Origin of the sequence: Cognaticolwellia beringensis (assembly GCF_002076895.1) — a bacterium.
Classification (GTDB): Bacteria; Pseudomonadota; Gammaproteobacteria; order Enterobacterales; family Alteromonadaceae; genus Cognaticolwellia; species Cognaticolwellia beringensis.
Genome location: NZ_CP020465.1, coordinates 1,845,488 through 1,960,830 on the forward strand (window position 1 = coordinate 1,845,488; position 115,343 = coordinate 1,960,830).

Genomic DNA, 115,343 nt, shown 5'->3' on the forward strand with positions numbered 1-115,343 from the left:
AGACGTTAAGTTTTTTGATGTTTTTGATAAAAACCAACAATTGCGCGGCAGTTTCTATTTTGATTTATACGCACGCCCACACAAACGTGGCGGCGCATGGATGGACGATTGTGTCGGCCGTCGTGCATTAGCCAATGGCGATATTCAATATCCAGTAGCTTACCTTACTTGTAACTTTAATGGCCCTGTTGGCGACAAGCCAGCGCTATTCACCCATGACGAAGTGGTAACGCTTTTCCACGAATTTGGTCACGGTATTCACCACATGCTGACACAGATTAACGCTGCAGGTGTTTCTGGTATTAACGGCGTTCCTTGGGATGCGGTTGAACTGCCTAGCCAATTTTTAGAAAACTGGTGTTGGCAGCCAGAGGCATTAGCCTTTATTTCTGGCCATTACCTAACGAATGAACCTTTACCACAAGACATGCTTGATAAAATGTTAGCGGCAAAGAACTTCCAATCGGCGATGCAGATGATCCGTCAACTAGAATTTAGCTTATTCGACTTTAAAATGCATGCCCAGTACTCTCCCGAAAAAGGTGATGAAATTCAACAAGTGCTTAACCAAGTACGTGACGACTACGCGGTAATTAAAGCGCCTGAGTTCAATCGATTTCAGCACAGTTTTGGTCACATTTTTGGTGGTGGCTATGCCGCTGGTTATTACAGCTATAAATGGGCTGAAGTGTTATCGGCAGATGCATTTTCACGTTTTGAAGAAGAAGGTATTTTCAACCAAGGTGTTGGCCATGACTTTTTAACCCATGTTCTCGAAATGGGTGGTTCAAAAGAACCAAGCGTTTTATTTAAAGCGTTCCGTGGCCGAGAGCCAGAAATAGACGCATTATTACGTCACTGCGGTATTACGGGCTAATAACAATGGCATTAGAAACACTTGACGATATATATCAACGTGCCGCCGCCCGAAAAGGTGGCGTACATAAGCTCAATATATTATTGGGTTCAGGTAGCCAAGACCATTTATTAAAAAACATAACTGACGATCGGTTTTTATCGGAGTTCAGTAAAAAGGTTTTTCAATCCGGTTTTGTTTGGCGGGTGGTTGAAAACAAGTGGTTAAACTTTGAAGAAAGCTTTTTTAATTTCAATATTGAAAAAGTGTTGATGATGCCAGAAGAAATGATGGAGCGAAAAGCCAGCGACCCTAAAATCATTCGTAACTTTAATAAAGTTAAAACCATTAAAGCGAACGCCGAAATGATTTTTGAAGAGCAGCAACAAGGTCATAGCTTTGCTGAATTTATTGCCAACTGGCCGAGTGACGATATTATCGGCTTATGGGCATATTTGAAAAAACATGGCCAACGCCTTGGCGGCAACACAGGGCCTTATGCTTTGCGTGCATTAGGTAAAGACACTTTTTTACTTAGCCGAGATGTAGAAGCCTATTTTCGAGCACATGACATTATTACTGGCGGTATTCAAACAAAATCGAGCTTAAACGCTATTCAAGCAAGCTTTAATAGCTGGCAACAACAAGGCGACTTATCCTTAGGTCAACTGAGTCGCTTAATTGCCTATGCGACTGGCGATAATCATATTCATCTAGAAGAAATCGCTGATGCTGAATAAAATTGCCGTCGCTTATGTTGATGCTGTCGACGTCGACAAAGCGAAAAAAGTTGCCAAAAAATGGCAGTTGGATTATATCGGTGATATCGCTGCAATAAAAAACTATCCAAAGTTACTGTTTGCTTTACAAGTTAACTTGCAGCGCCTAGAACTAAGTAAGCTTGATGAACCAAAGCTTGGCGCTATTTGTGTTGATTTTGTTGATGGTGCCACAGCACATCGTCGTAAATTTGGTGGTGGTCGCGGTCAAGACATCGCTAAAGCCGTTGGTTTAAAACATGGCTTTACTCCCCATGTGCTTGATGCTACCGCTGGCTTAGGTCGAGATGCGTTTGTATTAGCTACCTTAGGTTGCAACGTTACCATGATGGAGCGTATGCCAATTGTTGCGGCCTTACTTGAAGACGGCTTAGAACGCGCGAAACTAAGCACCGAAATTAATGATATTACCGATCGCATGAACTTAATTAACTCGTCATCGATTGAAAATATGAACTTAGCTCAGCAGCCAGATGTAATCTATCTTGACCCTATGTATCCACATAGAGAAAAGTCTGCGGCCGTTAAAAAAGAAATGCGCGTATTTCAGTCATTGGTGGGTGAAGACCTTGATGCTGACAACTTGCTAGCACCAGCCATTGCCTTAGCAAAATATCGCGTGGTGGTTAAGCGCCCAAGCTATGCGCCGCCACTTGCAGGTAAAACGCCATCAACTAGCATTAATATGAAAAAAAATCGCTTTGATGTTTATGTAAATCAAGCGATTCCGAAGAATAACTGATCACGTTATGCCAATAATTTCAGGGCAAAATTTGCTAAAAAATTAAAGACTTTATTCAGCATTAACGTGCGCTAAGACTAAGTTTATTCTAGACTAATAATCAGCGTTATTTAGCTGGTGTATACATGATAAGCATTACTCGAAAGCTGGTAAATACCGGCATCCCATTAACTACAATGACAATGGAAATATTATGATCTCATTAAATGCAAATATGCCTGATGGGCAACTACAAGAATTAAAAGATGGTGATATGGTCACCCACAAAACGTCTGAATTGTTCGCTAACAAAAAAGTCGTTATGTTCGCTGTACCAGGAGCGTTTACACCAACGTGTTCGGAAACACATTTACCGGGTTACGTTGTCTTAGCTGATGAGTTAAAAGCCAAAGGCGTTGATGCTATTGTTTGTGTCGCGGTTAATGATGCCTTCGTTATGTCATCTTGGGGTAAAGCTCAAAATGCTGAAAATATAATGATGCTTGCTGATGGCGATGGTAGCTACACCAAAGCACTGGGTCTTGAAATGGACACGGCGGCTTTCGGCGGTTTGCGCTCGCAACGCTATGCCATGGTTATTGATAACGGCGTGGTCACAACATTAAATGTTGAGCAGCCGCAAAAATTTGAAGTTAGTAATGCAGAATCTATTCTCAAAGCGCTTTAAATCAAAGTAGTTAGTTACCATATATGAAAGAAGGGAGCCGATGGCTCCCTTCTTTATTTTGCCCATTTTAAAGGAGCAGTTAATTAATCAACTTGGTATAAGCTACTCGTCTTCAGTTTGCTTAATCATTTCAATGCGGTAGCCTGTTGGCGAATCGTCATCAGCTTCAACAATTAAAAATAGCTCATCTGAGTCTTCATCAAGCGTCAATTGAAAGCTTGATAAAATAACCTCACTGCTATCAACCTCGGCAATGGCAAACACTTGATAAGTATTATTTTGTAAGTAAATTGACTCAGGCTGAGTATAAACGGCACTGCGGCTATACAAGGCAGTTTCGATAGTTTCATCACTACGAACAAAATAGAATTTCACAAAATTAAAGTCTTCGCTATCAACTAAATCTATCATGGTAATTTGATGATCGTAGATACTTTCGCGGGTACTGTTTGCAACGACAAGTGACTTAATGGTTATTTCAATTTCATCAACAATACCGTCATTGTTCTCATCTACGTTACCATCGCCATCTAAATCTACATCTTCTTCATTTAAATAGAAGAATACCGTTTTATTGGTGTTTTCAGCCAAACTGAGTAAATGATTACTTAACAGTCGCTCTGTGCTACCTGGTATTAATAGATCTAAACTATAATCGCCTTTATTCTGAATTTTAGTCTCGCTGAAGCTACCAATTTCAAGTGCTGAAATTTCTGCTTCATCATCAACACCATTAATATATATATCTAACGTACCAGTGTAATTAGGGATCAGTGCGTGTTCTCTAATAGCGTTATAGGCTCTAAACTGTGCTTCAGAGTCTGTGTCTAAATACTCGGTAATTGACGAGTTAGACATTCTATCCATAGCATACGGCGACGTACCTGAACCGGTATTTTCACGCACTATCATCACATATTGTGCAGGGTATGCGTAATCGATGTCGTCAGAGGTAAATAATACCTCTTGCGTGCCTGACTTGGTGATATAGAAAATATATTCGTCTTGGTCAAACTTTTGATTTTCTGAAAGCTGTCTGTAGTTAAATTGACCGACTAATGTAGCCTCATTAAAGGTTTCATCTGACTCTGACATGTAAAAATCAACGCCAGCTGAATCAGGGTGTAAATTCAACACACGTAAATTGAATAAATCATTATCTTCGTCTTCATCATCGTCAAGCACATCAATGCTATAGGTATCAACTTGAGGCGCTGTAATATCATCAGTTAGCACTAATAGTTGAATGGTATCTTTAGTAACTTTAATTTGCCCTTCTGCAATTACCTCAAGATCATCACGGTCGCTACTGTCTTCATCTTGCCAACCCATTTCGTAAAAGTAACTGTCTGTGTCAATTTCAAATACGCTTAAAGCTTCAGTATATGCAACGCCATTAAAGGTTACTTCAAAATTATCTGCATCATCGTCATCGTCTGATGCAAGATCTTGATCAAGCGTGAGAATAATATCAGGAGCATTTTTCGAGCTGTTATAAAATTTAACATAACCGACATTTGAACTGTCACTACTACCGCCACAAGCAGCAAGGGCTAACGCTAATGAAATTATCAGTACCTTTGAAGGTGAAATAGTTGAAAAGAGGTTGGATTTAAAGCACATATATTTTTCCAATAAAGTTAATTGCCACTACTGCGCAGAGATCTACTGCCAGTTAATTAATGCTTACAGCTGAAATTAGCTGACAAAGCACTTTGTAGAGCGGCATTCTAGGGTTAAGTTCAGCGATTCAAAGCATCTTTGCACTTCTTTACTTAACCCTACCTTTCCTTACATAACTCCCGATTTATAAGCCTTTTAGGTCAAAATATTATCGCTTACTTTAACTTATCGCCCTACTTTGCGAACTCAAGTATAATGCCGTCATTAAATGCATAAACTAGGTTATTTCTTTGATATTTTCAGATGTAGTTATTATTGGTGCCGGCGCAGCAGGTTTAATGGCAGCAGCAACTGCGGGCTATCGTGGTCGTAGTGTTACCGTTGTTGATATGGGTAAAAAGCCCGGCCGAAAAATATTAATTTCTGGCGGTGGTCGTTGTAATTTCACTAATGAAAACGCCAGCCCCGAAAACTACTTATGCCAAAACCCTCATTTTGCTAAATCAGCCCTGAGCCGTTATAGCGCGCAAGATTTTATCGAGCTAGTAGACCGCCATGGTCTTAATTATCATCATAAAACCTTAGGGCAATTATTTTGTGATAACAGCGCACAAGACATTGTTGATATTTTGATGACCGAATGTGAATGGGCCGGTGTTGATATAGCAATGCGCAGCGAAGTCATATCAGTAAACAAAAATGATACCGGTTATGAAGTGGTTACCGCAGGTGAAAGTTATCAATGTGAGTCATTAATTATAGCGTCTGGTGGTTTAACCATGCCGAAATTAGGTGCAAGCCCGATCGGCTATAAAGTTGCCGAACAATTTGGCTTGAAGGTTTTACCGACAATGGCGGCATTAGTGCCATTTACTTTACATGATCACGATAAACAAAAGTTTGATGGCTTATCTGGCATCAGCATTGCCACTGAAGTAACCAGCGAAGACGGTACTACATTTAAAGAAAACATATTATTTACTCACCGTGGTTTATCTGGCCCCGCGATATTGCAAATTTCATCATTCTGGCGCTCAGGACAAGCGGTAACTATCAACTTACTGCCAGAAACATCCATCGATGCATTAATCAGCGAATGGCGTGAAACCAGCGGACAAAAATCATTAAAAAACATGTTAGCCACAGTTTTACCGAAACGCTTTATTGAAGCGTTGATAAAACAAAAAGATATTTCAGATAAAGCTATTAACCAAATAAGTAACGACGAAATTACCTACTTAGGCCAGTACCTACATCAATGGCAAATAAAACCCAATGGCACCGAGGGGTATAGAACCGCCGAAGTGACCTTAGGCGGCGTCGACACCGACGAAATTTCATCAAAAACCTTTGAAGCTAAAAAAGCCAAAGGCTTATATTTTATTGGCGAAGCTATTGATGTAACCGGTTGGTTAGGCGGCTATAATTTCCAGTTTGCTTGGAGTAGTGGTGTGGCTTGTGGGCAAGCGGTTTAGTGTGTTTTACGATTACAAATGCAGTCATTTTTAATCAACTGAAGCCAAGCTACATCAAATAAGAACAAACATATTAATGTTAAGTAAGTTTTCGAGCACGTAAAAATACAATTAAAACCAGACAAGTTAATTTTCAATTGTGTCTGGTTCAATCCAACCTTTATAAAGTTTCAAAAGCTTAGCTTAAATATTCGCTAAATTAATAAGTTCCAAGCTTAAATTCACTGAACTAATTTCATGCCCTAAGTTCAGTGAATTTAACAATATTTAAAGCTAACTATGCGTTAACTTACAGTAAATCAATAATTAAGCACTTAATCCGTTTCAGTCTTTTCAATCAATTGACCAGAAACTAGATGTAAGTCACGCTGTGGAAACGGAATGGAAATATTATGTTCGGCTAATGCTTTGTTAATCGCTATGTTGATTAAATGTGTCAACGGCAAACGGTTTGTTGGTTGGCTTACAAAAGCACGAATTTCGAAATTTAACGAGCTATCTCCATGCTCCAAAAAGAAAACCTGAGGAGAAGGAAGTTCAAGCACGTCTTGTTGATCTTTTACTGCCTGCAGGAGTATATCGGTGACCTTTTCGATGTCTGAGCCATAAGCCACGCCAACTTTAACCACGATGCGGGTAACCGCGTCTTTTAATGTCCAGTTAGTGACATTCTCAGTGATGATAGACTTGTTTGGCAATAGCACTTCACGGTTATCAAAGTCTGTTACTGTCGTGGCGCGAATTTTAATATTACTGACCGTACCACTTAAATTACCTATGGTGACGAAGTCGCCCACACGAATGGGTCGTTCAAATAGTATGATTAAGCCAGAAACAAAGTTTGCCACTATCTCTTGCAAGCCGAAACCTAAGCCAACACCAAGCGCGGCGATAATCCACTGCAACTTTGACCAATCGATGCCAAGCTGCGAGAAACCAATGACTATACCGCTGCCAACGATGACATAACCCAATATAGACATAATGGCATAGCGAGCCCCATCGTCCATTTCGAAACGCTCAAAAAAACCAATTTCCATTACGCCACGTATATTTTTCGCCGCTATAAAGCCACCGACGACAAACGCTAATGACAAAATAATATTCCACAGGGTAACACCACTTGAGAGCTCTACACCGTCGACTACTTTTACTCGTTGCCAGACTATAATGTCATCAACAATCCCAAGTGCTGGTAGCAGTGGCATCCAGATAAACCAAAGCCCTGCTAACAATAATAAGCCAGTGAACCATCGCATGATTGATTGACTTTGGCGTTTCACTTCTTCTTCATCAATGCCCTTGCTTTCTTCAGGCGTAGCTATTGCTTCCACGTTTGGCTCTACTTCTGGCTCGGCATTTTTTATCGCTAAATCTTCGGTTTCTTTTTGCGCTTTGCGAACCATGTAACGGCGAAATGTCACTAAGAAAACGCGTAACATAATGCCATAAATAACAGCCGACATTACCAGTACAGTGCCTGACAGAAAGACTTTAGATTGCAACTCTACAGCAGTATCAAAATAGCCAAAAAGTGGCATTAAACCTATTGCAAAAGGTGCTATCACCGCGATGGGAAAGGCAATAATAGTCAGTAAATTTGCCGGTGTTTCGCCCGCAATGCTCGTAGCCACACCACTTTTAGGTTGAAAAAATTGATAACTGAATACCGCAATACCAATAGAGCTGATAATAAATGCTAAAATTGCGATGCCGTATCTCAGCTCAGTTTCACCACTAGCAATCGCAGTAGCAAATACAAAGCCGGTAACCGACTCTAACCAGACAAACCACGAAAGCATAGCGCGTAATTTACGTCGTGCTTTGGTGCTCCAACCAAAGTGCTTCTCAAACATGCCGTTTTCTCGGCACATTGAACGAAAAGACAAGAGTATTAGGCTTAACGATGAAACAGCCGCTAAGCCTGTTGCTACGGCGATAGAAAAGCCCAATGGTTGAGCACCTTCTGAGATCATGCCAGCGACAGTGAACAAACAAACGGGTAAGGGTAACGCTAGCGCGAAAGTTAAGAGTAACGCTAACGGCGTACTATAATAAGTGTCATGGTCTACGTCACCCACCTTTTCAAATAACGACCACAACGTCCGCTTAATTGCGCGCCGACTCGCTAAAACGAGTATGGGTATAATGGCAAAAAGCAGCAATAGAAAAGGCGATGATATAGCGCCGCTGTATAGGTCGCTGGCTAAGCTCAGCCATGCTGTAGGTGCAAAGAACCACTTAACGCTAAGTAATAGATTTAAGCCAAAGTTACCTGCAATGCCTGAACTGGAAGATGGTAGCCAAATTAATCTCCGTTCCAATAGCGCTCTTAGATCTGAGCTCGCTATTAGCAATTCACTGATCGCAAGTTTTTCATCTGTAGTTCGATCAGCTTGCATATTAGATACGTCAATCAACTTACGTATTAGATCACGACGAGACGTTGTCAGCTCTTCTGCCTTTTCAAGCTCGATAGCGGTGAATAGATTTGTATCGGCACCTTTATTCAGCTGAGATTTTTTACTCAGCTCGGGACTAATCTCAACAAGCAAACGCTCTGCCGCTTCAGGAATAGGTGTTAAACTGCGCAGCCGGTCTTGCCACAAAATCACATCAAGCTGTTGGCGTATGGTCGACTCTTCAAGCTTTTCATTGCGTTCCTCAAGCACAGCTTCTACCGGTAAACTGGCCTGAAGTCTTCGTAAAAGCTCGCCCAATTCATCGGTTACACGACCTGTTGCTAGCACTCTATCGACAGTTTCTGAAGACTGCTGTACCTCAACGAGTTGTTTTTGCAACGTTGCAACATTGGTTTCACTTTCTGGCGCCAGGCTTTGCAAATCTTGCAGTTGATTAGCCAATACTAAATTTTCACTGGCTAGGGCTTCAAGGGCTGGTTGTTGCTTGAATTTAGCTAGAACAGCACTGCTTCGTTCTACCGTCTTTTTTACTTCACTCTTTCTGTTATCGGCTAAGTAGGATTGCAGTAAGGCGATCTGTTTTTCATAAAATGTACTTTGAGTACGTAGCTGGCTTAATTCTGCTTCTACTAACGATTGCCGAGCGGGAATAGTCGCTATCTCGCTTTCAAGTGCTTTAATAGTCGCTGCGAGCTTTTGTGCGTTGGCGTGTTTTTCAAGATAGTCAGCTCTTGCGTCAAGGCTTATATTATCAGCTGGTTGCTTGGCTATCGCTTGATTGATAGCTGTTTCGTCAGACCTAGTTGCACTTAATTGTTCGGCAATTTTATTAGCTCGCAAACTCAGTATAGTTTGTTCACTTTGCTTTTCAGAAAGTACTGACAGCCGTTTTTTTTGCTCAGCTCTTTGTAAAAGCAATTGATTTGCGAGTTTTTCTGCTGGCTGGCTTTCATCTATTTGCACTACCTGCTTTCGAAGTGCTTGATTACTTTGTCGGATAGCAATGACTTTTTGTGATGCACTCGCAGCCCGGTCTTCATAATCTAAGGTCAGGCGCTGTTGCTCTTTTGCAGTCGCAAGCATGTCTTGTGCATCTTTAAGTTTGATCAGCGTATTTTTTCGTTCTTTTTCATCTAAATCAGTGGTTTGCTGCACACGTTCGATGGTAGTTTCAATATCAGTTCCAAGATTTGATTCTTGGGCTTCAGCGCTGGGTATTAGCCCACTTTGCGTGATGCTAATGATTAAAATTAAAACCAAACTTAAAAAGACACTAACTAATTGTTTTAGCATTCATAAACCTACTGCAAATATTATGATGAGAAGAATAAACCACCGACCTATTCTATTCAACAGACGCTGATTTAATAGTTTTTTAGTTTACCAACTATCTGTTAAAAAAAGTAAAATGATGTTTTATGGGAATAAGTGTAGTTTAACAATAAATATTAAATAATCTCGGTGCAGATACCAGTACATTAACGACAAATGGGGCTAATTACGATCTTTTTTCGCTCGCAGCTAGCTCATATGATCTAGTTTGCTAGTGAAAATGAAATGATCTCTTATGTAGCTTCTATGAAAAAGTAAGCATCCGCTATTTAACTGCTTCACACTCACGAAAAATAAAACCATCGATCAAGTTTTTGCATAGAAATGCACAAGTTACTTTAAAATCGTGGCTCTATTTTTGCCGTTTTTCTTCGACTGATAAAGCGCAACATCTGCCTGTTTCATTTCCTTCTCAAAATCAACACCATAACTGGGGTGGCAAAGCTTAAAGCCAGCACTGGCCGATACGGATAGATCATGGCCATTAACTGACACTTTAAGGTCACGAATTCCGTTGATTAGTCTAGTTGTTATAATCTCTAAGTCAGATGCTTTTTCAATGACCAACGTAAAAGCAAACTCCTCTCCGCCATATCTGCAATAGGCTTCATCGGCCCTAAAAAAAACAGCAAAGTATTCAGCTAATTTCTTCAAAATTAAATCGCCAGCATCATGGCCATGTGTGTCGTTCACTTGTTTGAAATCATCTATGTCAAGCAGCCCAAAGGCAATCGATAACTGCCTACGGTTGCAAGACTTGATTAATCGATGAGTTTGATCAATAAAAAATCGTCGATTAGGAATATTAGTTAAAGGATCTAAGAATGCAATTTTTTCTAACTTTTCTTTGGCATTTTGTAGCTCTGCTGTTCTTTCTTGCACAAGCTGTTCAAGCTCACTTTTTAGCGCTTTTAATTCTTGGTTTCTATATTGTAACTGCTCTAAATGAAACTTCCGCTCTGAAACATCCCGCTCGATTGCGCCAAAATGAGTTACTTCCCCATACTTATTTTTTAGTGGGATTATATTCATTTCAATCCAGTAAGGACGTCCATTAATATCATAATTTAATAACGTTTCTGTTACGGCTTGATGATTTGTCAATGCTTCTTTAATACGAGACATTGCCTCTTTATCAGTTAAGTCTCCTTGTAAAATACGCGGGGTCTCACCTATGACTTCTTCTTTTTTATAGCCTGTTAATGTCTCAAATGCTTTGTTCACATATATTATTTTCGGCCCTGTCGGGTATTTAATATTATCGGCTTCACAGACAATAACTATGTCTTGTGTATTCTCAACAATATCCGAGAAAAAATAGAGTTGCTTGAAATCTGATATATCATTAAAAGAGACGATAATAGAGCGACTATCACTGTTAAGCTCCCCTTCCATATAGGCGTTTACCATCAGCCAACGCGGTTGATCTTGAGTGCTAGTAACAACACCTATGATCTCATTTTTTATCGACTTTTGAGTTCGCTTTACTTTGTTAACTGGATAATCGTCAAGCTGTAATTTTTTTCCTGCATCGTCGACAAAAGACCATTCTGGATCGAAAATATCTTTGCCAACAATTTGATCAAAAGTGAGGTTAAATAGACTCAAAGCAGTAGGGTTTGCATAAACAATACAAGTATCCCAACGATGAATAATGACCCCGACGGGTGCTTTCTCCAATAAATTTTTTAGATTAAGGCCGTAAAAATTTTTCATATAAAAAGCTCTTTTCGAGTTCTATAATAGAGTTTAGGACATTTTAATCTTTATATACGAATTTAATGTCTAAAGTGAAGTAAAAACAAAACTATAACAAAGCGGAAAGACTTAACAAAAAATCATCCTATGACTTTTGTTAAGAGTGTAATTTTGTTCTATGAAGGAAAATAAATACGATTAAATATTGATTAATTCTATTTTAAAATAGGAGCATTAACTTGAATTTGTCAAGATGAGATAATTTTGGCTTCTACACCGTGTTTATCTAGTATTTTTTTTAATTGACCGCTTTGCTTTATTTTTTGTATGGCGGCATTAATAGCAGGGAGCTGTTGTTGCTTGGCTTTGTTAAGTCGAATAAGTAAATTACCCGTCGTATGAGGCGCGGTCATTTCTATTGCTACATTTTGAACTTTCGCCCAGTGCTTCGCCGTTTCATATTCAAGAATGATAGCGTCAACTCGCTCATATTTTAATGCTTTAAGTAAACTCTCTTCGTCACGAAAGTCTACCCGAGTAAATTGATAATCATCAAAATAGAAATAGCCCGCAATGGTGCCTATCGGCTTAGTATAAATACTTTCTAAGGTGGGAAATAAGTGTTTTTTATCTTTCAGGGTTATTACATATTCATTGATCTCAAACAACGGTTCGCTAATAACAAAGTTGCGGCCATAGGTGCCTCCCTGAAACCAAGCGGTACAAATAAAGTCAAAATCAACAATACCTTTTATTAAGGCAAATTCTGCGCGCCTCATCGGCCAATTAACGCTTTCAAACTTAATACCTGAGTATTCTTCAATGAGTACGACCAATTCAGACAATATGCCGGCTTGATCGACACTTTTACCTACGCGGTATGGAACCCAACCTGTGTTTTCACCTAGATCGAATCGCAATGCTGATTGGGTCGATTGTGCAATAGCCAAAGGCGCATGCAAAACAACATTAAACGTTAAAAACAAGAGAAATAAGCAGGATACTTTTTTCATAGGTTGGCGTTAGTTGATAAACTTAAAATAATTTTACAATACATTCCAAATATCAGCAAACAGGTAATCAAAGTTGATTTTCTGTACAGTTACTTAGAACCTCCATTCTAACCATTTGGGTAATTACAGCTTGTTAAGTGTAAAATAAGTGTTATTAATATTCTCATATTACTTATGCGTGATGGTTAGGCTACCCTGAGGTTGATCAAATTCTGGCATCGAGGGCAGACTAATGCTATAAACTCGCCATATTATTTGTATATGCAGTACTAAACAATCAATTGAGTTAATTTGGCCTCGAAATAAGAGCTTTTTAGCATATTGAATGACTGCGCTAACAACCTAAGGTAGTCGCTTGTTAGGCTTTAAACATTAGCCGTATATAGCGCAAAAAATACGATGAACTTAACGATAGAATTTAATAAACCAGAAATTAAAAGTGCTTTTGATTGGCAATTAATACAAGAAATTAATGTCAAGAATGACGATAACCAAATTATTGCCAAAGCAGAAATTGAAATAATCACTTTAAATAAGCACCGTGGCGCTGACGAAAGCTATGAATTACTGAGCCAGCAGGATGCTACCGATTGGGAAGTGCCATTAAATTTGTTTTTCAAAAAGCAAAATGTTGCGGCCGATTTAGTCGAAAAGTTACAAGCAAAAGTAGACGCTAAAGCCAAAGATCATATCTTAATTGAAGCGATTAGTGTTTTGCCGGCATTTCGCAAGCAAGGTGTTGCTAATTTTTTACTGAAAGAAATTGCTGAACACTACAGTAAAGTGCAATCGATCTCAGTACTTAGTATGCCAATGAGTTTGTTTGTAGATGCACAAGATTGCGAAACAGAAGAAAATAAAGCTTATTATCAAGCAATGAATTTAGCCGAAGACGAATTAAATAACGAGCAATTAAGTGCTTTTTTTGAGCACTCCGGATTCATCCATTTAGCGATTGACGATAGCGCCTTAGAAGCACCATTACCTTTTAAAGTTTTTATGGCTAGCCCAAAAACGCTCTAGTACTCATTGAATTAATTTTTACAAATATCATCACGCTTTCACATCTATATATAGATGTATAAATGTCGTGAAACCATGGATGGTTAGAACGATTATATGATTCTAAAATGCTGTTCAGTATCATATAAAATGCGATATTTAGTATGCTAAAAAGCAGTCAATTTCATCCTGATATTGGCTGCTAATTTTACATTATAGTCCTGATTACTTAAGCAGAGTGACTAATTCTGTTAAGTTTTTCACCACGTGGTCAGGCTTTTTCGCCAATGGATAAAGCGCTTTACCTGGGCGAGCAATAAAGGTAGTTTGCAGTCCCGCTTCTTTCGCGCCAGCTACATCCCAGCCATGTGCTGCTATCATCATGGCCTCAGCAGGCTTTACATTAAGCTTTTTCAATACCCATTCATAAGCACGTAAATCTGGCTTATAAATTTTTATATCTTCAATGCTGTAGCGCTCATCGAAATATGACGTTAAGCCTGCACTTTCAAACTGTGCTTTTACACCTTTATTTGAAGAATTGGTCAAGCTGACTAACTTATAACCTTGTGCTTTAAGTTTCGCTAAGCCATCTTTTACATCACCATGCGGTGGTAACGTTAAAAGTGGCGTTATAATCGCTGTTTTAGCTTGCTCACTGGTGATCTCAATATTGTTGTTTTGCGCCACCATTAATAAAGCAGCCACACCAATTTGACCAAAATCTTGGTAATCATTCATTACAGTAGAAACCAGCGAATGATGTAACATAGTAGAGAACCAAAGTGGTAGTAAATCTTCGCGCCCGCCAAGCGCTTTACCAATAGAGGTTCGCATTGAGGTTAAATCAAGCAGAGTTTCATTTACATCAAAAATGAGCACTTTAGGTTTGCTTGTTGTTTCATTGGCCATAGTAACTCCAGATAAAAGGCTTGCACCTACTAACAGTGAAAGCGTAAGGGTTTTGAGTGATTGTAAAGCTGACATTAAATATTTTCCGATTTTAGGTTGGCGAGTACATCTTCAGGTTCTGCACGTAAAGTATAATCTTCACTGACAAATGCGTAGGTGATAATGCCACTTTGATTAATTACGTAAGTTGCCGGCAGCGGTAACTTAAAACTTTTGTCACCGTAATATTGTTCAAAATCAATACCAAATTTGGTGTATAAACGTTGAATACGCTCATCTAACGTAAATAACAAGCCAAACTGGCTCGCGATAATATTGCTGGCATCTGACAGTACATCAAATTCCAGTTCATTCTTTTGTGCGGTTGATAATGTTTCATCAGGCAACTGTGGTGAAATAGCGACTAACGAAGCATGCTGCGCTTTAAATTGTGGTAAATAATCATTCAATGCTTTTAACTCTAAATTACAGTATGGGCACCAAGCTCCTCGATAAAAGCTTATTATTACCGGGCCATTGGCCAATAACTTACTTAACTCTACGGTTGCGCCACGGTGATTAACAAGGCTGAAATTTTCAACTTTTTGGCCAACCTGTAAGGCATTATCCCTAACATGCTGGGCAATAAGTTCTTCGTTGGTTGTGTTCATTAATGCTAAAACTTCTGCAGGTAAGTTAGCCTCTTTTTTCACGTTATAAGCGTCAATTTGTGCTTTTAAACTCATGATAAAACCTGGGTAATTAAAATTTTTCATTATTATAGTGTTTTAGTTATTTAAATAAACATTGCAAAACTGAAAGCTTCATTCGAAAATATTAAACATTGAAAACAGATAATGGCGCTGTGATGTATAGCATTAGCGATTTAGAAACTTTTATTGCCGTAGTAGAAAATAAAGGTGTTTTGGCCGCCGCGCGTGAACAACGTTTATCGCCGGCGACCGTCAGTCATCGATTAAGTAAATTAGAGCGCGAACTCTCAACCGTTTTAGTATTTAGAGATAGCCGTAGAGTGCGTTTATCGCCAGCTGGTGAAGTTTTTTATACTCGAGTAGGCGCTATTATTGAGGCACTACATGATGCAGAGCACATTATTGGCGCTCGCAGTTCAGCGGTGAATGGTTTATTAAGAGTAACGATGCCTCCTTGGGTTTTTTCCAAATACGTTATGCCAAAGCTGACGCAATTTGAAGAGGCTTACCCTGATCTTAAACTCGATTTTTTAATAACAGATCACTTTGTTAATGTCGTTGATGACGCTCAAGATGTTGCTATTAGAGTTGGGCAGCTTAATGACTCAGGCTTACTTTCGCGCAAATTAGTTAATAACACTCGTATACTGTGTGCCGCGCCAAGCTATATTGAAAAACACGGTACGCCTAATAATTTAACCCAACTAGGCGAGCATAATTGGGTGTGTTTACCATGGCAAAGGCAATTAAAGTTATTTGATAAGCAAGGTAAGATAAAAACCTTTAATGCAAAAACACGTTTTACTATTTCAAATTCAGACAACATGACTCAAGCCGCAATAGCAGGGCACGGGATTGCTATTAAATCAAAAATAGCGATTAATGATGAGTTAAATGATGGGTCTTTAGTTGAAATTATGCCTGAAGTGATGGCGAAAAGTGATGCCCCAGTGTGGTTTTTACGCCCACAAAATAGTTTAACAACTCGAAAAACCGACGTGTTTTATGATTTTATGAAGTCGTTATTTATTAATTGCTAGGCAACATTTGTTAGGCGTTTCTATTAAACGTTTTTTTAGTTATTACTTCGTTGGCTTTTTTTTCCACGTTGTGGACTTTTTAGCTTTTGATTTTCGTTTAAAAGCCACTTTGGGTAACTGTGCAAAAGATTGTTGCTCAGACTGTTTAATCATCTCGGCTATCGTTGATGTTAAAGGACTGATTAAGTCTTCATAACGACTTTTTTTCTCACTAATGTTGGTGAGAGTTGCTTCCCAATGCGCGGTCATATCTGGCATGGTCGCTGCAATAGGTAAGGCATTAATGAGTGATGTACCAATGACTGTCGCGTGGATATTTTTACCTTGACGCTGTAAGTAGTCTCGTTTAAATAATAAATCGATAATGCCAGCACGGGTAGCTTCTGTACCTAAACCGTCGTTTTCTCGTAACAGTTTCTTTATATCAACATCACTAACAAATCGAGCAATACCGGTCATGGCACTTAGCAGGCTAGCATCCGTAAAATGTTTCGGCGCTTGTGTCATACGGCTGATTAACTCGCCATGTTGACAAAGTAGTTGCTCGCCTTTTACTAATTTAGGTAATGATTGATGCGTTAACTGGCGCTCAAAATTATCATCACTTTGATCGCCCTTTTCTTGCTCTACTTTATCTGGCTTATTTTTCGCACGTTGAAATAGTACTTTCCAACCTTGGGCAATAGGCGTTTTAGCATTGGCACAAAACTTACCACCCGCAATCAGCACCTCTACCTTCGTTTGGTTATATTGATAAGCAGGATAAAACTGCGCTAAATATTGTCTAACGATGAGAAAATATATCTTCTTTTCAAATGGGTTTAAGGTTAATTTATTTGCCGATTTTTCAGTCGGAATAATGGCATGATGTGCGGTTACTTTAGCGTTATTCCATGCTTTACTTTTTAACGAACTATTGGCACCTTGCGCAAACTTAGCATAGGTTTCGTCTGCACTGGCTAGCATGGCAATAATACCTTTAGCCTGATCGTGATGCTCTTTTGGTAAATAACGACAATCTGAACGGGGATAGGTGATCAGCTTATGCTTTTCATATAAGGCCTGACAAACATCTAGCACCAACTTCGCGTTTAAAGAATAGATTTTTGCCGCGTCGATTTGTAATGACGATAAATTATAGGGTAAAGGGGCTGCCTGTTTTTTTTGTTGCTCATCAACTCCGCTAACTTCAGCGGTTTGCTGACCAATGCGCCGAACCACGTTTTCAGCTAAAGCACGATTAAGTACCCGCCCTTCTTCGTCCATATGAGGCTGACAAGCCTCACTGGGTTGCCACTTAGCGATAAACTGCTCTTGAGTTTTAGTTTGTAAATGCGCATGTACATCGTAAAAGTCTTTCGCGACAAAGTTGTCTATTTCTTGTTGACGCCGCACCACTAAACCTAAAAGCGGTGTTTGTACCCTACCCACAGATAATACGCTGTTAAAACCGGCTTTTTGTCCTTGCAAGGTATAAGCCCGAGTCATATTTATGCCATATAACCAATCAGCCCGAGAACGCGCTAAAGCAGAGATAGATAACGGCATAAATAATTGATTACTTTGTAAGTTAGCCAACGATCTTTGCACTGCGGGTAAATTTAAGTCACTAATCAACAAGCGCTTAATATTTTGTTTCTTTTTCGCTGAAACCTTTAAAAAATCAATAACCTCGTCTACCAGTAATTGCCCTTCTCGGTCAGGATCACCAGCATGAATAATTTCATCGGCTTGCTTAACTAGCGAGCGAAGAACGGTAAGTTGCGCACGGGTTTGTACCTTAGGCTTAAGTTGCCACTGCTCAGGTATAATCGGTAAGTGAGCCATTTGCCACTTTTTAAATGCTGGGTCGTAGTTTTCAGGATTGGCTTGTTCGAGAATATGACCAATGCACCAACTCACTACGTCGCCATTGGCAAGTGCGATGTAGCCTTGATGATTTTTTTGAGGTTTGGGCAGTGCAGCTGCAATTGCTCGGCCTAGGCTTGGTTTTTCGGCGATATATAATTTCAAGGTGAATGCTTATTTGTATAGCAAGGGTGGTTAATGTTCTAGATAGCCTAGCATTTAAAACTGTTTATTTATACAGTTAACCTAGTATTACTACTGATATTACCGCTTAATATTTTACTGTGAGTCAAGTTATGCTACTTTCAAGGGCAATAAAGTAACTGAAAAATAATACCAATGCCTGACATTAATACCAACCAATGCCCTTTGTGCCAAAAAAATAATTTATGCGCTGTTGATAGCAGCACACCTTGTTGGTGTGTAAAAAGTGAAATTAAGCGCGAACTATTGGCACAAGTACCGCAAGAGCTAGCGGGAAAGTCATGTATTTGTAAAAAGTGCATCAACAAATTTAACTTTGACAATATTATCGACAGGTCTTAACAAGTCGAAACAATGTGCTAGTATACTTGCAAATAGCTTGCTTAAAGCATTAAATATCAAGGGATTTTCGTGTCATATAATAAAAAACAACAAGACACTATATTCAGTACAGTAACCACCCCCTTAGGTGATGAACTTACTTGGCGTTGGGAAGACAAACAAGCGGTTTTACTCACTGAGTTTTCATGGGAAAAAAAACAGCGCATCTTAACTATTTTACGCAGGTTATTTAGTGAAGAGTGGCAGAAAAAAAATATCAAACAAGCACCTATCGCGCTGAAAGATGAACTAGCTGAATTAGCCAAACTGAGTAAAGATCAATTGATTTTTACCAAGCCAGCAACTGAAGATACGCCCGCTATTGCTGTAATTTGGTGGCCTTGGGGTCATGGTGCAACTTATTCGATGCGCATTAAAATATTAAACAGTAATTATGATGACGCCGCACTAGAACGGGGCAAAGCCAGTCTGTTCACGAAAGTTCTCCAACGTATAAAATCCAGATAAACACTCTGTTTACTTGTTAGCAAACAAAACTTAGCTACAATTATTCTAGTTAAGTCTAATCCTTACGGTGCTCCTATGCTCACGTTAACGTTATATTATGCCACTAACAGAAATCACCTTGGTGAACGTTGGTCTCCCGACAGTTATGGGCAAGATTTCAGTAGTGATCGTGCAAATAATTTACGTTTTGGCCGTGTGTCTGTCGATGTTAGTGCTAATAAAGTAAAAGACCACCTCAATGATATTGTTGACAATCGCGCTGGTGATGGTGAAAGTTTATCCTGCTATATTGAAAAAAAATTACGTAAAAAACACCTAATATCTGCGTTTGAAGAGCCCGAAAATCTTGCCAATACTACAACCACTTCGCTGGGATCCACAACTGCCTTTCAAGCACTGAAAAAGCAAATGGAAACCAAGCGAGATTTGGTCATTTTTATTCATGGTTTTAATGTTGATTGGTTTGAAGCTGTAGCCTCAGCCTTCGCCTTAGAATTAATGTTAAATCGTCATTCTCAAGATAATGAAGACCTAAAAGATACTAGCGTATTTCTTTTTACTTGGCCTTCAAATGGCGCAATGATGAAAAACAAAGCCTATTTATCTGATCGTAATGACGCTAGAGATTCAAGCATAGCAGTCGCACGCGGATTTCTTAAATTACGCGATTTTCTTATGACACTTAGACCTAAACATAAAGACCCCTTGATTAAAGAGTGTGGTCAGCAACTACATTTACTTTGTCACTCTATGGGCAATTATGTTCTACAACATGCTTTAGTATCATTAGATAAACTTAATAACCACAAGCGCTTCCCACAATTGTTCCATCATATCTTTATGTGTGCACCTGATGTTGACGATAATATTTTTGAAGAAGATCGCCCGATGGTTAATTTGCATCGGCTAGCAAAGCAAGTGACGGTTTATTATAACAATGGTGATTTGGCGATGTATATTTCTGATTACACCAAAGGTAATACTGATAGATTGGGTCATAATGGTACTGCAAGACCTCTGCAATTACACAACAAAGTCAGCCAAGTCAATTGCTCTAAAATTGTTGGCGGCATTACTGAGCATAGCTATTATTTATGGGCCACGGTTAATGAGGATATCAGACAAAGTATCGACGATATACCTTATGACGATAGTACCCGAAAAAGACAGTGTAAATCGGCTCAAGTTTGGCGCTTAACCTAAGCGTATTTATTTCAATACTAAACAGCTTTAATATCGCTGTTTAGTATGGGTTATCAAGCATAAACTAGCCGTTAAGCCAAAAATGCATGCCAATGCTGGCGACGTAGCCTAATGCGATAACGGGTGTCCACTTAAGATGGCTAAAGAAAGTATATTGCCCCCGCGCTTGCCCCATTAACGCCACACCAGCTGCAGAGCCGATAGATAGTAAGCTGCCACCTACCCCTGCCGTTAATGTCACCAGTAACCACTGCCATTGGCTCATATCCGGTTGCATTGACAACACAGCAAACATCACCGGAATATTATCAACAATGGCTGACAATAACCCCACGAGAATATTTGCGGTAGTTGCCCCTAACTCACCGTAAATAAAATTCGATGTTAACGTTAAATAACCAATAAACCCTAAACCGCCTACCGCTAAAATCACACCATAGAAAAAGAACAAGGTATCCCACTCTGCTTTGGCAATTTTATCAAAAATATCAAAGTCATCTTCAACAGAGTGACTAGTCGGTAAATCTGATTTATCAATATGAGTATTGTTAAATTCACGTAAGTAATAAGCATATAATTTTAAATATGCTAGTCCGGTCATCATGCCAAATACTGGCGGAATATTAAGAAAATTATGGAAACTAACGGCAGTAATAATGGTCATCAAAAATAAGCCAACAATAACTAGGCCACCTTTTTTTATTTGTACTGGCGCTGATGATATTGCTGCAGGCCTACCTGAAGGCAAAGCAAATTGCATAATAAATGCTGGTACTAAGTAGTTGACTAATGAGGGCAGAAATAATTTGAAGAAATCTCCAAACTCGACCAGACCTTTCTGCCAAACCATCAAGGTTGTTATGTCGCCGAACGGACTAAAGGCGCCGCCAGCATTTGCTGCTATAACAATATTGACACAGCCAATAGCAATAAATTTAGGCTGATCTTTTCCAACAGCTAAGATAACCGCGCACATGATCAGTGCTGTTGTTAAGTTATCGGCAACAGGAGATATAAAAAATGCCAACCCCCCCGTTAACCAAAATAACTTGCGATAACTTAAACCTTTAATAATGAGTCGGTCTCGTAAGGCATCAAAAACCTCACGTTCAAGCATGGAGTTGATATAGGTCATCGCCACTAGCAGAAAGAAGAATAACTCAGCGTATTCAAGAAAGTTATGCCTAATAGCAACGGCAGCGGAATGATGGTCACCCATTTGTTGGTAAAAAATAGCCACTAAGAACCAAATAACGCCCGCCGCTAACAGCATAGGTTTGATTTTCGCATGTGCAGTTGTTCTTCGAAAATTACGACAACATAAGCAACAACGAATATAGCAATAGCAGCATACCCAACCCAATGATCGGTCAGTGAAATTGTCACACTTGCAACTTCACTTGCTGAAGTATTAAAACAAGTAAAGAGTAAAAGAATGAAGGTGGAAATTGATAATTTCATTGCGTGATGCTTATTTTTACATGTCCTTGTTCTATTAAGACACTATGTCACCAATAAAGTCATTAAAAAAAAGCTAACAATATTCAATAAGGCTGTAATAACAAGTTATTGACTCTAATTTTTACATTTTCTGATGAACATTCTAGTTAATGTTGCGTCTACCTATTAAATTATTTTATAAATTTTTTGGCCAAATAATGACAAAGTATTTACGAACTTAATATAAATCATCAGTACATTTGCAATAACGCTTTTATTCTCTACCAGTTTTTTGAGCTTTCTGCCGGCTTCAAAGCAGGGAAACACTATCGCGTAGTGACGGAAAAGAAAACTTTAACCCCAGAGTTAACTCAATTTTTTCTTATTACGGCCCAACATGACGTGCTTATGAACCGTAGTTTGAGGGTTTAAACAAGTCATGCCAGCACAAGCCAAGTTTATTAAGGTGCATCACGACTTTATGGGTCATACGCCTTCAGCAATGAATTTCATGCTAGGTAAAGCTCTAATTATTGCCGAAAAGACGGGTATTGATAATGAGTTTTATGCGGCTATTTTTAAATATTTACAAACCGATAGAGCCACTATTACAAATGAAAAAGATATCCGTCATGTTTTTGTTTTAAGCGGTGGCGATGTTGATAAATTTGATCAAGATATGAAATGCTTTTCAGTGATCGCTCAGGCAAAAGAAGAGAAGAAAATACCAGATGAACTATCACAAAAAACAACTTACCAGCATGCCAACTATATGGTGGTTAATGGTAAGCATTTAATTGATAGTAAATCATTAGACCGTAATAATTTTTTGCACAGTATAAGGAATTGGTCGCTTATTTACCCTTTATCGCTTTTCCACTCGTCACTCTTTCAAATCCATGTGATCGTGACATACCGTTCTTCCTGAACATAAAAAGCCGAATTATTTGTCATTCGGCTTTAAAATTTTTTAACATCTGCTATTAACGACGACGTGGCTTATTAGGCTTAGTCTTGTTTTTATCACCAAAGGCTTTTTGTCGGCCGTGTTTCTTTTGCTGACCTAAGGTATTCTTTCTCGCGGGAGCGTCTTTTTTGGTTAGATCGGGTTCATAGCCTGGTAGCCATTGTTGCATTAAACGTGTGTCTAATACTTTTTCTACTGCTTCCAACAACCAGGTTTCTGACGGGCTCATTAAGGAAATAGCTAAACCTTCATTACCTGCTCGTCCTGTACGGCCAATACGATGAATGTAGTCTTCAGCAATATAAGGAAGTTCGTAATTAATAACATAGCGTAAATCACTAATGTCGATACCTCGAGCGGCAACATCTGTGGCGACCAACGCTCTAGTTTTACCTGCTTTAAACTCCGCTAAAGCTTTATCACGCGCACCTTGTGATTTATCACCATGTATCGATTGGGTTTTAATGCCGTCTTTAGACATTTCTTTCGCGAGTTCATCTGCGCCAATTTTTGTACGAGTAAAAATAAGCACTTGTTGCCAGTTTTTAGAACCTATTAGAAATGACGTTAGCTCGCGTTTGCGATCGCTGTCCACGGTATAAACAATTTGCTCAACTTTTGTAGCCGCGGTATTACGTTCGCTGACTTCAATAAGCTCAGGTTCATTAAGTAAAGTTTTACTGAGTTTGAAAATGGCATCATCAAAAGTGGCTGAAAACAGTAACGTCTGACGCTTGGGCGGTAGTCGATTTAAAATTCGGTCTATTTCATCTTTAAAGCCCATATCTAACATGCGATCAGCTTCATCAAAGACAATAGTTTCGAGATGAATTAATAACACACTGCCATTAACTATATGATCTAACAAACGCCCAGGCGTGGCGATGAGTATGTCAGCACCTTTTTCTATGGCTTCAATTTGTGGCTTAATACTGACACCGCCATAGGCAACTGCAATATTAAGCTCAGTGTTTTCAGCATAGCTAACAAAGCTTTTATACACTTGCTGAGCCAGTTCGCGTGTCGGTGTTAATATTAACGCTCTTATAGGTCTTGAAGCGGGAATATTCTCACCTAAGCGTTGGAGAATAGGTAAAGCAAACGCAGCGGTTTTACCTGTGCCGGTTTGTGCTCCCGCCATAATGTCTTTATTGGCTAAAATAGCAGGAATGGCCTGCAGCTGAATAGGCGTTGGCTGATCATAGCCTAAGGCTTTAACTGCATCAGTCAGTGATTTGTCTAATGCTAGGGACGAAAAACTCATGCTTATCTATCGCTTATTATTCGAATGTTGTTTTTGTTTAAGTTCATGCTCAAGCTCGTCAGGGTAAAAAATTAACCCTTGCTCGTCTTGGCTTGGAAATACCACAATAGCGAGTTCATCATCAGTTAAACCATGGGTCCAACGGCTAAACCATTTATCTAATGAAATAGCCTCAGGTTGGCAGGCTTCCCAGCCATCAGTAGCCCAAGCTTGTGCAAACTCTTTATTAGGCCAAACGGGCACACAGTCTTCATCTTCCGTGTTGAGCATTACACAGCCATGCTCATCGGTTAAAATCCATAACTCGCTTTGGCTTACTGCCTCATTAAGGAAGTAAGCGGCTCGTTGTGCATCATCCATTTGCAATATTTGTTTAATTTTATCTGGCTCTAACACATGAAATCCTGAACAAGTTTATTTAGTAGCGCTATTCTACAAAAATTTGCATCTCTTCGCCGATCTGTTTGCGCATTTCCATTAATTTTTTTGCACTTTCATGCTGCTTTATATCTGCATCTGTTTTTGGTATCCATTCAGGGATACGTTCAGACTGCCCGTTTTGATCAACAGCCACCATGATCACGATACAGTGTGTAGTTAATCGACGATTTAACGACTTAGGATCACAAGCATTAACTTCCAACGCTATATGCATGGAAGAGTTTCCGGTATAAATAACTTTAGCTTCAACTTCAACTAAACTGCCGACATGTATCGGAGCTATAAAACGAATGCCACCGGCATAAGCGGTCACACAATAACGGCCGCTCCAACCTGCTGCACAGGCGTAAGCTGCTAAATCTATCCATTTCATTACCGCACCACCATGGACTTTACCGCCAAAGTTTACGTCTTGTGGTTCAGCTAAAAATCTCAAGGTTATATCGCGTTGTGGTTGGTTCATTGTTCGTCCTAGTTAGAGTATGTGTACATATGGTTAATTAGCGCTTAACAGAGCTTACATTACACGATATTTAGCGTTACATTACCACTAGTTAAATTATTGATGGTATTTAAAGGTAAAGCATGAAAATTTGGGTTGATGCCGACTCTTGTCCGGTAGTTATTAAAGAAATATTGTTTCGAGCTGCAGAGCGCACACAAACCCCGACAACATTACTGGCAAATCACTATTTAAAAGTGCCACCTTCAAAGGTAATTAATTTTGTTCAAGTTACCGCTGGTTTTGATGTAGCCGATGATGAAATAGTTAAACGCGCTGAAGCCAATGATTTAGTAATAACGGCAGATATTCCTTTAGCAGCTGAAGTGGTTGAAAAAGGTTGTTTAGCGCTGAACCCAAGAGGCGAACTTTACACCGAGGCGAATATACGTCAACGTCTCAACATGCGTGACTTTATGGATACTCTACGTTCAAGTGGTATTGAAACAGGTGGTGCACCCCCTATAAGCCAGGGTGATCGACAAGCATTTGCTAACAATCTTGATAAATTGTTAGCGCAGAAATAAAACCTCTACACAAATAACAACGGCTAAATAAAATTTAGCCGTTGTTTAATCGTTACTTATTTGGATTAATACGGCGACGTCCAGCATTGTTATTTTCACTATTGCCATATGGGTTACTCGCTGAGCTATTGCCTATATGACGACGGTTTTTTCCGGTAGGTTTATTACCACGAGCATTATCACCAGAGCGTTGACCATCTTTATGCTCAGTACCTTCCGATTTAAATTTTCTTGGCTTTTTAGGTTTTAAAGCGCGTAAATTACGTGATTCCGGTAAGGCGTGTACAGGTTCAAATCCTGCTACAATTTCTCTTGGTATGTGTGTTTGTATAACGTGTTCAACGTCATTAAGTAAATCTATTTCATCGGCACAGACTAATGATACGGCATGACCACTAGAACCTGCTCGACCAGTACGTCCAATACGATGAACGTAATCTTCAGGCACATTAGGCAACTCAAAATTTACCACTTGTGGTAATTGGTCAATATCGATACCGCGAGCAGCAATATCAGTTGCCACTAGTACACTAATTTTGCCTTCTTTAAATTGTGCTAACGCTTTAGTTCTTGCGCCTTGGCTTTTATTACCATGAATAGCGGCGGCTTGAATACCTGCAGCATCTAACTGTTTAGTTAATTTATTTGCACCATGTTTAGTTTTCATAAACACGATAACTTGTTGCCAGTTATTTTCTAGGATTAAATGTGTCAGTAAGGCTGATTTTCTGTTTTTATCAACCGAGTAGATCAACTGCTCAACTCTTTCAGCCGTGGTATTTTTCGGGCTAATTGAAATTTCTACAGGGTCATTAACCATGCGCTTTGCAAGCTCACGAATATCAGGAGAAAATGTTGCTGAGAAAAGTAGCGTTTGGCGCGTTTTTGGTAGCAATGATAAAATTTTCTTAATATCACGAAGGAAGCCCATATCTAACATTCTGTCAGCTTCATCAAGTACTAAAATTTCTAATTGATTAAAGCGAACAGCATTTTGATTATATAGATCTAATAGTCGGCCCGGTGTAGCAACTAAAATATCAACGCCTTCACGTAAACGTTGCATTTGAGGGTTAATCTTAACACCACCAAAAACCACAGTTGATTTTAAAGGTAAGTGCTTACCGTACATTTCTACGTTTTCTGCAATTTGTGCCGCAAGTTCACGAGTTGGCGTAATAATAAGAGTTCGTGCTTGGTTTGGACGCACTTTATCGCCGCGAGAAAGTAATTCAAGAATGGGTAATGTAAAACCTGCAGTTTTACCTGTTCCAGTTTGTGCTGCAGCCATAACGTCTTTACCAGCAAGCACGGCAGGAATCGCCTGGGCTTGAATAGGTGAAGGCGTATCGTAACCTTTTTCCGCAATCGCTTTTTGAATGGGGGCAGATAAACCTAAATCGGTAAAACTCATAGAATATACTCTTCTCGCTGGTGGTTTGAGCCAATGTCAAACGGCGGTGCAGAATACAGTATAGACGGCTTTAGTGCAATGGTAGTGCTTATACCAAGTTGATTAAATATCTGCCGTTTTTTAATAGTTAAGCATTTAATTTCTACGTAAAGCTCGTTTTAGTTAGGTGGAAAGACTTTTAAAAACCAATCTACCTAAGAGACGTTATAGAAAAACAAAAACAAAAGATCTGTCGGGGTTGAAACTCTGAATATAAACTAAAAACTGAGCTATATAATCGAAAAAACAAACGAAAAAAAACCCGTAACTTTCGTTACGGGTTTTTAGAATGATGGTGGAGGGAGGTGGATTCGAACCACCGAAGGCTGAGCCGTCAGATTTACAGTCTGATCCCTTTGGCCACTCGGGAACCCCTCCACAGGGTCGAAAACCCAGCCTAAGCTGGGTATTCTAAATAGAAGCCTAGCAATGTCCTACTCTCACATGGGAACTCCCACACTACCATCGGCGCTAACACGTTTCACTTCTGAGTTCGGAATGGGATCAGGTGGGGCCATGTCGCTATTGTCGCTAGACAAAAAGGGTACAATCTTGAAAGCCGTTCATTAAGACGTGTCTCAATGATAATAAATACGTTTGTTTTCTCTTATTCATCACTATGTTATGCGTGATGTTTGTCAAACTTACCTACAAAACCACTTGGGTGTTGTATGGTTAAGCCTCACGGGTAATTAGTATTGGTTAGCTCAATGCCTCGCAGCACTTCCACACCCAACCTATCAACGTTGTAGTCTCCAACGACCCTTTAGGGAGCTTAAAGCTCCAGTGAGAACTCATCTCAAAGCCTGCTTCCCGCTTAGATGCTTTCAGCGGTTATCAGTTCCGAACGTAGCTACCGGGCAATGCTATTGGCATAACAACCCGAACACCAGCGGTTCGTCCACTCCGGTCCTCTCGTACTAGGAGCAGCCCTCTTCAATTCTCAAACGCCCACGGCAGATAGGGACCGAACTGTCTCACGACGTTCTAAACCCAGCTCGCGTACCACTTTAAATGGCGAACAGCCATACCCTTGGGACCGACTTCAGCCCCAGGATGTGATGAGCCGACATCGAGGTGCCAAACACCGCCGTCGATATGAACTCTTGGGCGGTATCAGCCTGTTATCCCCGGAGTACCTTTTATCCGTTGAGCGATGGCCCTTCCATACAGAACCACCGGATCACTATGACCTACTTTCGTACCTGCTCGACGTGTCTGTCTCGCAGTTAAGCTGGCTTATGCCATTGCACTAACCGTACGATGTCCGACCGTACTTAGCCAACCTTCGTGCTCCTCCGTTACTCTTTAGGAGGAGACCGCCCCAGTCAAACTACCCACCAGACAGTGTCCCCAAGCCCGATAAGGGCCCTAGGTTAGAACATCACGCATACAAGGGTGGTATTTCAAGGTTGGCTCCACTTCATCTAGCGACAAAGTTTCAACGCCTCCCACCTATCCTACACATGTAGGAGCAATGTTCACTGTCAAGCTATAGTAAAGGTTCACGGGGTCTTTCCGTCTAGCCGCGGGTATACGGCATCTTAACCGCAATTTCAATTTCACTGAGTCTCGGGTGGAGACAGTGTGGCCATGATTACGCCATTCGTGCAGGTCGGAACTTACCCGACAAGGAATTTCGCTACCTTAGGACCGTTATAGTTACGGCCGCCGTTTACCGGGGCTTCGATCATGAGCTTCTCCGAAGATAACCCAATCAATTAACCTTCCGGCACCGGGCAGGCGTCACACCGTATACGTCATCTTTCGATTTTGCACAGTGCTGTGTTTTTAATAAACAGTTCCAGCCACCTGGTTACTTCGACTCTCCGATGCTTACGCCGCAAGGGCTTCACATTAGAGAGCGTACCTTCTCCCGAAGTTACGGTACTATTTTGCCTAGTTCCTTCACCCGAGTTCTCTCAAGCGCCTTAGTATTCTCTACCTAACCACCTGTGTCGGTTTGGGGTACGGTTCCTATATATCTGAAGCTTAGAAGCTTTTCCTGGAAGCATGGCATCAATGACTTCAACTCCGTAGAGTCTCGTCTCGTATCTCAGCGTTAATGAAGTCCCGGATTTACCTAAGACAACCGCCTACATACTTTCACACGGACTACCAACGCCGTGCTCACCTAGCCTACTCCGTCCCTCCTTCGCAATATATAGAAGTACAGAAATATTAATCTGTTTCCCATCGACTACGCGTTTCCGCCTCGCCTTAGGGGCCGACTTACCCTGCCCTGATTAACATGGGACAGGAAACCTTGGTCTTTCGGCGGGGGAGTTTTTCACTCCCCTTATCGTTACTCATGTCAGCATTCGCACTTCTGATACCTCCAGCATGCTTTACAACACACCTTCAACGGCTTACAGAACGCTCCCCTACCACTTGAACCTAAGTTCAAATCCGCAGCTTCGGTGACTAGTTTAGCCCCGTTACATCTTCCGCGCAGACCGACTCGACTAGTGAGCTATTACGCTTTCTTTAAAGGATGGCTGCTTCTAAGCCAACCTCCTAGCTGTCTATGCCTTTCCACATCGTTTCCCACTTAACTAGTACTTTGGGACCTTAGCTGGCGGTCTGGGTTGTTTCCCTCTTCACAACGGACGTTAGCACCCGTAGTGTGTCTCCCGCATATCACTCATTGGTATTCGGAGTTTGCAAAGGGTTGGTAAGTCGGGATGACCCCCTAGCCTTAACAGTGCTCTACCCCCAATGGTGTTCGTGCGAGGCTCTACCTAAATAGATTTCGGGGAGAACCAGCTATCTCCCGGCTTGATTAGCCTTTCACTCCGACCCACAAGTCATCACCGCATTTTTCAACATACGTGTGTTCGGTCCTCCAGTTGATGTTACTCAACCTTCAACCTGCCCATGGGTAGATCGCCGGGTTTCGGGTCTATACCCTGCAACTAAACGCGCAGTTAACACTCGCTTTCGCTACGGCTCCCCTATTCGGTTAACCTTGCTACAGAATATAAGTCGCTGACCCATTATACAAAAGGTACGCAATCACCGGACTAAATCCGGCTCTCACTGCTTGTACGTATGCGGTTTCAGGTTCTATTTCACTCCCCTCACAGGGGTTCTTTTCGCCTTTCCCTCACGGTACTGGTTCACTATCGGTCAGTTAGGAGTATTTAGCCTTGGAGGATGGTCCCCCCATGTTCAGTCAACGTTTCACGTGTGCCGACCTACTCGATTTCATGATAAGTTTATTTTCGTGTACGGGGCTATCACCCTGTATCGCTCTACTTTCCAGTAGATTCCACTAACTTACAAACCACTTAAGGGCTAATTCCCGTTCGCTCGCCGCTACTAAGGAAATCTCGGTTGATTTCTTTTCCTCGGGGTACTTAGATGTTTCAGTTCTCCCGGTTCGCCTCATTAAGCTATGTATTCACTTAATGATACCCGCCTTACGACGGGTGGGTTTCCCCATTCGGATATCTTTGGCTATAACGGTTTTTATCACCTCACCAAAGCTTTTCGCAGATTAACACGTCCTTCATCGCCTCTAACTGCCAAGGCATCCACCACATACGCTTAGTCACTTAACCATACAACCCTAAGTGGTCTCAGCTGTCAGCTATAAGCTTTCAGTTTAAAACAGTTAGTACACATCGGAGACTAATCCGACGCAATTGTAAAGTCTGACATTTTCACGCACACAAAGTGTGTCTTGAATAAGAGTGGTAATTCATTACGATTAGTAAACTAAACGTAAATAAACTACCGGGTTGATTACGTTTCCGAGGAGGACCCGTAATCACCATCATTAACAGGCGATATTCCCGTTAACAACAGCTTGGTATTTATAATTTATGAACAACAGCGCGACACCGTGTTCATCATATAAATACCGGTATTTATATCAGCTTTCCAGATTGTTAAAGAACTTGTCATTCACACGCATTCGGTGGTGACTTGGTTAAAAACCAAACTTAAAGTAGCTTAAATGAAGCATAACTTAAGTTTGGTCTTTCTATTCTTAATGAAGAAGTGGTGGAGCTAAGCAGGATCGAACTGCTGACCTCCTGCGTGCAAGGCAGGCGCTCTCCCAGCTGAGCTATAGCCCCGCAATGGGAAACATACTTTTAGCTAGAGCATAAACGCAGATTTACGTCAGTTGCAAGGCGGTTTATCGCGAAGTGTAGGCATTTCTACACGAGTGATGAGCCAACGCCGCAAGTGGCGTAAATTGGTAGGTCTGGGCAGACTTGAACTGCCGACCTCACCCTTATCAGGGGTGCGCTCTAACCAGCTGAGCTACAGACCTATTTCTCTTTCAAGAATTTACGTCCGAAGCTAGCATGTTTGGACTTCTTCTAATTTGTTATCATGTAATTTGTGTGAACACTCGTAGAACCGAGGTTCTCATTAAGCTGTTTTACTTCAAGATAAGGAGGTGATCCAACCCCAGGTTCCCCTAGGGTTACCTTGTTACGACTTCACCCCAGTCATGAATCACAAAGTGGTGACCGTCCTCCCCGAAGGGTTAAACTAGCCACTTCTTTTGCAACCCACTCCCATGGTGTGACGGGCGGTGTGTACAAGGCCCGGGAACGTATTCACCGTAGCATTCTGATCTACGATTACTAGCGATTCCGACTTCATGGAGTCGAGTTGCAGACTCCAATCCGGACTACGACAAGCTTTGTGGGATTCGCTCCACCTCGCGGTATTGCTGCCCTCTGTACTTGCCATTGTAGCACGTGTGTAGCCCATCCCGTAAGGGCCATGATGACTTGACGTCGTCCCCACCTTCCTCCGGTTTATCACCGGCAGTCTCCTTAGAGTTCCCGACATAACTCGCTGGCAAATAAGGATAGGGGTTGCGCTCGTTGCGGGACTTAACCCAACATTTCACAACACGAGCTGACGACAGCCATGCAGCACCTGTCACAGAGTTCCCGAAGGCACAAGTCTATCTCTAGTCTCTTCTCTGGATGTCAAGGGATGGTAAGGTTCTTCGCGTTGCATCGAATTAAACCACATGCTCCACCGCTTGTGCGGGCCCCCGTCAATTCATTTGAGTTTTAACCTTGCGGCCGTACTCCCCAGGCGGTCAACTTAGCGCGTTAGCTACGCCACCCACAGATCAAGTCTACAGACGGCTAGTTGACATCGTTTACGGCGTGGACTACCAGGGTATCTAATCCTGTTTGCTCCCCACGCTTTCGTGCCTCAGTGTCAGTCTTTGTCCAGGTAGCCGCCTTCGCCACTGATGTTCCTTCCAATCTCTACGCATTTCACCGCTACACTGGAAATTCCACTACCCTCTACAAAACTCTAGCTTGCCAGTTCAAAATGCAGTTCCCAGGTTGAGCCCAGGGCTTTCACATCTTGCTTAACAAACCACCTACGCACGCTTTACGCCCAGTAATTCCGATTAACGCTTGCACCCCTCGTATTACCGCGGCTGCTGGCACGAAGTTAGCCGGTGCTTCTTCTGCGAGTAACGTCACAGCTAGCAGTTATTAACTACTAACCTTTCCTCCTCGCTGAAAGTGCTTTACAACCCGAAGGCCTTCTTCACACACGCGGCATGGCTGCATCAGGCTTTCGCCCATTGTGCAATATTCCCCACTGCTGCCTCCCGTAGGAGTCTGGGCCGTGTCTCAGTCCCAGTGTGGCTGATCATCCTCTCAAACCAGCTAGAGATCGTCGCCTTGGTAAGCCATTACCTTACCAACTAGCTAATCTCACTTGGGCTAATCAATGAGCGAGAGGTGCCGAAGCGTCCCCCCCTTTGGTCCGTAGACGTTATGCGGTATTAGCAGTCGTTTCCAACTGTTGTCCCCCACTCAAAGGCATATTCCCAAGCATTACTCACCCGTCCGCCGCTTGTCAGCAGATAGCAAGCTATCTCTGTTACCGCTCGACTTGCATGTGTTAAGCCTGCCGCCAGCGTTCAATCTGAGCCATGATCAAACTCTTCAATTAAAAATCGTTTGTGATGCTCACCTTAACGAACCGAAGTTAACTAAGAAAAGACATCTGCTCAATGAATTCTGTCGTGTTACTTTCTATCCGACTAAAGAAGAAAGTAACTACATAAAACGTATAATTTAAATCCGAAGACCTAAATGATACTTATTTTTTGTGTGACATCATATTAAGCTGTTTTTTTTGTTATCCGAGGATAACTATGTAAAATCAACGTTAATGTGAGTGTCCACACAAATTGCATGATAACTAATTGTTAAAGAACGTTAGTTTATACTCGAAGTAAAAAACTAACCGAAACAAAATCTCATTCGCTTTGCTTCGTTGCTGCAGGCCTTGCCTGAAGCGAGATGCGCATTCTACGCAACTCAGTTTTAATGTCAACATTTTATTTCGTTTTTTTAAACTTTCTTTTCAGAAAATTCAAAACCCTACTTTAAAACGTTAAGTTAACTCATTCAGCCTAAACCGTACTAGATAACTTATTAAAACAGCCCGTTGGGGTTACCCCTTGGAACTGGAGCGCATTCTAGAGATTTCTCGCCTCACGTCAACACCTAAATCCAATTAAATTGCGAAAAGATGTTTGTTTGCTTTTTATTTGTACAACCCTTACTGTGATTGAGTTTTTAATGTTCAATACGTTGATTAATCGCACGGTTTTATCTACTTCTACTCATCACATTAGTCTTGCTTTAGTGAATTTGAATTAAACTATTATCTGGAGAACACTATTTAATGGCTAATCTTTGCTAATATATCTGAATCAATCATTTTAAAATCTTTTATTTATGCATAAAAATAATTTTCGAAGCTATCGTGGCATTACGCCTATATTAGGTAATGCTGTTTATGTAGATGAAACTGCCGTACTCGTGGGTGACATTACCTTAGGTGATGATACGAGTATTTGGCCTTTAGTTGCTGCAAGAGGAGATGTAAACAAAATCACCATTGGTGCTAGAACCAATATTCAAGATGGTACTGTTTTACATGTCACTCGAAAAAGCGCAAGTAACCCTGATGGTAACCCACTAGTTATAGGGGATGATGTTACTGTTGGACACAAGTGTATGCTACATGGTTGTGCTTTGGGCGATAGAATTTTAGTCGGTATGGGCGCTATTATTATGGACGGTGCTATTGTTGAAGATGATGTTTTTATCGGTGCGGGTAGTTTAGTGCCTCCTAACAAGACACTGAAAAGCGGTTATTTATATGTAGGTAACCCTGTAAAGCAAGCGAGAGTGTTAAAAGAAAGTGAAGCAAACTTTCTCAAACAGTCTGCGATAAACTATGTTGAATTAAAAGCGGAATACTTGGCTGATACATAGTTAACAATACCGACTACCGCATTTCTATATGTATTTCGTTATCTTCTGGCTCGTTTTTCTCGAGCCAGAGCTCTGTTACTTCTTCTAAATCATATTTAGTGCAATTATCAATTTCCGCTAATTGTTTTAACTGCATAGAATGAAAATATATCGTTATTTTCTGCCCTGACACCTGCCCCGTAAAAGACCAAGCATCATGCTGCTTATTAAAATGTAAATCATCGTTAAATAAAATAGCTTGGTTCATCTGCTTATACTCTTAACTGGTTATGTTAATTGTGCTCTTAACGATTCAAGTACGGGTTCGACATCTGGGTTAATGCCGGTCCATAACTGGAAGCTTGCTGCTGCCTGCCCGACTAACATGCCTAAACCATCTATAATGTGTTCAACGCCAAGTTGTTGCGCTTGCTTTAAGAACGCGGTTTGGTCTTTGCCATAAACCATGTCGTAACAAGTATTTGAGCATTTAATCGTTTGATCAGATATTGGTAAACTATCGCCCGATAATCCCGCCGAAGTCGCATTGATAATAATATCAAATGTAATTTGTTCAGTATCAGCGAAAGTAATCGCCTCAATAGCATCATTTGGATATTGTTGAGCAATAGCTTGGGCTTTAATTAATGTTCGATTAGCAATAGTTAACGATTTAGGGGATTGCTCCAATAGAGATTGCACAACACCTTTTGCAGCACCACCAGCACCTAGTAATAAAATTTTACTATTTTGCAGTTGTACTTGATGACGCAATAAGTCACTTACCAGGCCAATACCGTCGGTTGTATCACCATAAATACTCCCTTGAGAAAAAATTAAGGTGTTAACAGCGCCTGCAAGCTTAGCCCTTTCGCTTAGTTTATCGCAAAGTGCAAATGCTTGTTCTTTAAATGGCGCGGTAACATTAGCGCCTTTACCCTTGTTTGCTATTAGTTTTTGTACTGTTACTTCGAATTGATCTAATGCCACCCATTCACTTTGGTAGTTCATGAGTTGTTTTGATTGCGCAGCAAATTGCTGATGTATAAAAGGAGATTTTGATTGGGCAATTGGATTACCAAATACGCGATATTGATCCATGAGGTTACTAGTTTAAGTATTTAGCTCTAGGTTAACGTAGTTGTTAAACAATGCAAACAAAAAAGCAGTAACTGAGTTACTGCTTTTTATAGCAATTATGGCTGGTTAATAATTTACGTCAAAATAGTGTGTATTTAATGTCGGTTTTAGGCTCAAGCTGACAGTTGTCTATACCCACTCTTGTGGCACTAAGTAGTCTTGCAGTTTATCTTCAGCGCTATTAGGTTCAGCTTGAAAGTTATACTCCCAACGAACCAGTGGCGGCATCGACATTAGAATTGATTCTGTTCTGCCGCCTGATTGCAAACCAAATAAGGTACCACGGTCAAAAACTAAGTTAAATTCAACGTAACGGCCGCGACGATATAATTGAAATTGACGGTTATTATCATCGAACGGTGTATCTTTTCGCTTTTCCATTAAAGGTACGTAAGCGTCAATAAAGCCAGTCCCTACTGCTTTGATATAATCAAAGCATTGTTCAAAATCCCATTTATTAAGATCATCAAAAAATAACCCACCCACACCCCGTGTTTCATTGCGATGCTTTAAGTAAAAATAATCATCACACCACTTTTTATATTCAGGATACACATCATCACCAAAAGGTTGGCAGATGTCTTTTGCCGTTTGATGCCAATGCACAACATCTTCTTTATAAGGATAAAATGGCGTGAGGTCAAAACCGCCACCAAACCACCATACCGGTGCTTCACCTTCTTTTTCAGCAATAAAAAATCTTACGTTGGCATGAGAAGTAGGAATAAAAGGGTTTTTTGGGTGAATAACTAATGAAACACCACAAGCTTGCCATTTTCGACCCGCCAATTCTGGCCGATGTGCTGTTGCAGATGGTGGTAATTTATCTCCAGAAACTACAGAAAAATTCACCCCACCTTGTTCAATAACACTACCATTAGTTAGTACGCGAGTTCTACCGCCACCACCTTCTGCGCGCACCCAATTATCTTCAATAAATTTGCCACTACCGTCAGCGGCTTCGAGCGCAGAACAAATTTGATCTTGCAACGCTTTTAAAAATTCTACAACAACATCGATATTTATAGTGCTCATGAGCGAATTACATCTCCAGATAGTGCATCAATAATAGTAGAAGGCTGATCAAAGCCTAGGGTTTTGCCTTTAATAATAAAATCAATTTTATCAGCGAGTTCAGTGGGAATTTCTTGCCAAGTTTTTGCTGGGGGTTTACCACTTAAGTTAGCACTGGTAGAAACAATGGGTTTATTGGTTGCTAGACAAAGTGCAACTACGTCTGGTTGACTCGTAACACGAACAGCAATAGTGTCAAAACGGCCAGTCAACAACTTAGACGTGTCTGCATTTTTAGCCACTAGTTGCGTAATGCCGTCAGGCCAGCGTGATAACACTGCAAAGCGCTTATCTTGAGGAATTTTACTGTCATCTATATAGGGTAAAAGTTGAGAATAGTTACCAGCAAGTAGTATTAAGCCTTTATCGACCGACCGTGACTTTATAGACAATAGTTTTTCAATTGCCTCATTGTTATCAGGATCACAGCCTAAACCAAATACGGATTCGGTCGGATAAGCTAAAATCCCTCCCTGTTGATATGTTTCTAATGCTGTAGTCATTGAGTTTTATGATGCAAGTTAATTAAAAATAAGTTAACGGGGATTATACGTTTTTTATGCTTAAACTACATGCCTAGAAATAAAAAACGGTAAGTGTTGTTGAAACACTTACCACTAAATTGATAAATTTTCAGTTGATTATTGCTTACGACTCAAATAACGCTTTAACCTTCTGACGTAAAACAAACTTCTGTATTTTGCCGGTTGAGGTTTTAGGCAATTCACTAAACACAATGGTTTTTGGCACTTTAAAGCCGGCCATATGCTCACGGCAGTGTTGTATAACCTCATGTTCTGTTATGGTTTGACCGCTTTTTAAACCGACAAAAGCACAGGGTGTTTCCCCCCATTTTTCATCTTTTTTAGCGACAACAGCGGCTTCTAAAATAGCAGGATGCATATAAAGTACACCTTCTATTTCAACTGATGAAATATTTTCACCACCCGAAATAATAATATCTTTAGAGCGGTCGCGGATCTCAATATAACCATCAGGGTGTTTAACCGCTAAGTCACCTGAGTGAAACCAACCATCAGCAAAAGCTTCTTCTGTGGTTTTTTCGTTTTTCAAGTAGCCTTTCATGGTGGTATTGCCACGAAACATTATTTCTCCCATGGTTTCACCATCTGCAGGTACAGGCTTCATCGTGCTGGGGTCAAGCACATCAACCTCTTCTTGTGTTGGGTAACGAACACCTTGACGGGCTTTTAACGCTGCTCGTTCATCATCACTTTTGTCATTCCATTCATCTTTCCATTCGCTGACCACACATGGGCCATAAACTTCAGTTAAGCCATAACTTTGTGTAATTTCAATACCAAGGTTTTCAATGCCTTTAATCACTGCCGCTGGCGGTGGCGCACCTGCTGTCATCGCTTTAATATTTTTGGGTAACTTAGCCAGTAATTTTTCATCTGCATTTAAAATCATATTAAGCACGATAGGCGCCCCACAAAAGTGAGTAACTTTATGGTCTATCATCGCATTAACAACAGCCTCTACCTCTACTTGTCTCAAACAAACTTGTGTACCTCCAACCGCTACTATGGTCCAAGGAAAACACCAACCATTGCAATGGAACATGGGTAAGGTCCAAAGATAGTTAGTTTTATTATTGGTTGGCCAAATAAAATTATGACCTATGGCGTTAAGGTATGCACCGCGATGTGAATACACAACTCCCTTAGGGTTTCCGGTAGTGCCTGAAGTATAATTTAATGCTAAGGCTTGCCATTCATCCTGCACGAAAGATTGTGAAAAGTTTTCATCGCCTTGCGCTAATAACTCTTGATAATCCATGGTGCCAATTTTTTCACCGCCAGGTCCTTCAACATCATCAATATCAATAATAAGAGGCTTGCGCGTTGAAATAGCTAGTGCTTCTTTGATCACACTTGAAAATGCCGTATCGGTTAACAACACATCACATTCACCATGATCTAATATAAAAGCAATATTTTGAGCGTCTAGGCGTATATTAATGGCATTAAGTACCGCACCAATTTGTGGTACAGCGAAATGTGCATCGAGAAATTGGGGAATGTTAGCCGCCATAATACTAACCGTTTGTCCTGGCTTAACACCAAATTTAATAAGACTCGACGCCAAGCGACGAACATTTTTACGGTATTGCTGATAAGTAAACTGTTGCTTGCCGTGAATAATAGCAACTTTGTCTGGATAGACATCGGCGGTACGATTTAAAAAGTTAATTGGCGTAAGTGGCTGACTATTCGCCGCGACTTTATCCAAGCCTTGGTTATATATATTACTCATGACCTTCCTCTGCTGTTTGCCGCAGTGATCTTTAATAACAAACGGACTAAATGACTGTTCCGCTTTAATAACATCACATTTTAGCTACATTCGTGTTTCTAAATAAAAATTATCATACGCCAAAAATAAAATTAAAAAATTATCCTTTGGTCTATATCTCAGTAAAATATTATTCATTCAAAAGATAAGGTGACAGATTTCTCGTTTCAGAATATTTATAAACACGTTATAATCTCAAATTATATTTCACCTAATCGTTAAGTCAGTCCGGCTCGCTATAACGTAGGTTTCAAATCACATTATCAAAAGGCACAAAGCGTATGAAAGTTGGGATTATCATGGGTTCAAAATCAGACTGGCCAACCATGCAGCATGCTGCTGAAATGTTAGACCTATTTAATGTTCCGTATGAAACAAAAGTTGTTTCAGCACATAGAACACCGCATTTACTTGCTGAATATGCAGAAAGTGCTAGAGATAGAGGCATTACTGTTATTATTGGTGGTGCCGGTGGAGCAGCACATTTACCTGGTATGACAGCCGCTTACACGAGTTTACCTGTATTAGGTGTTCCTGTTCAGTCGAAAGCATTAAATGGCCAAGACTCATTACTTTCGATAGTACAAATGCCAAAAGGTATTGCAGTTGGTACGTTAGCTATAGGGACCGCAGGCGCAGCTAATGCCGGTTTATTGGCTGCCCAGATTATTGGTACTTTCGACCCTACAGTACAAGCAGCTGTTGAAAAATTTAGAACAGAGCAGACACAAACAATTCTTGATAATCCAAATCCTGCAGAATAAGGCTAGCTAGATGAATGTTTTAGTATTAGGTGCAGGACAACTTGCTCGTATGATGGCATTGGCTGTTAAGCCATTAAATATCAATATACGAGCTTTTGATGTTGGCTCTGGCAATGTAGTTGACCCACTTTCAACCAACATGACTTTTGGTAACTTAACACAAGGCATTGAGTTCGCAGATTTTATCACCGCTGAATTTGAGCATATTGACCATCAAACGCTTGCCCTTTGTCAGGCGTCTGGAAAACTGCGTCCGTCAAGCCAAGCCATTAAAGTTGGCGGCGATAGAAGATTAGAAAAAGACCTATTAGTAAAATGTGATGTAGCAAATGCTAAGCATAAAATTATCGAAACAAAAGCAGACTTTGACCAAGCGTTAAATAACTTATCTTTCCCGCTAATTTTAAAAAGTGCTTTGGCGGGTTATGACGGTAAAGGTCAGTGGCGATTAAAAGATAAAGCGAAAGCGGAAGACGTTTGGCTTGATATTAAAGCTTTTTTTGATGGTGGTGAACATGGTGTTAAACACGCTGTTGTTGCTGAACAAATGGTACCTTTTGATCGTGAAGTCTCTTTAGTAGGGGCTCGTGATAGCCAAGGTAATACAGTCGTTTATCCGTTAACCGAAAACCATCACACTAATGGTGTATTGAGTGTCTCGATTGCCACGAAAGTAGATGAAGTCCTGCAAGCACAAGCAAAGAAAGTGTTTGATAGCATCGCAACAGAGTTAAATTACATTGGTGTACTCGCGATTGAGTTTTTTCAAATTGGTGAACAATTACTGGTGAATGAAATTGCTCCTCGTGTACACAACTCTGGTCACTGGACTCAGCAAGGTGCTGATACCTGCCAGTTCGAAAACCATTTACGCGCGGTATGTGATTTACCACTTGGTAGTACGGAGCTAATTCGTCCTTCAGCCATGATCAATATACTGGGTGAAGATGAAGTACCTAATGAAATATTAAATGTCGCAAGTACCACTTTACATTGGTATGGAAAAAGCAAACGCGCTGGTCGTAAAATGGGCCATATTAATGTTTCGGGTAATTCTGAAAAACAACTTGCTGCGCGATTAAGCCTATTAGCGGATATGTTACCTGAAGCTGCATTTGAAGAGCTTACCCCTTATGTTAAAGTCTTCAAAAACAAACTAACATAAATTACCTTAAAGCCTATGTTTTACTAAAAACCAGCTCATAGCTGGTTTTTTTATATCAAACGGATGAGCTTTTCTGAAAGTGACTACACGATTTAGACGCACACTGTAGTTTTTCACCTGCCGCCATTTGTCTTTTCAACAATAAGCCAAAACCACACTTTTCACATTCGCCAATAGTTGGCTCATGATTAACGACAAATTTACATTTTGGATAGTGATCACAAGAATAAAATGTTTTACCAAAACGACTCACTTTTGACTGTAGATTACCTTTTTTACAATGTGGGCAAGTAACGTTTTGTTGCTCGAGCTCATTATTATCTTGTGCAACAATGTGGTGGCATTCGGGATAGTTTGTACAGCCAATAAACATACCATAGCGACCTTGTTTAACGGCAAGTTCACTACTGCATTCAGGGCATTCACTACCCACTAATATTTTGTCGTCAACGCGTTCATGTTCTACAACAGCACGAGTGTGTTGGCAATCAGGATAGGTCACACAACCAAAAAAAGAACCTGACTTACTGTGTTTAATGACAAGCTGCGCACCGCAATCTGGACACACTTCATTAGCTTTTTCTAAGGCATGCTCATGACGTGAAAATAATGGTTTTTCCGGATTTGACATAATAGACACCTAAAAAATTAGATGGCCATTATGCCATATTTTATCGGATGAACTGTAGCGTAATTTTCGGGCAGGTTATAGTTATAAACTTTACTAGTGTAAAGGACCTTCTTGCTCATCGAAAATCAGGTCTTCCATTTGAGAGTAGGCATTTTCTTTACCGGGTACATTGAATAGCACCATCAACACCACCCACTTTAAATCGTCGATACAGAAAAATTTAGTATCTAGTTCCATCACTCGATCAATAACCATTTCGCGGGTGGTAAAATCTAATAAATTAACCTGCTCTAAAAACATTAAAAAACCGCGACATTCTACATCAAGAATTTGGCTTTCTTGTGAGGTATAAATTCGAATAGATTGATTACCTACCCGAGTTAAATAAGGATAAGCCTCAGTGTCTTGCAAGGCGGCGAGTTTCTCTAGCCAAGCAAGCGCTTTATAAATTTCATCTTGGTGAAAACCAGCACGGGTTAATTCATCCGTGAGTAGTTCATGGTCAACCATGACCTCGGCTTCACTATGAATATAGTTTTCAAAAAGATACATCAAGATATCAAACATAACTAGCCCCTATTTAATTTAAGGTAGCCCCCTGGCACGGCAGACACCAGACCTCTAAGCTCAAGTACTGTTAAACGAGTTAGCACTACATCTATGGGTAGTTTACTACGTGAAACCACTAAATCTACTGGCGTGATTTCATATCCCACACTAGCTAACATTGGATCGTTACACAAGTCCTGTTTATTACTTTTTTCTGTTGAATTATCTTTCTCTTTGTTTCTATTTAAGTTTAGACTATCTTTTACAATATCTTCGAACTCTTCCACTATATCGGCAGTGTCTTCAACAAGTTTAGCCCCTTGTTTAATTAACCAATGACAACCTTTCGCCTGCGCGTTATAAATAGAACTTGGTACGGCAAATACTTCTCTACCTTGCTCTAATGCACAACGCGCCGAGATCAAAGATCCACTTTTCAACGACGCCTCAACCACCACAACACCTAAACTTAAACCACTGATCAAACGATTTCGTTTTGGGAAGTGCCCTTGCTTAGGCGCAACACCTGGCGCAAATTCACTAATAATTAGACCGTTATTTGCAATAATATTTTTTTGAAGTTCTTTATGTCGAGCTGGATAGGTTAAATCTAGCCCTGTAGCAACTACGGCGATGGTATAACCTTGCTTATGTAAAGCACCTAAATGTGCTTGTGCGTCAATGCCTAATGCCATACCGCTGGTGACAACAAATTTTTCTGTTAATTGTCCGGCCAGTTTATGGGCTATTTCTCGGCCTGAAACAGTGGCGTTACGGCTACCCACAATAGCCATTTTAGGTAATGATAATAAATCGATATTCCCACGCACAAAAAGCACTATCGGTGGATCATAAATTTCTTTTAATAATTGAGGGTATGCTGGGTCATCAAAAGGCAAAATTTGACTTTGGCAGAGATGTGAATCAGAAATAATTTGCGAAAAAAATTCCCAGTCAGGTGAGGAAATAGCAAGCCGCTGCGGACTTGTTAAACCTGACTGAGTTAATTCAGTAGTCGATGAAAATAGAGCGGTTAGCCCATATTTTTCGACTAAAGCTATTTTTTTATGACTGGCCAGTCGCGGAATTGCTTTCACTGCTAGCCAGTAATGTGCAGACGTTAAATTCCTTTCTTCGCTGCTATTGATATTATTTGCCACCTGCTTCTCCTTAAGAGTGGCCAACTCTAAGGTTACGGTGCGGCAACTCCATCAAGCACACGTAATGGTTTTTCAGAATGAAGAATTAACGCCATACTGACCTTGTCATAAACTTTAAATACCATTACTTGTCCGATAATTTCAGACGGCATATCGTAATCTGAATAGTTGCTATTGGCTAATTTGTTCCAACGAGAAGTGTCTTCGGTATATTGCGGACCATCATCTGTTTCGACAACAGCAGGGCTTTTTCTGTTTACCATTAACACATCGCCAACTTGAACCTCTTGGCTATTGCCTTTATTAATCATCACTACATCAAATTTAGCAAATTCACGCAATTTAGTTACAGAGCTAACGATAAGGCCTTTGGTTTCTTGTGCGGCAGCTCGCATAGTAAATATTGAAGGATATTTTTGACCTTCATTTACTGGAATAACAAAGGCACCAGAGCGAATTTCACGTTTTGCACCATCAACAAAAACAGTACTGGGCTGTTTCTTACTCATGTCGCCACTTTGTGATGCTTTGCCGGTACCAACAAGTCTAATGTTATAACCTAAATTTTCATTGGTTTCTGGGTCAACAATAGCTTCACCTTTATGGTATATGCCATAACTTTGGCCAACGATCAGATCACTGTTAATGTAAACTTTAAAGCCGTCTATACTTGACTTATAACCTCCATCACTGCCAATTATTTTAGGTAGGTCCTCTAACTCAGCTAAACTTTTCACACTATCGTAGCGAATATAAGGTGCAATGGTATTCAAAGGTAATGTACTAACCGGATTTTGATCTTTTAATTGCTTGCGCACTTTAGGTGACCATTTAAGTTCAGGCTTACCTTTCACCAACATAGGTTGGCCTTGCGCGTCAAAAACTAGACGTAGTTCATCACCCGGATAAATTAAATGCGGGTTGTTAATTTCAGGGTTAAGGCGCCATAATTTAGGCCACAACCAAGGCTGTTTGAGAAATATACCTGATATATCCCACAAGGTATCTCCTTTCTTAACGATGTAAGATTTAGGAGCATCTGGCTTTATGGTTAGCTCATCAGCCAGTAAAGATACTGACATAACAACGCCGAGTACCAACGAAAATATTCTTATTAGCATGTTAATCTGCCTATTATTAGTAGGTTTTATCCTAAACCACTATGATTAATTATAATTAATGGCTAAAATTGAAACATAACACTCTATGCGAACTTTCGCGAACTCTTTTGATAAATTATGGCTATTTTACCTGTATTACGATTTCCTGATGAGAGATTAAGAACAAAAGCACAACCTGTAACTGAAGTTAACGATGAAATTCGCACTATTATCAGTAACATGTTTGAAACAATGTACGATGAAAATGGTGTCGGCTTGGCAGCTACTCAAGTTGATATTCACCAAAGAATTGTCGTTATGGATGTTTCAGAAAATAAAGAACACCCTTATGTATTAATAAATCCTGTTATCACTCGCAAAAGTGATGACACACTTATTAATGAAGAAGGTTGTTTATCTGTACCTGGCTGTTATGCCAAAGTTGACCGTAGTGTTGATGTTACGGTTACGGCCCTTGACGAAAATGGCAAAGAATTTACCTTAAATGGTGAAGAGCTATTGGCTATTTGTATTCAGCATGAGCTTGATCATCTTGATGGCATTTTATTTGTGGATTATTTATCTCCACTTAAACGTCAACGCATCAAAAAGAAATTAGAAAAAGAAGCGCGCTTAGATAAAGCAAACGCTTAAACTTTTTCGTGCGAATAACAATTTAACTCAATTGCATTTTGGAAATACCTTTGCCCAACGCCGTTACTAAACCATTAAACATCATTTTTGCTGGTACCCCTGACTTTGCCGCACAACACTTGGCGGCACTGTTGCAATCAGAGCATAATATAGTTGCGGTTTATTGCCCGCCTGACAAACCCGCAGGCCGTGGGAAAAAACTCACAGCCTGTGCAACTAAACTATTAGCGTTAGCTCACAATATTCCTGTACAGCAGCCTGAAAACTTTAAAACGTTAGAGTCACAGTTAACCATGGCGAGCTATCAGGCAGATGTCATGGTAGTGGTTGCTTATGGCTTATTGCTGCCAATCGTTATTTTAGAAACACCTAGGCTAGGCTGTATTAATGTTCATGGTTCCATTTTACCTAAATGGCGCGGCGCGGCACCGATTCAACGAGCTTTAGAAGCAGGTGATCCGCAAACGGGCGTGACCATAATGCAAATGGATAAAGGTCTAGATACTGGAGCTATGATTTTTACCGCAACTTGTGATATTACCGCTAAAGACACTAGCGCAAGTTTGTACGACAAGTTAGCTGTGCTAGGCCCAAAAGCGTTATTATCGACAATAACGTTAATGGCTTCGGGCGAATATAAACGTCAGCCTCAAGACAATGCGCAAGCAACTCATGCGGCCAAGCTTGATAAAGCTGATGCAGAATTAAACTGGCAACAGCCTGCTTCTGTACTTGATCGTAAAGTCAGAGCTTATATTCCATGGCCAGTCACGCAATTTACTTTTAATGAAAACAGTAATGAGCATCGTATTCGAGTTTGGCAAGCCAGTGTTATTGAACTTGAGCATAATCAAAACCCCGGCACTATTATTAGCTGCGACAAACAAGGTATTGTGGTTGCCACGCCAGAGAATGCGTTACGGCTTGAAATATTACAACTTCCAGGCAAAAAAGCGTTAGCAGTAGCTGACATACTTAATGGCAAAGCTGATTGGTTTGCCAAAGGCCAATCGATCAATGGGCGAATAATGCCTCAACAAGAGTTAACTTAATTATGGCCGCTAACCTTAGAGCACTCGCTGCTCGCTGTACTTTTGCCGTTGTAGATAAAGGTCGTAGCTTGTCAGACGAACTACCACAACAAATCGCAAAAATAGACATTAAAGATAAAGGCCTTCTACAAGAACTTTGCTATGGCGTATTAAGGCACCTACCCGAACTTGAAAATGATGTTCGTGATTTCATTAAAAAGCCATTTATCGGTAAACAACGCGTTGGTCACTTTTTATTATTGGTTGGGGTTTATCAAATTAAATATACCCGTATACCAGACCACGCCGCATTTAACGAAACAGTTTCTGCCTGCAAACCCCTAAAGTGCGAGCATTTGAAAGGTGTTATTAATGGTGTATTAAGAAATTTTCAACGCCAGCAAGCACAATTAGTAGCGCAGAATATTCAGCCCGATATTAGCAAACTCCCTGCCGCTATAGCATTTAACCACCCTTCTTGGTTTATTAAGAAATTACAAACTGGCTACCCTGATAGCTGGCAAGATATCCTCATCGCTAATATGGATAGACCCCCCATGTGGTTGCGCGTTAATACGCTACATAACAGTGTTGAACAATACTTAACGCTATTAGCTGATGCAGAAATTGAACATGCCTATATTGATGAAAAATCATCGGCTATTCGATTAGTTGAAGCCATCGACGTGAACAAACTACCTGGGTTTCAATTAGGTTGGGTATCAATTCAAGATGGTGCAGCACAACAAGCTGCGCTTTTATTGGATTGTCAGCCTGATGACAATGTACTGGATTGCTGCGCTGCCCCTGGCGGTAAAACCTGCCATATACTCGAATTCAGTCCAAAAATTAAAGCGATGACAGCACTTGATATTGAAGAATCTCGATTGTTGCGCGTACATGAAAATCTACAGCGCTTAAATTTGCAAGCGAATGTCATTGCCGGTGATGCCGCCACACCTGAAAAATGGTGGGATGGACAACTCTTTGATCGAATATTACTTGATGCCCCATGTTCTGGCACCGGTGTAATTCGCCGTCACCCTGATATTAAATGGTTACGTAAAAGCCAAGACATTGCTGTATTAACTGACTTACAGCAAGATATCTTAAAAAATGTATGGTCTTTACTGAAACCCGGTGGTACTTTGCTGTATGCAACATGCAGTGTATTACCAGAAGAAAATAGTGAGCAAGTTCAAAGATTTGTTGATGAAAACTCTGATGCTGAACATGTATCGATAACCAGCAATGCAAATGATATTGGTTGGCAGATATTGACCAACGAAAACTCGATGGACGGTTTTTACTACGCCAAATTGGTTAAAAAACAACAATAAAAGCAATCTTAAATGAAAATTATAATTATTGGTGCTGGGCAAGTTGGTGGAACATTAGCAGAAAACCTTGTTGGTGAAAAAAACGACATTACGCTAATAGATACCAACAGTGAAACCTTACGTGAATTGCAAGACAAAATGGATTTGCGCGTTGTTGTTGGTCACGGGTCTCATCCTGATGTACTAAAACAAGCTGGCGCTGAAGATGCTGAGCTCGTTGTTGCTGTAACCAATGATGATGCAACCAACATGATTGCTTGCCAAATTTGTTACTCTTTATTTAATACGGCGAATAAAATAGCAAGAATTCGCTCAAGTAAAATTCTTAAATATCAAAAAGAACTTTTTCAAAATAAAAACATTCCTGTTGATCATGTCATTGCACCTGAGCAGTTAGTGACACGTGATATCGCTCGACTCATTGACTACCCTGGCGCACTACAAGTTTTAGAGTTTGCTGAAGGTAAAGTAAGTTTAGTAGCGGTTAAAGCTTATTACGGTGGTTTATTGGTTGGGCATGCCTTATCAACATTGCGTGAGCATATACCTAATATTGATACCCGGGTGGCAGCAATTTATCGAAATGGTAAACCTATTCGTCCATTGGGCACAACAGTTATTGAAGCCGATGACGAAGTATTCTTTATTGCTGCATCTATTCATATTCGAGCGGTAATGAATGAACTGCAAAAGTTAGAAGCACCCTATAAAAAAATCATGATCGCTGGTGGTGGTAATATTGGTTCAGGATTAGCGCGTTTATTAGAGAAAAATCATCAAGTTAAATTAATTGAGCATTCTCCTAAACGAGCAGCATATTTAGCCTCTGAGCTCAACGACACGTTAGTATTTACTGGTGATTCTTCAGATCAAGAATTGCTGATGGAAGAACATATTGATCAGTTTGACGTATTTATTGCCGTAACGAATGATGACGAAGCAAATATTATGTCATCATTATTAGCTAAACGTTTAGGTGTGCGCAAAGCTATGGTATTAATCCAGCGCAGTGCTTACATAGATTTAGTGCATGGCAGTAATATTGATATTGCTGTTTCTCCGCAGCACGCGACCATTTCAGCATTATTAACCCATGTACGTCGTGGTAATATTGATAATGTCTATAGTTTACGAGGTGGCGCGGCTGAAGCGATAGAGATAGTGGCTAAAGGTGATGAAAAATCGTCTAAAGTAGTGGGGAAAACTATTCAACAGATTAAATTGCCGCCCGGTACAACCATTGGTGCAATCGTGCGCGATGAAGAAGTGCTAATTGCCCATTCAGACACCAGAATACAAGCAGAAGACCATGTTGTGCTATTTTTAGTGAACAAGCGCTATATCAATGACGTTGAAACCTTGTTCCAACTCGATGCAATAACATTTTTCTAATCAACCGTTGTTGTTAGCAATATGAAGAAAATATCAATCAGGTTTTCCAAAATGCTGGTGTGAATAATACCAGCAAGGTGAAAATCTCTAGGCGCCCAAATAACATAGCCACAATCAAAACCCACTTACTAAAGTCATTTATATCAGCAAAGTTTGCCGCAACCTGCCCTAAACCAGGACCAAGGTTATTCAAACATGCCGCAACCGCAGTAAATGCTGAAGATTCGTCCATTCCTGCCGCTAATAGCAATAGCATACAAATAACAAAAACAGCCGCATAAGCTGAAAAGAAGCCCCAAATGGCTTCTACAACCCTATTGGGTAAAGCTTTTTTACCTAACTTAATGGTAAACACCGCTTTCGGGTGTACTAACTTATTTAATTCACGTACACCTTGTAAATAAAGCAGTAACACCCGGATAACTTTCATGCCACCACCGGTACTACCTGCACAACCACCAATAAAACTAGAGAAAATCAGTAAAATAGGTAATAACGTCGGCCAGTTAGAAAATGTCACTTCGCCTGAAGATGTTGCCGCAAAGCCTGCTGTAGTACTAATTGACACAGCATGGAAAAGCGCCTGTTCGAAATTATCAAAACCTGATTGGTAAACATTAAAGCTCGTCAGCACAATAAAGCACACTAAAATGAGTACTAATTGAATACTCAAAAATGCTTTAAATTCTGAATCATAAAAATAGCTACGTAACGAACGACTATTAACCACCGCAAAATGCAGCGCAAAGTTTACGCCAGCAACCAGTAAGAAAAACACACAAATAAAGTTAATTAAAGGGCTATCAAAATAGCCCATGCTTAAATCATGTGTTGAGAAACCACCAATAGCGATAGTAGAAAATGAGTGACAAATAGCGTCAAATAAATTCATTCCCGCTGCCCAATAACTCATCGCGCAGGCAATGGTTAATGTCACATAGATTAACCATAAATGCTTCGCGGTATCAGCAATGCGTGGGGTCATTTTTGAATCTTTCACAGGACCAGGAGTTTCAGCACGGTATAACTGCATGCCACCGATACCCAACATAGGTAAAATAGCCACCGCCAATACAATAATCCCCATACCACCTAACCATTGCAGTTGCTGGCGATACCAAAGCACCGCGTGTGGTAGGCCGTCAATCTTGGTTAATATGGTTGCGCCGGTGGTGGTGAGGCCAGAAAAAGCTTCAAAGAAGGCATCAGCAACGGAAAGGTTAGGCTGATCTAATAACAAGAATGGCACCGCGGAAAAGCTCGCCAAAACAGCCCAAAAAAGTACGACAATTAAAAAGCCTTCTCGCGCTCTTAAATCACTTTTTTCGGCACGGTAAGGATACCAAAAGAGCAAACCAGCAACTAAACAAAAAATAAATGACATTAAAAATGAGACACCACCACCATCTCGATAGAGCAGAGATATAAAAGCAGGCGGCAGCATAGTTACGCTCAGTAAAGCGACTAATAACCCTAGTATTCGGATGATATTTTTAAATTGCACAGTAGTATATTATTGCTTGTTAGTTATAGGTTGAAGCGTTAACTGCCCAGCAGACATTGTTTGTATTTGCTGTTGGAAAAGATCAAGTTTTTCATCAGGTAATGCGAGAGTAAGAACCACGTTTTCATTGTAGTCTTGCTGGATAATTTCACCACCAATTTGACCAATAAAATACAAAACATCATTCACTTGTGTATATTGACACGCTAGTGTTTTGCGTACCATAGGAATTTTCAGTTTTGTCGGTAAAATCGCCAATGCTTGCTTTACACTACCACCATAAGCTCGTTGCAATCCGCCGGGTCCAAGCTTGGTTCCCCCAAAATATCGCACAACAACGGCACAAATTTCACCGATATTACTGCCCATCAACATCGTTAGCATAGGCTTACCAGCCGTGCCTGATGGCTCGCCATCATCAGAAAAGCCATATAATTGGCTGTTCTCAGGTCGACCGGCAATAAAAGCATAACAGTGGTGGTTAGCCTGTGGATGCAGTACTTGTAAGCTTTTAATAAAAGCTTTAGCTTCTGCTGCACTAGCACAAGGTTGAAGGTAGCAAATAAAGCGGCTGCGCGTGACTATTGTTTCATCAACAATCTCTTGTGCCGCTATTTGGTATGGTTTAGACACTTATATAACTTAGTTTAAGTCAAAATCACGCGTCATATTTTCATTGTGTGATTGGTGCACAATAATATTATCTTCTATTCTGATACCGCCAAATGGACGCATAGCATCAACTTCCTGCCAATTCACCATTTTGCCATGAGCAGATTGCTTCAAATCAGCAAGTAATGAGTCGATAAAGTATAAACCCGGCTCAACAGTAAAAACCTGATTAGTTTCGATTACACGCGAGGCACGTAAAAAAGCATGGGCTTCTGGACTATTAACATGAGTGCCACGTTCGTCTGCCATAAAACCGCCAACATCATGAACTTGTAAACCTAGATGATGCCCTAAGCCATGTGGGAAGAAGGTCGAAATAATGCCAGTTTCCACAGCCGTGTCTACATCAACATTGATATAGTTAAACTCTTTTAAGACCTTACCAATTTCGCGATATGTTGCAATATGTAGATCAACATAACTAAGCCCAGGTTTTAAAGCATCGACGGCATTTAGCATTAAACTATCCATGCGAGCAATTAACTCAGCAAAGCGATCACGTTTAAAAGAGTAAGTACGTGTGATATCTGATGCATAACCATTAAAATTAGCGCCTGCATCAAGCAAAAAAGAACGGTGGGCTTGTGGTACACCACGATCTAAAGCGGTGTAATGTAAAATTGCCGTGTTTTCATTTAGCGCAACAATATTACCGTAGGGTGTTTCGCTTTCAACATGCTGTGTAGCTTTTAAATATGCGTGCTGAATATCATATTCTGAGGCACCATCAAAAAAGGCAGCCTTTGCTGCTTTATGTCCCTTAACCGCAATGGCACTAGAACGGCGCATACATTCTTGTTCGTATGAGGTTTTATAGGCACGATGGAAGTGGAGATAGTTAATCAACGGCTCAGGATTAATATGCTCAAACCCTAATGCTTTAGCGACTTCAATATGTGCACCAATATAAGCAAAGGCTTTTTTATCATAAGGTAGTAACTTATCGACTTCACTCGCTTTAGCTAAAATCTTAATATCGAAAAAATCATTCCAATAATCATCCGCTAAGCCAATAACTTTATGCCAAAAATCAACCGGCTGATAATAAATTAATGTTGGTTTATCTGTGCCATTTACTAGTAACCAGCAATTGGCAACATCAACTAAGGGCAGCCAAGCTTTAAAGTGAGGGTTAACACGAAATGGATAGCTGTTATCGTCTAAGAACGCTTTAATTTCTTGACCAGAATGAATAACTAAACCTTCAAGATTTTCTCTCTTCAATACGGCTTTAGTGCGTTTTTGTAACTCAGCAACGTGAGCTGGGTATTGGCTTGCTAGTATATTCATCTGGTAACTCTCTAAATTTCTTTGATTTTAATTATACCGTGTTTAACGCAATATTATAATGCTTAGCTCGATGCTACTCGTTTATGTTCATCGCGATAATTTGGTCAAATAAAGACCCTGTCTGCCCTACTTTGTGTTGATAAATTTGCTGATAAGCTAAAACACTTTTAACGTATTCTCGGGTTTCTTTAAACGGTATTGTTTCTATCCAAACGTCTGCTGGTAAAGGCTCTGCGTCTTTTAACCAACTTTTTACTCGATAAGGTCCTGCGTTATATGCTGCAGTAGCTAGCACCTGATTACCGTCATGTTTGTCGAGTAAGTCCCGTAAATATTTCGTGCCTAATTTGATATTATTTTTAGCTTTAAATAAATATTGATTAGAGACTTTTTTACGAGCAAGTTGTTTTGCCGTACCTGGCATTATTTGCATTAAGCCTTTAGCACCTGCTGGCGAGTTCGCATCAGACATAAACGAGCTTTCACGTCGCGCAATGGCAAACGCCCATGCCGGATTAATTTTTTCATTACCTGAATAGTGTTTAATGTCGGTTTCAAAACCAAGCGGAAAACGTAAATTTACATCATTAAGATAACCAACTTTCGCTAAGGTAAAGATTGCTCGGTCAAACCATTGCATTTCATTAGCGACTTTAGAGGCGACTAACTTTTCGCGTTTGTTTAATTTTGACAGCCAGTAATTCCACTCTAAGCGAGCGTGATGAAACCGGCCAATGGCAAAAAGTTCAAACGCTCTTTTTGCTTCCGGACTTTTAACAATCAAAGCTTTTTCATCAGCACTGACAACAAGTGGCATATTTTGAAAATTAGAGGCTTTATTTAAGTAACTAGCGGCTAAAAAACCATAGTAATGCCGACTTTGCGCAAGTTCATTTAACAGCTTAGTCCCTTGTACTAGATCATCGGTAGCCAATAAACTTCTGCTATACCAATAACGCCACTGTAAACTCTGCTGCACTGTTTTTGGTAATTTTAATAGCTTATCTTTTATGTGCTGCCAATTTTGATCACGCAGCGCATCGGTTATATACCATTGCGTTAAGTTACTACTGAATAAATTTTCATCAACTTGCTCTAGCCAATTAGCAGCATCAGCATGGTTTTTACTGGCTAACGCCAAGGCGAACTTAAGGGTAATTTGTTGCTGTTGTTGCTTAGTAAAGGGCAATAGCGATTTCGCTAAAGCATAAGTATCAAGTGCTTGTTCAGGTGAGCGCCATATAAGACGCTTTAATCCATAAGTGACTATCTCAGCTTCACGTTCTGTTTTATGACTAAATCTAGACAATTTACTGATGTATGCAGGATCGCGACGTACCTTATGCCATAGCTTAGCCATAGCCTGCTCATTTTCAGGTAATAACTTAGTTAAATATGGGATTAAGCTATGCTTGCCTCCATCAGCCGATAAAACAATACGTTGCCAAATCATATCATTGGTACGGTAACCCGCTTGTTGCCATTTTTTAAACAAGGGATCACATACTTTAGGTTGTGACTTACCCACCATCCAAAGCGAGCTAACTTTCGGTAAAACTCTCGTTGGCGCTACACCGGTTTGCAATTCAAAACTATAATATTGGCACGTTAGCTCGACATTGCTCGTTGGTTTGAAAAAAGTCTGGAAAAGTACTGGCTTATTGCGCTTGGCTAGATAAGTTAACCATTTTTTTCTTAATGGCCAATCAAGCGGTGTACCTTCATATTTTGTTAGGAAGTCACTGATCTCAGACGCCGAAGACAACTTCATTTTGGCCATTAAGCGCTTTTGATCTAAATAAGGTTGTAGCGGGTAATAGTGCAGTTGGTTATATAAATTTTGATACGTGGCAGAGCTATCGTTCCAAATTTGCTTTTCGGCTTGCAGAAAAGTCTTTCGCTGTAGGCTTTCATCATTTGCAAATGTTGAAGTACTAGCAAATAGACTAGCTAATATGATGGTTTTGATAAATCGGAAGCAACCTGACGGCATTTGATGACCTTGGAAAAATAACTGTAGATCAATTATTCACTCCTTACATCACAAAGCAAGTCTATTCAGCACAATTATTGGCTTAATTGCCGATATTTTGTCTTGATATTATTAAGCTCAGGCTAAAAACAACTTATTAATGAAATAAGCAAAGTAAATTTATAGTTGCGTCATTTTAAATAGGCTTTAAAATTGCCGCCAAATACTATTTTCTAACTAGGCTCAGCAAAGTATGACCGATAGCCCTTTCTTTAACACAGACCACAAATTAGATGCTATTGGGCTTCGCTGCCCTGAACCTGTGATGATGTTACGTCTACAAATTCGTAAAATGGCTTTAGGTGAAACCCTACTGGTAATTGCAGACGACCCTTCTACTGCAAGAGATATTCCTAGTTTTTGTCGCTTTATGGAACATCAGCTTATTGAACAGCAAGTAGATCAATTGCCTTTTCAATATATTATTAAAAAAGGGTTGTGATAAAAACTTGTTTAATTAGTATTTGTCTAGAGCTCAAAGCTAACTTCCTTATCTATTTATGAAAAGTAGTCGTTAATTGTCATTCAAACATTCCCTAAAACATCATTTAAAATCTAGACATGAAATTCGATTTCGAATGAAATTGGACTAGCTAACGGTTTTATTATCTAAAAATAAAAATTTTGTTAACTATAAGGCATGTTATAAATTTTAATATCAGTAACTTGATAAACGTATTTAATATTTACGGTAATGGTAGGTATGATTTATTCGAATTGACACTGTCTCTAGAAATGATATTTGACAAATGAATAAGCACATTTCGTTTCATACAGTATTAATATTTGTGAAAGCGTTGCAATTATAAGAGTGACTAGCTCGCTCAATATTCTAAGCGGACTAGTCTCCAAAATATCAATTAATGCTAGTTGCTATTTTTATGTCTGTGCAGATGGTTTCATTAATATTAAATACTTTCTGCGAATAGTTATTACCATAAACTTGAATGACATAGGTTTGCCCTGCAGTTGCTGCAAATTCTATTCTGCTTCCGCTGTTACTATACAGAATAACAATGCCCGGAATATCATTACCATTTTCCTTAATCACAATAGAATAAAAGTGGAAGTCCCCTTTTATATCAACTGCCTTATCTATGTTTATAACATACGTTACATCATTCAAGGCTGTAAACTTAGCATGCCTAATCGTACCAGGGCGGTATTGGTTGTTGGGTGCAAACCCGCCATTGAAACAAAGAGTACTAATATCATTTAACGCCATTGACTGGTATATGGGTAAGTATGTTTCGCTTGGTAACAGGTCGTTGTTATAAGCATACATTTTAAATTGATCATCTACGTCTGTGCGATTTGTACCCCACATATCTGTTGCTGAAAAGGCGAGTTTTTCCTCCAGATTACTTATTTCTGCATTGAAATCAGGATATAACACTTTTAGTTCAGTGGACAAACTATAAAGAGATAACAACGCGGGTTGAGTGGAAATGTTGTTCAAAGCATGCAATAGGCCTTGTGGGCCTATTTCTTTATAGAGGTTAATCGTGCGTTCTGTACTTGGCCTATCAGAAAGGAAAGAAAGCATGTATAAAGCTACCGATGAATGTTCGTACGGAGAAATAACTTTATACCTCTGATAGTTGTATTCCCTACCATTTAGGTCAGTGCTGCTCGATACACTATCAAATCGATACGTTTCTTTCGCGATTTCATAGATAGGTTCAATTTCCAAATTAGAATCATATGCCTTGTTGTTCGCAACTTTAAGGTTCCAGTCATCAAGCACAGCTGCAGGGATTGCTACTGCTGCGAATCCTTCCGAAAAAGCTGTAGAAAAATTAACGATATGCCCTACTGAATATCCACCTCCCCGAGTGTCTCCACGATCCAAAACCTTAATTTCAAAGAAGTGAGTGAAAAGGTGAATAATAACTTGCTCGCTATATGGCGCAGATATAGAAAGGTAACCCTCATCAACTGCATTAAAAAAATTCTCGAGCACAAGGTCATCCCAATCATCCATAGTCCAGGTTATGTTCAGTGGGGATAGTGGTTCGTTAAATTCAACCCCGAAAGACTCTAAATAACGTAGCCCCTTAAACACACTATCTAAAATTGCAAATGGCTGTGCGTCAACCTTTCCTACTTCAAATTTTTTGTCGACTCCATTCCAACCTCCGGAAAGAAGTACGTCCTGATAATGTCTTTTATCTACGTATTGAAACTGCTCTGTTGCATAAATATAGCTTGTTTGATTTTCTATATTAACATCCGTCGATGGGTCTTTAACAGAAATGGAAAAGCCATTGTTAAATTTACCGTCAGGTTCAAGTTGAGAAACCACCTCGATTGAATACCATTTGTCTTTATCACTTTCTAGCAAGGAAAATAAGTAATTCCCGCTATCATCGGTTATTGTGGTTGACAGAGTATTATTCTCAAAATCTTTAAGGTTAACAACAATTGCCCTAGCTGGATGATTTTCTGAATTATCTGGATCTAAACCGAATAAAGTTGAAGTTTCACTTTCTTTGCGTTCCCAGTATTTTATTCTCTCAAAAGTAATTTGTCCTGAAACTCCAGGAGCTATATTTAACACTTTAATACTGATTGAATCTGATGCCGTATCCCCGTCACTATCAGTTACCGTTAAGCTAAAAGTCAACACTTCAGTCTCATTGTTCTCAGGTGCTATAAATGAGCTTGAAACCTTATCTGTACTTGTTAAACTAACTTCAGAACCTGATGTCTGTGCCCAGCTATATTTTATAATTGTGCCATCTGTATCTGTAGCAGTTCCTGCTAAAGTAACACTAGTACTTTCATCCACCGTCAAGTCTTCGCCTGCGTTTACTATTGGGGGATTATTAACTTTAGTAACAATAACAGAAATGACATCACTGGAACTTGCTCCACCATTGTCAGTAGCCGTTAACATGAAAGTTAATGTTTCATTTTCATTTATATCTGGGGCTATAAACGATGTTGAAGCCTTATTTTTAGTTGTTAAACTAACTTCCGTTCCTGATGCTTGAATCCAGGTATATGTTGCTATTGAGCCATCTGTATCTGTAGCTGTTCCAGCTAATGTAACACTTGTGTTTTCAGCAACATTTACATCTTCACCTGCATTTACTATCGGGGCCTTATTAATATTGATAACACTAACAGAAATGGTATCGCTGCTACTTGCTCCATCGTTATCAATAGCTGTAAAAGTGAAAGTTAACGTTTCACTTTCATTGATATCAGGGGCTATAAACGAGGTTAAAGCCGTATCTGCACTTGTTAAACTAACTTCGGTTCCTGATGTTTGAATCCAGCTGTATGTTGCTATTGAACCGTCAGTATCTATAGCAGTTCCAGCTAACGTAACATTAGTATTTTCATCCTTTGTTAAGTCTCCACCTGCGTTTACTATCGGTGACTTATTTGGAGTGGTGTCCGTTGGAGTTGAACCACCTCCTCCGCATGCAGATAAAAATAGCGTGAATATAACTTGTGAAAAAAACTTTAAATTACATTTTTTCAAGTAACTTACTCCTAATGTACTTAATGTACTACAGCAAATTACTGCAATAATGAAATATCCGCGATTGCAAAGAAGCTATTACGAATTTCGTTTAGTAACGTCAACCGATTAGTTTTAACTTGCTCATCATCAGCCATCACATTATCGAAAAAGCAGTAGCAAGATCTTTTTCTGCAGTTTCAGTTGCTAAATCAAGATTGAACGCTGTAAAAAGCTCACCTTTAAATTTAACAAGTATATTACCTACCCGCTTATTTGCAGCTTCTGCTAAGTTTTTAAAATGTGTTACAGCGTGAATACGCTTATTAAAATCTAGGGGAGTTGAAGGCGCATTAGCTAAAATGGCTTGAATAACATCAACACTAATTTTTTGATCTAGGTAATAAGCACGGTAGCGACCCAATACAAAATCTAGAACTTGTTTACTCACCTCTCTATTTGTTAGTTTATCTTGATAAAGCTCGACACTTTTCCCCACCAACTCAGCAATATCTAAATTAAGGTCTTTCTCAATAATTATACGAATTAAACCAATTGTAGCACGTCTTAAAGCAAACGGATCTTTATCACCTTTAGGTGCTTGGCTAATTCTAAATATCCCATCTAAAGTATCAACCTTATCAGCGATGGCTAAGGCAGAGCCTATTGATTGCTCTGGTAATGCATATCAGCGAAACGAGGGCGATATTGATCTTCAAGCGCTTGTGCTACTGCTGCAGGTTCACCATCATGCTGGGCGTAGTATTTACCCATAGTACCTTGAACTTGTGGGAACTCGAGTACCATGTCTGACATCAAACCTGCTTTACTCAACAAACCTGCTCGCTGTGCCATTACGGTATCATCCCCGATTTTACCAGCAACAAATTCACTCAAACCTGCAATACGCTCAGACTTAACGTTCACTGTGCCTAGCTGTTTTTGAAACAAAACTGTTTCTAAGCTTTCCAATTTTTACTCAAGCGATTGTTTTTTATCAATTTTAAAGGAAGACTCTGCATCTGCTAATCTAGGACGTATTACCTTCTCATTTCCCTTGATAACTTGATTAGGGTCTTTGCTTTCAATGTATGATACAAATATCCATTTATTCAACAAGTTACCTTCGATATCTGTCACTGGAAAGTACTTTTGATGATCTTTCATTGAATAAATAAACGGCTCTGCCGGTACATTGATAAAACTTCGTCGAAGCTACTCACTAACACTACTGGCCATTCTACTATCGAGGTTACCTCTTCTAGTAATTCATCATCGGGAACTGCGGGGTCAGGTTCTTTGAAATGTCCGCAATGTCGGATCTCCTATCATAAGCATGACGGAAGTAAAGGTCTGCTTTTGGCTCAGCCTGTGTGAAGCTTTGATTTTATCACTCTAAGTTTCCGCTTAGCGCATTTAAATCTAGTGATTCCAGCTTCCGCACTAGGCTCAGAGTAGACCTTAGGATTACCGAGTTGCTAACTATAAAGCGCTTAAAGTGATCATTAATCTGTGCCCTATTTCTTTTTGGTTAGAGAACTTTCAAAATATCCCTAATTTGTAAGAGTATTAACTTTTGTACAATCTCTGTAGCCATATAGATTTGCCATATTTTACGCTGTCAGCTAAAGATCAAAAAGGGAATGCCTTAGCATTCCCTTTTTAGTTTTTAACGCGTTACATTATTACTGCAACAATGAAATATCTGCGATAGCAAAGAAGCTATTACGAATTTCGTTTAGTAACGTCAGTCGATTAGTTTTAACTTGTTCGTCATCTGCCATTACCATGACATTATCAAAAAAGTTATCAATGGGTTGCTTCAACGCTGATAGTTCAGTTAATGCGCCTTGATAGTCTTTTGCGGCCATTAATGGTGTTATTTTGGCTTTTACACCTGAAAATGCAGACGCTAATTCTGTTTCTGCAGTTTCTAATGCTAATTCTTGATTAAACGACTCAAACAATTCGCCTTTAAATTTAACTAGAATATTACCGACACGTTTATTAGCGGCTGCTAATGTCGCTGCTTCTGCTAAAGTTTTAAAGTGCGTTACCGCGTGAATACGCTTATTAAAATCTAATGGCGCTGATGGTGCATTCGCTAAAACAGCTTGTATAACATCAACACTAATATTTTGATCTTGATAATAAGCTCGGTAGCGCCCAAAAACAAAATCTAGCACTTGTTTAGCTACGTCTTGGTTCGTTAGCTTGTCTTGATAAAGCTCAACACTTTTCGCTACTAAATCAGCAATATCTAAATTTAGGTCTTTCTCTATTATAATACGAAGTAAACCAATAGCCGCTCGGCGCAAAGCAAATGGGTCTTTATCACCCTTAGGCGCTTGGTTAATACCGAAGATACCGACTAAGGTATCTACTTTATCAGCAATCGCTACAGCGCAACCTATGGTTTGTTCTGGCAGTGTGTCACCAGCGAAACGTGGACGATACTGATCTTCAAGTGCTTGTGCAACGGCAGCGGGTTCGCCATCATGTTGCGCATAATATTTACCCATGGTGCCTTGCACTTGTGGAAACTCAAGTACCATATCTGACATTAAATCAGTTTTACTGAGTAAACCGGCGCGATATGCCATAGCTGTATCGTCGCCAATTACATTGGCAACAAATTCACTTAAGCTAGCAATGCGTTCAGACTTAGCTTTTACAGTTCCCAGTTGTTTTTGGAACAAAACAGACTCTAAACTTTCTAATCTTGATTCAAGTGATTGTTTTTTATCTGTTTTAAAGAAAAATTCAGCATCAGCTAAACGTGGACGAATGACCTTCTCGTTTCCCTTGATAACTTGGCTTGGGTCTTTACTGTCTATATTTGACACAAAGATGAATTTATTCAACAAGTTACCTTCAGCATCTGTCACTGGAAAGTATTTTTGATGATCTTTCATCGAATAAATTAATGGCTCTGCTGGTACATTCAAAAACTCTTCATCGAAGCTACCTGTTAAGACTACTGGCCATTCAACTAATGAAGTAACTTCTTCTAATAACTCATCATCAGGTAAAACGATACCGCCAATTTCTGTTGCTGCTGCATTAATTTGTTGTTGAATAGTATCTTTACGAGCTTGGTAGTCAACTACAACATGTGCAGCTTTTAAGGCACTTTCATAATCATTCGCATGACTTAATGCCACAACACCATGATGATGAAAACGATGACCGGTTACTAAGTTGTTCGAACGAATATTTAACGATTCACCTGGAATGATACTCGAACCATACATTAAAGTTAATGTATGTACCGGGCGAATAAATTGAGTTCTACCTGAGCCCCAACGCATAGGTTTAGGTACAGGTAATTTTGCAATGGCATTGTTCACCATAGTAGGAATTAGCTGTTCAACGTGCTTGCCTTGCTCAATAGTTTTATACAGTAGCCATTCACCTTTATCTGTAACTAAACGTTCCGCTTCTGCAACCGTAATACCATTTGAGCGCGCCCAGCCTTCTGCAGCTTTACTCGCGTTACCTTCAGCGTCAAATGCTACGTTTATCGCTGGTCCACGCTTCTCTATCGCTTTGTCAGCCTGGTTAGCTATTAAGTTATCAACCTTTACCGCTAAACGTCTTGGCGTTGCATACCAATGGATATCAGAATAAGTAAGTTTAGCATCGTCCAACTGCAACTTAATTTGATCGAAGAATGTCGTTGCTAAGGTTCTTAATGATTTCGGTGGTAACTCTTCAGTACCCAGTTCAATCAGCAGTGTTTCTGTAGTCATTATGATTGTTCCTTAGTCGTGTTACCGTTTGCTGAATTGTTTTTACAAAGCGGAAATCCAAGTTCTTCACGTTTTGCATAATAAGCTTGTGCACAAGCTTTAGATAACGTTCTGACACGCAATATGTAACGTTGGCGTTCAGTTACAGATATTGCATGACGAGCATCAAGTAAGTTAAAAGCATGAGAGGCTTTCATCACTTGCTCGTAAGCCGGCAATGCTAAGCCAGCTTCAATCAATTTTTCACTGTCTTTTTCACACTGGTCAAAAGTTTTAAATAATGCGTCAACGTCAGCATGTTCAAAGTTGTAAGTTGATTGTTCAACTTCATTTTGATGAAATACATCCCCATAAAGTACTTTACCCATTGGACCATCGGTCCATACAAGATCATAAATACTGTCTACGTTTTGTATATACATAGCTAGGCGTTCTAAGCCGTAAGTAATTTCACCAGTAACCGGAGCACACTCTAGACCGCCAACTTGTTGAAAGTAAGTAAATTGCGAAACTTCCATACCATTTAACCAAATCTCCCAGCCTAAACCCCAAGCACCTAAAGTTGGTGACTCCCAGTTGTCTTCAACAAATCGAATATCGTGAACAAGTGGATCAATACCCATTTCTTTTAACGAATCAAGGTATAGCTCTTGGATATTATCTGGTGACGGTTTTAGCATTACTTGGAATTGATAGTAGTGTTGTAATCTATTTGGGTTTTCACCATAGCGACCATCGGTTGGACGGCGACATGGTTGCACATAAGCACTACTCATTGGCTCAGGACCAATAGAACGCAAAAATGTCATCGGGTGAAATGTGCCTGCCCCTACTTCTAAATCTAATGGCTGAACTATGACACAGCCCTGGCGCGACCAATAATCTTGCAATTGCAATATTAGTCCTTGAAAGGTCTTTACATTAAAGGTACTCATAACATTCCGAATCTATGGTTATAGTGTATTAAATAAGGCTAATTATACCGTTTGTCGCTTTATTAGCCTAGTGTCCTTGCTTAGATGTTTTGAATTTATTTACTCAAAAATACAAGGTTAGAAACAAAAAATGCCCGATCTGATGATCGGGCATTTTTATCTATATAATTTTAAAGGCTAGACATCTAAGTTAGCTACTTTAAGTGCGTTTTCTTCAATGAAGTGTCTACGCGGTTCTACATGGTCGCCCATTAAGGTGGTAAACAATTGGTCAGCTGCAATAGCGTCTTCAATCGTTACTTGTAGCATTCTACGTGATTCTGGATCCATGGTGGTTTCCCATAATTGACTTGGGTTCATTTCACCTAGACCTTTATAACGTTGAATGTATTGGCCACGTTTTGACTCAGCCATTAACCAATTTAAGGCTTCATCAAATTCAGTAATCTGCTTAATTTTTTCGCCACGTTTAACGTAAGCACCTTCTTCCATTAAGCCATTTACTGCTTTGTTTAAACTTTGAATGGATGCAAACTCTTTTGAGTCAAAAAATTCATAGTCACAGTCATATACCGTATCAATACCATGCTTACGCACATTAAAGCTTGGGTAGTAAACATTACGTTCTGGATCTTGCTTAACTTCAACAGTATAAATAGAGCCATTGCCGTCTTGGTCAGATAACTGCTTTAGTAAGTTTGCTGTCCAAGATTCTACTTTGTCTTTATTGTTAAAGTCTTCAGTAGAAATAACGTCACCGTAGATCATTTTCTCTAGAATATCAGCAGGAATCAAACGAGAAACACGCTTAATAGTTTCATGAGTTTTACGGAACTGTTTCACTAAATTCTCTAAAGGCAAGCCTGATAACGCTGGTGCAGATTCATTGACATGTATTTCTGCATTCTCCAAAGCAAGCGTTGTTAAATATTCAGTTAAACCGTTCTCATCTTTTATATAACGCTCTTGCTTACCTTTTTTCACTTTATAAAGTGGAGGTTGAGCAATATAAATGTAACCACGTTCCATAATTTCTGGCATTTGACGATAGAAAAATGTCAGTAGTAATGTACGTATGTGAGAACCATCGACATCAGCATCGGTCATGATGATAATACTGTGGTAACGTAATTTTTCTGGGTTATATTCATCGCGGCCAATTCCACAACCTAACGCTGTGATTAATGTACCGACTTCTTGAGAAGATATCATTTTATCAAAACGTGCTTTTTCAACGTTAAGAATTTTACCTTTCAATGGCAATATAGCTTGGTTTTTACGGTTACGTCCCTGCTTGGCTGATCCGCCAGCAGAGTCCCCTTCCACAATATATAGTTCAGATAGTGCAGGATCTTTTTCCTGACAATCAGCTAACTTACCCGGTAAACCTGCGATATCTAATACACCTTTACGGCGTGTCATCTCTCTCGCCTTGCGAGCTGCTTCACGTGCGCGAGCTGCATCAACAATTTTCATAATAATAGTACGAGCGACAGCGGGTTTTTCTAAAAGGTATTCACCTAGCTTCTCACCCATTGCTTGTTCTACAGCAGTTTTTACTTCTGAAGAAACAAGTTTATCTTTTGTTTGAGAAGAGAATTTAGGATCAGGTACTTTAACTGAAATTACCGCAGTTAAGCCTTCACGGGCATCATCACCAGAGGCATTGGTTTCAGTACTGCCACCTTTCTTAGTTTTATTTAAACCTTCTTTAACCATGTAGCTATTAAGCGTACGCGTTAATGCTGTGCGGAAGCCACTTAAGTGAGTACCGCCATCGCGTTGAGGAATATTATTAGTAAAACAATGAATGCTTTCTTGGAAGCCATCGTTCCATTGCATCGCCACTTCAACAATAATTCCGTCTTCTCGTTCTAAATCAAAATAGAATATTTCTTCATTAACTGGTGTTTTATTAGTATTTAAATAGTCAACAAATGCTTGAATACCACCATCAAATTTAAAATGATCAGATTTTCCAGCCTCGCGCTCATCAATAAGTCTAATTGAAACACCTGAGTTTAAGAATGATAGTTCGCGGATTCTTTTAACTAGTAAGTCATAATGAAATAATACATCTGTAAATGTATCTTCACTTGGCCAGAATCTTACTTCAGTACCATTTTTTTCACTTTCACCAACAACTTTTAAAGGTTCTTGAGGAATACCATGATGATAAAACTGTTCAAATAATTTACCTTCACGACGAATATTAAGCTTCAACTTACTACTGAGAGCATTTACTACTGAAATACCAACACCATGTAAACCACCTGAAACTTTATAGCCAGAATCTTCGCCACCAAATTTACCACCAGCATGAAGTACTGTCATGATAACTTCAGCTGCTGAAATACCTTCTTCTGGATGTATTTCTGTAGGTATTCCGCGACCGTCATCTTTTACAGATACCGAACCGTCTAAGTGAATTTTAACAACAATATCACTACAGTGACCTGCAAGAGCTTCATCAATTGAGTTATCCAACACCTCAAATACCATGTGATGAAGACCTGTGCCATCATCGGTATCACCTATATACATCCCTGGTCTTTTGCGAACTGCATCTAAGCCTTTAAGTACTTTTATACTTGCCGAGTCATATTCATTTTCTATTGTCATAGCTTCTAGCCTACTCACTCATTACTGATAGTTTGCCATGTTTCACGTGAAACATTTTATAGTTTTCTTTCTGTGGAACGAGTTGTTCCACTGCTGCTTTATCAATTGCGGTTACAATTACCTGACATTCAATTTCTGCTATTGCATTATTTAGTAATGCTCTAGAGTGAATATCTAGTTCTGCACCTACATCATCAATTAATAAAATTGGTTTTACTAGGTTAACTCTTTCTATTAGTTTTGCTTGTGCAAAAGTTAACGCTAGTAAAAACAACTTCTGTTGGCCTCTTGATAACTGATTATCTATTGATGCCCCATTTAACAAAAAACGCACATCAAATTTTTGTGCTCCAAATAAGCTGTAGCCGTAGCTTAGTTCTTTTTCTTTGTATTGCTGCAATACATCAAACAAGCTTTTCTTACTATTCCAACCTTGCAAGTACTGAATCACGATTTCATTAGATACTGAAGGTAACATTATTTTAAGCCAATAACTTAACTCATTAGTCAACTCTTCTACATAACCTGCTCGAAGATCGGCAATTACTTGAGAGCTGTCAATAAAAACATCAGTCCAATAAGTTAACGTGCTTCCGGATGTTTTACTTCGTAAACACGCATTGCGTTGCTTAAGTATTCGTGAAAACTCTTTCCAATGATCTGAAAATGAATGTTTCACGTGAAACAATCCTAAATCTATAAACCTTCTTCTTTGCTTAGGTCCACCGAAAAATATTTTAAAACTCTCGGGTGTAATAACTTGCACAGCTATATTTTTTGCTAAAACTGAAAACTTGGTCTGCTTTTCACCATTAATTCTAATTTCAGTATTTGCTGCACTTTGTCCATGGAATATCTTACGAACCCCCATCTGACAATCTTTGTTAGTTTTGGCACTGACAGTAAAGCTAGCCTTATTATGCTGAAGCAAGTTTTCTACTTTTGAGCTACGAAATGACTTACCGTGCCCCAAATAAAAAATTGCTTCTAGTAAACTACTTTTTCCGCTGCCATTATCACCAATAATAAAGTTTAAATCTGAATGTAATTCTACCGATACACTTTCTATATTACGTAAATCTTGAATGATTAATTTACCAATACTCATTCTTACAGACGCATTGGCATTACTACATATAAAGCTTCTCCAGACTCTCCACCTTCAATAACTACACTACTGTTAGCATCGGCTAAGGTAAATTTCACATCTGTTTCTTTAATAGCATTGAGAACGTCTAATACATAACTTACATTAAAACCAATTTCGACTTCCTCGTAAGGAAAATCAATTTCAATCACTTCTTCTGCTTGTTCTTGCTCAGGGTTGTTAGCCGTAATCTTTAGCTCTGTAGTGCCAAAGTTAAGACGAACACCTTTAAATTTTTCGTTAGATAAAATAGACGCACGAGACAATACTTGTCTAAGAACATCTTTTTTAGCATTAAGAATTTTATCGCCATTACGTGGTAAAACTCGACGATAATCAGGAAAGCGTCCGTCAACAAGTTTGCTGGTGAATGAAAATTCACTATCAATAATTCGAATATGATTCGAGCCAAGAAAAACCTGTACAGGTTCATCAACAGGATCTAATAAGCGAATAATCTCGAGTATACCTTTACGCGGTACTATGACTTGTCGAGCAGGCAATTCAAGATCTGGGTTTGAAATTTTACAAATAGCTAAACGATGTCCATCAGTAGCAACAGAACGAATTTCATGACCTTCTGTTTCTATCGACATGCCATTTAAATAATAACGAACATCTTGGTTCGCCATCGAAAAATGCGTACTTTCTATTAAACGTAATAATTCAGACTTTAATAGTTTAAATTCTACATCGCCTTTCCATTCTTCAATATTTGGAAAGTCATCAGACGGTAAGGTCGAAAGTGAATATTTACTGCGACCCGTACTAATTTTTATAACATCATTATCAGTTTCAAAAGTTAGCATAGAGTCGTCAGGTAAGCTTTTACAAATATCAAGTAACTTACGCGCAGGAATAGTGACTCTGCCGTCATCTGAATGATTGTCTACAGTCGCGTAAGCCACCATTTCCAACTCTAAATCAGTAGCTGTCAAGGTAAGTGATTGCCCACTTACATCAAAGAGAATATTACCTAAAATGGGTAATGTACTTTTTCGTTCTACAGCACCTGAAACCAATAATAATGGTTTCAATAATAATTCTCTGTTCAATGAAAATTTCATTTCTGACTCACTTTTAACTTACTTATTATTATGATGACAATGTTCTTGTTAAATTTGAATAATCTTCTTTAATATCGTGAGATTCTTCACGTAAAGATTTTACCTTACGACAAGCATGTAATACAGTCGTATGATCACGGCCGCCAAAAGCATCACCTATTTCAGGTAAACTGTGATTAGTTAACTCTTTAGATAATGCCATTGCAATTTGTCTAGGTCTAGCAACTGAGCGATTTCTTCGTTTAGAAAGTAAATCAGCGACTTTAATTTTATAATATTCTGCCACGGTACGTTGAATATTATCAATAGTGACTAGCTTGTCTTGTAAAGCTAATAAATCACGCAAGGCTTCTCTAACAAAATCAATCGTAATAGCCCTGCCAGTAAAATTAGCATTTGCTATCACTCTATTCAAGGCGCCTTCTAATTCACGCACGTTTGAGCGTAAACGTTTAGCAATAAAAAATGCTACTTCATCAGCTAAATTAATATGACTTTCTTGTGCTTTACGCTTTAAAATAGCAACACGTGTTTCTAACTCTGGCGGCTCAATGGCAATAGTTAAACCCCAACCGAATCGTGATTTTAGACGATCTTCAACGTCTACTTCTTTAGGGTAACGATCACTGGTTAAAATTATTTGCTGATTACCTTCAAGTAAAGCATTGAAAGTATGGAAAAACTCTTCTTGCGTTCGGTCCTTACCTGCGAAAAATTGAATATCATCAATCAGCAAGGCATCAACTGAACGATAATATTGTTTAAATTTTTCCATGGCATTATTTTGCAGCGCACGCACCATATCTTGCACGAAACGTTCAGAATGCATGTAAGCAATTTTTGCATTAGGTTTATTAAGTAATATGCCATTACCCACTGCGTGTAATAAATGCGTTTTACCTAAACCTGTACCACCATAAATAAATAAAGGATTGTAAGCTGCACCAGGATTATCTGCTACTTGAGATGCCGCTGCGCGAGCCAACTGGTTAGATTTACCTTCAACGAAATTATCAAAGGTGTATTTAACTCTGACATTGGTTGTTTTTGGCAAATTACTTTCTGGTACTGCAGTGTCTCTATTCGTAGGACGAATATTAGGTTGTAATTGGCTAATACTATTTTGAATATTAGTGGTTTGTGCTGGAATACTGCCAACATCAAAACGCAATAATGGTGGGTTTGCGCTGTCTTGCATCCCTACCAGCTCATTAATGCGGTTTACATACTTATCTCTAACCCAGTCTAGGACAAATCTATTTGGCGCATATAACGTCATAATATTGTCTGTAATCACGCACTGTAGTGGACGTATCCACATACTAAATTGTTGTGCGGGTAATTCTTCTTGAAGAACAGACAAACATTTTTGCCAAAGTGTATGATCCAACAACCGACTCCTGATAAATAGTATCTTTAATTTATTTAATAACGTGAAAATAAGCACGATAAAAAAAAGAAGAGTAAAAAAATTAATTTTTATAATTACCCTATTATCACTATAGTTATCCACAACATCAATATTGACTTTTCAATAAATGGCTTTTATTTTAAATTAATTTTATAATACTCAATAAAACAGGGCTTCTTGCTTATTTTTAATAGCAAAATAATGCTAAAAATATTTCAATATACGATTTGATTATTACTTAAAATTAACAAGGTTATTAGATAGAGAAAAGTAAAATTGTTATAAAACTGTGGATATTTTTTAGATCAGGACGATCCGCAAACGATCTTTTAAAAATAGCTGATGAATAACCATTGACAAAGTATCGTTCTCTATATAGAATTTCGCCTCATTTTTAGACCCAGTGTGCTCATGAAGGCTGTTTTGCCAGGGCAACAACAACAGACGGATTAGCGTAATGAAAAGAACATTTCAACCTAGTGTATTAAAACGTAAGCGTAACCATGGCTTCCGTGCTCGTATGGCAACAAAAAACGGACGTGCTGTAATTTCACGTCGTCGTGCTAAAGGCCGTGCAAGCTTAAGTGCTTAGTCTTTTAACTTGCAACTTAAGTTAAAGGAATAGTAACCGCTATGGTTACTTATGAATTTAATCGGGAGTCACGCCTGTTGACTCCCGGTCAATTTCAAGCTGTGTTTTCAAAACCTCTACGTTTTGGTTCCAGTCACATCACAATTCTCGTCACTCCAAATTCTGATAATAATAACCGTCTTGGCCTTGCCATTGCTAAAAAACGGGTTAAATTAGCTGTACAACGAAATCGTATCAAACGACAAATTCGTGAGAGCTTCCGTTTAAATCAACATAACCTCCCCCATATAGATATGGTCGTTATGGTAAAATCTGGCACTGACAAGCTCGAAAATAAAGAAATTAATCAGCAATTGGAAAAAATATGGCGCAAAGTAATTCAACGCCACAAAAAATAGCTATTACACTAGTAAAAGCTTACCAGCGCTGGCTTAGCCCATTGCTCGGACCCCATTGTAGATTTGATCCAACATGCTCTTTTTACGCTATTGAAGCAATTAATCGCTTTGGTGTGATAAAAGGTTGTTGGTTAGCAGGCAAACGTATACTAAAATGCCATCCACTCAATGCGGGAGGACATGATCCCGTGCCACTATCAAAAAAAGAGAAATAAGACATTATGGAATCCCAACGCAGTTTTCTTTTTATTGCGCTTATGGTTGTTACCTATTTGCTATTTAATCAATGGCAAACGGACAATGCTCCAGTTATTGAGCAACCAGCAGTAACTCAACAAACAATACCAAGCAATAATAACGGCGAATTTGTTCCTGAATCATCAGCTACAGCAACGTCTATCAGCAATGAAACAAAAGTAGTTAGTGCGACACTAATTACAGTAAAAAATGATGTTTTATCCCTCAAAATTGATACTAACGGTGGCGATATTGTCGAAGCTAAATTACTGAAGTTCGATACAGAACAAGGTAATGGTATCCCGTTTACTATTTTACGCAACGACCGTGACCGCTATGTGGCACAAAGTGGTTTAACCGGTGCACAAGGTTTAGACCGAATCATTCCAGGTCGACCTATTTATCAAACATCAGCAACTTCATATCAAGCGAATGCTAATGAACCACTCGTGATTGATTTAAAGTATGTTGATAATGCAGGCTTGTCGGTAACTAAGCGTTTTACGCTTAACTACGACAGTTATGCCATTAATGTTGAATACTTAATTCAAAATAATGCTAACACACCGGCTAGTGTGCAAATGTATGCACAACTTAAGCAAACAACCTTGATTGACACAGGTAGTGGATTAATTCCGACTTACAAGGGTGCTGCTTACTCTACAACTGAAGACGTATACGAAAAATATGATTTTTCTGATATTGAAGAAGCCAACTTAAATGTAACAACTCAAGGTGGCTGGGTTGCTATGTTGCAACACTACTTTGTTTCATCTTGGGTACCTGAAAAATCAGCGGATAATCAATTATATACTAGCTACTCAAGTAACAGAGATGCAGTCATTGGTTTTAAAGCTCCGGCAATCACAATTGAGCCAAACAGCACCGCAACAACGTCTGCAATTTTTTATGTTGGTCCAAAAGATCAAGATGTATTGGAAAGCATCGAAGAAAACCTTGATCTGACTATTGATTACGGATTTTTGTTCATGATCAGCCAACCATTATTCTGGCTGCTTATTAAAATTCAGTCAATTGTGACCAACTGGGGTGTAGCGATAATCATTATTACCCTTATCGTTAAAGGTGGTATGTATCCATTAACGAAAGCGCAATATACCTCAATGGCTAAAATGCGTGCGCTACAACCAAAAATGACTCAGCTAAAAGAGCGCTTTGGCGATGACAAACAAAAAATGTCACAAGCCATGATGGAGCTTTATCGTAAAGAAAAAGTCAATCCTGCAGGTGGGTGTTTACCGTTAATTGTTCAAATGCCAATTTTCCTAGCGTTATATTGGGTATTTTTGGAAAGTGTTGAATTACGTCATGCGCCATTTATGTTGTGGATACAAGATCTATCAGCACAAGACCCATTCTACATTTTGCCAGTATTAATGGGCGTTAGTATGTTCATTATGCAAAAAATGCAGCCAATGACTGTGCAAGATCCAATGCAACAAAAAATAATGCAATATATGCCAGTCATGTTTACTGTATTCTTTTTCTGGTTCCCGTCAGGCCTAGTACTTTACTGGTTAGTCAGTAATATTATTTCAATAGTACAAATGAAGATAATATTCTCGGGCATCGAAAAGAAAAAAGAAAAAGAAAAGACCAAAGCGAAGTAAAATTATTTGTATCTCCAAAAAGGTGGCTTAGGCTGCCTTTTTTTATGGGAAAAATTCAATGCTTTAATAAAATTATCAACTGAGCAATACTGAAAAAATCAAACAAAAACTCAGTGCGCATTACATGCAAGTAATTAACGGTTTATAATATCGACAATTAAAGAATTTAACGTTTACTGAGATCATGTCATGTCAGACCTAGCTTTTTCATCAAGTCATAAAGAAACCATCGCAGCACAAGCAACAGCGCCTGGCAGAGGCGGGGTTGGTATCATCAGAGTTTCTGGGCCTGAAGTTAAAAATGTCGCTGAAGCCATTTTAGGTAAAGTGCCTGAATTAAGAAAAGCAGAATACCTAACCTTTAAAGATCGCAAAGGCCAAGCCTTAGACCAAGGTATCGCACTCTACTTTAAAGGACCAAATTCATTTACCGGTGAAGATATTTTAGAGTTACAAGGCCATGGCGGCCCGGTTATCTTAGATATGTTGCTGAAAGAGGTACTAGCACTACCTAAAGTTCGTATGGCCGGTCCTGGCGAGTTTAGTGAGCAAGCTTTTCTTAATGATAAACTCGATTTAACTCAAGCAGAAGCCATTGCAGATTTAATCAACTCAAGTTCAGAACAAGCAGCACGTTGCGCCCTACATTCACTACAAGGTGACTTTTCTAAACTCGTACATCAAATGGTAAACGACACCATACATTTACGTATGTATGTTGAAGCCGCGATAGACTTTCCTGAAGAAGAAATAGATTTTCTTGCTGATGAAAAAGTCGTTAACGATTTAAAAGCGATCATTGCGCAAGTGGCGGAAGTAAAAAATAAGGCCCAACAAGGCAGTATTATTCGTGAAGGCATGCGCGTGGTAATTGCTGGTCGCCCTAATGCTGGAAAATCGAGTTTACTTAATGCCCTGAGCGGTAAAGAAAGCGCGATAGTCACTGACATTGAAGGCACAACACGAGATGTGTTAACTGAACAAATTCATATTGATGGTATGCCATTGCATATAATTGATACCGCAGGGTTAAGAGAAAGTACCGATAAAGTAGAGCAGATAGGTATTGAACGTGCTTGGCAAGAGATCAAACAAGCAGATCGTGTTTTGTTGATGATTGATTCTACAAACGACGAAACAGACGATCCAAAAGCTGTTTGGCCAGAATTTTTTGAAAAATTACCGAGTAATATTGGCTTAACGGTTATTAGAAATAAAGCTGATATTAGCCAAGCTAAAACGGGCTTCAGTGAGTTAAATGCCATACCTACGGTAACCTTGTCAGCAAAAACAGGAGCAGGCATTACAGAGCTAACTGAGCACCTTAAACATATCATGGGTTATCAAGGTAGTACTGAAGGTGGCTTTATGGCGAGAAGACGTCATTTAGTTGCTCTTGAACAAGCACATCAACACTTAGAAATAGGTTTAGAACAGCTTGAATCTTATGTTGCCGGTGAAATACTGGCCGAAGAACTAAGATTTTGCCAACAAGAACTTAATAAAATTACCGGTGAATTCACCAATGATGACCTGTTAAGCGAAATATTTTCATCGTTTTGTATCGGTAAATAACACGAATCGACGATTTTAGTCGCGTTTAAATTTAGTAATAGGAACAATAAATGAGCTCATTTCAAGTAATTGTTGGCAGTATGTTAGGTGGTTCAGAATATGTTGCTGAAGCTTGTGAAGAAACATTAACAGCCCTTGGCCATCAAGTTGAACTACATTTTCAACCTGACTTTGCACAAATAATAAGCGAAAATCAAACTTGGTTAGTTTGTACGTCTACTCATGGTGCTGGCGACTATCCCGACAATATTCAAGCTTTTGCTAGAGATCTTGAAAATAGTGATCAAGATCTATCCTCAGTGAAATTTCTAACGATCGGCATCGGTGATTCAAATTATGATACCTTTTGTTTTGCTGCGAAAAATATAAATAAATTACTATTATCAAAGGGTTGCATTGAAACACTACCTTTGATCACTTTGGATATGAGCGAAGATATAGATCCAGAAGAGCGATCTCAAACGTGGTTAAATGAAAATAAAGATCATTTATAACCTACTTACCCATAAGTTATTCACAATAACCACCTGTAAAACCCTCTACTGTGGATAAGTATGAGTAAAAGCTATTAATTTTCTATTATTATTCAGTGTATAGAATTCAACTTTATTTTCCTTGTGGATAAGTAGCTGTTTTGATCATAGCTTATAACGCAGTTGATCAACGCTTGATCACAACTTTACACATCTATTAATCGACTGTTTTATATAAACAAAAGTGACTTATCAACAGAAAACAAGGATCCTAATAAGTAATAATAATAAGATCTTTAAATAGATCTTTATATATTATTTAAGGATCGTACTTAGATCTTTTCCTAAATTAGATCATTCCCCTGAGCTAAAAAAAACTGTAAAATATCGCTCTTAATTTTTAAATAGAAATAATCTAAGGTCATTAATTTATGTGGTATCAAGAGTCTTATGACGTAATTGTTGTTGGTGGCGGACATGCTGGAACAGAAGCGTCACTTGCAGCGGCACGCATGGGATGTAAAACATTATTGTTGACCCACAACATTGATACGCTGGGACAAATGTCGTGCAACCCTGCCATAGGTGGCATTGGTAAAGGACATCTGGTAAAAGAAATTGATGCGCTTGGTGGATTAATGGCGACAGCAGCCGATCATGCTGCGATCCAATTTAGAACCTTGAATGCAAGCAAAGGTCCAGCAGTTCGGGCTACTCGTGTACAAGCTGATCGAAACTTGTATCGTAACTTTGTTCGTAACTATTTAGAAAACCAAGAGAATTTAACAATATTCCAACAACCTTGTGATGATCTAATTTTAGAAAATAATAAGATCGTTGGTGTATCGACCCAAATGGGTTTGAAATTTAAAGCTAAAAGTGTTGTTTTAACCGTAGGTACTTTCCTAGCAGGCCAGATCCACATTGGTCTGAATAATTACCAAGGTGGTAGAGCGGGTGATCCAGCGAGTGTAAACCTGGCTGCTCGATTACGTGATATGCCTTTTCGAATAGATCGTTTAAAAACCGGGACACCGCCACGCTTAGACGCTCGATCACTTGATTTCTCGGTGATGGCAGAACAACCGGGTGATGATCCTCGTCCAGTATTTTCTTATATGGGCTCAGTCAACGATCATCCAGCACAGGTTTCATGTTTTATCACGCATACCAACGCTAAAACACATGAGATTATAAAGAGCGGCTTAGATAGATCGCCTATGTATACCGGTGTTATTGAAGGTATTGGGCCACGTTATTGCCCATCAATAGAAGATAAAATACATCGCTTTGCTGAAAAAGATAGTCATCAAATATTTGTTGAACCTGAAGGCTTAAATACCCATGAGATTTATCCTAACGGTATTTCTACAAGCTTGCCATTTGACGTTCAGATGGATCTTGTTAGATCGATCCAAGGTTTTGAAAATGCCCACATAACTCGACCAGGTTATGCAATTGAATATGACTTCTTCGATCCGCGTGATTTAAAACAAACACTAGAAAGTAAATTTGTTGAAAATCTGTATTTTGCTGGCCAAATCAACGGTACTACCGGTTATGAAGAAGCGGGTGCTCAAGGGTTAGTCGCTGCAACCAATGCAGCAGCAAGAGTGCAAGGCAAAGAAGAATTAGTACTGACTAGAGACCAAGCATACATGGGCGTTCTAATTGATGACCTAGCTACCCTAGGCACTAAAGAACCTTACCGTATGTTTACCTCTCGTGCTGAATATCGTTTATTACTTCGTGAAGATAATGCTGATATTCGCCTGACTGAAAAAGGTCGAGCTCTCGGGTTAGTAGATGATCTGCGTTGGCAACGATTTAATGAAAAAATGGAAAATGTTGAGTTAGAGCGTCAGCGTTTACGTTCAACTTGGTTACAGAAGGATCACCCTGCTGTTGAACAAGTGAATAAATTATTGAAAACACCATTAAGCCGTGAGAATAGTTTAGAAGATCTTGTTCGTCGCCCAGAAGTTCGTTATGACGATTTAGTTTCTATTGAAGGACTAGGACCTAAGCTTGCTGATAAGCAAGCAGCTGAACAAATTGAAATACAAATAAAATATGCCGGTTATATCGATAGACAACTCGATGAAATAGCTAAAAAGAAACGCCATGAGAATACTTTGATCCCAATAGATTTTGATTTTACTCAAATATCGGGCTTATCAAATGAGGTGGTTGCAAAGCTTTCTGATGCCCGTCCTGAAACTATTGGTAAAGCATCGCGTATTTCTGGTATTACTCCAGCAGCAATTTCGTTATTATTGGTTTATCTGAAAAAACATGGCTTATTACGCAAAATTGCTTAAAGAGTCAGCATAAATGAAAGATTTCACCTTATGACATTATCTGAACAGCTCGTTGCTCTGATCAAAGAAACCTCTCTAGAGGTTTCAACAGAGCAAATTTCTTTACTTATCCAGTATGTTGAATTATTAAATAAATGGAATAAGGCATATAATCTAACTTCGATACGCGATCCTAAAGATATGATCATAAAACATATTATGGATAGCTTAATGGTTGGCCCACTACTTAAAGGACAATCATTTATTGATGTTGGAACAGGACCTGGTTTACCTGGTATCCCACTGGCTATCTTATATCCTGAGCGTAATTTTGTTTTATTAGACAGTCTAGGTAAAAGAATAACCTTTTTAAGACAGGTTGTTTTTCAATTAAAGCTCGAAAATGTTACACCGGTTAAATCTCGAGTTGAAGAATATCATCCAGATCAGCCATTTGATGGCGTACTAAGTAGAGCATTCTCATCGTTAATTGATATGGTTACTTGGTGTGAGCATTTAGTGAGTGTTGAACATGGCCGATTTTTAGCATTGAAAGGTATTTATCCAAGTGATGAAATATCAGCATTACCCAGTAATATATCCGTAACAAATAGTTATGCTATTGTCGTTCCTCAATTAGAAGGCAAACGCCATTTGATTGAATTAGTTAAATCATAAATAATAATAAGCTTTGATCAGATAAGTAATTGAGGATCTTGTGGGAAAAATAATCGCGGTTGCAAATCAAAAAGGTGGTGTCGGTAAAACGACAACTTCGGTCAATCTGGCTGCTTCTCTTGCGGCAACAAAACGTAAAGTTTTACTGATCGATCTTGATCCACAGGGTAATGCTACTATGGGTAGCGGTATTGATAAATATGAAGTCCCAGCAACATGTTACGAATTACTGATTGAAGAACGTCCGTTCGATGACGTTGTCTGCAGAAATACGGCGGGTGTATATGATCTTATTGCCGCCAATAGTGATGTAACTGCTGCTGAAATTAAATTGATGGAAGTTTATTCTCGAGAACATCGCTTGAAGAATGCTTTATCAAAAGTAAGAAAGGATTACGACTATATTATTATAGACTGTCCCCCCTCTTTAAACATGCTAACGGTTAATGCGATGACCGCAGCAGATTCTGTTTTAGTGCCCATGCAATGCGAATATTATGCACTAGAAGGATTAACCGCATTAATGGATACTATTTCGCAGTTAACCACTGTAGTGAATAGCAAACTCCATATTGAAGGTATTTTACGTACGATGTACGATCCGCGTAATCGTTTAGCTAACGATGTATCTGAGCAATTAAAGCGTCATTTTGGCGATAAAGTCTATCGTACCGTTATTCCACGTAATGTTCGATTGGCTGAAGCCCCAAGTTTTGGTGCGCCGGTAATGTATTACGATAAATCTTCCACGGGGGCAAAAGCTTATCTTGCCTTAGCCGGAGAAATTTTACGCCGCGCTGAACAAAAAAAACAACCTACACCGCAAGCAACTACTGAGTAGTCATAAGGAATATCATGAGTCAAACAAAACGTAGAGGTCTAGGTCGCGGTCTTGATGCCTTATTAACTAAACCATCAGATGAGTCAGCAGATAATAATGATAAATCTGAATCGGCAAATAAAAATGCTGAATTACAGAACTTACCAATAGAACAATTACACCCAGGCAAATACCAACCTCGAAAAGATATGTCGGCAGAAGCCTTAGATGACTTGGCTAACTCAATAAAATCTCAAGGTATTATTCAACCTATTATTGTGCGTCCAGTCAGTGAACATAGTTACGAGATTATTGCTGGTGAGCGTCGTTGGCGTGCAGCCCAAATTGCAGAGCTGGATACCGTACCTTGCATAATAAAACATGTACCTGATGAAGCAGCGGTTGCTATTGCTTTAATCGAAAATATTCAGCGTGAAGACTTAAATGCGATGGAAGAAGCCATAGCATTAGAGCGTTTGTTAATTGAATTTGAATTAACACACCAAGAAGTGGCTGACGCAGTAGGCAAGTCAAGAACCACGGTTACTAATTTATTGCGCTTAAATAATCTTAACAGTGAAGTTAAAACTTTACTTGAACATGGCGATATCGAAATGGGTCATGCGCGCGCTTTATTAGCATTAGATAATGATATTCAAACGAATACCGCTCGAATTGTTGTGGCGAAAGAGTTAAACGTTCGTGAAACAGAAGCCTTGATAAAAAAAGTACAACAACCAGCCAAAGAAGTTGAAGAAAAGCCAGTAGATCCAAACACTAAGGCTCTAGAGCAAAGTCTATCTGAAAAATTAGGTTCGCATGTTGCGATAAATCACAATAAAAAAGGTAAAGGTAAATTAGTGATATCTTACAGTGATTTATCTGAACTTGACGGTATTGTTTCTCGTTTTAATTCTTTTTAGATAAATAGCCATAACGTATTTTTAAATATTAAGTTTTATTGACATTAAAATGGCAAATTAATGGCTGTTTTTATATTTGATAAAGATATTCAAAGCTAAAGTTTTTGTAATGCATCATACCTTAGTCGTAATTTATTCATTTAGTGGTATTAAATAGCAGATTATGTCGACAATCAATGCCCTATTTTGTTGCATTCATCCTGTAATTAAGTATACTTGCGTCGGCTTTTTGAAGATGAATATTCCTCTTCAAAAAACTGTAAGCATTACGAAAAATGTCGTATGGAGTTTCTGGTGAGTTTATTTATTCATAATGAGTTAGCTAAACCAGGAAGAAAGTTTGCTTTTAAGCAAATATTGATTTCGATAATCATCGTTTTGGCTTGCAGTGTAGCAACATATTTTATTTGGGGATTATCTTTTGCACACTCTGTATTAGCAGGTGGAGCAATCAGTATAATCCCTAATTTTATCTTCGCTCATAAAGCATTTAAATATGCCGGAGCAAGATCGTCAGAAAAGGTCTTAGATTCTTTTTATAGTGGCGAAAAATTGAAAATAGTATTAACGGCCGTTTTGTTTGCGCTAGCCTTCAGATTTTTAGCGATAGAGCCAATAGCTTTTTTCAGCAGTTTTTGTTTAGTAGTGGCTTTGCCGTTATTAACACCATTTTTGTTTAAACTTTAATCATTGGGATAATTAATATGTCTTCAGGTGCGGAAATTACCAGCCAAGAATATATTAAACACCATTTAACCAATTTATCTGTCGGTGAAGGTTTCATGACCGTTCACATAGATACGCTTGGTTGGTCGGTGTTTTTAGGTTTGGTATTTATCATGTTGTTTCGTTCAGTTGCCAAAAAAGCAAGTACCGGTGTGCCTGGTAAGTTGCAATGTGCAGTTGAAATGGTCGTTGAGTTTGTTGATGACAGTGTTAAAAGTACCTTTCACGGTAAAAACCCTGTTATCGCGCCATTAGCACTAACCATATTTGTATGGGTATTGTTAATGAACGCAATGGATTGGATACCGGTAGATTTAATACCACGTATTTTTGAGTTGTTTGGTGTTCATTACATGAAAGCGGTACCAACAACAGATCCAAATATGACCTTTGCTTTAGCATTAGGTGTTTTTGTTCTTATCCTTTACTACTCAATTAAAGTAAAAGGTATCGGTGGATTTATTAAAGAGTTAACGACTCAACCTTTTGGTCATTGGTCGCTCTACCCGGTTAACTTTATTTTAGAGATGGTTACATTACTAGCTCGTCCGTTATCACTAGCACTTCGTTTGTTTGGTAACATGTACGCTGGTGAATTAATCTTCTTATTAATTGCGACAATTGGTGTATTCCAATTACCAGTACACTTTTTATGGGCTGCTTTTCACTTGTTAATTATCCCATTACAAGCGTTTATCTTCATGATGCTAACGATTCTATATTTGAGTCTAGCGCACGAAGATCACTAATTTGTAGGAAACAAATTAGCACGAATTTATTCGGCCCCTTGGGGTGTAAGGCAGGATGCCTGAAAAATTAGATTTTTTGCCCTTGTTACTCACAAGGTAACAAGGGCATGAATAACAGTTTCAACCTTAGTTTTTTAACTTTATAACTTTACTTAAATAATCGGAGATAAATATGTTATATATCGCTGTTGCTTTATTAATCGGTCTAGGTGCTCTTGGTACTGCGATTGGTTTTGGTTTACTTGGTGGCAAATTCTTAGAGTCTGCTGCGCGTCAACCTGAATTAGCACCTCAACTTCAAGTTAAAATGTTCATCGTAGCGGGTCTTATCGATGCTATCGCAATGATCGGTGTTGCTATTGGCTTATACCTATTATTCGCAGTTGGTGTTCCAGCTTAATTTAAACGCGAATTTGAATAGGAGATACATAAATGAATCTTAATATGACCTTAGTTGGTGAATTAATCGCATTTATCGTATTCGTAATTTTTTGTATGAAGTATGTATGGCCACCAATTATTGGTGCCATCGAAGCTCGTCAAGCAATTATTGCTGATGGTCTTGCTGCTTCTGACCGTGCCGCTAAAGATCTTGAGCTTGCTCAAGAGAAAGCTTCAGCACAATTAAAAGACGCTAAAGCGCAAGCAGCTGGCATTGTAGAAGCTGCTAAAAAGCGTGAAGCTCAAATAATTGAAGAAGCTGCAGTTAAAGCACAAGCTGAGAAAGAAAAAATCTTAGCTTCTGGTCATGCAGAAATTGATACTGAACGTAACCAAGCTAAAGAAGAATTGCGCCAACAAGTGGCTGTTCTTGCGATTGCTGGTGCCGAGAAAATTCTTGAGCGTTCAATTGATGCCGCTGTACATAGCGACATTTTAGATAAACTTGTAGCTGAACTTTAGAGGGAAATGAGCTTATGTCTGAATTGACAACCATCGCTCGTCCCTACGCTAAAGCGGCGTTTGATTTTGCTATCGAAGCAAATGCAATAGAAAGCTGGTTAGAAATGCTAGTTTTCGCTGCAGAAGTTGCTAACGATGACACCATTAAAGAATATCTTTCTGGTGGCGCGTCAGTAGAGCAAGCACAAGACATATTTTTGAAAGTCTGTGATGTTCAACTCGATAGCAATGGCCAAAACTTAATTAAAGTGATGGCTGAAAATCAACGTTTATTGGTGCTACCACAGGTTGTTGCTCAGTTTCGCGAATTAAAAGCGGAACATGAAAAAACACTTTCTGTGGATGTAACTTCAGCTGTTGAATTAACAGCTGGACAAGAAACTACATTATGCGCTGCGCTTGAAAAGCGTTTGGCTCGAAAAGTAAAACTTAATTGTAAGATTGATGCAAACGTAGTCTCTGGCTTAGTAATAAAAGCTGGTGACATGGTAATAGATGGTTCAGTACGAGGTAAATTGAGCCGCTTAGCAACAATAATGCAATCCTAACGGGGAACAGAGTATGCAACTGAATTCCACTGAAATCGCTGAACTGATCAAGAGTCGTATTGAACAGTTTGACGTAGTTAGTGAAGCTCGAAATGAAGGTACTATCGTTTCTGTAACAGATGGTATCATTCGTATTCATGGCCTTGCAGATGTAATGCAAGGTGAGATGATTGAACTTCCTGGCAATCGCTTTGCTATCGCGTTAAACCTTGACCGTGATTCGGTCGGTGCGGTAGTTATGGGTCCTTACGCGGATCTAGCTGAAGGCGTTAAAGTAAAATGTACTGGTCGTATTTTAGAAGTACCAGTAGGACGTGGCTTATTAGGCCGCGTTGTTAATACACTTGGTGAACCAATTGACGGTAAAGGACCTATCGAAAACGATGGTTTTGCTCCAGTTGAAATGATGGCACCAGGCGTAATCGATCGTAAGTCTGTTGATGAGCCTGTTCAAACAGGTATTAAATCAATCGATGCAATGATTCCAATTGGACGTGGCCAACGTGAACTTATCATTGGTGACCGTCAAATTGGTAAATCTGCTATCGCATTAGATGCAATCATCAATCAGAAAAACACCGGTATTAAGTGTGTATACGTTGCTATTGGCCAAAAAGCCTCTACCGTTGCTAACTTAGTACGCTCTTTAGAAGAGCACGGCGCGTTAGATAATACTATCGTTGTTGTTGCTGGTGCTTCTGAAGCAGCTGCACTACAGTACTTGTCAGCATATTCTGGCTGTACTATGGGTGAATACTTCCGAGATCGTGGTGAAGATGCATTAATCGTATATGATGATTTGTCTAAGCAAGCAGTTGCTTACCGTCAAATTTCATTACTTTTACGTCGTCCGCCAGGTCGTGAAGCTTACCCAGGTGACGTTTTCTATCTTCACAGTCGTTTACTTGAACGTGCTGCTCGTGTAAACGAAGCATACGTTGAACGTTTCACTAAAGGCGCAGTTAAAGGCAAAACAGGTTCTTTAACAGCATTACCTATCATTGAAACGCAAGCGGGTGATGTATCTGCATTCGTACCAACTAACGTAATCTCAATTACCGATGGTCAGATTTTCTTAGAATCTAACCTATTTAACTCAGGTATTCGTCCTGCTGTTAACGCTGGTATTTCTGTATCACGTGTTGGTGGTGCTGCTCAAACTAAAATCATCAAGAAGTTAGGTGGTGGTATTCGTTTAGCATTAGCACAATATGCCGAATTAGCAGCGTTTGCTCAATTTGCCTCAGATTTAGATGACGCGACACGTGCTCAATTAGAGCATGGTCAACGTGTAACTGAATTAATGAAGCAAAAGCAATACAGTCCATTGTCAGTTGCTGAAACAGCTGTATCTTTATTTGCCGCAGAAAAAGGCTTTTTAAATGATATCGCAATCAACAAAGTTGTTGATTTTGAAGATGCATTACGTTCATACGTAAACAATGAACACGCTGAGTTGATGGCTACAATCAATGAAAAAGGCGACTATAACAAAGATATCGAGTCTGGTTTAGCGAAAGCGATTGAAGCTTTCAAAGCTACTCAAACTTGGTAATTTAGTTAACCTTTTCGGAGAATAGTCATGGCCGGTGGTAAAGAGATAAAATCGAAGATTGGAAGTGTAAAAAATACACAGAAGATCACCAGCGCAATGGAAATGGTTGCAGCAAGCAAAATGCGTAAAGCGCAAGATAGCATGGCTGCCTCTCGTCCATACGCTGAAAATATGCGAAATGTGATCGGTCACATCGCGCTTGGTAATCTAGAATATCGTCATCCATATATGGAAGAACGTGAAGCCAAGCGTGTAGGTTATATCGTAGTCTCAACAGACCGTGGTTTGTGTGGTGGTTTAAACATTAACTTGTTTAAACAAGTACTTGCTGATGCTGGTAAACAGCAATCAGCAGGCGCTGAAGTTGAATTTGCTGTAGTCGGTTCTAAAGCTACTTCATTTTTCAACAATATGGGCGCTAAAGTCGTTTCACAAATTTCGGGATTAGGTGACACCCCTTCACTTACTGACTTAGTTGGTAGTGTAAAGGTGATGTTAAATGCCTATGACAATGGTGAGATAGATAGATTGTTCATCGTATATAACAAGTTTGTTAATACGATGACGCAAAAACCGACAATCGATCAACTTTTACCTTTGCCTAAGTCAGATGATGACGCTATTAAGCATCGCTGGGATTACATTTACGAACCGGATGCTCAAGCAATACTTGAACATTTATTGGTTCGTTATACAGAATCTCAAGTATATCAAGGTGTGGTTGAAAACCTCGCATGTGAACAAGCCGCTCGTATGGTTGCAATGAAGTCTGCAACTGATAACGCGGGTGACTTAATTGATGATTTACAATTGGTATACAACAAAGCGCGTCAAGCAAGTATTACTCAAGAATTGGGTGAAATTTGTGCTGGTGCAGCAGCGGTATAAGCAAAGGTTCTTTGTTTATTTTTTAGTAAATAAGAGCACAAGATTAGAGGATTAAACATGAGTACAGGTAAAGTCGTCCAAATCATTGGCGCAGTTGTGGATGTAGAATTTCCACAAGATGCTGTACCTCAGGTATATGACGCGTTAAACATAACTGAAGGTGACCTTTCAGGCTTAGTACTAGAAGTACAACAGCAATTAGGTGGTGGTGTAGTTCGTGCTATCGCTATGGGTTCATCAGACGGTTTGCGTCGTGGTCTGAATGTAGAAAACACAGGTAATAACATCCAAGTACCAGTAGGTACATGTACGTTGGGTCGCATTATGAACGTATTGGGTGAGCCTATCGATGAAGCTGGCCCAATCGGCGAAGAAGAAAAGTGGTCAATTCACCGCGCAGCGCCAGCTTATGCTGACCAAGCGATGTCTAATGAACTACTTGAAACTGGTATCAAAGTAATCGATTTAGTATGTCCATTCGCTAAGGGTGGTAAAGTTGGTTTATTCGGTGGTGCTGGTGTTGGTAAAACCGTTAACATGATGGAACTTATTCGTAACATCGCGATCGAGCATAGCGGCTACTCAGTATTTGCTGGTGTAGGTGAGCGTACTCGTGAAGGTAACGATTTCTACCATGAAATGAACGACTCTAACGTACTTGATAAAGTATCGTTAGTTTACGGTCAAATGAACGAGCCTCCAGGAAACCGTTTACGCGTAGCGTTTACTGGTTTGACTATGGCTGAAAAATTCCGTGACGAAGGTCGTGACGTATTATTTTTCGTAGATAATATCTACCGTTATACCCTTGCTGGTACGGAAGTATCTGCATTGTTAGGCCGTATGCCATCAGCCGTTGGTTACCAACCAACACTTGCTGAGGAAATGGGTGTTCTTCAAGAACGTATTACGTCAACGAAGAAAGGTTCAATCACTTCAATCCAAGCGGTATACGTACCAGCAGATGATTTGACCGATCCATCTCCAGCAACAACCTTTGCTCACTTAGATGCAACGGTTGTATTGAGTCGTGATATTGCTTCGCAAGGTATTTACCCTGCCATTGACCCACTAGATTCTACTTCTCGTCAACTTGATCCATTAGTAGTTGGTACAGAGCATTATGAAACTGCCCGTGGTGTTCAATCAACATTACAACGTTACAAAGAACTTAAAGATATCATCGCCATCTTAGGTATGGATGAGTTATCTGAAGAAGATAAATTAGCAGTGAATCGCGCACGTAAGATTCAACGTTTCTTATCTCAACCGTTCTTCGTTGCTGAAGTATTCACCGGTTCACCTGGTAAGTATGTATCACTTAAAGACACTATCAGTGGCTTTAAAGGATTACTTGCAGGCGAGTACGATGATTTACCTGAGCAAGCTTTCTACATGGTTGGTTCTATTGAAGAAGCAGCTGAAAAAGCTAAAAACATGTAATGAAGGCTGGTGGCTTGTTACTGAATAAGTAATTTAGTCACCAATTAGGAGGTCAAAATGGCAATACCAACTGTTAATCTGAGTGTTGTAAGTGCAGAAGAGGAATTATTCTCTGGAAGCATTTCATCATTACAGATCACAGGTAGTGAAGGCGAGTTAGGCATTATGCCTGGTCATGCACCTTTACTGACCTCACTAAAACCTGGTATGGCAAGAATCGTTAAGGAAGATGGCGTAGAAGAAATTATCTATCTTTCTGGCGGTATGCTCGAAGTTCAACCTAATAACGTTACCGTACTAGCAGATGTTGCTATACGTGTTGCCGATTTAGATGAACAACAAGCACTAGAAGCAAAAGAGCGAGCAGAGAAGCACTTAAATGATCATGGCGGCGACGTCGATTATGCTGAAGCTGCAACTGAATTAGCTCGCGCTGTCGCACAATTACGTGTCATACAAGCTTCAAGCAGATAACTAGCTAACACTAAGTTTTAGTGATCAAATAAGCGACTTTTTACCTCGGTAAATAGTCGCTTTTTTATTGTCTGAATATTATAAAGTTGATTAAAGCTCTTACCCATAAACCTACCTTTAGGTTTTCTATATTAATGCTATGCCCCAAATAAAAATAGCTACGATAATATAATCTTAGATAACAGAAATTCATGACATTAAAACGCTTAATTTAGCACTCATTGCTTATTCTAAGCTCTATTGAGGGGATAAATATAATCTGCAATTGCTTAAATGCTATTAGATAATATTGTCCAAGACTGGAAATTTCTTATAAACCGTACTATATGAATATATAGCATGATCACAGACATAAATGTGGCTTAAGGATTATTTATGAATGGAAAGCGTATATTTTTATTAAGCAGATATATTTTGAATAAGGTTACATATTCACTCTTATTTATTAGTGTATCAATAAGTACTTTTGCTAGTGAAGAAGATGATGCATTAGCAAAAGCCCAAGCACAGATGAATGCAGAGGTTTTGTCTAAACCTTTCTTGGCAGAGCGCCCAAAAGAAGTCGATTCTTATATAAAAAGCATGTTGGAAAAAAACGTTAAACCTGCTGAGTATAGCGGGAGCTATTGGCGACCAGGTTACACATGTAGAGACTTATTAAGGCACAACTGGACTCAATATAGAAATTGTCGTTATTACCACCGATATCATGGCCGTTATTACTATTAACAAGGACGTTCCACTTAATGCAGATGTAAAATTATTCAAAATATTAACTAAATAAAGGAAAAAACAATGAGAAAATGGAATAAGTTTATCAAAATTAGTTTTGTTAGTTTAATTATTACGACACTAGCGAGTTGTTCGGCAATTCACACTTCAGTAGCAAAAAGGGATTTAGATGTGCAAACAAAGCTCAGTACATCTATTTTTGTTGACCCTGTTCCAAAGGCACAAAGAAAAATTTACCTTGAAGTAAGAAGTGCTGTAATGGAGTTTGATCGTAACTCTTTTAGAAAGGCTATATCAAAGCAATTAGTTAACAGTGGTAATGGTTATACGTTAACGGATGATCCAGAGAAATCACAATATAGAATGAGTGTTTTCGTTAGAAACTTAGAGAAAACAACACCCGAAGCTGCTTCATCTGCATTAGGTGCTGGCTTTCAAGGGGCAGGTATTGGAGCGGTTGCTGCAGCAGCAACAGGTAGTTCATATCGAGGAGCTGCTGTTGCAGGGCTCGCTGTAGGTTTAGCTTCAACTGTCGCTAATGCATTTGTACAAGATGTGGTGTATTTACTTGTAGCAGATGTGCAAATAAAAGAGCGAGCTAAAAAAGGTGTTATTGTACGTCGAGATTCTAAGGTGAACTCAAAAATATCTGATGATGGCGCAACGACTCAAACTTACTCCGAAGCAACAAACTTAAAAGAATATCGAACTAGAGTTGTAACTACTGCAAATAAAGCCAACTTAGAACTTGAAGAAGCACAACCGTTAATGTTTGATAAAACAGCATACGCGATGTCGGCATTTTTTTAGGGCTAAAATTATTTAAATTGATAAACCACATCTCTTTTAGGGTTGTGGTTTTTTTCGCAATAGCACATCTAAATACTATTTCAAATAAAAGTAAATCTGATATCAAATTAGTTATATAGATAGTAGTAAAATGAGACCAATGGCATGTTTATGCGCTAGAATAACTAGGTATATGGCTCGTGAGTAGCTAAACTAAATAAAATAGTCATTTTTAAGAGATACAATGATTCGCAATCAATTATTGTGGAAGAATAGTCCGCAGCAATATGGCTTACTGAGTAAATTATTACACTGGCTTTCGGCATTAACGGTTATTGTATTATTTGCTTCAGGTTATTGGATGGTAGACTTAGATTACAGCAGCCAATGGTATCAATTAGTACCTCATTGGCATGAAAGTGTTGGTATATTATTATTAGGTTTCACGCTTTTTAGACTAGTTTGGCGTCGTTTTGCAGGCTCTCCTTCGGACATAGAAACTCATACAGCTATTGAGAAAAAAGCATCGACTTCAATGATATTCATATTGTACGTCACGCTATTCACTGTTTTGGTTTCAGGTTTTTTAATCACCAGTGCAAATGAAAAAGCCATTGCTGTTTTTGACTGGTTTAATGTCACACCCATTGTATTGACTATAAAAAATCAAGAAGACATTTCAGGATTAGTACATTATTACGTTGCATACGCCATGATTACTTTTGCTTTGTTACATGCATTGGCTGCATTAAAGCACCATTTTATTGACAAAGATAACACGCTTAAACGTATGACTAAGACATAGTATTTAGGTAAACAATCAATTAAAGGAATAGATATGAAAAAAATATTACTCGCTAGCGCACTATTAACTTCTACCGTATTAATGACTGCTTCAGCAGCTGATTATGTAATTGACACAGAAGGGGCACATGCCTCAATTAATTTTGAAGCTAGTCATTTAGGCTTTAGTGTACTTGCTGGTCGATTTAATGACTTTTCTGGTAACTTTTCTTATGACAAAGATAATATATCAGCGTCTAAAGTAAATGTAACAATTGATACTTCAAGTTTTGATTCGAACCATGCTAAACGTGACAAACATGTACGTTCAGACGACTTTTTAGATGTCAGTAAATTTGCGGAAGCAACATTCGTTAGTAACAAAGTTGAAGATAAAGGTAACGGTAAACTTGCCATCACAGGTACTTTTACCATGCATGGCGTTTCTAAACCTTTGGTTATCGACGCTGTAACAATAGGTGAAGGTAAAGACCCTTGGGGTGGTTACCGTGCAGGCTTTAGCGGCACATCAACTATTAGCATGGGTGAGTTTGGCTTTAAAAAAGATTTTGGTAAAGTTGACTTAATATTACATATTGAAGGTATTCGTCAATAAAGCATCGTAATATAAATCGCAAAAGGGCTTAGGCCCTTTTTTTGTGTCTTGTATTTGATGCTTATAGAAGTTGATTAATATAAAACCGATATTATACCAAGTTGATTAATTAACGGCTCATTTCTAATGGTTAAAATGAAAAGTAGATCACTTAATTAATCAATTTGGTATTATTACAATATCGGTTTATATAAATAGACCATAAACAGGTTAAGTTACTTAATAAAAGTAAACTCTTTAGGTGGTGTTAACCCCATTAAGTGCTGTACAAAGTAGTCCCAACGCTTACGCATCATGTAGGGCTCTCTAGCAAAGCCATGGCCTCGATTGGGTAACATCAGCATGTCGAAGTCCTTATTCGCGGCAATTAACGCTTCAACGACGATTAAGGTGTTATATGGCGGCACATTGGTATCCGTTGTGCCATGAGCGATAAGTAACTTGCCTTTGAGATTATCAACGATTAATTGATTTGCTTGGCTGTCGTAGTTAGTCGTGCCATCTTCATTTTTTACTAATACGCCATGGTACTTTTCACCCCACTCATCCGCATAGTTTCTATTATCATGATTACCGGCTTGAGAGACAGCGACTGAATAAAAGTCAGGATAAGTTAATAACGCACGTGTTGAAGCAAAGCCTCCGCCTGAATGCCCCCAAATACCAACGCGTGTGCTGTCTATCCAATGATATTTTTTTGCTAATTGTTTAATCGCGGCTACTTGATCCGGAATACCACTATCGCCCATATTTTGATAATAAAATTCGTGAAAGCTTTTTGAACGTCCAGGTGTACCCAACGCGTCAATTTCGATAACAATAAAGCCAAGTTCAGCTATGGCTTGGTTATCGCCTCTAGCCGTTCTAAAGTGGCGGCCACGAATACTACCTACTTGTGGTCCTGGGTATAAATAATTAACTACAGGGTAAGATTTACTGGCGTCAAAATCACTAGGTTTATACATCAACCCGTAAATATCATGCTGGTTATTACGGTCTTTAACGATAAAGGGAATTGGTGCTTGCCAGCCAGTAGCGGTAAGCTTGTTAATATCCATTTGTTCGACGATAAAACCAGATTTACTGCTAGTGCTGCGAATAAAGCTAGTTTCTGGTTGATTTGGTGTCGACACTTGGTCTAAGAAATATTTAGCATCATTACTTAAAGTAATACGATGGTGTTTTTTCTCTGGGGTTAATAAGGTTAAATCTGATCCGTCTTTATTAATGCTGTAAAGATAATGAAAGTAAGGATCACCACCTTCTTTTCCTGCACCTGAAAAAATCAATTTACCCGTTTCTTGGTTGACATTGAGCAATGCCAATACGGTCCAATCACCTTTTGTTATCTGATTTTTAATCTCTCCGGTTTCAGCATTAACTAGGTATAAATGTCCCCAGTTTGAACGCTGTGAAAACCAAATAAACTCGTTACTTTTATCTAGGTATTTCCAGCTAATGCTACTAACACCAGATTCGAAAAAACTTTGTGCCGTTTCAGTAAAGATCGTACGAACTTTACCGGTAAGTGCATCAGCTATTTTTAGTGTTGCGGTTTTGTGATCACGAGTTGATGAAACAAAGGCAAAATGGCGGCTATCGCTCGACCAATCAATATCTAATAAGCTGCCATCTCGGCCAGCAACATGATCTGTTATGGTCGATCTGTGATCATCTGCAGGCATATCAAGCACAACGACGCTCGCTTGCTCAATATTTATTACCACACGTTGAATTTTGAAAATATTTTCATCACCCGGTAATGGGTATTTCCAAACATCGATTTTAGGGTGGCCTACGGCAGTAGACACTATGCCCATTTCACCAACGTTACGACTGTCATGTTTGAAAGTGGTCAATTTTTTTGAGTCAGGAGACCATTTTACAACCGGCTTTTTACCACGAACCCAGCCAGCGTTGTTTGTCGCATAACCATAGTTTTGTATGCCGTCATGCGTTAACTGCTTTTTAGTATTATTGCTAAGGTTACGTAACCATAAATTATGCTCATGAATGTAAACTGCCTGCATACCATCTGGTGAAGCAAGTTCATCACTCTTAATGGTATCTTTACTTAGCTTACATAAATAATTTTCAATATTACATTGGTAAGACTCGTTATCTACTTTAAGTGAAATTAGCTTATTAGTAATAATATCGAAGCGAGAAAAAGGGAGTTTTTCTTGGTTAACTTCTTGTTCAGTAATACGTGCTAATGCACTGGCAAGTTTTTGATGATTGAAGGCTAACCGTTTTGTTTTTGTTACAGCGTCAATTGAAAAAAACTGTGTACCTTGCTCGGTGTTACTTTGGTATATAAGCGTGTTGTTTTCAGTCCAACTTGCTTGTTCAACAGTGCCGAAAACCAAGTTTTCAGTATGCTTGGCGAGTTTACGTTCGGCTTGCTGATATTTTTCAATGCTTAATGATTCGGCGCTAGCATTAAAAGCTAAGCACGCTAAAACGGCACTTGAAGATATAGATTTAATTTTTGAAACCATGAATAACCTTTTCTTTAATAGCTATAAAAATAGGATTATCAATATTCTACCATTTCTTCGCTCTTTCCTGACTAAATTATCGAACAGTAGAATATGGCTTGCGACAACTAACGGTAAGTATTTCTTTACGTCATTAATCTTTGCTCGTATAGACTAAAGTCTAGCGTGTTTTTTAACCAATTTAGACTTAGGTCTAATTTAAAAATCAGTCCTGATTCTCTAGTGTTACTAACATCATAAATAGCTTTGATTAATATTGCATCAAAGATATTAAATAGAGAGTGATATGCCCAACTTGAATATTCAAAGTGTCGAACAAGCACAATTATCTTGGTTGCAGTCTAACAGTGGCGAATGGTCGTATTTTGTTAATGATAATTTAGCTGACGAAGATGACGTTGCTGTAAAAGAACAAGGCTACATTTGGTTAGTATCTCAGGCAACTACTTCGCATAAAGTGAGTGGTTATCGTATAGCTCACCAAACAATTGAAAACTACATTGAGCAATTAGCTGGCACTGAGCAGGCCATTGTATTTGGTGTGCCTGACGAAAATAAAGGCAATGCGATACATGCTTACGTTGAATTAAGTAACACCAACATTGAACCTTCAACATTTTCTAAAGTTATTAATGCAAAGCTTGCTAGCTGTTTGGGGGAATTTGCCCGGGCAGACGTCATAACATTTGTTGATGAATTTCCAGTGGCTAATAATAAAGAAATTTCTAGAAAAATACTTAAATCTCAAAACATAAAAATAAATATGCTTAATAAAAATAATGATAACGACTTAGTTAATTACAGTTAACAGTTTTAAATACGTTATTAAAAACTAAAACGATAAAAACACCAGAGCATAGCTGTTGTTGCTCTTAGGTAAATAACACACGGGGAAAGTAAAATGTTTAATAAGAAAAAGCTTTTATTAGCAACAGGTCTTTTAGCTATGGCAGGCAGCGCAAGTGCTGGGTATGAAATAAAGTTATCTGATAATGATACCATTACCTTCGGCGGCTATCTCAAATTAGACGCCCGCTATGTTGACGGTAACATTAACAGTATTACCAACGATTACTGGGTTGGTGCAGGCACCGTTGGCGATATTTCTCGCACTAGCTTTCGTGCAACTGAGTCTAGAATAAACACTAAGTATGTTCATGGCGATGTTACTGGTTTTATTGAAATGGATTTACATGGTGGTGGCGGTAACGAAATCGTTTCGAATTCTTCAAACCCACGATTACGTCACGCATTTATTAAATACAAAAATATTCTTGTTGGTCAAACTTGGTCTACTTTTGTCAATACTAGCGCTTTAGCGGAAGCAGCTGACTTTGGCGGCACACTGAATGCGTCGGCGTTTATTCGACAAGGTCAGGTTCGCTACACCCAAGGTAACTTTCAAGTTTCGGTAGAAAATCCTGAGTCTGACAAAGGTGATCCGAGCCAAGACTCTATGCCTGATGTTATTGCCAAATATACCTTTAAAGGCGACTGGGGTAATGTTTCTGTTGCTGGTCTAGCTCGTCAATTGAATACCGTTGGTGGTAACTCTGAGTCGGCATTTGGTTACGGTATTGCCGGTAAAATAAATACTGTTGGTAAAGATGACTTCCGTTTTCAATTCCATGGCGGTGAAACTGGCCGTTATGTTGGTGTTGTTGCCGCGCGTGATTTAGTCGGTGAAGAAGTAGAAGAAACTACATCATTTTCGGTAGCTTATCGCCATTTTTGGAGTGATGACGTTCGCAGTACTGCATTCTTCGGTAAAACTACAACAGAAGTTGCCGATTCCGATAGAAGACATTGGGGTGTGAACATATTTAAAAATTACACTAAAGAACTATCATTTGGTTTTGAAGTGGGTAACTTTGAATCAGCAGATCAAAATGCCGATTCAGACTACGTACAATTTTCAGCTAAGTACGTGCTTTAGTTTAAAGTATTGCGTTAGTTTACCTCTCAATCGAGGTTTTTTGGGGAAGCTTTTGCTTCCCCTTTTTTCGCTAACCCTTTATGTTTTTAGGTATTACCCTGATGGTTTTTATTGATACAAGCCAGGGCACTACGATGAAAAGTCAGGTTTATCTAGTTTCTAACTGACAGCTCAGAACTGGAAGCTGATTGCTATTTATTTTTTCAATTTCGCAAAAGCGTTAGCAAAGGCATCACCCATAGCCGCATTATTGGCAACTTTTTGTGGTTTTGACTTTGATGGGATTTTGCTCTGGTGTTGGCTTTGAGGTTTTTTATCAAAATGTTGTGCTTTCTTCGGTTTTTCTGAAGTTTGGCTGTTAACCTGAGGTGTTGCTTCGTCTAATCGCATTGTTAAGCTTATACGCTTACGTTGAGCGTCCACTTCTACCACCTTAACTTTAACCACTTCTCCAGCTTTAACCACTTCATGTGGATCACTAACAAATTTATCAGTTAGTGAAGAAATATGTACTAAGCCGTCTTGGTGAACACCTATATCAACAAAAGCGCCAAAATTTGCCACGTTAGAGATAACGCCTTCGAGTATCATGCCAACTTTAAGGTCGTTAATGGTATTAACTCCTTCTTGAAAAGTTGCCGTTTTGAACTCTGGTCGCGGATCACGGCCGGGCTTTTCTAGCTCACTAATAATATCTTTAACCGTTAGTTCACCAAAATTATCACTTATTAAGGCTTCAATATTAATTTTTTCTAACTCAGCTTTATTACCGATAACATGACTGATGTCAGCGTTAAGTTGTTTTAACAGTTGTTCCACTAAACTATAGGTTTCAGGATGAACACCTGAGAAATCTAACGGATTATTACCATTATGTATCCGCAAGAAACCAGCTGCTTGTTCGAAAGCTTTTGGTCCTAAACGTGCGACTTTTTTTAATTCATTTCGGTTGTTAAATCGGCCGTGTTCATCGCGAAAACTAACCACGTTATTTGCCATGGTTTTGTTTAAGCCTGAAACTCGCGATAATAAAGCGGCAGAAGCGCTATTTAAGTCAACACCGACCGCGTTTACACAATCTTCAATAACATTGTCTAAGGTTTGGCTTAGTTGGCTTTGGCTAACATCATGTTGATATTGACCAACGCCAATGGCTTTTGGGTCTATTTTAACTAACTCTGCTAACGGGTCTTGCAAGCGGCGAGCAATTGATACCGCACCACGAATTGACACGTCTAGGTCAGGAAATTCTTTTGCAGCAAATTCTGAGGCAGAATATACTGAAGCACCGGCTTCACTGACAATCACTTTTGTTGGTTTGTTGTTTTCTAGTTTAGCTATAACATCTGCAATAAGTTTGTCACTTTCGCGTGACGCAGTACCGTTGCCTATCGCTACTAATTCTACTTTATGTTGCTGACATAAATTCACTAAAGTACGTACCGATTTATCCCAATGATTTTGCGGTGCATGCGGAAATATAGTCGCGGTTTGTAATAATTTACCCGTCGCATCGACAATAGCTAATTTACAGCCAGTTCTAAGGCCGGGATCTAAACCTAACGTGGTTTTAGCCCCGGCTGGCGCCGCCATCATTAAGTCGCTTAAATTACGCGAAAAAACCTTAATCGCTTCAATTTCTGCTTGTTCACGTAATTGGCCTAATAATTCTGTTTCTAAGCTTTGGCTGAGTTTTATTTTCCAGGTGGTTTGCACCACTTTAGTTAAAAAATCTGCGGCTGCTTGGCCCGTTAAGCGTAAATTAAAGTGTTCGGTGATCAGCTGTTGTGCGCTAGAAAAAGCCCCTTCTTGCCCAGGGTCTGTATCAATACTTAACGATAATAGTTTTTCATTACGACCACGCAACATCGCTAACATACGGTGCGATGGTACAGATTTCAGTAATTCTGAATGCTCAAAGTAATCGCGGTATTTTGCCGCTTCTTTTTCTTTGCCTTTTATCAATTTACTGCACAAATGAGCTTGCTTTAGTAAATGACGACGTAATTTTTGGATCAAATTAGCGTCTTCAGCAAAACGCTCAACCAGAATATAGAGTGCACCTTCAAGTACCGAGCTTTCATCACTAAATCCCTGTTCTGTATTGATAAAGGCTTTTGCTTCTTGCTCAGGGTTTAGCTGCCAATTATTATAAATTTTATTGGCTAACGGCTCTAAACCCGCGCTAATAGCAATTTGCCCTTTGGTTTTTCTTTTTGGTTTATAGGGTAAATAAAGATCTTCTAAACGCGTTTTATTATCGGCATTATTAAGCTCGGCGGCTAAGGCAGGAGTTAATTTACCTTGCTGTTCAATATTACTGATAATAACTTTTCGACGATCGGCTAAATCGCGTAAATATACTAAGCGTTGCGCAAGGTGACGCAAATGATTGTCATCTAGTCCTTGGGTAACTTCCTTTCTATAGCGAGCAATAAAAGGAACCGTTGCACCTTCATCTAATAAATTTATAGCAGCATTTATTTGGCTGGTTTTTACATCGATTTCTTTGGCTATTTGCTCAGCAATGGGCGTCATTTATATAGGATCCTAGATCAATCAAAAGTCGTATTTTTGTTGGCCTTATTATACACCCAATTACTGACGAGGTGCGATATACCCACAAAGTTTTTCCTGGTGCATAAGAAAGTAATATTTCGCAGTAAGTTGCTAAACAATTTTAATAGAGAAGCATTTAATTAAACGTTACAATGTTCACATACGTTATTAACAGTTGATGGGTTTATGCTTATTCATCAAGTTGATATAAGTAACCTTATAAATAAAACCGGAAATATTATGGCTCTCTCTGTTGTTATCTTAGCTGCGGGTAAAGGCACTCGCATGCGTTCTGCTTTACCTAAAGTTCTTCATCCCGTTGCTGAAAAGCCAATGGTATCTCACGTCATTGACGCGGCGCGCCAGGTAGATAGTGAAAATATCTATTTAGTTTACGGTTTTGGTGGCGATGTGCTTAAAGCTAAAGTTACCGGTGACGATTTAACCTTTGTTGAACAGAAAGAGCAATTAGGCACAGGTCACGCGGTTGATATGGCGTCACCCTTTTTATCTGATGATGAAGATGTGCTAGTGCTTTATGGTGATGTACCTTTAACCAAAGTGGGAACATTACAACGTTTAATTGCCGCTAAACCTGACAATGGCATGGCGTTATTAACTGTACATTTAGCTAACCCTGCAGGCTATGGTCGTATTATGCGTGATAGTTCAGGCACAGTGGTTGGCATTGTTGAACAAAAAGATGCCACAGCAGAGCAACTATTAGTGAATGAAGCGAACACCGGAATTTTATTAGCCAATGGTGGTGATTTAAAACGTTGGTTAGCTAATTTATCAAGTGATAATGCCCAAGGTGAATATTACTTAACAGATATTATTGCTGCGTGTCATCAAGAAGGTAAGCTTATTGCTACGGCTCATCCTGATAGCGAAATTGAAGTAGAGGGCGCAAATAACCGTGTGCAACTTGCCGGTTTAGAACGAGCCTATCAAATAAGAAAAGCAGAGGAGTTAATGATTGCTGGCGCGACTTTACGTGACCCTAGTCGTATCGATATTCGTGGTAACGTTACCGTTGGCCAAGAAGTGGTGATCGACGTGAACTGTATTTTCGAAGGTAATGTTGCTATTGCAGATAATGCTATTATTGGTGCTAATTGTATTTTGAAAAACTGTACGATTGGCCAAGGTGCTGAAGTTAAACCAAACACTATGATTGAAGGTGCTGATATTGGCGAATTAGCCTCCGTTGGACCATTTGCGCGCATTCGCCCTGGCTCAGTATTGAAGCGTGATGCCCATGTTGGTAATTTTGTTGAAATGAAAAAAACAACCTTAGGTGCAGGGGCAAAAGCTGGGCATTTAAGTTATTTAGGCGATGCAGAAATAGGCGCGAACGCTAACATTGGTGCTGGTACTATTACCTGTAACTACGATGGTGTGAATAAAGCTAAAACTATTATTGGTGCTGGCGCGTTTATAGGCTCAAATGCCTCGTTAGTCGCCCCCGTGACTATTGGTGCAATGGCAACAACCGCTGCTGGTTCGGTTATTGTTAAAAATGTTGATGATCATGAGCTTAGTGTAGCGCGTGGTAAGCAGCGTAATATTGCTGGTTGGAAACGACCGACTAAAAAGTAGACAACAATATGATAAAAGGGCCTTTTATCGCTCTATTTTTACTTGGCATTGTGTTCATAAATATTTTATTTATGAACAGTGCTCGTGCGGAGTCAGATTTAATTGCTGTTGCAGCTGAGCACCCTATGCTGCAATATCAAGAAAATGATGAAATAAAAGGTCCCAGTGCAGAAATTCTTAAATTACTTCTCCAGACGAGTGAACTCGAAGCTCCGCTTGATTTACTTCCTTGGTCTAGAGCTTATCATACGGTATTAAACCGCAAAAACACCCTTGTAGTCAGTATGGTTCGAACACAAGCGCGAGAAGAACAATTTCATTGGCTCATTAAAGTAAGCGAACTTGTCCGTGGTTTTATATCACTGAAAAGTAAGCCTGAAAACAGCATTCGAACGATTAGTGAGGCGAAATCAAAAACTATCATCGTTATACGAGACAGCTATGGTCATCATTCATTGATGAATTTAGGTTTTAGCGAAAATACTAACCTTTACGTCGTATCGACATTAAAACACGGGATAGCACTTTTTTTATCAGGAAAAGTAGACCTAATATATACCGACCCAAATGTTTTAACTGACTATTTTATAGAGCATCAGCAAGATTCCGAAGCGCTAATTACAGTACATATTTTGCCAGAAACTCGCCGAGAAAGTTACATTGCTGCGAATATCAATACAGACATTGGCACGCTAGAAAAACTTAACTTAGCGGCAAATAAGTTACAAACAGACCCTAATTATCAATATTATTTGGCCTTTAAAGCGTTAATAAAAAAGTAGTGCTTAGATAAATATTGTTTTTATTTTCAGCTTTTGTTCTAATAGATAAGTTTTAAAACGAAACTTTTAAGAGTAAAACGAAAGCAATGTCAAAACGAAATACCCAGCAGCGTCGTCATACCATAATTGCAGAGTTAAGTAATTTAGGTGAAGTAAGTGTTGATAGCCTTGCAAAAATGTTTGAAACCTCAGAAGTTACAATCCGTAAGGACTTGGCGGTACTAGAAAACAGTGGTTTGCTACTGCGTAGATATGGTGGTGCCGTGCCTTTGCCGCATGAAATTACCCAGCCAAAAACAGAGAAAGTTTCGAAACGAAAGATAATGATCGCAAAAACTGCGGCATCGCTTATTCGCGATCACAATCGCATTATTTTAGACAGTGGTAGCACAACATCGGCTTTAGTTCGTGAATTAAGTGCTAAACAAGGTCTAGTGGTAATGACAAACTCACTCGCTATTGCGTCTGATTTGCATGCGCTTGAAAATGAACCGACATTATTGATGACCGGTGGTACTTGGGACCCGCACTCGGAGTCTTTCCAAGGCCAAGTGGCAGAAAGTGTATTACGCTCTTATGATTTTGATCAGCTATTTATTGGTGCTGACGGTATTGATTTAGCTCGCGGAACAACAACATTCAATGAACTTTTAGGCTTAAGCCGTGTAATGGCTGAAGTGTCACGTGAAGTTATTGTTATGTTAGATTCAGAAAAACTTAATCGAAAAATTCCCAATTTAGAATTACCTTGGGGGAAAATTCACACGTTGATCACAGATGCAGATATGCCTGAAGACGTGCGAAGTGAAATAATTAAACAAGGCGTTAACCTCGTTATCGCAAGTTAAAAAAGGACAGAGAGTATGTGTGGAATTGTTGGTGCTGTCGCACAACGTGATGTAGCAGACATTTTAGTAGAAGGCTTAAAACGCTTAGAATACCGTGGTTATGACTCTGCCGGTGTTGCTATTATTGATAATAATAACCAACTTAAGCGCGCGCGTCGTTTAGGTAAGGTGCAAGAACTTGCTGACGCTTTACATGCCAACCCTATAGCGGGTGGCACTGGTATTGCTCATACACGTTGGGCAACTCATGGTGCACCAAGTGAAGCGAATGCGCATCCGCATGTTTCCTCAGAAACTATTGCAGTAGTACACAATGGTATTATTGAAAATCATGATGTTTTACGCACTCGTTTACAGGGTTTAGGTTATACATTTACCTCTGAAACTGACACTGAAGTTATCGCTCACTTAGTTCACCATGAATTAAAGTCTACCGATAGCCTGTTAAGTGCCGTTCAAATTACGGTTAAACAATTAGAAGGTGCTTACGGCACCGTTGTTGTTGATACACGCGATAAAGATCGTGTTGTAGTTGCACGTTCTGGTAGCCCATTAGTGATAGGTTACGGCGTTGGTGAAAACTTTATTGCCTCAGATATGTTGGCACTATTACCGGTTACCCGTAAATTTTCATTTTTAGAAGAAGGCGATGTTGCTGAAGTTACCCGTTTTGAAGTCAATATTTTTGATACTGACGGCAAGCCAGCGGTGCGTGAAGCAAAAGAGTCTGAAGTTAGCCATGATGTTGGTGATAAAGGTGAATACCGTCACTACATGCTAAAAGAAACGTATGAACAGCCTACGGCAATTCGTAACACCTTAGAAGGGCGTTTATTGGGTAATGTGTTAGATATCCAAACCTTTGGTGAAGGCGCTGATGCTATCTTCCAAGAAATTGAACATGTACAAATTATTGCTTGTGGTACGAGTTACCATTCAGGTATGGTGGCGCGCTACTGGTTAGAAGCTTTAGCCGGCGTTTCATGTAACATTGAAATTGCCAGCGAGTTTAGATACCGCCAATCTCATGTTCCGAAAAATGCCCTGTTAGTAACAATTTCACAATCAGGTGAAACCGCTGATACCCTAGCAGCACTGCGTTTAGCTAAACAAATAGGTTATCGCGCAAGTTTAACTATTTGTAATGTTGCGGGTTCTTCATTAGTACGCGAATCTGACTTAGCTTTTATGACTAAAGCGGGCGCTGAAATAGGTGTGGCTTCAACGAAAGCCTTTACCACACAACTTGTTGGCTTATTAATGATGACCTTAGCTATTGGTCAACATCACGGAATGTCACAAGAAAAGCAAAACGAAATTGCACATTCGTTAATGACTTTGCCGAATAAATTGGAAGAAGTATTAGCACTAGCAGGCTCCATTGAAGACCTAGCCGAAGATTTTGCTGATAAGCAACATGCCTTATTTTTAGGTCGTGGCGACCAATACCCGATCGCTATGGAAGGTGCATTGAAGCTGAAAGAAATTTCATATATTCATGCAGAAGCTTATGCTGCAGGCGAACTTAAACACGGACCATTAGCGTTAATTGACGCAGAAATGCCAGTTATTGTTGTAGCACCGAAAAACGATTTAATTGAAAAGCTAAAATCTAATGTTGAAGAAGTTCGAGCGCGTGGCGGTTTAATGTATGTATTTGCCGATGCTAGTGCTAACTTTAGCAGCGACGACACCATGAAAGTGATTAACGTACCGGTGTGCGATGACTTAATTGCACCTATCGTATACACCTTACCGCTTCAGTTATTGTCTTACTATGTCGCGATTATTAAAGGTACAGATGTTGACCAACCTCGCAATTTGGCAAAATCTGTAACAGTCGAATAGTTCGCTGGTCTTATTGTGGTTTTTAAATAAAGTTGGAACTTCTTAAATAAAGTTAGAAATTCCTAAATGATAATTAAAGCGACTTACTCTTTTTGAGTGGTCGCTTTTTTTTTCTTTCTTTGGACCTCATAAACTTAGACTCTATTGAAAAAATTAGGGATGTGTATATACAAAGTTGATTAATTAACTGCTCATTTTTAATGGTTAAAATTAATAATGACGGCGTTAAAAAATTCTCCATTTACCCCCATGAAAAAGTAGATCACTTAATTAATCAAATTGGTATAATAAATGAAAAAGCGACATACTGATAAAGTAGTCGCTTTTTTAATTTTAAGAGCTGGGGGGCAAGTCTACTATTCGCTGAACCTATAGCTTAAGCTTAATCCGGTTAACCTAGCGTCTTTATCATAACGGCTATGTTCTATGCGTAAAAACCACTGTTGGGCTATATTCCACTCTAGCCCTAAACCGAAACGCATTTGGGTTGATTCCACTTGTTCATGATGCTTTGGTAAGTTTGCCTTAGTTTTAAGAAAGCCTAAACCTGCTTTAAGGTAAATATTCCAGGATTGATCACGCGGTTTCAACCAGTAACCTATATCGGTTGAAAAACCTTTGTAATCTACCCGTAAGTCTTCAGTTAAACTTGGATTACGACTAAACAAAGTGGCTTCACCCAGTTCAGCATATGCCAGTTCAGCAAACCAGTGTTGGCTCCAGCTATAACCTAGATTTACTGAATAGGCAGTGTCATTATTGTCGTTTACTTCCCATATTGTATTGTTGTTGTCAGGATAAACATAGCTTTTAGCAACCGTTAGCCCAACGTACCAACACGACAACGGCGCCTCTGTTTTATCTAACCGACGACAATCTTGTGAGTTATCACTATGGAAGTAATTTTCACTTAGCGCAGTTTCTGCGTTTGTATCGGCTTGCGCTAGCATTGATACCGACCCCGTTAGCGCGACAACAATTACTGTCAAAGGTTTTAAAAAACGTTGTTTACCTAGTGTTTTTTGGCGGCGAATAATACACAGGCCAATTAACATTATTATCATCCACAGCGTCATAGAGCCACTTCCTTTATAAGTAGATTCAACTTTACCAAATGCTTGCAATCGGTCGTTAATGCCATCTTTATTAAAGTCTCCATTTTCAGCACTATCATTAATGCCATCATTGTCAGAATCAAGATCTTTAGCATCTATTATGCCATCGCCGTCAGTATCTACATTGCCTTCCTCTGCATCTGATATACCGTCATTGTCAGAATCTAAATCAAGGTAGTCAGGAATACCATCCCCGTCAGTATCTCCATTTCCTTCAATGTTATCATCAATACCATCGCCATCTGAGTCGTTATCAATGCTGTCTGGAATGCCATCCCCATCGCTATCACCGCTGCCTTCTTGCGAATCTTCAATACCGTCGCCGTCACTATCAAGGTCACGATAATTTAGGATACCATCACCATCAGGGTCAAAAATGTAAAGAAGATCATCATCAATACCATCTTTATCAGTATCTATACCTAAGGTATAAGTAACGTCAATGGCATCGTCAATACCATCACCATCTGCATCAATATTGAGCAGTGGCACAGCAACTTGCTCTTGGGTATCACTGATCCCGTCGTTATCACTGTCAAGGTCATGATAATCAAGAATACCGTCATTATCTGTATCGGCTACCAGGAACTTATCATCTACTCCGTCTTCATCAAGATCCAAGCCGCCGGTTGCATCAACGTCATATGCATCATCAATTCCGTCAAAGTCGCTATCTAAGCCAGTTACTGGTGGGCGATCTGTTTCGATGCGATCTGGTATGCCATCATTATCACTATCAGCATCTCTGCTGTTAATAACACGATCACCATCGGTATCTTGTCCGGTAAGACTTAGCTTGCCATTACTATCGCTTTCGAAATGATTCGATTTTCCATTACTATTCGTCACTCTAGTATTCACTGAAACATTTCCGTCGATATGAATCAACTCTTCCGCGATATCTGATATGCCGTCATTATCATCATCTTTATCGATAGCATTAACCGCACCATCTTTATCGACATCATTGTTACCGCCAGCCCCGCGCAGATTTAAGTCACTATCTACACTATCATCTATGCCGTCTGCGTCGAGATCTTCGGTAATATCGATCATTCCATCACCGTTCGCGTCAAATGCTTGCTCAGGTGTATTGGCAATATCAAATACGCCATCACCATCACTATCTAAATCACGGAAGTCATAAATACCGTCATTATCCGTATCGGCGGGGTCAATCACTAACGGTGCAGTCGAGTCAGCAATACCATCTTTATTACTGTCGGCAGTTGGCGACTCTAAACTGTCTAACCTGCCATCGTTATCCGAGTCCAGGTCAAACATATCAATGATGCCATCTCCGTCGGTATCAAGCGTTACAGCATCAATAATACCGTCACTGTTAGCATCAGTGCCTGACTGATAATCAAGGTCAAACGCATCATCAATACCATCACCGTCGTTGTCTACACCCAGGCTATTAGCTTCAATAAAGTCTGCAATGCCATCGTTATCGCTATCAGGGTCTCTAAAGTCAGGAATAGTGTCGCCATCAGTATCTTTAAATACTAGGGCGCCAAATGCCAAGGCTTCAACAACATCAGGTATGCCATCGTTATCAGAATCAATATCAAGATAATCTGCCGAGTTGTCTAAGTCGCTGTTAATACCTATATAATCATCGTCAATACCATCATTGTTGGCATCAATTCCGCCAGTACTATTAACATCGACTGCATCATCAATACCATCATTGTCTGAGTCTAACCCTATTAAGCCAAACTCTTCGCTATCCAATATGCCATCGTTATCAGAGTCAGTATCTAAAAAGTTAGGAATACCATCACCATCTATGTCTGCTGTTCCTTCAATGATATCTGGAATGCCGTCATTATCTTCATCAATTGAGGTATCAAGGTAATCAGGTGTGCCGTCTAAGTCACTATCAACAATACCTTCATCAATATCTCGAATGCCGTCATTGTCAGAATCAGTATCTAGATAATCTGGGATACCGTCATTGTCAGAATCAACACTGCCTTCAATAACATCTGGAATGCCATCATTATCAGCATCGTTATCTAAATGATTAGGTATGCCATCGCCATCACTATCAGGCAGGTTGGCTAAGGCATTATCGTCAACACCGTCATTATTAGCGTCTACACCGCCGGTAATATCAACATCAAAGCTATCGTCAATGCCATCGCCGTCAGTATCTACACCTGAAGCGCTCAGTTCAACACCATCAGTAATACCGTCGTTGTCTGAATCTGAATCGAGATAATCAACAATGCCATCAACATCAGTATCCACGTTGCCTTCTAGTGCATCAGGAATACCATCACCATCGCTGTCGCGGTCACGATAATCAGGCTCGCCATTACCATCGCTATTTAATAGTGCAATAGCATCATCAATACCGTCACCATTGGCATCTGTGCCGCCGGTTGAATCAACATCTAACGAATCAACAATGCCATCGCCGTCGGTATCGGTCATCAATAAACCTGCTTCAATACCATCAGCAATACCATCATTATCTGAGTCAGTATCAAGGTAGTCCGCAATACCATCACCATCAAAGTCACGCGCATCCGGTGCTAACGCATCGTCTACACCATCGTTATTAGCATCTGTACCGCTAGTAACATCCACATCAAAGGCATCATCAATACCATCACCATCGGTATCAATTCCTGAGCTACCCATTTCGATAAAGTCTGGAATGCCATCGTTGTCGCTATCTACATCGATATAGTTAGGCGTACCATCACCATCTTGGTCAGCCAGGATTGCTAGTGCATCGTCATCGATGCCATTCGCATCTACATCTAAACCACCGGTAATATCTACATCAAATACATCAATAATGCCGTCGTTATCAGTATCCGTACTTAATTGTGTCGGAGTAAGGCCGGATTCAACTGAGTCACTAATACCGTCATTATCGCTGTCTAAATCAAGGGCATTACGGTTAGCATCGTTATCGACATTACTGTTAATGCTGTTATCGCCTTCAACAACATCGGGTATACCGTCATTGTCTGAATCTGCATCTAAGTGATCGTCAATACCATCACCATCACTATCAGGCAGGTTGGCCAGTGCATTATCGTCAACACCGTCATTATTAGCGTCTACACCGCCGGTAATATCAACATCAAAGTTATCGTCAATGCCATCGCCGTCAGTATCTACACCTGAAGCGCCCAGTTCAACGCCATCGGTAATACCGTCGTTGTCTGAATCCGTATCGAGATAATCAGCAATACCATCAACATCAGTATCAACGTTGCCTTCTAGTGCATCAGGCACATTGTCACCATCGCTGTCGCGGTCACGATAATCAGGCTCGCCATTACCATCGCTATTTAATAGTGCAATAGCATCATCAATGCCGTCACCGTTCGCATCAGTGCCGCCGGTTGAATCAACATCTAACGAATCAACAATGCCATCACCATCGCTATCAAGCGTCGATACGCCTGCTTCAATACCATCAGCAATACCATCATTATCTGAGTCAGTATCAAGATAATCAGGTACACCATCGCCATCAAAGTCACGCGCGTTAGGCGCTAACGCATCGTCTACACCATCGTTGTTGGCGTCAGTTCCACCCGTCATATCAATATCAAAGGCATCATCAATACCATCGCCGTCGGTATCAATTCCTGAGCTACCCATTTCGATAAAGTCTGGAATGCCATCGTTGTCGCTATCTACATCGATATAGTTAGGCGTTCCATCGCCATCTTGGTCGGCCAGAACATTAAAGGCATTATCGTCAATCATATCGTTGTTCGCGTCAGTACCGCCGGTAATATCGATATCGAAAATATCTATAATGCCGTCGTTGTCGGTATCCGTGCTTAACTGTGTTGGTGTTAGTCCTGATTCAACTGAATCACTTAGCCCATCGTTATCGCTGTCTAAATCAAGGGCATTACGGTTAGCATCGTTATCGACATTATTGTTAATACTGCTATCACCTTCAACAACATCTGGAATACCGTCGTTGTCTGAATCTGCATCTAAGTGATCGTCAATACCATCACCATCGCTATCAGGCAGGTTGGCCAGTGCATTATCGTCAACACCGTCATTATTAGCGTCTACACCGCCGGTAATATCAACATCAAAACTATCGTCAATGCCATCGCCGTCAGTATCTACACCTGAAGCGCCCAGTTCAACGCCATCGGTAATACCGTCGTTGTCTGAATCCGTATCGAGATAATCAGCAATACCATCAACATCAGTATCAACGTTGCCTTCTAGTGCATCAGGCACATTGTCACCATCGCTGTCGCGGTCACGATAATCAGGCTCGCCATTACCATCGCTATTTAATAGTGCAATAGCATCATCAATACCGTCACCATTGGCATCTGTGCCGCCGGTTGAATCAACATCTAACGAATCAACAATGCCATCACCATCGCTATCAAGCGTCGATACGCCTGCTTCAATACCATCAGCAATACCATCATTATCTGAGTCAGTATCAAGGTAGTCCGCAATACCATCGCCATCAAAGTCACGTGTATCCGGTGCTAACGCATCGTCTACACCATCGTTGTTGGCGTCAGTTCCACCCGTCATATCAATATCAAAGGCATCATCAATACCATCACCATCGGTATCAATTCCTGAGCTACCCATTTCGATAAAGTCTGGAATGCCATCGTTGTCGCTGTCAACATCGATATAGTTAGGCGTACCATCACCATCTTGGTCAGCTAGGCTGGCAAGGGCATTATCATCAATACCGTTTGCATCTGCGTCAGTACCGCCGGTGCTATCAACATCGAAAGCATCAATAATGCCATCGCTGTCAGTATCCGTGCTTAACTGAGTAGCAGTTAAACCTGTTTCAACTGCATCACTAAGACCATCATTATCACTATCTAAGTCATTAAAATTTGGCGCAAGATCATTATCTGTATCAACTACGTCAACATTATCGTCAATTCCATCACCGTTAGCATCAGTACCACCCGTCTGATCAACATCAAAGGTATCATCAACACCATCACTATCTGTGTCTGTGAATACAGCTCCTGACTCTAAGAAGTCAGGAATACCATCTCCGTCACTATCTAAGTTGAGATAATCTTGAACAGTTGATCCAACCGTATTGGTAGCAATAACATTGTCATCAATACCATCTAAGTCAGCATCTGTTCCGCCCGTAACATCAACGTCAATACTGTCGACCAAGCCATCAGAGTCGCTATCAACTGTTGATGCATCACTTTCAATGACATCAGTAATATTGTCGTTGTCGCTGTCGGTATCTAAATAGTTAGGTGTACCGTCACCATCAGTATCGGTTGGTGACGTTGAAGGGTTGTTATCCGCATCTAAATTCGCATCTTCAAGTTTGGTGGCAATACCATCATTATCATCGTCACCATCTAACGCGTCGATAACACCATCGAGATCAGAATCTGTTGCAGCGTTTGGATCACCTACTTCAATATCATCGGTAATACCATCACCATCTGAATCGGCATTTTCGGGGTCAGTACCAAGTGATACTTCAACGTTATTAGTTAGGCCATCACCATCTGTGTCATAACTAATTGCCACACTGTCACCAACTGATGCATTGGTGAATGTATCTGCGGCCGCTGCGTCTGCAACAGTTACTGTAATGTTACCTGTGCCATCAGGAGTAATATCAGCGGTATAAACACTACCACTGCCTGAAAAATTAGACACAGAAGCTTTTGATACCGCTATATCTCCTATAACAAAGCCGGTAACACTTTCACTAAAGTTAAAGGTAACGGATATGGGATCTAAATTGGTAATTTCAGCTGGAGCACCATCTATTGATAAAGTAGGTTTTACGGTATCTTTGTTACCAGTTTTTTGAGTAGCATTGCCCGCATTGCTTTGAGCATCTGTCTGATTCGCATTGGCAATTAAGGTACCGGTACCGTCAGAAACTGCAGTGACATCAAAAGTTGCACTCCAACTGCCTGTACTACAAGCAACTGCCTGTACTACAAGCAACTGCTTGGCTGCCAGGTGACGCCCCGGTTAATGAAGCCGTAACATTTCCGTCGCCATTAGTACAAGTACCAGTTAAGGAATAAGACGCTTGATTAGATAAATTTGCATTGGTTAAATTCGTAATTACAACAACAGGTGCAGTTGTATCTTTATTGGCATTTTTTGGCGTAGCTTCTGTGTAATTATTAACGCTATCAGCTTGATTCGCTGTAACGGTTAATTGGTTTGCTCCTTCTGAAAGCGCACTTACATCAAAAACTGCATTCCAAGTTCCACCTGAACATGTTGCCGTTTGAGAAGGTGGTGTTGCACCACTTATACCAACAGTTACATCGCCATCACTTGAGGTACAAGTACCTGAAACTGGATAAGTGGCTTCATTTGATTGGTTTACCGTCGCAGGCGTGTTGATAACAACTACAGGTGGTGTGGCATCTTTATTTGCTTGTTTTTGCGTTGCATTACCCACGTTACCCGCGGTATCGGTTTGAGCCGCATTAACTGAAATGGCATTAGTGCCATCCGCGATGGCGGAAATATTATAAGTTGTGCTCCAAGTGCTACTGCTACAACTGACACTCTTCGTTGGCGTAGCTGCGCCAGGTAAAGTAACCGACACATTACCGTCGCCATTAGTACAAGTACCATCAACAGGATAGGTGTTTTTATTGCTTGCCGTGCCATTTGGTAGAGTATTTATTGTTACAACGGGTACGACGATATCTTTATCTTCAATACCCTGAATAGCTGTCGAATTACCGACATTATCTGTTTGGCTTACATCAATGGTTATTACATCTGTACCATCAGCAATAGCAGAGACATCAAAAGTAGCCGTCCACATGCCAACATTACAAGTTACATCTTGTGTTGTAGGTGCAGCGTTAGCAATAGTTACCGTGACGTTTGATATACCACTTTCACAAAAGCCCGTTGCATCATAAGCCGCCTTATTACTATCGTTTGCGGCTGCAGGAGACTCAATAGTTAAGGAAGGAGGTACGGTATCTTTATTAGCAACTACTTGAGTTGCGTTACCTTCATTGCCGTTGCCATCCGTTTGGCTAGCATTAATTTCAATGGCATTTGTACCATCATCAATCGTGCTAACATCAAACGTTGCTGACCAAGTGCCTGAAGAAGTACAGGTTAATACTTGAGTAGGTAATACTGGAGAGGTATCACTATCTTGAACGATTACCGTGACATCACCATCACCTACGCCACAAGTCCCGTTTACGTCATAAACTGCTTGATTGGCAATACTTGCCCCAGGTACGGCATTTATAACCACAACAGGAGGGGTTACATCAGCAGCACCTGAAATAGTAAATTTATAATCTTCTACTTCACCCGTTGCTAAGCTACCACCAAAGGCGCCAGAGTTTATACCTGAGTTTGCAATACGAAAGCGTGCATAGGTTTCACCAATTGGCGGAGTAACAGGAAAAGAGCTCCAAGTTACCGCAATGTCTTGTTCAAAATCGCCACTATTGACCGTAGCTGAGGTGTATTCATTTGTTTCAAAAGTACCATTGCCATTAAAATCTATCCACGCACCAATTGTTGATGCAGAACCATTAATGCTACTGGCATTTACCGTAACCGTATAGCTAGTGTCAGTGTCTAGTAACTGTGGAAATGTCGCCACACCGTCATCTAAATCGTCAGTTGCGCCACCGGCACTATCATCTATGCCATCAACAAAGCCTTCAACATCACCCGTTGGGATTTTACCTAAAAAGACACCTTCCGTAATTGTATGACTTGCACCCGAAGAGCTTAATAACGTTTGATATGAGTCAGGGGCATCACCGTAATCACCACCAGGCTCAGAACGTAAACTTTTTGCTTTAAAAAATGCCCATGAATCATAAGTACCATCACCATCATCTGTCACTCCTACAACTACCTGCACAGGCGAACCAATGTTTGCCGTCACATCTGCACGACAAGAAACTCGTTTAGTAAAACCGTCCATTTGAGTGCTAAACGTGCCACCATTAGAAGGCTCATTATTAATGAATAGAAATGGATTGCTGGTTGTTAAATCACCATTTTGAGGAGGATAAGCCGCTGCATTATTTACGGTATTTATACTAAATATTTGATTATCTGGAGTCAGTGCGCAGTTAACAGAGCTTCCTGTAGGGCCAACCAATATTTTTAATTTATCATTAAAATTACCGTTAACGAACTCGTTATATTCGTCTGAGCCAAATACAAAATCTAGGATCAATGTATCAAATGCAGGAGTTACGTTAAATGATATTTTTGCCGGATCAAAACCTAAACCTAGATCGACATCGTTCACCTCATTATTAGCTGGGTCGTCATAGCTTGAAATGCCATCTGCCGAGTTGGTACCTACCACTTGTTCAACATTACCCGTGCTCAAAATAACCCCGTCATTAAAATCTTCTGTCCCGCTTGGATCAAGCAAAAAATTGTAATTATTAAACAACCCTATTTGAACATCGTTGCCGGTAAAAACCACCGTATCAATTACTAAACCATTCCCACTTAAACTATTAATAATGTCTGTTGTAGTGACAGTTGTATTGTCTTTTTGAGCTACAGATTCACCATTAGGCCCCGTGGTTTCTGCAAAAGAATATTGAGTAAAGGATACTGCCGCAATCGATAAGGCGAGGGGAATGGCTTTTAAGGACATGTTTATTGACATTTAGGGATAACCTCCACTTTGGGATTAACAAGTTTCTGAATCACAAAAATTCTATTAATTTAACCACTTAATATTTTTAGCTTAGCAGCAAAAATAAAATTTGCATGATTGTTCGAATTAATTTTTTATGGGAGGTAAACATAACCGTGATAGAACAAGAGGATATAATAATAACCTTTAAAAACAGGTGTTTAGGGGTTTTATCTTAATGAATATTTCCAAAAGCAATGCTTAGGCAGCTTGGTATCTAACCGTGTTTATAGGCGGTGACTATTGATAATATCAAACAACTTTACAATCGACAGTTCAGTACTTTAATCGCTATAGTTTTCTGCTATATGGCAAAAATTTAACACTATTCTAGAATCATATTTGGCTATAACCTAGATGTGATATTAGCGATATAACTATCTGTTACTGTAATTAAACGTGGTAGCTATAATAAGGTGATTTAATAAAACCATTTTTATTGAGTAAGCGCTTTTTTAAGTGAAAATCACTTATTATTTTCTCTGAGAAGTTTATTGACTAGTAGCGATAATTTAAAATTTTTAATTATCTATAAATCTGACCAAAGCTGTTAAAAGCGATTAAACATCAGGATGAGCTTTGTTATCCATCTGCCGCTCGCCTATGTCTTTACAAGTTTTGCAATTCATAATTAAACCCTTATAAAAGGTGTAATTATTAATTGCAAAAAATCCTGACACTTAGAAAATTAATATGTAACTTATCTAAGTCATGTATCAGTAAAGTGTATTTAAATCCTTGGATTAGATGATAATTTTAACAATCATCACCTATATTCAATCTAAGATTCGCGAAACCCCTACAAATATAGGTTTTGAACATTGAAAGCGATGTATTCGCTTGTTTCTTAAATCTACTTTAGCTTAATCTAACCGACTTAAATCCTATTATATTTACCTGTCAGAAAATTTTACACTTTTGCATAAAATAGTAAGTTAAATAATTAAAATAATTTCAAGATATTGATTTTATGTGGTTAATTTTTATTTGTGTCATCTGGTATACTTTGTGCATTATAGCGGTTAGTAGTGGATTAAGGGCTTGTAAAGACAATCTTTAAACGGTAAATGGTAAAGAATTAATTGATGCTGTGTAGGTTATTTTTTTGTTAAGTATTTATCAAGTTTTTAGGTTTCGACAGTTGTTAAATTTATAATGTAAATTAAGGTGAACTGGAATGAATAACAATAAAAACATTGTTCAAAAAGTAAAAAACAGTATATGGAGCCGTGTTGTTTTAGGTGCAATGTTAGTTGGTATGAGTATGTCAAGCCAAGCTAGCTTGGTTGGTTTTGATTTACAAGATAGCCCAGATATATCAGCTCTATCGCTTGAAACCGAATACGATGCAACAAGTGACGAGTTTACGGCCAAGGGTTATTCAAGTGAACTTAATTATAATGGCTTTACGTACCAACTTTCAGGCTTTGGTCAAGATTACGAACTAGAGGCTACCATTGATGATAATGGCGTCTTTACAAGTGGTAGTATATCAATAGGTGGTTGGCTTACCGGTAAAGACGGCTCAGGCGATAATATAGCCTTACCAACTGGCTACACGCAGTCATCTAATAATACCTTAGTAACTGGCGTTTTGTCTCAATTCGGCTTTGAAAACTCAGGAACATTATACTTCCTATTTGAAGTAACAGGCGGTGACGCTGCAGGATTCTTTGGTGGCATTAATAGCATTGGTGCTATTATCCTTGCAAGTTCAGGTTTTTCTGGGGACTGGATGAGTGATTTTTCAAGTAACAGCGCACTATCTGATAACGGACTTCGTGTAGCAGTTCCTGAACCAACAAGCATGTGGTTGCTTGGCTCGGGCATTCTTGGCTTAGCTGGTTTTTCTCGCCGCAAAAAAAATAAGTAAATCATAATAGTGGAATGCAGTCTTGGGTTTATTTGGACTGTATTTCACCAACACTTTTCTCAATTTAAAATATTGCTCTTACTTTTCACTAAGCATTAAGGGTGAACTGTGCTGAATGTTATTGAAAATATGAAATATTTTTTGAGCCAAATTTTGGAGCTCCACATGATAAATTTACACAAAAATCATCGCCTTTGGATAACCAGTAGTGCATTGTTAATGGCGTTAGCTGTACCAAAGTTATCAACAGCTGCGTTGCTGAACGACAAATTAGAACTGCCACAGATAAGCTATAATTTGCAGGATCCTACTACAACAAATTACAACGCTGTTGACAATACGTTGGTTGTTAATTCGTTACCGGTATCACTTTCATTACCAAACCTTCGCCCAATATTCATCAATCCTGTTTCTGGTGGCGAAGAACACTTTATTATTAATATTAGCGTTGATGAAACCGGTGCCTTAATTGGTGGCAACCCAGGCCATGATTTATACGTTTATGGTGAAGTTGATGTACCCAATGTAGGTACAGTATCGGGTAAATTACTTACCGGTGAGGTCAGTGCTTTTGGCTATTTAAATTCATCAACGAATAACGATTTAGTAGATTTTAACTTTACGATCACTGGAGGATTACTGCAAAATTTATTTCCTACAGGCGTAGTTTCTGTCTCTCAAATAATGGAAACCTCTAGCTTTAAAGGTGATTTTACTATTGACTTTGAAGGTGAATCTAAAGGTACGTTAGGTGCAATTCCTGCCACAACCGCTATTATTGGTGACCGTGTATGGTCAGATCTTAATGCCGATGGCATTCAAAACTGTACCGACGGTGGCGCAAACGATGCCAACTTCCCTGCCGATGGCATAATCGGTAACGCGGGTGATTTTGGCGCAGAATGTGATGCGGGTGTTGCTAATGTTACTGTTAATTTATTAACAGCTGGTGATGACGGTTACTGTGGTTCAAGTGACGAAGCGTTTGTTGCTACTCAAACTACCGATGCTAATGGCTTTTACAGATTTAATAGTGTTCAGCCTGGTTCTTATTGTGTATCAATAGTGAAACCGGCTGGCACTGAATGTACTATCGACAACATGGGTGGTGACAATTTAGCGGATAGCGATTTTATTGATCAAGGGGATGGCACTTGTCAAACCGTTGATGTTGACCAAAACCCTATTGTAGTAGCTGCTGGTGACAAAGACCTTTCTTTTGATGCGGGCTTAGTGGGTTCAAGTGCTTCACTTGGCGACCGTGTATGGTCAGATCTTAATGCCGATGGTATTCAAAATTGTATTGATGGCGGTGCAAACGATACTAACTTCCCTGCCGATGGCGTTCTAGGTAATGCAGGTGATGAAGGCGCAGAATGTGGTTCTGGTCTTGCTAACGTTACCGTAAACCTATTATCAACAGGCCCTGACGGTTTCTGTGGTACGGGCAACGAGATGATAGTTGCTACTCAAACTACCGATATTAATGGCTTTTATTTATTCGAAAATGCAGAGCCTGGTGCTTATTGTGTATCAATAATTACCCCTGCAGGTTACGCATGTACTATAGATAATATGGGTGGTGACGATTTTGCTGATAGCGATTTTGTCGACCAAGGTGATGGTAGCTGTCAATCTGTTGATGCTAATCAAAACCCTATTGATCTTTTACCTGGCGACAATAACCTTTCTATTGATGCTGGTGTAATACGTTTACAAGCAGCACTTGGTGACCGCGTATGGAATGACCTTAATTTAGATGGTATTCAAAACTGTACAGATGGTGGTGCTAACAATCCTAGCTTCCCTGCAGATGGTGTTCTAGGTAATTTAGGCGATTCTGGTACAGAATGTAATTCAGGTATTGCTAATGTAACCGTTAACTTATTGTCAACTGGCTCTGATGGCGAATGTGGTACAACTGATGAAATGATTGTTACGTCACAAACTACAGACAGCAATGGTTTTTACTTGTTTGATGATATTACCCCTGGCAATTATTGTATCGCTGTAGTTAAACCTGCAGGCTATGAATGTACTGCAGACAATATGGGCAATGACGATGTTGCCGATAGCGATGTGGTTGATCAAGGCGATGGTACTTGTCAGACGGTTTTTGCAAACCAAAACTCAATTGAAGTGATAGCAGGTATCAATAACATTACTTTTGATGCAGGGCTTGTAAGCTCTATGGCTTCATTAGGTGACCGTGTATGGGAAGACCTAAATGGCAATGGTATTCAAGAATGTGCTGATACAAACGGTAATGGTATTGTAGGCGATACGGGTGATATGGGTGCTGAGTGTGGTGCTGGTATTGCAGGTGTCGGTGTTTCATTACTCGAAAATTTTGATGGTGATGCAAGTTGTACTTCAGGTGATGAACTTGTAATTGCAAATACCACTACTGATTCAAATGGCTTTTACCTTTTCTCAGACCTTATAGCGGGTAACTACTGTGTAGAATATACGCTACCTAACGGTTATGTATATACGTTGCAAAATCAAGGTGATACTACCTTTGATAGTGATGCAGATGCAGTCACAGGCCGTACAGCTAACGTAGACGTTATGACTAATCAAACTAACTTATCTGTTGATGCCGGCGTTATTGCTCCTGCATCTATTGGTGATACAGTTTGGAATGACCTTGACCGTAATGGTTTGTTTGTTGATGAGCTTGGTGTTGCTGGTATAAGCGTAGCATTGTTTAATTGTACTAATACTCCGGTAACCGACATTTATGGCAACCCTGTGCTTCCAACAGTTACTGACAGTAATGGCTTATACAACTTCGGTAATCTAAAACCGGGTGGATATACGGTTAAGTTTACTACCAGTGCTGGTCTTGAGTTTACTACTGCTGTTGTTGGTCCTGATGTAATGGATAGCGATGCAGAAAACTTTAATCAAGATGGCACTATGGGTACAACACGTTGTATTACTTTAGCCTCAGGTGAAAACAACACGAATATTGATGCTGGTATACGTTCAATTAATGAATCACGTATTGGTGACTTCGTATGGAATGACACTAATGCTAATGGTATTCAAGATCTTAACGAGCTAAGCAATGGCATATCAGGTGTACCTGTTGAACTGATGATGTGTGATGCAAACAACATACAGACTTCAACCGGTATAACGACTAATACCAATGCGAGTGGCTTGTACTTCTTTGAAGGCCTTTCTGCTGGTAGCTATGCAGTTAAGTTTGATTTAGCTTATTTAACTCAAGCAGGATACATTGTTAGCCCACGTTTTGTTGGTATGAGTACTGACGTTGATAGTGATGTTAACCCAAGTAATGGCACTAGCGAATG

At 39.5% G+C, this 115,343-nt stretch carries 86 protein-coding genes, 3 tRNA genes, 3 rRNA genes and 2 pseudogenes (2 of these 94 running past the window's edge); 51 read left to right on the top strand and 43 right to left on the bottom strand.

What is annotated here, in order from left to right; genetic code table 11:
• The 4 genes from prlC to B5D82_RS07850 all read left to right on the top strand — a co-directional run.
• Positions 1 to 877: the 3' end of an oligopeptidase A gene (gene prlC / locus B5D82_RS07835; protein ID WP_081150539.1), read on the top strand. 1,166 nt of this gene lie to the left of the window's left edge; the window shows 877 of its 2,043 coding nt (coding positions 1,167-2,043); its start codon lies beyond the left edge, outside the window; it ends in the stop codon at positions 875 to 877.
• A 5-nt stretch (positions 878 to 882) separates the two neighbouring features.
• Complete coding sequence (locus tag B5D82_RS07840) at positions 883 to 1,596, top strand: DNA-3-methyladenine glycosylase I (protein WP_081150540.1); 714 nt, start codon at positions 883 to 885, stop codon at positions 1,594 to 1,596.
• Complete coding sequence (locus B5D82_RS07845) at positions 1,586 to 2,377, top strand: class I SAM-dependent methyltransferase (RefSeq protein ID WP_081150542.1); 792 nt, start codon at positions 1,586 to 1,588, stop codon at positions 2,375 to 2,377. The genes B5D82_RS07840 and B5D82_RS07845 overlap by 11 nt, the downstream gene beginning before the upstream one ends.
• Positions 2,378 to 2,570: 193 nt before the next feature.
• A complete protein-coding gene (locus tag B5D82_RS07850) occupies positions 2,571 to 3,044 on the top strand; it encodes a peroxiredoxin (protein ID WP_081150544.1) in 474 nt (157 codons plus the stop codon).
• Positions 3,045 to 3,146: 102 nt separating this feature from the next.
• On the opposite strand, the gene B5D82_RS07855 is transcribed toward B5D82_RS07850, so the two are convergent.
• The gene (locus B5D82_RS07855) at positions 3,147 to 4,667 is read right to left on the bottom strand and encodes a DUF4397 domain-containing protein (RefSeq protein WP_081150546.1); all 1,521 of its coding nucleotides are present in this window, start codon (positions 4,665 to 4,667) and stop codon (positions 3,147 to 3,149) included.
• A 290-nt stretch (positions 4,668 to 4,957) separates the two neighbouring features.
• Between B5D82_RS07855 and B5D82_RS07860 the strand changes: the two genes are divergently transcribed.
• Positions 4,958 to 6,142: a BaiN/RdsA family NAD(P)/FAD-dependent oxidoreductase gene (locus B5D82_RS07860; RefSeq protein WP_081150548.1), complete on the top strand. Its 1,185-nt coding sequence runs from the start codon at positions 4,958 to 4,960 to the stop codon at positions 6,140 to 6,142.
• 314 nt (positions 6,143 to 6,456) lie between these two features.
• On the opposite strand, the gene B5D82_RS07865 is transcribed toward B5D82_RS07860, so the two are convergent.
• The 3 genes from B5D82_RS07865 to B5D82_RS07875 all read right to left on the bottom strand — a co-directional run bounded on the left by B5D82_RS07865 (position 6,457) and on the right by B5D82_RS07875 (position 12,608).
• Complete coding sequence (locus B5D82_RS07865; protein ID WP_081150550.1) at positions 6,457 to 9,858, bottom strand: mechanosensitive ion channel domain-containing protein; 3,402 nt, start codon at positions 9,856 to 9,858, stop codon at positions 6,457 to 6,459.
• Positions 9,859 to 10,230: 372 nt separating this feature from the next.
• Positions 10,231 to 11,613 carry a sensor domain-containing diguanylate cyclase gene (locus B5D82_RS07870; protein ID WP_081150552.1) on the bottom strand — a complete coding sequence of 461 codons (1,383 nt, stop codon included), beginning with the start codon at positions 11,611 to 11,613 and terminating at the stop codon, positions 10,231 to 10,233.
• A 230-nt stretch (positions 11,614 to 11,843) separates the two neighbouring features.
• Positions 11,844 to 12,608: a substrate-binding periplasmic protein gene (locus tag B5D82_RS07875; RefSeq protein WP_081150554.1), complete on the bottom strand. Its 765-nt coding sequence runs from the start codon at positions 12,606 to 12,608 to the stop codon at positions 11,844 to 11,846.
• 399 nt (positions 12,609 to 13,007) lie between these two features.
• Between B5D82_RS07875 and B5D82_RS07880 the strand changes: the two genes are divergently transcribed.
• Positions 13,008 to 13,631, top strand: coding sequence for a GNAT family N-acetyltransferase (locus B5D82_RS07880; protein WP_081150556.1), 624 nt, complete (start codon positions 13,008 to 13,010; stop codon positions 13,629 to 13,631).
• 204 nt (positions 13,632 to 13,835) lie between these two features.
• On the opposite strand, the gene B5D82_RS07885 is transcribed toward B5D82_RS07880, so the two are convergent.
• Positions 13,836 to 14,597: a haloacid dehalogenase type II gene (locus tag B5D82_RS07885; protein ID WP_081150558.1), complete on the bottom strand. Its 762-nt coding sequence runs from the start codon at positions 14,595 to 14,597 to the stop codon at positions 13,836 to 13,838.
• On the bottom strand, positions 14,597 to 15,247 hold the full coding sequence (locus B5D82_RS07890; protein WP_081150560.1) for a peroxiredoxin-like family protein: 651 nt from the start codon (positions 15,245 to 15,247) through the stop codon (positions 14,597 to 14,599). Before B5D82_RS07890 ends, B5D82_RS07885 begins: the two co-directional genes overlap by 1 nt.
• A gap of 122 nt (positions 15,248 to 15,369) precedes the next feature.
• On the opposite strand from B5D82_RS07890, the gene B5D82_RS07895 reads away from it, so the two are divergent.
• Positions 15,370 to 16,254, top strand: coding sequence for a LysR family transcriptional regulator (locus B5D82_RS07895; protein WP_081150562.1), 885 nt, complete (start codon positions 15,370 to 15,372; stop codon positions 16,252 to 16,254).
• Positions 16,255 to 16,296: 42 nt separating this feature from the next.
• Here the strand turns inward: B5D82_RS07895 and B5D82_RS07900 are convergent, their stop codons facing one another.
• Entirely contained in the window at positions 16,297 to 18,267 is a 1,971-nt protein-coding gene (locus B5D82_RS07900; protein WP_081150564.1) for a DNA topoisomerase III, read from the bottom strand.
• A gap of 174 nt (positions 18,268 to 18,441) precedes the next feature.
• Here B5D82_RS07900 and B5D82_RS07905 point away from each other — a divergent pair, with 174 nt between their 5' ends.
• From B5D82_RS07905 to B5D82_RS07915, 3 genes are all read left to right on the top strand, one after another.
• On the top strand, positions 18,442 to 18,648 hold the full coding sequence (locus tag B5D82_RS07905) for a cysteine-rich CWC family protein (protein ID WP_081150566.1): 207 nt from the start codon (positions 18,442 to 18,444) through the stop codon (positions 18,646 to 18,648).
• Between the two features lie 69 nt (positions 18,649 to 18,717).
• Entirely contained in the window at positions 18,718 to 19,155 is a 438-nt protein-coding gene (locus B5D82_RS07910) for a hypothetical protein (RefSeq protein WP_081150568.1), read from the top strand.
• 75 nt (positions 19,156 to 19,230) lie between these two features.
• The gene (locus B5D82_RS07915; protein ID WP_081150570.1) at positions 19,231 to 20,358 is read left to right on the top strand and encodes an alpha/beta hydrolase; all 1,128 of its coding nucleotides are present in this window, start codon (positions 19,231 to 19,233) and stop codon (positions 20,356 to 20,358) included.
• Between the two features lie 64 nt (positions 20,359 to 20,422).
• Here B5D82_RS07915 and nhaD read toward each other — a convergent pair.
• Positions 20,423 to 21,819 (bottom strand): annotated as a pseudogene (nhaD, locus tag B5D82_RS07920) (sodium:proton antiporter NhaD).
• 418 nt (positions 21,820 to 22,237) lie between these two features.
• On the opposite strand from nhaD, the gene B5D82_RS07925 reads away from it, so the two are divergent.
• Complete coding sequence (locus B5D82_RS07925; RefSeq protein WP_081150572.1) at positions 22,238 to 22,726, top strand: thioredoxin domain-containing protein; 489 nt, start codon at positions 22,238 to 22,240, stop codon at positions 22,724 to 22,726.
• 55 nt (positions 22,727 to 22,781) lie between these two features.
• Here the strand turns inward: B5D82_RS07925 and B5D82_RS07930 are convergent, their stop codons facing one another.
• The 3 genes from B5D82_RS07930 to B5D82_RS07940 form a co-directional block, all read right to left on the bottom strand.
• Complete coding sequence (locus B5D82_RS07930; protein ID WP_081150574.1) at positions 22,782 to 24,029, bottom strand: DEAD/DEAH box helicase; 1,248 nt, start codon at positions 24,027 to 24,029, stop codon at positions 22,782 to 22,784.
• Positions 24,030 to 24,035: 6 nt separating this feature from the next.
• Positions 24,036 to 24,389: a DUF2750 domain-containing protein gene (locus tag B5D82_RS07935; protein WP_081154401.1), complete on the bottom strand. Its 354-nt coding sequence runs from the start codon at positions 24,387 to 24,389 to the stop codon at positions 24,036 to 24,038.
• Positions 24,390 to 24,456: 67 nt separating this feature from the next.
• Positions 24,457 to 24,933: an acyl-CoA thioesterase gene (locus tag B5D82_RS07940; RefSeq protein WP_081150576.1), complete on the bottom strand. Its 477-nt coding sequence runs from the start codon at positions 24,931 to 24,933 to the stop codon at positions 24,457 to 24,459.
• Between the two features lie 122 nt (positions 24,934 to 25,055).
• On the opposite strand from B5D82_RS07940, the gene B5D82_RS07945 reads away from it, so the two are divergent.
• Positions 25,056 to 25,499 (top strand): YaiI/YqxD family protein, encoded by a 444-nt coding sequence (locus B5D82_RS07945; RefSeq protein WP_081150578.1) that lies wholly within the window; start codon positions 25,056 to 25,058, stop codon positions 25,497 to 25,499.
• A 52-nt stretch (positions 25,500 to 25,551) separates the two neighbouring features.
• Here B5D82_RS07945 and B5D82_RS07950 read toward each other — a convergent pair whose 3' ends face one another.
• The 7 genes from B5D82_RS07950 to B5D82_RS07980 all read right to left on the bottom strand — a co-directional run bounded on the left by B5D82_RS07950 (position 25,552) and on the right by B5D82_RS07980 (position 32,901).
• Complete coding sequence (locus B5D82_RS07950) at positions 25,552 to 26,913, bottom strand: DEAD/DEAH box helicase (RefSeq protein WP_081150580.1); 1,362 nt, start codon at positions 26,911 to 26,913, stop codon at positions 25,552 to 25,554.
• A 332-nt stretch (positions 26,914 to 27,245) separates the two neighbouring features.
• A tRNA-Tyr gene (locus tag B5D82_RS07955) sits at positions 27,246 to 27,330 on the bottom strand.
• Positions 27,331 to 27,373: 43 nt separating this feature from the next.
• A 5S ribosomal RNA gene (gene rrf, locus B5D82_RS07960) occupies positions 27,374 to 27,488 on the bottom strand.
• 135 nt (positions 27,489 to 27,623) lie between these two features.
• Positions 27,624 to 30,515 (bottom strand): 23S ribosomal RNA (locus B5D82_RS07965).
• A gap of 443 nt (positions 30,516 to 30,958) precedes the next feature.
• A tRNA-Ala gene (locus B5D82_RS07970) sits at positions 30,959 to 31,034 on the bottom strand.
• A gap of 123 nt (positions 31,035 to 31,157) precedes the next feature.
• Positions 31,158 to 31,234: transfer RNA gene (locus B5D82_RS07975), tRNA-Ile, on the bottom strand.
• A 122-nt stretch (positions 31,235 to 31,356) separates the two neighbouring features.
• Positions 31,357 to 32,901: ribosomal RNA gene (locus tag B5D82_RS07980) — 16S ribosomal RNA — on the bottom strand.
• Together the 16S, 23S and 5S rRNA genes with 3 tRNA genes alongside form the textbook arrangement of a ribosomal RNA operon.
• A gap of 794 nt (positions 32,902 to 33,695) precedes the next feature.
• Between B5D82_RS07980 and B5D82_RS07985 the strand changes: the two genes are divergently transcribed.
• Positions 33,696 to 34,238, top strand: coding sequence for a gamma carbonic anhydrase family protein (locus B5D82_RS07985; protein ID WP_081150582.1), 543 nt, complete (start codon positions 33,696 to 33,698; stop codon positions 34,236 to 34,238).
• Between the two features lie 13 nt (positions 34,239 to 34,251).
• On the opposite strand, the gene B5D82_RS07990 is transcribed toward B5D82_RS07985, so the two are convergent.
• The 5 genes from B5D82_RS07990 to B5D82_RS08010 form a co-directional block, all read right to left on the bottom strand.
• Positions 34,252 to 34,485, bottom strand: a complete 234-nt coding sequence (locus B5D82_RS07990) for a hypothetical protein (protein WP_081150584.1) — start codon at positions 34,483 to 34,485, stop codon at positions 34,252 to 34,254.
• Between the two features lie 20 nt (positions 34,486 to 34,505).
• Positions 34,506 to 35,318, bottom strand: coding sequence for a shikimate dehydrogenase (gene aroE / locus B5D82_RS07995; RefSeq protein WP_081150586.1), 813 nt, complete (start codon positions 35,316 to 35,318; stop codon positions 34,506 to 34,508).
• A gap of 168 nt (positions 35,319 to 35,486) precedes the next feature.
• The gene (gene hemF, locus B5D82_RS08000; RefSeq protein WP_081150588.1) at positions 35,487 to 36,392 is read right to left on the bottom strand and encodes an oxygen-dependent coproporphyrinogen oxidase; all 906 of its coding nucleotides are present in this window, start codon (positions 36,390 to 36,392) and stop codon (positions 35,487 to 35,489) included.
• Positions 36,389 to 36,934: an L-threonylcarbamoyladenylate synthase type 1 TsaC gene (gene tsaC, locus B5D82_RS08005; RefSeq protein ID WP_081150590.1), complete on the bottom strand. Its 546-nt coding sequence runs from the start codon at positions 36,932 to 36,934 to the stop codon at positions 36,389 to 36,391. Before tsaC ends, hemF begins: the two co-directional genes overlap by 4 nt.
• 145 nt (positions 36,935 to 37,079) lie before the next feature.
• A complete protein-coding gene (locus B5D82_RS08010) occupies positions 37,080 to 38,711 on the bottom strand; it encodes an acyl-CoA synthetase (protein WP_081150592.1) in 1,632 nt (543 codons plus the stop codon).
• A 320-nt stretch (positions 38,712 to 39,031) separates the two neighbouring features.
• On the opposite strand from B5D82_RS08010, the gene purE reads away from it, so the two are divergent.
• Positions 39,032 to 39,514, top strand: a complete 483-nt coding sequence (purE, locus tag B5D82_RS08015; RefSeq protein ID WP_081150594.1) for a 5-(carboxyamino)imidazole ribonucleotide mutase — start codon at positions 39,032 to 39,034, stop codon at positions 39,512 to 39,514.
• A gap of 10 nt (positions 39,515 to 39,524) precedes the next feature.
• Positions 39,525 to 40,679, top strand: coding sequence for a 5-(carboxyamino)imidazole ribonucleotide synthase (locus tag B5D82_RS08020; RefSeq protein ID WP_081150596.1), 1,155 nt, complete (start codon positions 39,525 to 39,527; stop codon positions 40,677 to 40,679).
• Positions 40,680 to 40,734: 55 nt separating this feature from the next.
• Here the strand turns inward: B5D82_RS08020 and B5D82_RS08025 are convergent, their stop codons facing one another.
• The 4 genes from B5D82_RS08025 to B5D82_RS08040 all read right to left on the bottom strand — a co-directional run bounded on the left by B5D82_RS08025 (position 40,735) and on the right by B5D82_RS08040 (position 44,140).
• Positions 40,735 to 41,310, bottom strand: coding sequence for a DNA topoisomerase family protein (locus tag B5D82_RS08025; RefSeq protein WP_081150598.1), 576 nt, complete (start codon positions 41,308 to 41,310; stop codon positions 40,735 to 40,737).
• Positions 41,311 to 41,403: 93 nt separating this feature from the next.
• Positions 41,404 to 41,877, bottom strand: coding sequence for a DUF494 family protein (locus B5D82_RS08030; protein ID WP_081150600.1), 474 nt, complete (start codon positions 41,875 to 41,877; stop codon positions 41,404 to 41,406).
• 2 nt (positions 41,878 to 41,879) lie between these two features.
• Positions 41,880 to 43,019: a DNA-processing protein DprA gene (gene dprA / locus B5D82_RS08035; RefSeq protein ID WP_245807587.1), complete on the bottom strand. Its 1,140-nt coding sequence runs from the start codon at positions 43,017 to 43,019 to the stop codon at positions 41,880 to 41,882.
• Positions 43,020 to 43,051: 32 nt separating this feature from the next.
• Positions 43,052 to 44,140 (bottom strand): LysM peptidoglycan-binding domain-containing protein, encoded by a 1,089-nt coding sequence (locus B5D82_RS08040; protein WP_081150602.1) that lies wholly within the window; start codon positions 44,138 to 44,140, stop codon positions 43,052 to 43,054.
• Positions 44,141 to 44,257: 117 nt separating this feature from the next.
• On the opposite strand from B5D82_RS08040, the gene def reads away from it, so the two are divergent.
• The 4 genes from def to trkA are packed head-to-tail and all read left to right on the top strand — an operon-like array spanning position 44,258 to position 48,536.
• Complete coding sequence (def, locus tag B5D82_RS08045) at positions 44,258 to 44,773, top strand: peptide deformylase (protein ID WP_081150604.1); 516 nt, start codon at positions 44,258 to 44,260, stop codon at positions 44,771 to 44,773.
• Positions 44,774 to 44,823: 50 nt separating this feature from the next.
• A complete protein-coding gene (fmt, locus tag B5D82_RS08050) occupies positions 44,824 to 45,825 on the top strand; it encodes a methionyl-tRNA formyltransferase (RefSeq protein ID WP_081150606.1) in 1,002 nt (333 codons plus the stop codon).
• Positions 45,826 to 45,827: 2 nt separating this feature from the next.
• Positions 45,828 to 47,144: a 16S rRNA (cytosine(967)-C(5))-methyltransferase RsmB gene (rsmB, locus tag B5D82_RS08055; protein WP_081150608.1), complete on the top strand. Its 1,317-nt coding sequence runs from the start codon at positions 45,828 to 45,830 to the stop codon at positions 47,142 to 47,144.
• Between the two features lie 12 nt (positions 47,145 to 47,156).
• Complete coding sequence (trkA, locus tag B5D82_RS08060; RefSeq protein WP_081150609.1) at positions 47,157 to 48,536, top strand: Trk system potassium transporter TrkA; 1,380 nt, start codon at positions 47,157 to 47,159, stop codon at positions 48,534 to 48,536.
• Positions 48,537 to 48,573: 37 nt separating this feature from the next.
• On the opposite strand, the gene B5D82_RS08065 is transcribed toward trkA, so the two are convergent.
• The 4 genes from B5D82_RS08065 to B5D82_RS08080 form a co-directional block, all read right to left on the bottom strand.
• Complete coding sequence (locus B5D82_RS08065) at positions 48,574 to 50,040, bottom strand: TrkH family potassium uptake protein (protein WP_081150611.1); 1,467 nt, start codon at positions 50,038 to 50,040, stop codon at positions 48,574 to 48,576.
• Between the two features lie 9 nt (positions 50,041 to 50,049).
• Positions 50,050 to 50,673, bottom strand: a complete 624-nt coding sequence (locus B5D82_RS08070) for a YigZ family protein (RefSeq protein ID WP_081150613.1) — start codon at positions 50,671 to 50,673, stop codon at positions 50,050 to 50,052.
• 9 nt (positions 50,674 to 50,682) lie between these two features.
• The gene (gene pepQ, locus B5D82_RS08075) at positions 50,683 to 52,002 is read right to left on the bottom strand and encodes a Xaa-Pro dipeptidase (RefSeq protein ID WP_081150615.1); all 1,320 of its coding nucleotides are present in this window, start codon (positions 52,000 to 52,002) and stop codon (positions 50,683 to 50,685) included.
• 73 nt (positions 52,003 to 52,075) lie between these two features.
• On the bottom strand, positions 52,076 to 53,995 hold the full coding sequence (locus B5D82_RS08080) for a transglycosylase SLT domain-containing protein (protein WP_081150617.1): 1,920 nt from the start codon (positions 53,993 to 53,995) through the stop codon (positions 52,076 to 52,078).
• Positions 53,996 to 54,227: 232 nt separating this feature from the next.
• On the opposite strand from B5D82_RS08080, the gene tusA reads away from it, so the two are divergent.
• Positions 54,228 to 54,476, top strand: coding sequence for a sulfurtransferase TusA (gene tusA, locus B5D82_RS08085; protein WP_081150619.1), 249 nt, complete (start codon positions 54,228 to 54,230; stop codon positions 54,474 to 54,476).
• 414 nt (positions 54,477 to 54,890) lie between these two features.
• Here the strand turns inward: tusA and B5D82_RS08090 are convergent, their stop codons facing one another.
• The 8 genes and pseudogenes from B5D82_RS08090 to dnaA form a co-directional block, all read right to left on the bottom strand.
• Positions 54,891 to 57,527, bottom strand: a complete 2,637-nt coding sequence (locus tag B5D82_RS08090) for a PKD domain-containing protein (RefSeq protein WP_081150621.1) — start codon at positions 57,525 to 57,527, stop codon at positions 54,891 to 54,893.
• Between the two features lie 38 nt (positions 57,528 to 57,565).
• Positions 57,566 to 58,783: pseudogene (gene glyS / locus B5D82_RS08095) on the bottom strand (glycine--tRNA ligase subunit beta); the annotation flags it as partial.
• 408 nt (positions 58,784 to 59,191) lie between these two features.
• Positions 59,192 to 61,258: a glycine--tRNA ligase subunit beta gene (gene glyS, locus B5D82_RS08100; protein ID WP_081150623.1), complete on the bottom strand. Its 2,067-nt coding sequence runs from the start codon at positions 61,256 to 61,258 to the stop codon at positions 59,192 to 59,194.
• Positions 61,258 to 62,193 (bottom strand): glycine--tRNA ligase subunit alpha, encoded by a 936-nt coding sequence (gene glyQ / locus B5D82_RS08105; protein ID WP_081150625.1) that lies wholly within the window; start codon positions 62,191 to 62,193, stop codon positions 61,258 to 61,260. The genes glyS (B5D82_RS08100) and glyQ overlap by 1 nt, the downstream gene beginning before the upstream one ends.
• Positions 62,194 to 62,370: 177 nt before the next feature.
• Positions 62,371 to 64,815: a DNA topoisomerase (ATP-hydrolyzing) subunit B gene (gene gyrB / locus B5D82_RS08110; RefSeq protein ID WP_081150627.1), complete on the bottom strand. Its 2,445-nt coding sequence runs from the start codon at positions 64,813 to 64,815 to the stop codon at positions 62,371 to 62,373.
• A 10-nt stretch (positions 64,816 to 64,825) separates the two neighbouring features.
• The gene (gene recF / locus B5D82_RS08115; protein ID WP_081150629.1) at positions 64,826 to 65,923 is read right to left on the bottom strand and encodes a DNA replication/repair protein RecF; all 1,098 of its coding nucleotides are present in this window, start codon (positions 65,921 to 65,923) and stop codon (positions 64,826 to 64,828) included.
• 2 nt (positions 65,924 to 65,925) lie between these two features.
• Positions 65,926 to 67,029 (bottom strand): DNA polymerase III subunit beta, encoded by a 1,104-nt coding sequence (dnaN, locus tag B5D82_RS08120; RefSeq protein ID WP_081150631.1) that lies wholly within the window; start codon positions 67,027 to 67,029, stop codon positions 65,926 to 65,928.
• Positions 67,030 to 67,057: 28 nt separating this feature from the next.
• Positions 67,058 to 68,350 (bottom strand): chromosomal replication initiator protein DnaA, encoded by a 1,293-nt coding sequence (gene dnaA / locus B5D82_RS08125; RefSeq protein WP_425429888.1) that lies wholly within the window; start codon positions 68,348 to 68,350, stop codon positions 67,058 to 67,060.
• Between the two features lie 547 nt (positions 68,351 to 68,897).
• On the opposite strand from dnaA, the gene rpmH reads away from it, so the two are divergent.
• The 23 genes from rpmH (at position 68,898) to B5D82_RS08240 (ending at position 88,273) form a co-directional block, all read left to right on the top strand.
• Entirely contained in the window at positions 68,898 to 69,032 is a 135-nt protein-coding gene (gene rpmH / locus B5D82_RS08130; protein ID WP_081150635.1) for a 50S ribosomal protein L34, read from the top strand.
• A 41-nt stretch (positions 69,033 to 69,073) separates the two neighbouring features.
• Positions 69,074 to 69,430, top strand: coding sequence for a ribonuclease P protein component (gene rnpA / locus B5D82_RS08135; RefSeq protein WP_081150637.1), 357 nt, complete (start codon positions 69,074 to 69,076; stop codon positions 69,428 to 69,430).
• The gene (gene yidD, locus B5D82_RS08140; RefSeq protein ID WP_081150639.1) at positions 69,397 to 69,645 is read left to right on the top strand and encodes a membrane protein insertion efficiency factor YidD; all 249 of its coding nucleotides are present in this window, start codon (positions 69,397 to 69,399) and stop codon (positions 69,643 to 69,645) included. The genes rnpA and yidD overlap by 34 nt, the downstream gene beginning before the upstream one ends.
• A 6-nt stretch (positions 69,646 to 69,651) precedes the next feature.
• A complete protein-coding gene (gene yidC, locus B5D82_RS08145; protein WP_081150641.1) occupies positions 69,652 to 71,298 on the top strand; it encodes a membrane protein insertase YidC in 1,647 nt (548 codons plus the stop codon).
• Positions 71,299 to 71,487: 189 nt separating this feature from the next.
• Entirely contained in the window at positions 71,488 to 72,873 is a 1,386-nt protein-coding gene (gene mnmE, locus B5D82_RS08150; protein WP_081150643.1) for a tRNA uridine-5-carboxymethylaminomethyl(34) synthesis GTPase MnmE, read from the top strand.
• Between the two features lie 50 nt (positions 72,874 to 72,923).
• Positions 72,924 to 73,367 carry an FMN-binding protein MioC gene (gene mioC, locus B5D82_RS08155; protein ID WP_081150645.1) on the top strand — a complete coding sequence of 148 codons (444 nt, stop codon included), beginning with the start codon at positions 72,924 to 72,926 and terminating at the stop codon, positions 73,365 to 73,367.
• A 410-nt stretch (positions 73,368 to 73,777) separates the two neighbouring features.
• On the top strand, positions 73,778 to 75,667 hold the full coding sequence (mnmG, locus tag B5D82_RS08160; RefSeq protein WP_081150647.1) for a tRNA uridine-5-carboxymethylaminomethyl(34) synthesis enzyme MnmG: 1,890 nt from the start codon (positions 73,778 to 73,780) through the stop codon (positions 75,665 to 75,667).
• 30 nt (positions 75,668 to 75,697) lie between these two features.
• A complete protein-coding gene (gene rsmG / locus B5D82_RS08165) occupies positions 75,698 to 76,324 on the top strand; it encodes a 16S rRNA (guanine(527)-N(7))-methyltransferase RsmG (protein ID WP_081150649.1) in 627 nt (208 codons plus the stop codon).
• A gap of 40 nt (positions 76,325 to 76,364) precedes the next feature.
• Positions 76,365 to 77,165 (top strand): ParA family protein, encoded by an 801-nt coding sequence (locus tag B5D82_RS08170; RefSeq protein ID WP_081150651.1) that lies wholly within the window; start codon positions 76,365 to 76,367, stop codon positions 77,163 to 77,165.
• A gap of 14 nt (positions 77,166 to 77,179) precedes the next feature.
• Positions 77,180 to 78,067, top strand: coding sequence for a ParB/RepB/Spo0J family partition protein (locus B5D82_RS08175; RefSeq protein ID WP_081150652.1), 888 nt, complete (start codon positions 77,180 to 77,182; stop codon positions 78,065 to 78,067).
• Between the two features lie 294 nt (positions 78,068 to 78,361).
• Positions 78,362 to 78,754, top strand: a complete 393-nt coding sequence (locus B5D82_RS08180; protein ID WP_245807588.1) for an ATP synthase subunit I — start codon at positions 78,362 to 78,364, stop codon at positions 78,752 to 78,754.
• Positions 78,755 to 78,771: 17 nt separating this feature from the next.
• On the top strand, positions 78,772 to 79,542 hold the full coding sequence (gene atpB, locus B5D82_RS08185; protein ID WP_081150654.1) for a F0F1 ATP synthase subunit A: 771 nt from the start codon (positions 78,772 to 78,774) through the stop codon (positions 79,540 to 79,542).
• Positions 79,543 to 79,714: 172 nt separating this feature from the next.
• Positions 79,715 to 79,942: a F0F1 ATP synthase subunit C gene (gene atpE, locus B5D82_RS08190; protein ID WP_077284459.1), complete on the top strand. Its 228-nt coding sequence runs from the start codon at positions 79,715 to 79,717 to the stop codon at positions 79,940 to 79,942.
• 32 nt (positions 79,943 to 79,974) lie between these two features.
• The gene (gene atpF, locus B5D82_RS08195; RefSeq protein WP_081150655.1) at positions 79,975 to 80,445 is read left to right on the top strand and encodes a F0F1 ATP synthase subunit B; all 471 of its coding nucleotides are present in this window, start codon (positions 79,975 to 79,977) and stop codon (positions 80,443 to 80,445) included.
• A 14-nt stretch (positions 80,446 to 80,459) separates the two neighbouring features.
• Positions 80,460 to 80,993: a F0F1 ATP synthase subunit delta gene (gene atpH, locus B5D82_RS08200; protein ID WP_081150657.1), complete on the top strand. Its 534-nt coding sequence runs from the start codon at positions 80,460 to 80,462 to the stop codon at positions 80,991 to 80,993.
• 13 nt (positions 80,994 to 81,006) lie between these two features.
• Positions 81,007 to 82,548 carry a F0F1 ATP synthase subunit alpha gene (atpA, locus tag B5D82_RS08205; RefSeq protein ID WP_081150659.1) on the top strand — a complete coding sequence of 514 codons (1,542 nt, stop codon included), beginning with the start codon at positions 81,007 to 81,009 and terminating at the stop codon, positions 82,546 to 82,548.
• A gap of 27 nt (positions 82,549 to 82,575) precedes the next feature.
• The gene (gene atpG / locus B5D82_RS08210) at positions 82,576 to 83,436 is read left to right on the top strand and encodes a F0F1 ATP synthase subunit gamma (RefSeq protein WP_081150661.1); all 861 of its coding nucleotides are present in this window, start codon (positions 82,576 to 82,578) and stop codon (positions 83,434 to 83,436) included.
• Between the two features lie 57 nt (positions 83,437 to 83,493).
• Positions 83,494 to 84,879 carry a F0F1 ATP synthase subunit beta gene (gene atpD / locus B5D82_RS08215; protein WP_081150663.1) on the top strand — a complete coding sequence of 462 codons (1,386 nt, stop codon included), beginning with the start codon at positions 83,494 to 83,496 and terminating at the stop codon, positions 84,877 to 84,879.
• A 57-nt stretch (positions 84,880 to 84,936) separates the two neighbouring features.
• Positions 84,937 to 85,353 carry a F0F1 ATP synthase subunit epsilon gene (locus B5D82_RS08220; RefSeq protein ID WP_081150665.1) on the top strand — a complete coding sequence of 139 codons (417 nt, stop codon included), beginning with the start codon at positions 84,937 to 84,939 and terminating at the stop codon, positions 85,351 to 85,353.
• 375 nt (positions 85,354 to 85,728) lie between these two features.
• A complete protein-coding gene (locus B5D82_RS08225; RefSeq protein WP_425429881.1) occupies positions 85,729 to 86,082 on the top strand; it encodes a hypothetical protein in 354 nt (117 codons plus the stop codon).
• A gap of 66 nt (positions 86,083 to 86,148) precedes the next feature.
• Positions 86,149 to 86,895, top strand: coding sequence for a complement resistance protein TraT (locus B5D82_RS08230; protein ID WP_081150667.1), 747 nt, complete (start codon positions 86,149 to 86,151; stop codon positions 86,893 to 86,895).
• A 223-nt stretch (positions 86,896 to 87,118) separates the two neighbouring features.
• Positions 87,119 to 87,679 (top strand): cytochrome b, encoded by a 561-nt coding sequence (locus B5D82_RS08235; RefSeq protein WP_081150669.1) that lies wholly within the window; start codon positions 87,119 to 87,121, stop codon positions 87,677 to 87,679.
• Between the two features lie 33 nt (positions 87,680 to 87,712).
• On the top strand, positions 87,713 to 88,273 hold the full coding sequence (locus tag B5D82_RS08240) for a YceI family protein (RefSeq protein ID WP_081150671.1): 561 nt from the start codon (positions 87,713 to 87,715) through the stop codon (positions 88,271 to 88,273).
• Between the two features lie 215 nt (positions 88,274 to 88,488).
• Here B5D82_RS08240 and B5D82_RS08245 read toward each other — a convergent pair whose 3' ends face one another.
• Complete coding sequence (locus B5D82_RS08245) at positions 88,489 to 90,774, bottom strand: S9 family peptidase (protein ID WP_081150673.1); 2,286 nt, start codon at positions 90,772 to 90,774, stop codon at positions 88,489 to 88,491.
• A gap of 286 nt (positions 90,775 to 91,060) precedes the next feature.
• Between B5D82_RS08245 and B5D82_RS08250 the strand changes: the two genes are divergently transcribed.
• On the top strand, positions 91,061 to 91,582 hold the full coding sequence (locus tag B5D82_RS08250) for an AMP-binding enzyme (RefSeq protein WP_081150675.1): 522 nt from the start codon (positions 91,061 to 91,063) through the stop codon (positions 91,580 to 91,582).
• 93 nt (positions 91,583 to 91,675) lie between these two features.
• The gene (locus B5D82_RS08255) at positions 91,676 to 92,710 is read left to right on the top strand and encodes a DcaP family trimeric outer membrane transporter (RefSeq protein ID WP_081150677.1); all 1,035 of its coding nucleotides are present in this window, start codon (positions 91,676 to 91,678) and stop codon (positions 92,708 to 92,710) included.
• Between the two features lie 195 nt (positions 92,711 to 92,905).
• Here the strand turns inward: B5D82_RS08255 and B5D82_RS08260 are convergent, their stop codons facing one another.
• Complete coding sequence (locus B5D82_RS08260; protein WP_081150679.1) at positions 92,906 to 95,248, bottom strand: Tex family protein; 2,343 nt, start codon at positions 95,246 to 95,248, stop codon at positions 92,906 to 92,908.
• A gap of 261 nt (positions 95,249 to 95,509) precedes the next feature.
• On the opposite strand from B5D82_RS08260, the gene glmU reads away from it, so the two are divergent.
• From glmU to glmS, 4 genes are all read left to right on the top strand, one after another.
• Positions 95,510 to 96,871: a bifunctional UDP-N-acetylglucosamine diphosphorylase/glucosamine-1-phosphate N-acetyltransferase GlmU gene (gene glmU, locus B5D82_RS08265; protein ID WP_081154408.1), complete on the top strand. Its 1,362-nt coding sequence runs from the start codon at positions 95,510 to 95,512 to the stop codon at positions 96,869 to 96,871.
• A gap of 8 nt (positions 96,872 to 96,879) precedes the next feature.
• Positions 96,880 to 97,653: a substrate-binding periplasmic protein gene (locus tag B5D82_RS08270; protein ID WP_094122782.1), complete on the top strand. Its 774-nt coding sequence runs from the start codon at positions 96,880 to 96,882 to the stop codon at positions 97,651 to 97,653.
• An 86-nt stretch (positions 97,654 to 97,739) separates the two neighbouring features.
• A complete protein-coding gene (locus B5D82_RS08275) occupies positions 97,740 to 98,501 on the top strand; it encodes a DeoR/GlpR family DNA-binding transcription regulator (RefSeq protein ID WP_081150681.1) in 762 nt (253 codons plus the stop codon).
• A 15-nt stretch (positions 98,502 to 98,516) separates the two neighbouring features.
• On the top strand, positions 98,517 to 100,349 hold the full coding sequence (glmS, locus tag B5D82_RS08280; protein ID WP_081150683.1) for a glutamine--fructose-6-phosphate transaminase (isomerizing): 1,833 nt from the start codon (positions 98,517 to 98,519) through the stop codon (positions 100,347 to 100,349).
• A gap of 356 nt (positions 100,350 to 100,705) precedes the next feature.
• Here the strand turns inward: glmS and B5D82_RS08285 are convergent, their stop codons facing one another.
• Positions 100,706 to 107,431, bottom strand: coding sequence for an outer membrane beta-barrel protein (locus tag B5D82_RS08285; RefSeq protein ID WP_081150684.1), 6,726 nt, complete (start codon positions 107,429 to 107,431; stop codon positions 100,706 to 100,708).
• Complete coding sequence (locus B5D82_RS08290; RefSeq protein ID WP_081150686.1) at positions 107,403 to 110,117, bottom strand: choice-of-anchor L domain-containing protein; 2,715 nt, start codon at positions 110,115 to 110,117, stop codon at positions 107,403 to 107,405. The genes B5D82_RS08285 and B5D82_RS08290 overlap by 29 nt, the downstream gene beginning before the upstream one ends.
• A gap of 1,207 nt (positions 110,118 to 111,324) precedes the next feature.
• Between B5D82_RS08290 and B5D82_RS08295 the strand changes: the two genes are divergently transcribed.
• Positions 111,325 to 112,020, top strand: a complete 696-nt coding sequence (locus tag B5D82_RS08295) for a PEP-CTERM sorting domain-containing protein (RefSeq protein WP_081150688.1) — start codon at positions 111,325 to 111,327, stop codon at positions 112,018 to 112,020.
• A 165-nt stretch (positions 112,021 to 112,185) separates the two neighbouring features.
• On the top strand, positions 112,186 to 115,343 hold the 5' portion of the coding sequence (locus B5D82_RS08300; RefSeq protein WP_172820632.1) for an SdrD B-like domain-containing protein. It continues 2,386 nt past the right edge of the window; the window shows 3,158 of its 5,544 coding nt (coding positions 1-3,158); it begins with the start codon at positions 112,186 to 112,188; its stop codon lies off the right edge, out of view.

What these genes read in the sequence shown, in the direction of transcription:
- mnmG (WP_081150647.1), top strand. Translation starts at nt 73,778, where the DNA reads ATGTGGTATCAAGAGTCTTATGACGTAATTGTTGTTGGTGGCGGACAT.
- B5D82_RS07890 (WP_081150560.1), bottom strand. Translation starts at nt 15,247, where the DNA reads ATGAGTTTAAAAGCACAAATTGACGCTTATAACGTGAAAAAAGAGGCT.
- B5D82_RS07865 (WP_081150550.1), bottom strand. Translation starts at nt 9,858, where the DNA reads ATGCTAAAACAATTAGTTAGTGTCTTTTTAAGTTTGGTTTTAATTTTA.
- rsmB (WP_081150608.1), top strand. Translation starts at nt 45,828, where the DNA reads ATGGCCGCTAACCTTAGAGCACTCGCTGCTCGCTGTACTTTTGCCGTT.
- B5D82_RS07870 (WP_081150552.1), bottom strand. Translation starts at nt 11,613, where the DNA reads ATGAAAAATTTTTACGGCCTTAATCTAAAAAATTTATTGGAGAAAGCA.
- rsmG (WP_081150649.1), top strand. Translation starts at nt 75,698, where the DNA reads ATGACATTATCTGAACAGCTCGTTGCTCTGATCAAAGAAACCTCTCTA.
- B5D82_RS08260 (WP_081150679.1), bottom strand. Translation starts at nt 95,248, where the DNA reads ATGACGCCCATTGCTGAGCAAATAGCCAAAGAAATCGATGTAAAAACC.
- B5D82_RS07945 (WP_081150578.1), top strand. Translation starts at nt 25,056, where the DNA reads ATGAAAATTTGGGTTGATGCCGACTCTTGTCCGGTAGTTATTAAAGAA.
- yidD (WP_081150639.1), top strand. Translation starts at nt 69,397, where the DNA reads ATGGCGCAAAGTAATTCAACGCCACAAAAAATAGCTATTACACTAGTA.
- aroE (WP_081150586.1), bottom strand. Translation starts at nt 35,318, where the DNA reads ATGGATCAATATCGCGTATTTGGTAATCCAATTGCCCAATCAAAATCT.
- B5D82_RS07930 (WP_081150574.1), bottom strand. Translation starts at nt 24,029, where the DNA reads ATGAGTTTTTCGTCCCTAGCATTAGACAAATCACTGACTGATGCAGTT.
- dnaN (WP_081150631.1), bottom strand. Translation starts at nt 67,029, where the DNA reads ATGAAATTTTCATTGAACAGAGAATTATTATTGAAACCATTATTATTG.
- B5D82_RS08235 (WP_081150669.1), top strand. Translation starts at nt 87,119, where the DNA reads ATGATTCGCAATCAATTATTGTGGAAGAATAGTCCGCAGCAATATGGC.
- B5D82_RS07895 (WP_081150562.1), top strand. Translation starts at nt 15,370, where the DNA reads ATGTATAGCATTAGCGATTTAGAAACTTTTATTGCCGTAGTAGAAAAT.
- purE (WP_081150594.1), top strand. Translation starts at nt 39,032, where the DNA reads ATGAAAGTTGGGATTATCATGGGTTCAAAATCAGACTGGCCAACCATG.
- B5D82_RS07850 (WP_081150544.1), top strand. Translation starts at nt 2,571, where the DNA reads ATGATCTCATTAAATGCAAATATGCCTGATGGGCAACTACAAGAATTA.
- B5D82_RS08030 (WP_081150600.1), bottom strand. Translation starts at nt 41,877, where the DNA reads ATGTTTGATATCTTGATGTATCTTTTTGAAAACTATATTCATAGTGAA.
- recF (WP_081150629.1), bottom strand. Translation starts at nt 65,923, where the DNA reads ATGAGTATTGGTAAATTAATCATTCAAGATTTACGTAATATAGAAAGT.
- B5D82_RS08240 (WP_081150671.1), top strand. Translation starts at nt 87,713, where the DNA reads ATGAAAAAAATATTACTCGCTAGCGCACTATTAACTTCTACCGTATTA.
- B5D82_RS08040 (WP_081150602.1), bottom strand. Translation starts at nt 44,140, where the DNA reads ATGCTAATAAGAATATTTTCGTTGGTACTCGGCGTTGTTATGTCAGTA.
- B5D82_RS07855 (WP_081150546.1), bottom strand. Translation starts at nt 4,667, where the DNA reads ATGTGCTTTAAATCCAACCTCTTTTCAACTATTTCACCTTCAAAGGTA.
- B5D82_RS07845 (WP_081150542.1), top strand. Translation starts at nt 1,586, where the DNA reads ATGCTGAATAAAATTGCCGTCGCTTATGTTGATGCTGTCGACGTCGAC.
- B5D82_RS08295 (WP_081150688.1), top strand. Translation starts at nt 111,325, where the DNA reads ATGAATAACAATAAAAACATTGTTCAAAAAGTAAAAAACAGTATATGG.
- atpA (WP_081150659.1), top strand. Translation starts at nt 81,007, where the DNA reads ATGCAACTGAATTCCACTGAAATCGCTGAACTGATCAAGAGTCGTATT.
- trkA (WP_081150609.1), top strand. Translation starts at nt 47,157, where the DNA reads ATGAAAATTATAATTATTGGTGCTGGGCAAGTTGGTGGAACATTAGCA.
- B5D82_RS07880 (WP_081150556.1), top strand. Translation starts at nt 13,008, where the DNA reads ATGAACTTAACGATAGAATTTAATAAACCAGAAATTAAAAGTGCTTTT.
- B5D82_RS08255 (WP_081150677.1), top strand. Translation starts at nt 91,676, where the DNA reads ATGTTTAATAAGAAAAAGCTTTTATTAGCAACAGGTCTTTTAGCTATG.
- B5D82_RS07905 (WP_081150566.1), top strand. Translation starts at nt 18,442, where the DNA reads ATGCCTGACATTAATACCAACCAATGCCCTTTGTGCCAAAAAAATAAT.
- glmU (WP_081154408.1), top strand. Translation starts at nt 95,510, where the DNA reads ATGGCTCTCTCTGTTGTTATCTTAGCTGCGGGTAAAGGCACTCGCATG.
- B5D82_RS08245 (WP_081150673.1), bottom strand. Translation starts at nt 90,774, where the DNA reads ATGGTTTCAAAAATTAAATCTATATCTTCAAGTGCCGTTTTAGCGTGC.
- B5D82_RS08080 (WP_081150617.1), bottom strand. Translation starts at nt 53,995, where the DNA reads ATGCCGTCAGGTTGCTTCCGATTTATCAAAACCATCATATTAGCTAGT.
- B5D82_RS08250 (WP_081150675.1), top strand. Translation starts at nt 91,061, where the DNA reads ATGCCCAACTTGAATATTCAAAGTGTCGAACAAGCACAATTATCTTGG.
- atpH (WP_081150657.1), top strand. Translation starts at nt 80,460, where the DNA reads ATGTCTGAATTGACAACCATCGCTCGTCCCTACGCTAAAGCGGCGTTT.
- mnmE (WP_081150643.1), top strand. Translation starts at nt 71,488, where the DNA reads ATGTCAGACCTAGCTTTTTCATCAAGTCATAAAGAAACCATCGCAGCA.
- B5D82_RS07885 (WP_081150558.1), bottom strand. Translation starts at nt 14,597, where the DNA reads ATGTCAGCTTTACAATCACTCAAAACCCTTACGCTTTCACTGTTAGTA.
- def (WP_081150604.1), top strand. Translation starts at nt 44,258, where the DNA reads ATGGCTATTTTACCTGTATTACGATTTCCTGATGAGAGATTAAGAACA.
- atpB (WP_081150654.1), top strand. Translation starts at nt 78,772, where the DNA reads ATGTCTTCAGGTGCGGAAATTACCAGCCAAGAATATATTAAACACCAT.
- B5D82_RS07950 (WP_081150580.1), bottom strand. Translation starts at nt 26,913, where the DNA reads ATGAGTTTTACCGATTTAGGTTTATCTGCCCCCATTCAAAAAGCGATT.
- mioC (WP_081150645.1), top strand. Translation starts at nt 72,924, where the DNA reads ATGAGCTCATTTCAAGTAATTGTTGGCAGTATGTTAGGTGGTTCAGAA.
- B5D82_RS08010 (WP_081150592.1), bottom strand. Translation starts at nt 38,711, where the DNA reads ATGAGTAATATATATAACCAAGGCTTGGATAAAGTCGCGGCGAATAGT.
- B5D82_RS08225 (WP_425429881.1), top strand. Translation starts at nt 85,729, where the DNA reads ATGAATGGAAAGCGTATATTTTTATTAAGCAGATATATTTTGAATAAG.
- B5D82_RS07990 (WP_081150584.1), bottom strand. Translation starts at nt 34,485, where the DNA reads ATGAACCAAGCTATTTTATTTAACGATGATTTACATTTTAATAAGCAG.
- glmS (WP_081150683.1), top strand. Translation starts at nt 98,517, where the DNA reads ATGTGTGGAATTGTTGGTGCTGTCGCACAACGTGATGTAGCAGACATT.
- rpmH (WP_081150635.1), top strand. Translation starts at nt 68,898, where the DNA reads ATGAAAAGAACATTTCAACCTAGTGTATTAAAACGTAAGCGTAACCAT.
- tusA (WP_081150619.1), top strand. Translation starts at nt 54,228, where the DNA reads ATGACCGATAGCCCTTTCTTTAACACAGACCACAAATTAGATGCTATT.
- B5D82_RS07940 (WP_081150576.1), bottom strand. Translation starts at nt 24,933, where the DNA reads ATGAACCAACCACAACGCGATATAACCTTGAGATTTTTAGCTGAACCA.
- yidC (WP_081150641.1), top strand. Translation starts at nt 69,652, where the DNA reads ATGGAATCCCAACGCAGTTTTCTTTTTATTGCGCTTATGGTTGTTACC.
- atpF (WP_081150655.1), top strand. Translation starts at nt 79,975, where the DNA reads ATGAATCTTAATATGACCTTAGTTGGTGAATTAATCGCATTTATCGTA.
- dnaA (WP_425429888.1), bottom strand. Translation starts at nt 68,350, where the DNA reads ATGTGGATACGTCCACTACAGTGCGTGATTACAGACAATATTATGACG.
- B5D82_RS07925 (WP_081150572.1), top strand. Translation starts at nt 22,238, where the DNA reads ATGCCAGCACAAGCCAAGTTTATTAAGGTGCATCACGACTTTATGGGT.
- hemF (WP_081150588.1), bottom strand. Translation starts at nt 36,392, where the DNA reads ATGAGCACTATAAATATCGATGTTGTTGTAGAATTTTTAAAAGCGTTG.
- gyrB (WP_081150627.1), bottom strand. Translation starts at nt 64,815, where the DNA reads ATGACAATAGAAAATGAATATGACTCGGCAAGTATAAAAGTACTTAAA.
- pepQ (WP_081150615.1), bottom strand. Translation starts at nt 52,002, where the DNA reads ATGAATATACTAGCAAGCCAATACCCAGCTCACGTTGCTGAGTTACAA.
- atpG (WP_081150661.1), top strand. Translation starts at nt 82,576, where the DNA reads ATGGCCGGTGGTAAAGAGATAAAATCGAAGATTGGAAGTGTAAAAAAT.
- rnpA (WP_081150637.1), top strand. Translation starts at nt 69,074, where the DNA reads ATGGTTACTTATGAATTTAATCGGGAGTCACGCCTGTTGACTCCCGGT.
- B5D82_RS08175 (WP_081150652.1), top strand. Translation starts at nt 77,180, where the DNA reads ATGAGTCAAACAAAACGTAGAGGTCTAGGTCGCGGTCTTGATGCCTTA.
- atpD (WP_081150663.1), top strand. Translation starts at nt 83,494, where the DNA reads ATGAGTACAGGTAAAGTCGTCCAAATCATTGGCGCAGTTGTGGATGTA.
- atpE (WP_077284459.1), top strand. Translation starts at nt 79,715, where the DNA reads ATGTTATATATCGCTGTTGCTTTATTAATCGGTCTAGGTGCTCTTGGT.
- B5D82_RS08220 (WP_081150665.1), top strand. Translation starts at nt 84,937, where the DNA reads ATGGCAATACCAACTGTTAATCTGAGTGTTGTAAGTGCAGAAGAGGAA.
- B5D82_RS08270 (WP_094122782.1), top strand. Translation starts at nt 96,880, where the DNA reads ATGATAAAAGGGCCTTTTATCGCTCTATTTTTACTTGGCATTGTGTTC.
- B5D82_RS08020 (WP_081150596.1), top strand. Translation starts at nt 39,525, where the DNA reads ATGAATGTTTTAGTATTAGGTGCAGGACAACTTGCTCGTATGATGGCA.
- B5D82_RS08025 (WP_081150598.1), bottom strand. Translation starts at nt 41,310, where the DNA reads ATGTCAAATCCGGAAAAACCATTATTTTCACGTCATGAGCATGCCTTA.
- glyQ (WP_081150625.1), bottom strand. Translation starts at nt 62,193, where the DNA reads ATGAGTACCTTTAATGTAAAGACCTTTCAAGGACTAATATTGCAATTG.
- B5D82_RS07840 (WP_081150540.1), top strand. Translation starts at nt 883, where the DNA reads ATGGCATTAGAAACACTTGACGATATATATCAACGTGCCGCCGCCCGA.
- B5D82_RS07985 (WP_081150582.1), top strand. Translation starts at nt 33,696, where the DNA reads ATGCATAAAAATAATTTTCGAAGCTATCGTGGCATTACGCCTATATTA.
- B5D82_RS08290 (WP_081150686.1), bottom strand. Translation starts at nt 110,117, where the DNA reads ATGTCAATAAACATGTCCTTAAAAGCCATTCCCCTCGCCTTATCGATT.
- glyS (WP_081150623.1), bottom strand. Translation starts at nt 61,258, where the DNA reads ATGACTACAGAAACACTGCTGATTGAACTGGGTACTGAAGAGTTACCA.
- B5D82_RS07935 (WP_081154401.1), bottom strand. Translation starts at nt 24,389, where the DNA reads ATGGATGATGCACAACGAGCCGCTTACTTCCTTAATGAGGCAGTAAGC.
- B5D82_RS07915 (WP_081150570.1), top strand. Translation starts at nt 19,231, where the DNA reads ATGCTCACGTTAACGTTATATTATGCCACTAACAGAAATCACCTTGGT.
- B5D82_RS07875 (WP_081150554.1), bottom strand. Translation starts at nt 12,608, where the DNA reads ATGAAAAAAGTATCCTGCTTATTTCTCTTGTTTTTAACGTTTAATGTT.
- B5D82_RS08230 (WP_081150667.1), top strand. Translation starts at nt 86,149, where the DNA reads ATGAGAAAATGGAATAAGTTTATCAAAATTAGTTTTGTTAGTTTAATT.
- tsaC (WP_081150590.1), bottom strand. Translation starts at nt 36,934, where the DNA reads ATGACTACAGCATTAGAAACATATCAACAGGGAGGGATTTTAGCTTAT.
- B5D82_RS08275 (WP_081150681.1), top strand. Translation starts at nt 97,740, where the DNA reads ATGTCAAAACGAAATACCCAGCAGCGTCGTCATACCATAATTGCAGAG.